This is a genomic window from Rhodococcus sp. HNM0563 (genome assembly GCF_012726195.1).
In the GTDB taxonomy this organism is placed as follows: domain Bacteria; phylum Actinomycetota; class Actinomycetes; order Mycobacteriales; family Mycobacteriaceae; genus Rhodococcus.
Map to the genome: position 1 here is coordinate 1 of NZ_JAASAF010000012.1, position 115343 is coordinate 115343.

110 protein-coding genes, 2 tRNA genes and 1 riboswitch (1 of these 113 running past the window's edge) are annotated in these 115343 nt (G+C 66.2%); of the genes, 53 read left to right on the forward strand and 59 right to left on the reverse strand.

What is annotated here, in order from left to right; translation table 11 throughout:
* Positions 1-495 precede the first annotated feature (495 nt).
* Positions 496-1734, reverse strand: a complete 1239-nt coding sequence (locus HCA61_RS22790) for a Glu/Leu/Phe/Val dehydrogenase dimerization domain-containing protein (RefSeq protein WP_346777631.1) — start codon at positions 1732-1734, stop codon at positions 496-498.
* Between the two features lie 149 nt (positions 1735-1883).
* On the opposite strand from HCA61_RS22790, the gene HCA61_RS22795 reads away from it, so the two are divergent.
* Both HCA61_RS22795 and HCA61_RS22800 read left to right on the forward strand, forming a co-directional pair.
* Positions 1884-2837 (forward strand): LysR family transcriptional regulator, encoded by a 954-nt coding sequence (locus HCA61_RS22795; RefSeq protein ID WP_169690478.1) that lies wholly within the window; start codon positions 1884-1886, stop codon positions 2835-2837.
* Between the two features lie 383 nt (positions 2838-3220).
* Entirely contained in the window at positions 3221-3886 is a 666-nt protein-coding gene (locus tag HCA61_RS22800) for a methyltransferase domain-containing protein (protein ID WP_240960031.1), read from the forward strand.
* Between the two features lie 47 nt (positions 3887-3933).
* Here the strand turns inward: HCA61_RS22800 and HCA61_RS22805 are convergent, their stop codons facing one another.
* On the reverse strand, positions 3934-5523 hold the full coding sequence (locus tag HCA61_RS22805) for an ABC transporter substrate-binding protein (RefSeq protein WP_240960032.1): 1590 nt from the start codon (positions 5521-5523) through the stop codon (positions 3934-3936).
* A 140-nt stretch (positions 5524-5663) separates the two neighbouring features.
* Here HCA61_RS22805 and HCA61_RS22810 point away from each other — a divergent pair, with 140 nt between their 5' ends.
* Positions 5664-7253, forward strand: coding sequence for an acyl-CoA synthetase (locus HCA61_RS22810; protein WP_169690480.1), 1590 nt, complete (start codon positions 5664-5666; stop codon positions 7251-7253).
* A gap of 969 nt (positions 7254-8222) precedes the next feature.
* On the forward strand, positions 8223-8720 hold the full coding sequence (locus tag HCA61_RS22815) for a DUF4274 domain-containing protein (protein ID WP_169690481.1): 498 nt from the start codon (positions 8223-8225) through the stop codon (positions 8718-8720).
* Positions 8721-8749: 29 nt separating this feature from the next.
* Here the strand turns inward: HCA61_RS22815 and HCA61_RS22820 are convergent, their stop codons facing one another.
* Together HCA61_RS22820 and HCA61_RS22825 are read right to left on the reverse strand one after the other, a co-directional pair.
* Positions 8750-10252, reverse strand: a complete 1503-nt coding sequence (locus HCA61_RS22820; RefSeq protein ID WP_169690482.1) for a protein adenylyltransferase SelO — start codon at positions 10250-10252, stop codon at positions 8750-8752.
* 59 nt (positions 10253-10311) lie between these two features.
* Complete coding sequence (locus HCA61_RS22825; RefSeq protein ID WP_169690483.1) at positions 10312-10833, reverse strand: nitroreductase/quinone reductase family protein; 522 nt, start codon at positions 10831-10833, stop codon at positions 10312-10314.
* A gap of 138 nt (positions 10834-10971) precedes the next feature.
* Between HCA61_RS22825 and HCA61_RS22830 the strand changes: the two genes are divergently transcribed.
* The 4 genes from HCA61_RS22830 to HCA61_RS22845 all read left to right on the forward strand — a co-directional run bounded on the left by HCA61_RS22830 (position 10972) and on the right by HCA61_RS22845 (position 16136).
* Positions 10972-11316, forward strand: a complete 345-nt coding sequence (locus HCA61_RS22830) for a hypothetical protein (RefSeq protein WP_206040464.1) — start codon at positions 10972-10974, stop codon at positions 11314-11316.
* Complete coding sequence (locus tag HCA61_RS22835) at positions 11313-13583, forward strand: hypothetical protein (RefSeq protein ID WP_169690485.1); 2271 nt, start codon at positions 11313-11315, stop codon at positions 13581-13583. The genes HCA61_RS22830 and HCA61_RS22835 overlap by 4 nt, the downstream gene beginning before the upstream one ends.
* 334 nt (positions 13584-13917) lie before the next feature.
* Entirely contained in the window at positions 13918-14364 is a 447-nt protein-coding gene (locus HCA61_RS22840; RefSeq protein ID WP_169690486.1) for a hypothetical protein, read from the forward strand.
* Positions 14365-14786: 422 nt separating this feature from the next.
* Entirely contained in the window at positions 14787-16136 is a 1350-nt protein-coding gene (locus tag HCA61_RS22845) for a hypothetical protein (protein ID WP_169690487.1), read from the forward strand.
* A gap of 225 nt (positions 16137-16361) precedes the next feature.
* Here the strand turns inward: HCA61_RS22845 and HCA61_RS22850 are convergent, their stop codons facing one another.
* Complete coding sequence (locus HCA61_RS22850; protein WP_169690488.1) at positions 16362-16667, reverse strand: hypothetical protein; 306 nt, start codon at positions 16665-16667, stop codon at positions 16362-16364.
* A gap of 200 nt (positions 16668-16867) precedes the next feature.
* On the opposite strand from HCA61_RS22850, the gene HCA61_RS22855 reads away from it, so the two are divergent.
* Positions 16868-17011 carry a hypothetical protein gene (locus HCA61_RS22855; protein ID WP_169690489.1) on the forward strand — a complete coding sequence of 48 codons (144 nt, stop codon included), beginning with the start codon at positions 16868-16870 and terminating at the stop codon, positions 17009-17011.
* Positions 17012-17282: 271 nt separating this feature from the next.
* On the opposite strand, the gene HCA61_RS22860 is transcribed toward HCA61_RS22855, so the two are convergent.
* The 6 genes from HCA61_RS22860 to HCA61_RS22880 form a co-directional block, all read right to left on the reverse strand.
* Positions 17283-17822, reverse strand: coding sequence for a VOC family protein (locus HCA61_RS22860; protein WP_169690490.1), 540 nt, complete (start codon positions 17820-17822; stop codon positions 17283-17285).
* 124 nt (positions 17823-17946) lie between these two features.
* Positions 17947-18216, reverse strand: coding sequence for a hypothetical protein (locus HCA61_RS22865; RefSeq protein ID WP_169690491.1), 270 nt, complete (start codon positions 18214-18216; stop codon positions 17947-17949).
* A gap of 140 nt (positions 18217-18356) precedes the next feature.
* Entirely contained in the window at positions 18357-18521 is a 165-nt protein-coding gene (locus HCA61_RS26055) for a hypothetical protein (protein WP_206040465.1), read from the reverse strand.
* A gap of 13 nt (positions 18522-18534) precedes the next feature.
* Positions 18535-18789: a hypothetical protein gene (locus HCA61_RS26060; protein ID WP_206040466.1), complete on the reverse strand. Its 255-nt coding sequence runs from the start codon at positions 18787-18789 to the stop codon at positions 18535-18537.
* 116 nt (positions 18790-18905) lie between these two features.
* Positions 18906-19235: a hypothetical protein gene (locus tag HCA61_RS22875; protein ID WP_169690492.1), complete on the reverse strand. Its 330-nt coding sequence runs from the start codon at positions 19233-19235 to the stop codon at positions 18906-18908.
* A 13-nt stretch (positions 19236-19248) separates the two neighbouring features.
* A complete protein-coding gene (locus HCA61_RS22880) occupies positions 19249-19857 on the reverse strand; it encodes a DUF3558 domain-containing protein (RefSeq protein ID WP_169690493.1) in 609 nt (202 codons plus the stop codon).
* A gap of 204 nt (positions 19858-20061) precedes the next feature.
* Between HCA61_RS22880 and HCA61_RS22885 the strand changes: the two genes are divergently transcribed.
* The 5 genes from HCA61_RS22885 to HCA61_RS22900 all read left to right on the forward strand — a co-directional run bounded on the left by HCA61_RS22885 (position 20062) and on the right by HCA61_RS22900 (position 23310).
* Complete coding sequence (locus HCA61_RS22885) at positions 20062-20367, forward strand: hypothetical protein (protein ID WP_169690494.1); 306 nt, start codon at positions 20062-20064, stop codon at positions 20365-20367.
* A 475-nt stretch (positions 20368-20842) separates the two neighbouring features.
* On the forward strand, positions 20843-21037 hold the full coding sequence (locus HCA61_RS26925) for an SAV_915 family protein (RefSeq protein ID WP_308198841.1): 195 nt from the start codon (positions 20843-20845) through the stop codon (positions 21035-21037).
* Positions 21034-21315: a hypothetical protein gene (locus tag HCA61_RS22890; RefSeq protein WP_169690495.1), complete on the forward strand. Its 282-nt coding sequence runs from the start codon at positions 21034-21036 to the stop codon at positions 21313-21315. Before HCA61_RS26925 ends, HCA61_RS22890 begins: the two co-directional genes overlap by 4 nt.
* Complete coding sequence (locus HCA61_RS22895; RefSeq protein WP_169690496.1) at positions 21312-22496, forward strand: hypothetical protein; 1185 nt, start codon at positions 21312-21314, stop codon at positions 22494-22496. Before HCA61_RS22890 ends, HCA61_RS22895 begins: the two co-directional genes overlap by 4 nt.
* A 70-nt stretch (positions 22497-22566) precedes the next feature.
* Positions 22567-23310, forward strand: a complete 744-nt coding sequence (locus HCA61_RS22900) for a hypothetical protein (protein WP_169690497.1) — start codon at positions 22567-22569, stop codon at positions 23308-23310.
* A gap of 412 nt (positions 23311-23722) precedes the next feature.
* On the opposite strand, the gene HCA61_RS26930 is transcribed toward HCA61_RS22900, so the two are convergent.
* The 7 genes from HCA61_RS26930 to purF all read right to left on the reverse strand — a co-directional run bounded on the left by HCA61_RS26930 (position 23723) and on the right by purF (position 30464).
* Positions 23723-23914, reverse strand: a complete 192-nt coding sequence (locus tag HCA61_RS26930; RefSeq protein ID WP_346777632.1) for a HepT-like ribonuclease domain-containing protein — start codon at positions 23912-23914, stop codon at positions 23723-23725.
* Positions 23877-24206 (reverse strand): nucleotidyltransferase domain-containing protein, encoded by a 330-nt coding sequence (locus HCA61_RS22910; RefSeq protein ID WP_169690499.1) that lies wholly within the window; start codon positions 24204-24206, stop codon positions 23877-23879. The genes HCA61_RS26930 and HCA61_RS22910 overlap by 38 nt, the downstream gene beginning before the upstream one ends.
* A 173-nt stretch (positions 24207-24379) precedes the next feature.
* The gene (locus tag HCA61_RS22915; protein ID WP_169690500.1) at positions 24380-24886 is read right to left on the reverse strand and encodes a hypothetical protein; all 507 of its coding nucleotides are present in this window, start codon (positions 24884-24886) and stop codon (positions 24380-24382) included.
* A gap of 97 nt (positions 24887-24983) precedes the next feature.
* Complete coding sequence (locus HCA61_RS22920; protein ID WP_169690501.1) at positions 24984-26213, reverse strand: VWA-like domain-containing protein; 1230 nt, start codon at positions 26211-26213, stop codon at positions 24984-24986.
* On the reverse strand, positions 26210-27451 hold the full coding sequence (locus HCA61_RS22925; RefSeq protein WP_169690618.1) for a MoxR family ATPase: 1242 nt from the start codon (positions 27449-27451) through the stop codon (positions 26210-26212). Before HCA61_RS22925 ends, HCA61_RS22920 begins: the two co-directional genes overlap by 4 nt.
* Positions 27452-27508: 57 nt before the next feature.
* Positions 27509-28873 (reverse strand): hypothetical protein, encoded by a 1365-nt coding sequence (locus tag HCA61_RS22930; protein WP_169690502.1) that lies wholly within the window; start codon positions 28871-28873, stop codon positions 27509-27511.
* A 136-nt stretch (positions 28874-29009) separates the two neighbouring features.
* Complete coding sequence (gene purF, locus HCA61_RS22935) at positions 29010-30464, reverse strand: amidophosphoribosyltransferase (RefSeq protein ID WP_169690503.1); 1455 nt, start codon at positions 30462-30464, stop codon at positions 29010-29012.
* Positions 30465-30642: 178 nt separating this feature from the next.
* Here purF and HCA61_RS22940 point away from each other — a divergent pair, with 178 nt between their 5' ends.
* The gene (locus HCA61_RS22940; RefSeq protein WP_169690504.1) at positions 30643-33858 is read left to right on the forward strand and encodes an SNF2-related protein; all 3216 of its coding nucleotides are present in this window, start codon (positions 30643-30645) and stop codon (positions 33856-33858) included.
* On the opposite strand, the gene HCA61_RS22945 is transcribed toward HCA61_RS22940, so the two are convergent.
* The 3 genes from HCA61_RS22945 to mshC form a co-directional block, all read right to left on the reverse strand.
* Positions 33763-37209: a hypothetical protein gene (locus tag HCA61_RS22945; RefSeq protein WP_206040467.1), complete on the reverse strand. Its 3447-nt coding sequence runs from the start codon at positions 37207-37209 to the stop codon at positions 33763-33765. The genes HCA61_RS22940 and HCA61_RS22945 overlap by 96 nt on opposite strands.
* Positions 37206-38552, reverse strand: a complete 1347-nt coding sequence (locus HCA61_RS26935) for an SWIM zinc finger family protein (RefSeq protein ID WP_169690505.1) — start codon at positions 38550-38552, stop codon at positions 37206-37208. The genes HCA61_RS22945 and HCA61_RS26935 overlap by 4 nt, the downstream gene beginning before the upstream one ends.
* A 92-nt stretch (positions 38553-38644) precedes the next feature.
* Complete coding sequence (mshC, locus tag HCA61_RS22955) at positions 38645-39886, reverse strand: cysteine--1-D-myo-inosityl 2-amino-2-deoxy-alpha-D-glucopyranoside ligase (protein WP_169690506.1); 1242 nt, start codon at positions 39884-39886, stop codon at positions 38645-38647.
* 142 nt (positions 39887-40028) lie between these two features.
* Here mshC and HCA61_RS22960 point away from each other — a divergent pair, with 142 nt between their 5' ends.
* Positions 40029-40982, forward strand: a complete 954-nt coding sequence (locus HCA61_RS22960; RefSeq protein ID WP_247274620.1) for a DUF808 domain-containing protein — start codon at positions 40029-40031, stop codon at positions 40980-40982.
* 6 nt (positions 40983-40988) lie between these two features.
* Here HCA61_RS22960 and HCA61_RS22965 read toward each other — a convergent pair whose 3' ends face one another.
* From HCA61_RS22965 to HCA61_RS22980, 4 genes are read right to left on the reverse strand one after another with little or no spacing between them, the layout of a single operon-like run.
* Positions 40989-41786 carry an SCO1664 family protein gene (locus tag HCA61_RS22965; protein WP_169690507.1) on the reverse strand — a complete coding sequence of 266 codons (798 nt, stop codon included), beginning with the start codon at positions 41784-41786 and terminating at the stop codon, positions 40989-40991.
* A 4-nt stretch (positions 41787-41790) separates the two neighbouring features.
* A complete protein-coding gene (locus HCA61_RS22970; RefSeq protein ID WP_169690508.1) occupies positions 41791-42378 on the reverse strand; it encodes a DUF3090 domain-containing protein in 588 nt (195 codons plus the stop codon).
* A gap of 42 nt (positions 42379-42420) precedes the next feature.
* On the reverse strand, positions 42421-43155 hold the full coding sequence (locus tag HCA61_RS22975; protein WP_169690509.1) for a histidine phosphatase family protein: 735 nt from the start codon (positions 43153-43155) through the stop codon (positions 42421-42423).
* A 46-nt stretch (positions 43156-43201) separates the two neighbouring features.
* Positions 43202-44047 carry an undecaprenyl-diphosphate phosphatase gene (locus tag HCA61_RS22980; RefSeq protein WP_169690510.1) on the reverse strand — a complete coding sequence of 282 codons (846 nt, stop codon included), beginning with the start codon at positions 44045-44047 and terminating at the stop codon, positions 43202-43204.
* A 205-nt stretch (positions 44048-44252) separates the two neighbouring features.
* Here HCA61_RS22980 and HCA61_RS22985 point away from each other — a divergent pair, with 205 nt between their 5' ends.
* From HCA61_RS22985 to HCA61_RS23020, 8 genes are all read left to right on the forward strand, one after another.
* Positions 44253-45191, forward strand: a complete 939-nt coding sequence (locus HCA61_RS22985) for an aldo/keto reductase (RefSeq protein WP_169690511.1) — start codon at positions 44253-44255, stop codon at positions 45189-45191.
* Positions 45192-45279: 88 nt separating this feature from the next.
* On the forward strand, positions 45280-45945 hold the full coding sequence (locus HCA61_RS22990) for a biliverdin-producing heme oxygenase (protein ID WP_169690512.1): 666 nt from the start codon (positions 45280-45282) through the stop codon (positions 45943-45945).
* A 5-nt stretch (positions 45946-45950) separates the two neighbouring features.
* On the forward strand, positions 45951-46970 hold the full coding sequence (locus tag HCA61_RS22995) for an ABC transporter substrate-binding protein (RefSeq protein WP_169690513.1): 1020 nt from the start codon (positions 45951-45953) through the stop codon (positions 46968-46970).
* Positions 46971-47025: 55 nt separating this feature from the next.
* Positions 47026-48087, forward strand: a complete 1062-nt coding sequence (locus HCA61_RS23000) for an iron ABC transporter permease (protein ID WP_240960051.1) — start codon at positions 47026-47028, stop codon at positions 48085-48087.
* A gap of 32 nt (positions 48088-48119) precedes the next feature.
* Positions 48120-48962, forward strand: coding sequence for a heme ABC transporter ATP-binding protein (locus HCA61_RS23005; protein WP_247274677.1), 843 nt, complete (start codon positions 48120-48122; stop codon positions 48960-48962).
* A 132-nt stretch (positions 48963-49094) separates the two neighbouring features.
* Positions 49095-50102: a hypothetical protein gene (locus HCA61_RS23010; RefSeq protein WP_169690515.1), complete on the forward strand. Its 1008-nt coding sequence runs from the start codon at positions 49095-49097 to the stop codon at positions 50100-50102.
* Positions 50103-50104: 2 nt separating this feature from the next.
* Positions 50105-50359: a DUF5703 family protein gene (locus HCA61_RS23015; protein ID WP_169690516.1), complete on the forward strand. Its 255-nt coding sequence runs from the start codon at positions 50105-50107 to the stop codon at positions 50357-50359.
* A gap of 40 nt (positions 50360-50399) precedes the next feature.
* Entirely contained in the window at positions 50400-51464 is a 1065-nt protein-coding gene (locus tag HCA61_RS23020; RefSeq protein WP_169690517.1) for a quinone-dependent dihydroorotate dehydrogenase, read from the forward strand.
* 95 nt (positions 51465-51559) lie between these two features.
* Here the strand turns inward: HCA61_RS23020 and HCA61_RS23025 are convergent, their stop codons facing one another.
* Positions 51560-52102: a YbhB/YbcL family Raf kinase inhibitor-like protein gene (locus HCA61_RS23025; protein WP_169690518.1), complete on the reverse strand. Its 543-nt coding sequence runs from the start codon at positions 52100-52102 to the stop codon at positions 51560-51562.
* Between the two features lie 41 nt (positions 52103-52143).
* Entirely contained in the window at positions 52144-53496 is a 1353-nt protein-coding gene (locus HCA61_RS23030) for a M20/M25/M40 family metallo-hydrolase (protein ID WP_169690519.1), read from the reverse strand.
* 118 nt (positions 53497-53614) lie between these two features.
* Here HCA61_RS23030 and HCA61_RS23035 point away from each other — a divergent pair.
* Together HCA61_RS23035 and HCA61_RS23040 are read left to right on the forward strand one after the other, a co-directional pair.
* Positions 53615-53700: transfer RNA gene (locus HCA61_RS23035), tRNA-Leu, on the forward strand.
* Positions 53701-53911: 211 nt separating this feature from the next.
* A tRNA-Leu gene (locus HCA61_RS23040) sits at positions 53912-53997 on the forward strand.
* A 65-nt stretch (positions 53998-54062) separates the two neighbouring features.
* Here the strand turns inward: HCA61_RS23040 and HCA61_RS23045 are convergent.
* Complete coding sequence (locus tag HCA61_RS23045; RefSeq protein WP_169690621.1) at positions 54063-54308, reverse strand: PLDc N-terminal domain-containing protein; 246 nt, start codon at positions 54306-54308, stop codon at positions 54063-54065.
* Positions 54309-54403: 95 nt separating this feature from the next.
* Between HCA61_RS23045 and HCA61_RS23050 the strand changes: the two genes are divergently transcribed.
* From HCA61_RS23050 to HCA61_RS23075, 6 genes are all read left to right on the forward strand, one after another.
* Positions 54404-55879, forward strand: coding sequence for an SDR family NAD(P)-dependent oxidoreductase (locus tag HCA61_RS23050; protein ID WP_169690520.1), 1476 nt, complete (start codon positions 54404-54406; stop codon positions 55877-55879).
* A gap of 138 nt (positions 55880-56017) precedes the next feature.
* On the forward strand, positions 56018-56386 hold the full coding sequence (locus HCA61_RS23055; RefSeq protein ID WP_169690521.1) for a universal stress protein: 369 nt from the start codon (positions 56018-56020) through the stop codon (positions 56384-56386).
* Between the two features lie 18 nt (positions 56387-56404).
* Positions 56405-56797, forward strand: coding sequence for a DUF2784 domain-containing protein (locus tag HCA61_RS23060; protein WP_169690522.1), 393 nt, complete (start codon positions 56405-56407; stop codon positions 56795-56797).
* 9 nt (positions 56798-56806) lie between these two features.
* A complete protein-coding gene (locus HCA61_RS23065; RefSeq protein ID WP_169690523.1) occupies positions 56807-58051 on the forward strand; it encodes a saccharopine dehydrogenase NADP-binding domain-containing protein in 1245 nt (414 codons plus the stop codon).
* Positions 58052-58321: 270 nt separating this feature from the next.
* Entirely contained in the window at positions 58322-59269 is a 948-nt protein-coding gene (locus HCA61_RS23070; protein ID WP_169690524.1) for a sulfite exporter TauE/SafE family protein, read from the forward strand.
* Positions 59270-59341: 72 nt separating this feature from the next.
* On the forward strand, positions 59342-59941 hold the full coding sequence (locus HCA61_RS23075) for a hypothetical protein (protein WP_206040468.1): 600 nt from the start codon (positions 59342-59344) through the stop codon (positions 59939-59941).
* Between the two features lie 103 nt (positions 59942-60044).
* On the opposite strand, the gene HCA61_RS23080 is transcribed toward HCA61_RS23075, so the two are convergent.
* The 4 genes from HCA61_RS23080 to mutA are packed head-to-tail and all read right to left on the reverse strand — an operon-like array spanning position 60045 to position 65948.
* Positions 60045-60743 (reverse strand): lysoplasmalogenase, encoded by a 699-nt coding sequence (locus tag HCA61_RS23080; RefSeq protein ID WP_346777633.1) that lies wholly within the window; start codon positions 60741-60743, stop codon positions 60045-60047.
* Positions 60740-61825, reverse strand: coding sequence for a methylmalonyl Co-A mutase-associated GTPase MeaB (gene meaB, locus HCA61_RS23085; RefSeq protein ID WP_169690525.1), 1086 nt, complete (start codon positions 61823-61825; stop codon positions 60740-60742). The genes HCA61_RS23080 and meaB overlap by 4 nt, the downstream gene beginning before the upstream one ends.
* A 7-nt stretch (positions 61826-61832) precedes the next feature.
* Positions 61833-64079 carry a methylmalonyl-CoA mutase gene (scpA, locus tag HCA61_RS23090; RefSeq protein ID WP_169690526.1) on the reverse strand — a complete coding sequence of 749 codons (2247 nt, stop codon included), beginning with the start codon at positions 64077-64079 and terminating at the stop codon, positions 61833-61835.
* Entirely contained in the window at positions 64080-65948 is a 1869-nt protein-coding gene (gene mutA, locus HCA61_RS23095; RefSeq protein ID WP_169690527.1) for a methylmalonyl-CoA mutase small subunit, read from the reverse strand.
* 250 nt (positions 65949-66198) lie between these two features.
* On the opposite strand from mutA, the gene HCA61_RS23100 reads away from it, so the two are divergent.
* The 4 genes from HCA61_RS23100 to HCA61_RS23115 all read left to right on the forward strand — a co-directional run bounded on the left by HCA61_RS23100 (position 66199) and on the right by HCA61_RS23115 (position 69326).
* The gene (locus tag HCA61_RS23100) at positions 66199-66900 is read left to right on the forward strand and encodes a TVP38/TMEM64 family protein (protein ID WP_169690528.1); all 702 of its coding nucleotides are present in this window, start codon (positions 66199-66201) and stop codon (positions 66898-66900) included.
* A gap of 31 nt (positions 66901-66931) precedes the next feature.
* A complete protein-coding gene (locus tag HCA61_RS23105; RefSeq protein WP_169690529.1) occupies positions 66932-67513 on the forward strand; it encodes a hypothetical protein in 582 nt (193 codons plus the stop codon).
* Positions 67510-68025 carry a hypothetical protein gene (locus tag HCA61_RS23110; RefSeq protein ID WP_169690530.1) on the forward strand — a complete coding sequence of 172 codons (516 nt, stop codon included), beginning with the start codon at positions 67510-67512 and terminating at the stop codon, positions 68023-68025. The genes HCA61_RS23105 and HCA61_RS23110 overlap by 4 nt, the downstream gene beginning before the upstream one ends.
* Positions 68026-68080: 55 nt before the next feature.
* Positions 68081-68168: riboswitch (glycine riboswitch) on the forward strand.
* A 141-nt stretch (positions 68169-68309) separates the two neighbouring features.
* A complete protein-coding gene (locus tag HCA61_RS23115; protein WP_346777634.1) occupies positions 68310-69326 on the forward strand; it encodes a DMT family transporter in 1017 nt (338 codons plus the stop codon).
* A gap of 59 nt (positions 69327-69385) precedes the next feature.
* Here HCA61_RS23115 and HCA61_RS23120 read toward each other — a convergent pair whose 3' ends face one another.
* The 3 genes from HCA61_RS23120 to HCA61_RS23130 all read right to left on the reverse strand — a co-directional run bounded on the left by HCA61_RS23120 (position 69386) and on the right by HCA61_RS23130 (position 72128).
* Positions 69386-70639, reverse strand: coding sequence for an SPFH domain-containing protein (locus HCA61_RS23120; protein ID WP_169690531.1), 1254 nt, complete (start codon positions 70637-70639; stop codon positions 69386-69388).
* 3 nt (positions 70640-70642) lie between these two features.
* Positions 70643-71083, reverse strand: coding sequence for an NfeD family protein (locus HCA61_RS23125; RefSeq protein ID WP_169690532.1), 441 nt, complete (start codon positions 71081-71083; stop codon positions 70643-70645).
* A gap of 226 nt (positions 71084-71309) precedes the next feature.
* A complete protein-coding gene (locus HCA61_RS23130; protein WP_169690625.1) occupies positions 71310-72128 on the reverse strand; it encodes a DUF3097 domain-containing protein in 819 nt (272 codons plus the stop codon).
* Positions 72129-72227: 99 nt separating this feature from the next.
* Between HCA61_RS23130 and HCA61_RS23135 the strand changes: the two genes are divergently transcribed.
* Entirely contained in the window at positions 72228-73052 is an 825-nt protein-coding gene (locus HCA61_RS23135; protein WP_169690533.1) for a hypothetical protein, read from the forward strand.
* Positions 73053-73189: 137 nt separating this feature from the next.
* Here HCA61_RS23135 and HCA61_RS23140 read toward each other — a convergent pair whose 3' ends face one another.
* From HCA61_RS23140 to HCA61_RS23175, 8 genes are all read right to left on the reverse strand, one after another.
* A complete protein-coding gene (locus tag HCA61_RS23140; protein WP_169690534.1) occupies positions 73190-74263 on the reverse strand; it encodes a ferrochelatase in 1074 nt (357 codons plus the stop codon).
* Between the two features lie 28 nt (positions 74264-74291).
* Positions 74292-75098, reverse strand: coding sequence for an NADH-dependent enoyl-ACP reductase InhA (gene inhA, locus HCA61_RS23145; RefSeq protein WP_169690535.1), 807 nt, complete (start codon positions 75096-75098; stop codon positions 74292-74294).
* A 51-nt stretch (positions 75099-75149) separates the two neighbouring features.
* Positions 75150-75896, reverse strand: coding sequence for a 3-oxoacyl-ACP reductase FabG1 (fabG1, locus tag HCA61_RS23150; protein ID WP_169690536.1), 747 nt, complete (start codon positions 75894-75896; stop codon positions 75150-75152).
* A gap of 64 nt (positions 75897-75960) precedes the next feature.
* Positions 75961-76941 (reverse strand): VWA domain-containing protein, encoded by a 981-nt coding sequence (locus HCA61_RS23155; RefSeq protein ID WP_169690537.1) that lies wholly within the window; start codon positions 76939-76941, stop codon positions 75961-75963.
* Positions 76938-77888: a DUF58 domain-containing protein gene (locus HCA61_RS23160; RefSeq protein WP_169690538.1), complete on the reverse strand. Its 951-nt coding sequence runs from the start codon at positions 77886-77888 to the stop codon at positions 76938-76940. Before HCA61_RS23160 ends, HCA61_RS23155 begins: the two co-directional genes overlap by 4 nt.
* Positions 77885-79159 carry a MoxR family ATPase gene (locus tag HCA61_RS23165; RefSeq protein ID WP_247274639.1) on the reverse strand — a complete coding sequence of 425 codons (1275 nt, stop codon included), beginning with the start codon at positions 79157-79159 and terminating at the stop codon, positions 77885-77887. Before HCA61_RS23165 ends, HCA61_RS23160 begins: the two co-directional genes overlap by 4 nt.
* Before the next feature lie 112 nt (positions 79160-79271).
* The gene (locus tag HCA61_RS23170) at positions 79272-80909 is read right to left on the reverse strand and encodes an NlpC/P60 family protein (RefSeq protein WP_247274640.1); all 1638 of its coding nucleotides are present in this window, start codon (positions 80907-80909) and stop codon (positions 79272-79274) included.
* A 462-nt stretch (positions 80910-81371) separates the two neighbouring features.
* Entirely contained in the window at positions 81372-81947 is a 576-nt protein-coding gene (locus HCA61_RS23175) for a DUF6676 family protein (RefSeq protein ID WP_240960034.1), read from the reverse strand.
* Positions 81948-82280: 333 nt separating this feature from the next.
* On the opposite strand from HCA61_RS23175, the gene acnA reads away from it, so the two are divergent.
* Positions 82281-85085, forward strand: coding sequence for an aconitate hydratase AcnA (gene acnA / locus HCA61_RS23180; protein ID WP_169690541.1), 2805 nt, complete (start codon positions 82281-82283; stop codon positions 85083-85085).
* 131 nt (positions 85086-85216) lie between these two features.
* Positions 85217-85783 carry a TetR/AcrR family transcriptional regulator gene (locus tag HCA61_RS23185; protein ID WP_169690542.1) on the forward strand — a complete coding sequence of 189 codons (567 nt, stop codon included), beginning with the start codon at positions 85217-85219 and terminating at the stop codon, positions 85781-85783.
* A 32-nt stretch (positions 85784-85815) separates the two neighbouring features.
* On the opposite strand, the gene HCA61_RS23190 is transcribed toward HCA61_RS23185, so the two are convergent.
* Complete coding sequence (locus HCA61_RS23190) at positions 85816-86070, reverse strand: helix-turn-helix domain-containing protein (protein WP_169690543.1); 255 nt, start codon at positions 86068-86070, stop codon at positions 85816-85818.
* A gap of 124 nt (positions 86071-86194) precedes the next feature.
* Positions 86195-87826: an ABC-F family ATP-binding cassette domain-containing protein gene (locus HCA61_RS23195; protein ID WP_169690544.1), complete on the reverse strand. Its 1632-nt coding sequence runs from the start codon at positions 87824-87826 to the stop codon at positions 86195-86197.
* A gap of 177 nt (positions 87827-88003) precedes the next feature.
* On the opposite strand from HCA61_RS23195, the gene HCA61_RS23200 reads away from it, so the two are divergent.
* Both HCA61_RS23200 and HCA61_RS23205 read left to right on the forward strand, forming a co-directional pair.
* Complete coding sequence (locus HCA61_RS23200; RefSeq protein ID WP_169690545.1) at positions 88004-89110, forward strand: lycopene cyclase family protein; 1107 nt, start codon at positions 88004-88006, stop codon at positions 89108-89110.
* A 40-nt stretch (positions 89111-89150) separates the two neighbouring features.
* Positions 89151-90098, forward strand: a complete 948-nt coding sequence (locus HCA61_RS23205; protein WP_169690546.1) for a Ku protein — start codon at positions 89151-89153, stop codon at positions 90096-90098.
* Positions 90099-90127: 29 nt separating this feature from the next.
* Here HCA61_RS23205 and HCA61_RS23210 read toward each other — a convergent pair whose 3' ends face one another.
* The 8 genes from HCA61_RS23210 to HCA61_RS23245 form a co-directional block, all read right to left on the reverse strand.
* Positions 90128-90535 carry a MarR family winged helix-turn-helix transcriptional regulator gene (locus HCA61_RS23210; RefSeq protein ID WP_206040489.1) on the reverse strand — a complete coding sequence of 136 codons (408 nt, stop codon included), beginning with the start codon at positions 90533-90535 and terminating at the stop codon, positions 90128-90130.
* 107 nt (positions 90536-90642) lie between these two features.
* Complete coding sequence (locus HCA61_RS23215; RefSeq protein WP_169690547.1) at positions 90643-91050, reverse strand: metal-sulfur cluster assembly factor; 408 nt, start codon at positions 91048-91050, stop codon at positions 90643-90645.
* Positions 91047-91526 (reverse strand): Fe-S cluster assembly sulfur transfer protein SufU, encoded by a 480-nt coding sequence (gene sufU, locus HCA61_RS23220; RefSeq protein ID WP_169690548.1) that lies wholly within the window; start codon positions 91524-91526, stop codon positions 91047-91049. Before sufU ends, HCA61_RS23215 begins: the two co-directional genes overlap by 4 nt.
* On the reverse strand, positions 91526-92782 hold the full coding sequence (locus tag HCA61_RS23225; protein ID WP_169690549.1) for a cysteine desulfurase: 1257 nt from the start codon (positions 92780-92782) through the stop codon (positions 91526-91528). The genes sufU and HCA61_RS23225 overlap by 1 nt, the downstream gene beginning before the upstream one ends.
* A 4-nt stretch (positions 92783-92786) precedes the next feature.
* Entirely contained in the window at positions 92787-93587 is an 801-nt protein-coding gene (sufC, locus tag HCA61_RS23230; protein ID WP_169690550.1) for a Fe-S cluster assembly ATPase SufC, read from the reverse strand.
* Between the two features lie 51 nt (positions 93588-93638).
* A complete protein-coding gene (sufD, locus tag HCA61_RS23235; RefSeq protein ID WP_169690551.1) occupies positions 93639-94877 on the reverse strand; it encodes a Fe-S cluster assembly protein SufD in 1239 nt (412 codons plus the stop codon).
* A complete protein-coding gene (gene sufB, locus HCA61_RS23240) occupies positions 94878-96326 on the reverse strand; it encodes a Fe-S cluster assembly protein SufB (RefSeq protein ID WP_169690552.1) in 1449 nt (482 codons plus the stop codon).
* A 100-nt stretch (positions 96327-96426) separates the two neighbouring features.
* Entirely contained in the window at positions 96427-97206 is a 780-nt protein-coding gene (locus HCA61_RS23245) for a helix-turn-helix domain-containing protein (RefSeq protein WP_169690553.1), read from the reverse strand.
* A 92-nt stretch (positions 97207-97298) separates the two neighbouring features.
* Here HCA61_RS23245 and mptB point away from each other — a divergent pair, with 92 nt between their 5' ends.
* The 4 genes from mptB to HCA61_RS23265 are packed head-to-tail and all read left to right on the forward strand — an operon-like array spanning position 97299 to position 101796.
* The gene (gene mptB / locus HCA61_RS23250; RefSeq protein ID WP_169690554.1) at positions 97299-99038 is read left to right on the forward strand and encodes a polyprenol phosphomannose-dependent alpha 1,6 mannosyltransferase MptB; all 1740 of its coding nucleotides are present in this window, start codon (positions 97299-97301) and stop codon (positions 99036-99038) included.
* The gene (locus HCA61_RS23255) at positions 99035-99976 is read left to right on the forward strand and encodes an ABC transporter ATP-binding protein (protein ID WP_169690555.1); all 942 of its coding nucleotides are present in this window, start codon (positions 99035-99037) and stop codon (positions 99974-99976) included. The genes mptB and HCA61_RS23255 overlap by 4 nt, the downstream gene beginning before the upstream one ends.
* Positions 99973-100773, forward strand: coding sequence for an ABC transporter permease (locus tag HCA61_RS23260; RefSeq protein WP_169690556.1), 801 nt, complete (start codon positions 99973-99975; stop codon positions 100771-100773). The genes HCA61_RS23255 and HCA61_RS23260 overlap by 4 nt, the downstream gene beginning before the upstream one ends.
* 57 nt (positions 100774-100830) lie before the next feature.
* Entirely contained in the window at positions 100831-101796 is a 966-nt protein-coding gene (locus HCA61_RS23265; RefSeq protein ID WP_169690627.1) for a COX15/CtaA family protein, read from the forward strand.
* 73 nt (positions 101797-101869) lie between these two features.
* On the opposite strand, the gene HCA61_RS23270 is transcribed toward HCA61_RS23265, so the two are convergent.
* Positions 101870-102211: a hypothetical protein gene (locus HCA61_RS23270; protein ID WP_169690557.1), complete on the reverse strand. Its 342-nt coding sequence runs from the start codon at positions 102209-102211 to the stop codon at positions 101870-101872.
* A gap of 22 nt (positions 102212-102233) precedes the next feature.
* Here HCA61_RS23270 and HCA61_RS23275 point away from each other — a divergent pair, with 22 nt between their 5' ends.
* On the forward strand, positions 102234-103199 hold the full coding sequence (locus HCA61_RS23275; protein WP_169690558.1) for a quinone oxidoreductase: 966 nt from the start codon (positions 102234-102236) through the stop codon (positions 103197-103199).
* A 66-nt stretch (positions 103200-103265) separates the two neighbouring features.
* Here the strand turns inward: HCA61_RS23275 and HCA61_RS23280 are convergent, their stop codons facing one another.
* Positions 103266-104243, reverse strand: a complete 978-nt coding sequence (locus HCA61_RS23280) for a heme o synthase (protein ID WP_169690559.1) — start codon at positions 104241-104243, stop codon at positions 103266-103268.
* A gap of 211 nt (positions 104244-104454) precedes the next feature.
* On the opposite strand from HCA61_RS23280, the gene tkt reads away from it, so the two are divergent.
* From tkt to pgl, 5 genes are read left to right on the forward strand one after another with little or no spacing between them, the layout of a single operon-like run.
* Entirely contained in the window at positions 104455-106557 is a 2103-nt protein-coding gene (tkt, locus tag HCA61_RS23285) for a transketolase (RefSeq protein ID WP_169690560.1), read from the forward strand.
* A 5-nt stretch (positions 106558-106562) separates the two neighbouring features.
* Complete coding sequence (gene tal / locus HCA61_RS23290; RefSeq protein ID WP_169690561.1) at positions 106563-107708, forward strand: transaldolase; 1146 nt, start codon at positions 106563-106565, stop codon at positions 107706-107708.
* A 2-nt stretch (positions 107709-107710) separates the two neighbouring features.
* On the forward strand, positions 107711-109252 hold the full coding sequence (gene zwf / locus HCA61_RS23295) for a glucose-6-phosphate dehydrogenase (protein WP_169690562.1): 1542 nt from the start codon (positions 107711-107713) through the stop codon (positions 109250-109252).
* The gene (gene opcA / locus HCA61_RS23300; RefSeq protein WP_169690563.1) at positions 109237-110157 is read left to right on the forward strand and encodes a glucose-6-phosphate dehydrogenase assembly protein OpcA; all 921 of its coding nucleotides are present in this window, start codon (positions 109237-109239) and stop codon (positions 110155-110157) included. Before zwf ends, opcA begins: the two co-directional genes overlap by 16 nt.
* A complete protein-coding gene (gene pgl / locus HCA61_RS23305; RefSeq protein ID WP_169690564.1) occupies positions 110150-110905 on the forward strand; it encodes a 6-phosphogluconolactonase in 756 nt (251 codons plus the stop codon). Before opcA ends, pgl begins: the two co-directional genes overlap by 8 nt.
* A 13-nt stretch (positions 110906-110918) precedes the next feature.
* Here the strand turns inward: pgl and HCA61_RS23310 are convergent, their stop codons facing one another.
* Positions 110919-111869: a helix-turn-helix domain-containing protein gene (locus HCA61_RS23310; protein WP_169690565.1), complete on the reverse strand. Its 951-nt coding sequence runs from the start codon at positions 111867-111869 to the stop codon at positions 110919-110921.
* A gap of 101 nt (positions 111870-111970) precedes the next feature.
* On the opposite strand from HCA61_RS23310, the gene HCA61_RS23315 reads away from it, so the two are divergent.
* Both HCA61_RS23315 and HCA61_RS23320 read left to right on the forward strand, forming a co-directional pair.
* Entirely contained in the window at positions 111971-112162 is a 192-nt protein-coding gene (locus HCA61_RS23315) for a hypothetical protein (protein ID WP_169690566.1), read from the forward strand.
* Between the two features lie 291 nt (positions 112163-112453).
* The gene (locus HCA61_RS23320) at positions 112454-112942 is read left to right on the forward strand and encodes an SRPBCC domain-containing protein (protein ID WP_169690567.1); all 489 of its coding nucleotides are present in this window, start codon (positions 112454-112456) and stop codon (positions 112940-112942) included.
* Positions 112943-112952: 10 nt separating this feature from the next.
* Here HCA61_RS23320 and HCA61_RS23325 read toward each other — a convergent pair whose 3' ends face one another.
* From HCA61_RS23325 to ppc, 3 genes are all read right to left on the reverse strand, one after another.
* On the reverse strand, positions 112953-114212 hold the full coding sequence (locus HCA61_RS23325) for a DUF6596 domain-containing protein (RefSeq protein WP_169690568.1): 1260 nt from the start codon (positions 114210-114212) through the stop codon (positions 112953-112955).
* A 3-nt stretch (positions 114213-114215) separates the two neighbouring features.
* Positions 114216-114560: a YciI family protein gene (locus HCA61_RS23330; RefSeq protein WP_169690569.1), complete on the reverse strand. Its 345-nt coding sequence runs from the start codon at positions 114558-114560 to the stop codon at positions 114216-114218.
* A 104-nt stretch (positions 114561-114664) separates the two neighbouring features.
* A protein-coding gene (gene ppc / locus HCA61_RS23335) for a phosphoenolpyruvate carboxylase (RefSeq protein WP_169690570.1) crosses the window boundary here: on the reverse strand, positions 114665-115343 show its 3' end. The gene runs 2078 nt beyond the window's last position; the window shows 679 of its 2757 coding nt (coding positions 2079-2757); its start codon lies off the right edge, out of view; the stop codon is at positions 114665-114667.

Below are 115343 nucleotides of genomic sequence, written 5' to 3' on the forward strand. Positions count from 1 at the left end.
TCACCATCGTGACATCACTCCTTCTGGGCCCTTCATGGCCCAGTGTTCAGGATGTCCACACTCCGGGGGGAATGCCCTTCCGCCGGCGAGTGTGGATCTGTTCCGCACGCCGATTCCGGGGAACCGGCCGGATCTGGTCGCGTAGTTCGGCAACAGAACACGAAGACAGCCACCGTCACCAGGGCGCCCGTGTGCCCTGGCAGCGGTACGTGCCAGGACACGGGGCCGACGAGATACCCTCGAGCGCGGATCCACGACCCACGCCCATGGACCAGCGGTGCCGCCCGAATGTCCTCTTGCTGCAGCGCCTTCGCCGTCACCATCTGGTTCGGTGCGGAACCCCGAGCATCTGCCAGGACTCGATGTCCACTCCACGATGATGCCCAGCTTCAGCTCGGCTGCTGCTCTACCCGAGCCGCGCGATACCGGCAACCGTCCTGATCGGTAACCTGCTCCCAACCGGCACAGCCTTCCAGCCGAAAGCACACGCACCGTTCACGGGATGGTGAGCACCTGCACCGCGAGGGGATCAGCAGGCACCGACGCACTGTGGTGCGCCGCAACCAGTTCCCACGCGGTCCGACGCGGCGCCGCTCCGTACAGGACCCACCGTTCGAGCAGTATCGCGACCTTGGCCAGCATTTCGGTCCGCAAGCGCAGGAACGAGTCATCGGGGTCCACACCGACGTGACCGAGCAGCACCCACCACGCCCACGCAACGGCACCGGAATTGGCGACGAAGTCCGGTACGACGGGAATACCCCGGCCGGTGAGGACCGCCTCTGCTTCCGGTGTGGTCGCGGCGTTGGCCGCTTCGATCACGACCTTCGCCACAACCTGGTCGACGTTGTCGGTGGTGATCGCGTAAGAGATCGCGGCAGGCACGAAAATATCTGCCGCAACACCGATCACGGCCCCGACCGGCCATTGCTGCACACTCGGCGGAACGCGGGACCTGTCGATTTCGCCGTATCCGTCTCGCAGAGCGAGCAACGCCGGAACGTCCACTCCATCAGCGCAGTACAACGTGCCGAGGGCATCAGCGACAGCTATCACGCGTACGCCGGCTTCATGCAGGTACCAGGCGGCGCCGCCGCCCATGGTGCCGACACCCTGGATCGCCACCGTGGTCTCGGACGGAACCCAGCCCTGGGCGTGCATCGTGCCGATGCAGGCCTGCGCGACACCGTAACCGCCGACCACATCGCCGAGCAGAAAACCACCGGGGACCGGGGCGTTCAACGCGTCGTGAACCCGGCGCAGCGTCCGCTCCGGGTCCGCCGACCGCCCGATCGCCGCGTGATAGGACTGTTGCAGGCCGAGCCTCCCGAAGACTTCGTCGAGGAGGTGCTGGGGCACCCCGAGATCCTCAGCGGTCACCCAGTGGGTATCGAGCCACGGCCGCATCGCCTGGCAGAACCGTTCGAGAACCCCGACAGCACGAGGATCCTTCGGGTCGAAATCGATGCCACCTTTCGCACCGCCGACCGGCAGGTCGAACACGGCGGTCTTCGCTGCCATACCTCTGGCCAGATCCTCGACCTCCGACATCGTGCAACCCGCCCGCATGCGGGTACCCCCGGTCGACATGCCGGAGACCGAAGTGTGCACGACGAGGTATCCGTGAGCTCCGGTGACAGGGTCGGTCCAGGTCATGCGCAACAGTGGCTCACGGTTGCCAGCTTCTCGGTCGTCCGGGCCTGCCCCGAATCCGCGTTCCATTGTTGTGGTCACCCGAGTCACCCCACTCATCCTCAGAAGGTTGTCGGCACCGCAGATGTTCGGCCGATAACGTCAGGGTGCCTTCGCTGATAATCCGGCGTCCAGTTACGAAACCTGAAGGATTACGTTCACGGTTACTACACAGCGCCTACCCTGACGACATGGAGCTGTCTCTGCGACGGTTGCGGATGCTTCGGGAATTGCATCGCCGAGGCACGGTGACAGCTGCGGCGCAGGCCTTGCATTACACCACATCCGCCGTGTCACAGCAGCTCACTCTGCTCGAACGCGAGGTCGGGGCAAAGCTTTTCGAGCGACGCGGCCGACGGGTGCAGCTCACCGAAGCGGGACTGATCCTTGCCGAGCATGCCGAGGAGATCATGCGGTCGGTGGAGCGCGCCACCACTGCCCTCGAGCGGACGCAGGACGGAGTCAATGCTCGATTGACGGGGGGTGTCTGGGCATCTGTCGCGTCGAGCCTGCTCCCGAATGCGCTCATGTTGCTGGCCGTCGACTACCCCGGTATCGAGGTGCGGACGAAAGAACTCGCACCGGAGGAGACCGCGGGCGCGGTGCGGGACGGCACGCTCGACTTCTCGTTCGTCATCGATTACTCGGACTATCCGATGCCGTGGGATCCGGAACTGACCAGGGTGGTCATCGCGGTGGAGCGACTGCACGCCGCGTTACCTCAGGGCACAGTCTCGGCCAGGACCATGACGCTGACAGATCTCGCAGAGCACCCCTGGATCCTTGCCGGACCCCGGTCGCATTTCGGGCGCGCAGTGCGTCTGGCCTGCCAACGTTTCGGATTCGAGCCTCGGATCAACCATGAGGTCGGCGAGCAGGCCACCGCGCTCGCGATGGTCGCGGCAGGCCTGGGCGTCACCCTCGTCTCCGATCTGGGTCTGACGCTGCGTCCTCCGGGTATCGAGGTCGTCGCACTCGCCGAACCGCTGATGCGGACGATTTCCATAGCGTACCGAGGCTCGGATCTGCATCGGCAACCGCTGCAATTGGTGATCGACGCGGTGCGCGACGCGGCGACCGCGCAAGGACTCGCCGTGCGGCCATCGTCTCCGGACCTGACGACCCAAGATCTCCCCCGCGACTGATACCTCAGAAATTCATGTGCCACCCCAGCGCCGAGTGCGCCATACTTCCCTGTCCACTGACACAGGAAAGAGAAAGGTAGGCGGATGGCGACAGTCGTCGAACAGGCCGACGGTACCCGCATTCACGGGCCGATGGGTCCGCTACTGTGTCGGGGTGTTGTCCGCTGCACGTAACTGGTGGCGGCCGCTACTGCGGCCGTGACGCTTACGCGTGTCCCGAGTCGCCTGCGCTGGCGGCTCGGCCCTGTTCACCACGCCGGATGTCCACGCAGGCAGGCTCCCAATCCTATGGAGTGCCTTCTATGCCTTGCGACCCTCGATCAACCACCTCCAGCACTGCCTCACCGAACGTCATCGGCGACATCTTGGTGACCTCCCGGTCGATGACGGAGTACAGCGCGATGTTCGCTCTCTCCCCGGCCGACCTGCGTCGTCGAATCCTCGATTGTCCCGGTGGCACCGCCAGTTTCACCGCCGAGGTGTGCGCTGCCGGTGGAGACGTCACCGCATGTGATCCTGTGTATGGGCAGTACACAGCGGATGAGCTCACTGCTCTCGGGCAGCGCGACACCGAACGTGGCAACCACTACTGCCGCACCCATTCGGACGAGTACATGTGGACTTTCTTCACCGATCCGGAGCATCACTCGTCCTCCCGTAGTGCCTCCGGAAATCGGTTCGCAGACCATCACCGCGCGCACCCTGAGCGTTACGTCGCCGGTGCGCTACCTCGACTGTCGTTCACCGACGAACGTTTCGATCTTGTGCTCAGCTCCCATTTTCTGTTCAGCTACGAAGACCGGCTCGACCTGTCGTTCCACCACCGCGCCGTGCGCGAGCTCATGCGCGTCGCCGCGACCGAGGTACGGATCTTCCCGCTCGTCGGCATGGGATCGAGCAGATACCCGAATCTCGAGGTCTTGAGAGGCCGGCTCGCCGACGATGGCATCACCACCGAGATCCGCAGCGTCGACTACGAATTCCAGATCGGCGGCAACGAGATGCTCGTGTGCTCACGGGACTCCGCGCCGTCGGTTGAGCAGCGATGACTGGCCAGGATCAAGCGCTCCGTAATCCGCCCCGGTGACACCGCGAACTATCCCGTTGTCCACAACAACTCCGGTCGGATCGAGCCCATCCCGTACATCTGCACACCGTGCACTCCCTCACCGACCACGGCGGCAGGCGCGGTGCGGATATACCAGACTGCGGGATTCAGATCGACGATCCGCTGCTGCGCGGTCGCGTAGGCCGCACCGCGGTCGGCGAGCTGGTCGGCTGTCCGGCCTTCGTCGATGGCAGCGTTGAGCTCGGGGTCATCGATACCCGTGAAGTTTCCGGGAGAGTCGCCGTGGAAGTTTGCCCATAGCGCGGTGTCGGGGTCGAGGATCGTCGCCGACGTGATCGCCACATCGAAATCGTAGGTGTTGAGCCGTGGCAGAGCGGAGGTGAAATCCAGGACCTCCACCCGGACGTCGACGCCGTCGAACGCGCTGAGCTGCGCTTGGACCGCCTCGGCGATGGCCTTGTTCTCGACCGAGGTGTAGGCCAGGAAGGTGAACGACACGGGCTTGCCCTCTGCGGCGAGTTCGTCGAACAACTTCTGTGCTGCGTCCGGATCGTGTGCAGGGATCGGAATGTCTGCATAGAACGGCGAAGTCTCGTCGAACAAGGTCCGCGGAAGATCGGCGCGGCCCGCGAAGACCACCTCGTTCAGCGAGTCGATATCGATGGCGAGCGCGAGTGCCCGTCGAGCGCGTTCGTCGTCGAACGGCGCACGACGCGTGTTCAGCGCCAGAAACTGCCCGCCACCCGTGGGTTCGACGAGGGTGCGAAGGCCTGCGTCCTCGGCGCGTCCGAGCGACGCCCAGCTCCCCTCGACAGCAAGACCGGCTTGGCCGGAGACCACGGCGTTGATGCGTTGGTTCGTGTCGCCGTTGTGGACCAGTTCGATGCCGTCCAGGTAGGGTGCAGGCTCGTATTCGACGTTGCGCTCCAGCATGATCCGGTCCTGTCGCCGCCACTCGGCCATGGTGAACGGGCCGGCCCCGACGGGGCGGTCGTCGAACGCCTGCCGTCCGGCCTCGAGCGCCGCCGGGGAGGCAATCCAGTTCAGACCGCTCCACACCACGGACTGGGCGTAGTGCGGGTTGGGTGACTGCAAGGTCACCCGCAGCGTCAGGGGGTCGGTCACCTCGAGGGCGGCGATCTGCGAGGCCTGGATCAAAGATGGTGACCCGGAAGCTTCGTCGCGCATCCGCTCCCAGTTGTAGCGGACGGCTTCGGCATCGTAGGCGGTTCCGTCGGTGAAGCGTAGGCCGTCGCGCAGTGCCAGTTCGAAGGTTGCGCCACCGTCGGCGGTGTCGAACGACTCGGCGAGCACCGGGGTGATTTCGAGTGTCTCGGGATCGTTGACCAGTAGCGTTCCGTAAAGGGTATTGCCGATGAGACTGTTCGATACCCACGCGTTGACGAGAGTGGCCGGATCGAGCGAACGGGGCTCACCGCCCTGCACGACACTGACCGTCCCACCCAGGATCGGGTCGCCGGCATCCGCATCGGTGTCGGCGTTGCCCGCTGCTCCCCCGCCTCCACAAGCTCCCACCACCAGGGCAATCACCGCGACGAGCACCGGCATCAGCATCGTGCGGCGGATCGCCGGTCTGCGACGGATGAGGTTCGACATCTGGACTCCTTCACTGGAGCGACTGCACGAGCGCCGGTTCGGCTCAGGGCTGAAACCGGGCTGGCCCGGACCGGTTCGAAACGATACTCTCACACATAAGAATCACATTCTCATGCGTATGTCGAACCTGGGAGGCACTGATGACAGCAGCCGCGGCCGAACCGACGGAGATCGCACTGACTCCTACCGCCCACGCCCTGCGCACCCCGGACGCGCCCGCCATCATCATGGGCAGAGGAGATGTGGTCACCTATCGCGAACTCGACGATCGGTCGGCGCGGTTCGCCACGTATCTACGCGCTCAGGGACTCACCACCGGCGACCACATCGCCATCCTCATGGAGAACTCGCACGCCTTCCTCGAAGTCGCTTGGGCTGCTCAGCGTTCCGGGTTGTATTACACGGCGATCAATCGACACCTGCGATCGGCCGAGGTCCAGTACATCCTCGACGATTCCGGCTCGGCCGCCCTGATCACGACCGTATCGATGTCCGACGTCATCGAAGGTATCGATCTGGCGAGCATCGGCGTCCGCGTGTGTACCGACGGCGCACTGCCCGGTTTCGACGATTACGCGTCGATCCTCGACAGCAACGATCCGCTGTCGCTCGACGACAGCATCGAAGGCCGCGAAATGCTGTACTCGTCGGGTACCACCGGGCGTCCCAAAGGTGTTCGCAAACCACTTCCGGCCACACCCTTCGGCGACCCTGCCTCACCGACCTCGCAGGTCGCCCAGGGCATCGCCGCGCGAGGAATCACCGCCGGCAGCGTGTACCTGTCGCCCGCCCCGCTGTACCACGGCTCTCCCCTGGTCTTCTGCATGTCTGCGCAACGACTCGGTGCCACGGTCGTCGTGATGGAACGGTTCGATCCGGTCCGGTGCCTCGAGCTCATCGAGCGCCACCGCGTCACCTACGCACAGTTCGTGCCGACGATGTTCGTGCGGATGCTCAAGCTGTCCGACGAGGACCGCACGGCATACGACCTGTCGTCACTTCAGGAAGTCACACACGGCGCTGCACCGTGCCCGGTGTCGGTGAAATACCGGATGATCGAGTGGATGGGGCCGATCATTCACGAATACTATTCCGGAACCGAAGATGTCGGAGCCACCCAGATCTCGTCGCAGGAGTGGCTCGCACACCCGGGATCGGTCGGCAGGCCGATGCAAACGTGCCATATCGTCGGTGAGGACGGCGAGGAACTTCCGGTCGGCGAGGTCGGTGTCGTGTACTTCGACGGCGGACGCCCCTTCGAATACCACAACGACCCCGACAAAACCGCGGGAGTGACCCACCCGAACGGATGGCGCACCCTCGGCGACATGGGATATGTCGACGACGAAGGCTATCTCTACCTCACCGACCGACAAGCTCTGATGATCATCTCAGGCGGGGTGAACATCTACCCGCAGGAGACCGAGAACATTCTGATCGGGCACCCCGCGGTGCTCGATGTGGCCGTCATCGGCATTCCCGACGACGAGATGGGCGAAGCGGTGAAGGCTGTTGTGCAATTGGTCGAGCCCGATGCCGCCAGCGACGCCCTTGCAGACGAGCTCCTGTCGTACTGTCACCGCGAGCTCGCCTCCTACAAATGCCCACGCAGCATCGACTTCGTGCACGAGTTGCCCCGCGATCCGAACGGCAAGCTCTACAAGCGTCACATTCGCGAGGAGTATTGGAGAAACAGCACGACCGCCCGCACTCGGCTCGTGCAGGACTGACACTCGCCCACCCAACCTCGGTTGCCTGCTGCTGCATACCGATACCGCCGTGCCGGCGCTCAGTTGGCGGTAACAGATTCGGTCAGTGCGCTAAGCCCAACACAGTTCCGTCAGGCACGAGAGTGCTGCACTCTGCGGGGCGAGTGGGTTGCAGATGATGTTGGTGGTATGAGTGTTTCGCCGTCCGCACCGAGGCAGCAATCCACCCTGCGCCCGACGATCACGACACGAACATGCATTCGAGTTGACGTCTCCCCCACCGCATGGGACGATGCCCGAACCAACCTGACAACAGGTCGACCCCGGAGGGTGCTACCAACACCGACCGGGGTCTGGGCACACGACAGAAGAGGTCCTGTCATGCACCGTAGGGTGGAGTCTATCCACACGCCCCCAGGGGGCGCTTCTCATGGTTCGGTCTTCGATACCGACCTTCTTCTTCTCACCCCGCCGGGGTCTTCGCTGACGTCCTGACTTCTTGAGCCTCTCGACCTACCCGTCGAGGGGCCCCGAGGTGTTTGTGCTGCGACGTGTGCGCGGGCCGGTCCGGTAGCCGCGGCACGTCGGGCATTCGTCGCTCGCCTCCCAGAGTCCGACGTCAGCGCTTCGACGCTGCGCGCAGGGGTGCCATTCCCCGTGCGTGAAACCGACTGGGCGCCAGTACCTTCGTCTCCACAGCTGGCGGTGGAGCACCCGCTCGTGAGGGTCGACACGAACGACCGGGTCCAGCGTAAGCCGCACGTCACCTCCGACGTGGGGCCAGAAGCGTTGGCCGAGATGGTCTATCGGGGTATGGCGACCGGGCAGCTGTGGGGAAGGGGCCGAAGGCAAGCTCAGCGACCCGTAGGGTCTCCGTACGGTTGAGCATTGTCGCCCGCAGGGCGTCCGCTTTCTCGGTTCGGTAGTCTCGCGAATCGACTCGACCACTCTCCGCCCGATGCGCTCCGGAGACCGCCCGAAGGACAGTGCATGCACCCCTCCGTCGAACTGGTTCTGAACCACGACTCCGACGACCACGGAAGCCTCGCCGATCGGGTCGCGTCGCTCACCGACGAGTTCCGACTGTGGGAGCTCATGAGCAACTACAACTGGGATGAGGGCTTCGAGATACCGCTCGCCGTCATCCGTCACCCGCGGTGCGATCGGGCACTGGCGCTGCGCCTGTTCTGGGACCTCGACGATGCCGCGAAGGAGTACCTCGGCGGCGTTACCACCGATTTCGGCGCCTCATACGCACCGTACGACGCCGAGGAAGCAGCGCGCGTCGAGGAGTACTGCCGAATCCTGACCGAGGGGCTGCGCCACGGCCGATTCCCACTCGGCCGCAATTCGTTCGACACAGGATTCTTCGGCACCGATGATCCCACCCTCACGGAGCGTCAACGCAAGCTTCGGGCCGCGAAGACGGCCCTCGCACGACGCGACTACGACGACGCGTTCCTCCATCCGGCTGTCGCCGTCGCCTGACTGCTGCTTCTGGCGGCACATCGGATCGATCAGGTGCCGCAGAACGTCCGGAAGTTCTCGGTGAACTCACTGGATGCCGGAGTTGTGTACACCGCCCACTCGTCGCGGCGTTCGAAGGGATGCGTCACCACATCCAACAGTGTCTCGAACGGAGCGAGATCGCCGGCGGTCGCCGCGCGCAGTGCAGCATCCACCTGGTGGTTGCGTGGAATGTAGAGCGGGTTGACGCGATCCATCGCGTCCGCCGCCTCGGCATAGTCGCGGGTTCCGAGTGCAACGTGCCACCGATCCAGCCATGAGCCGATATGCTCGCGTGACACAAGATCGTCCAGGGGCGCCGAGTTACCGCGGAGTTCATCTGCGAGAGCACGGAAGGTGCCGGTCCAGTCCATACCGTGCTCGGCCATCACCGTCAGCAGGTCGTCGATCAGCGTCCGGTCGGTGACATGCCCGGCCAGACCGAGCTTGGTGACCATCCCGTTCCCGAAGTGATGTTCGTAGCGTTCGTCGAATCTCCCGAGTACCGCAGTCGCTGCCGTGATCGCATCGTCCGGCGTTGAGGCGACAAGCGTCAGCAGGGTCTCGGCGAATCGCGCCAGATTCCACTTCAGGACGATGGGCTGGTTGCCGAACGCGTAGCGGCCACCCTGATCGATCGAGCTGAACACAGCAGATGGGTCGTAGGCATCGAGGAAGGCACACGGGCCGTAGTCGATCGTCTCCCCCGAAATCGTCGTGTTGTCGGTGTTCATCACGCCGTGCACGAAGCCGATGTGCATCCATCGTGCCACCAGCGATGCCTGAGCGTCGACGACTGCCTCGAGGAATGCCAGGTAGCGATTCCCCTCTCCTTCCGCGGGCAGTTCGATCAGGTTCGGGTAGTGCCGTGCGATCGCGTAGTCGGCAAGGGTCTGCAGAATCTCGCCCTGCCGAACCGCGAGTTCGAACATGCCCACCCGCAGATGACTGGCCGCGACCCGGGCGAGCACGGCACCGGGCTCGGCACCGTTTCGGTGGACGGGGCGGCCCGTCGCCACCACCGACAGGGCACGCGTGGTGGGGATACCCAAGGCATACATGGCCTCGCTGACCAGATATTCGCGCAGCATCGGGCCTACCACCGCGAACCCGTCGCCGCCGCGGGAGAAGGGCGTCGGTCCCGACCCTTTGAGATGCAGATCCACCCGCCGGCCGTCGCGGTCCACGAGTTCGCCGAGCAGCAGCGCCCTCCCGTCTCCGAGGAGCGGGGCGTATCCGCCGAACTGGTGACCCGCATACGCCATCGCGACCGGTGTCGCGTCGGGCGGGGTCGCGGCCCCGGACAGCACTGCGATCCCCTCGTCTTTGCGCAGTGCGCCTGCATCCAGCCGCAACTGCGTTGCGAGCTGGTCGTTGAGGACGAGGAGCGTCGGATCGGGTACCTCGGCGCCCTGCCACGACACACTGAGGTCACCCAATTCGTCGACGAAGGTGCTCTCGAAGCCGAATGCCGCCGTGTTCGCGTCTACTGGTGAATCCGGGATAGCAGCCATGCTTCGAGGGTAGTCACCTGGGCAATCACAACAACCGGAGGCAGCGCCGCCAGAGATTCTCAGGAGCCCTCGGACCTCACCTCGGGAGTCAGCACGACCAGAGGCATGAGCCGGTCGATCTTGGATTGAAAGTCCGCCAGCAACGGGTTGTTGGCCAGCACCCAGCTCGCGAACTCGTCGTAGTCCGCGCCTTCGAGGGCCCTGCCGGTCGCCTGGTAGGTGGTGTCCTTAAGTTCGATGGTGACCTCAGGATTCGCTTTGATGTTGTACCACCAGGCCGGGTACTTGTCCTCGATGAACGAGCTGACGAACATCGTGTCGCCCCGGTACAGAGGTCCCAAGGGAGTCGTGTGTCGCTTGCCGCTCTTGGCTCCCGTGGTGGTGAGCAGTATGAGATCCCCACCTGCGTAAGCACCGCCGACCTTGCCCGAGTTCTCGCGGAATTCCTTGATCACATCATCATTCCAGTTCGCGATGCTTCCGTCCTGGTCCCAAGCCTGATTCCATGGGGCATCGGGATCGTCGTAGTCGGTGATGTCGGGCTGATTCGGCTGTCCCGTGGTCGAATTGATTTCGCTCATTATGCGAGTGTGTCGCGGATATAGGACGATCAGCGTCCTAAACGTGGCCGCCGCGGACAGGCCGGCCTGCACCCTGCCGCAGGGCGATCCGTCGGTCCGACCGCTCTGCTACGCTCCATCGCTGTCAGGGGGGGACACATGCCGAATCATGTCTTGAGAGTTGATCTTGATCGACTCTCGCAGCTGTCGGGCCGGCTCGACCAGCTCGCACGAAGCGCCGAATCGTTGAAGGTCGTACCGCACGAGCCCTGGATCGACGCTCCGGCAACGAGCCTGTCGTCGCTTCGGACCGTCATCAGCATCTCCACCGACCTACTCGACACAGCACTGGTCGCTGCCGTCACCGAACGGTTCGAGGAAACCGCCGACGTCATGCGCCAGACCGTAGCCCAGTACCGGAACGCCGACGACAGCGCGGCCGAACAGCTTGCCGCAACCTATCTGTCGGCCACCAGCACCTGGATCACGAGCAGCGACACGTGACGCCGACGAGAACCCAGGTCGAAAACTGGACTCCCGGATCACTGCTCACCTGGCGAGACGGCTGGAGAAGCCTCGGAACCAGCATCGAAAGGCTCTTCGACGACTACGTCGCCCACGTCGAGAAGGTCGACGGCCAGTACTGGGAAGGCGTGGCCGCCGAAGCAGCCTTCGAACGCGCCCACAGCGACCGCACCACAGCACGCTCCATCGTCGACACACTCGAGCGCGTAGCCGGAAGCATCACCACCGGGTACCACGCGATCAAAGGCAACCTCGACGGTGCACGCGACGCTCTCGCCACCGCACAGGAGAACTGCTTCACCATCACCGAGAATCTCGAGGTGATCGACCCCCGCACCGAAGAGGACGCAGACCGCGAGGCGTTCCGTGTAGGGCTGCAGATCAATCTGCAGCGTTATGCCTCACTCGCCGAGCAGGCCGATCTCGACCTGACTCGCAGTCTTGAAGAGGCCCGCACCAGCTTGCGGATCGCCTTCACCTCCGCAGCCGCGCTCGGTGACACTCAGGCCGTGGCCGACGCCACAGCCCTCACGACCGGCAATGCCGACGCCGAAACCCTGCACCGTATAGCCGAATCGGGGACCCTCACAACCGAACAACTCGCCGACCTGCGCTCCGGCGAACCGACTTCGATATCCGCATCCCAGATGGAATATCTCAACACCATGGCCCGTTCGCTCGACGCACTCAGCCCACAAGAACTGGAGCAGTTGATGTCGACGCTGCCGGAGGATGCACGAGCGGGTCTGGCCAACTCGTTGCAGATCATCTCGACCGACGCCGTCACCGTCGCGACCAGCGGAGACCCTGACGTCCCCGCTCGAGGCAGCTTCGACCTTCTCCCCGAAGGCATCCGCGACTCACTGTCCCGGGACGACCGGGTGGTCCACAGCGTAGAAGCGGTCGGAGGCACCGCGCTCAGGCAGACCACCCTTCACGGCGTCCCGGACACTCACGCCATCGCGTCGATCGTCGCTGCAGGAGACGGCGACTACCGCCACGGCAGCGACCTCGACAAGAACCTCCTTGCCGCAGGTCGCGAGTACCTCGAAGCACAGGTCACACACGATCAAGGCCCCCAGCGCCATATGACCATCTTCGAAGTCGACGGCCACCTGCCGGGCGATCCGTACCTCGACCCGATATTCGCAGCGGTTTCCGACGATCGCGTTGTTGTCGAGCAGACAGTCACGGATGCGAATGGATCGGATTTCATACGAGACATCCTGACCCACTCGTGGTCCGATGAATCCGCCGCAGCGCCGATGTTCCACTTCGACGAACTCGAAGGTGCCGTCCAGGATCCGAACGATCCCGTCGATGTCGCGGAAGCCACCCGGAGCGGCCGGATCATGTCGGCGGTCGCGTCGGCGATGAGCACAGATGCTGCGTGGCAGCAGTTGTCGAGCATCCCCGGCACAGGTCACCAATCGATCGGCGAGGTGAATCCCGAACTGGTGCGCACCATTTCCCACAGCATGACGCCGTACATTCCTAGACTCGTCAACATCGGGCTGGACGACCGCCCAGGGTTCGATAATGAAGGCTGGCTGGATCCGATCGGGAACGAAACCTACCTTGGTTCTGCAAACGTGTTTGCAGCCCTGAACACCGACGAACTGGCCGGGAAGTGTCTGAATAGCCGTGCACTGGAGGAGGCCACTGCCGCCGAATTCCGGTACGGTCAGAACCCCTACGAAAGTGGGGCAACAAACCACCTCACAACTGCCGGTCGTCTGCTCGGGTTGACAGATCGAGGTATCGAACTGGCCATCCAGGACCAACACAACGATACAGCTGCTCGAGAAAAAGAGCTGTACGACAGGAAAGCCGACGCATACAATGCCGTGACATGGGTCGGCGGACACGTGATACCCGGCTCCGATCTTTTCTTCGATCTAGTGTCCGCAGGGGGAAACCCTCTCAAGGACATCATTATTGGCACGCAACCCGCCGACGCAAACATTGCCGACATCAACGATCCGGCCTTGACGAGGCATTACTATCTGTCACTGACCGGTGCGCACGCACTTCCCCCTGAAATTGCGTTGAGGTACCCATACATCGTCGATGAGAACGGCTCGATAAAGCCTTACGCGGAAATACTCGGGCCACGAGTTCCAGACGATCATGCGAATCGACGCGAGGGGGAATTGAGGGAAGTATTCAATCTGTACGGCCCTCAGCAAGAGCAGGGATCCGCCATAAACAATGCCTACGGTCTGGTGAGACGAAATCATGTTTGAGAAAAGAGTTCTGGGCCTGCTCTCAATCCTCGTATTGCTGACACCCGGCTGCACGAACTCACCGAACCCAGGAGCACCCGAGCCCTCCGAGCCTCCCGCAGATCCGCCTCTCCCCTTCACCAACTCTTGGTCCGCAGAGCCTGATATCGACCTATTCAGCCGCGGAGCGGAACTTGTCCGCGCATCAATCGAAGCCGGAATTCATGCCTCGTTCTTCTCCGTCAGCGAGTCGTTCCCCGGGTACAGCGATGCAATCGGCTATCCACACGTGAACTACAACGAGATTGCCGACACCGTCGCACGTGGGCGCCCGCGAGGAGGATGGATCTCGGACTTGACCTACCTCTATCACATAGCCGAGATCACTGAAACGCCCACCTCAATCATCGCAGAGGTCTGCGACGAACCAGTCACAGTCGACCCATACATTTCCGATCACCGTGTCAAGCATGGATTCTCATGGATCGTGGCGCTGACAAACACCGGCGGCGCGGCCGGCCTCCCAGGAGTTGTCGACACCGACCCCGACGGCTCCGACCCCCGCGCCCGCCGGGTACCCGACTGGAATGTGTTCGGTGCCTGGAACATCACCCAGTTACGTACAGGAGGACGCGATGCCTCCACAGCAATCGCCCACCCCGCATGCACCGAATGGTGGCTCGAACGGCATCCCGGGTCCGAAGTGCTAGGCAACTACACTTTCTCACCCGCTGGAGAGATTCCCGGAGAACCCCGCTTGCCGCAATATCCGGAATGGATCGGACCATCGGAAACTCAATGACCAGACTCGGACACCTCACAATCACCGTCACACTCAGCACACTCCTCAGCAGCTGCACCGCTGCCCCCGCGGCCGGACCCACTGTCGACGAGACCCTGCACCGCATCGCCGAATCAGGAACCCTCACATCTGAACAACTCGCCGACCTGCGCGCCGACGAACCCACATCGATACCGGCCTCACAGATGGAATATCTCAACACCGTCGCCCGCTCCCTCGACGAGCTCAGCCCGCACGAGTTGCAGCAGCTGATCTCGACCCTGCCGGACGAGACACGAGCGGGTCTGGCCAACTCACTGCATATCCTCTCGACCGACACCATCAGCATCGCAACCAGCGGCGACCCGGACGTCCCTGCACGGGGCAGCTTCGATCTCCTCCCCGAAGGCATCCGCGACTCACTGTCGCGACAGGACCGGGTTGTGCTCGGCGTGGAGGCGCTCGGCGGCACTGCACTCAGACAGACCACCGTCCTCGGCGTCGAAGACACGCACGCCATCGCGTCGATCGTCTCTGCAGGAGACGGTGAGTACCGCAACGGCAGTGCACTCGACAGGCAACTCCTCGCTGCAGGCCGGGAGTATCTGGATGCGCAAGTCACACACGATCAAGACCCTCGAGGACAAATGACCATCTTCGAGGTCGACGGCTTCACCCCGGGAGATCCATACCTCGACCACATATTCGCAGCCGTCTCGGACGATCGGGTCGCAGTCGAGCAGGCGGTCACGGACGCGAAAGGCTCAGATTTCGTTCGAGACATTCTGACTCACCCGTGGTCCGATGAAGCCGCAGTGAAACCGATGTTCGACTTCGGCGAACTCGAAGGCGCCGTCCAGGATCCGAACGATCCCGTCGATGTGACAGAGGCGACACGGAGCGGACAGATCATGTCGGCGGTTGCATCGGCAATGAGCACAGATGCGGCGTGGCAGCAGATGTCGAGCATTCCCGGTACCGACCACCACTCGATCGGTGAGGTCAATCCCGAACTGGTGCGCACCATTTCCCACAGCATGACGCCGTACATCCCGAGCCTCGTGAACGTCGAAGTACCCGATCGGCCCGGCTTCGACGTCGAGGAGTGGACAGACCCAGGGGGTTCCCGAAGCTACCGCGGATCTGCCAACGTGTTCGCCGCGTTGTCGACTGACACGGAATCCGGAACGGATTTCCAATCACATGCTCTGGAAGAGGCAATCTCAGCCCAGATCCGATTTGGGACAGATCCGGACGCTTCACATTCGAGTCAGCACCTCGCCAACGCCGGCCAACTACTCGCGTTAACCGATAAAGGCATCGCCATAGCGGTTCAGGACAGCTATGACGACCAAAATTCCCGCGAGCAAGCTGCATATGCACAGAAAGCCAAAGCATACAACGCGATGACCTGGCTCGGAGCGCGGGGCATCCCAGGTTCCGACCTGTTCTTCGACACAATCTCCGCCGGAGGGGAACCCTTGAAAGAAGCGCTGATCGGGACGACGCCGGATCCGGCGAGCTACACCACCGGCGATCGACCGAATTTCCGACGGCTCAGTTACCTTGGACTAGCAGCGATTCCAGATATTCCACCCGAGACCAAAGCAAATTATTCAACCATGTTCGACGACGACGGAAAGCTTCGCGCATACGACGAGCTCTTCTCGTCAGACACAGGCGAGGCAGCATTGAAAAGTACCGAATACATCCTAGCCAAGCTACTCAGCGAGTTCGGTGACCATCACGTACTCCAGTTCGCATACGATGCCGTGAGTCCACCGCGCAACTGAACTGGGCGCATCGCAGTGTGCCATAGTTGTTGACATCCAGGGATCTGAACTGCAGTTTCATGCGCTCACACCAACTCGACCGCATGATCAGGATTCACGGCCAAGCGTCGGCAAGCCCGAGCAATGTTCGACCACCCGACCCGATGATGAAGACCACATACGCCTTCCTCGAGGAGGCCATCACCCGAGGTCCTCAACCCTCCAGTCGCCGGCGCCGATCGGACGTCAGCGCCGGATGATCTGAATTGCCCGCCCGCCGAGCATAAGGAAATCACAGACCACGAGTCCCCTGAGAATCTTGTAACCGCGCTGATCCTCGCGGCCGTGATCGCGCTCGACCGGATCGGACCACACCACCGGCACCTGCTCCCACGGCTGGCCTCGGACCAGGTCGAGCAGACCCAACTGGTTCGCCTTCACGACCATGACGTACTCGGCGCGGCACAGTTCGGGCAGCCCCCCGGGCGGTCGCCTCTGCATGCGCATCGCATCGATGGCTACCACCGCACCGGCGATGTCGAGTCCGCGCAACAGTGTCCGGACTGCGGGGATCTCGTTGCTCTTGTCGGCGGCGCGGACCTGTCCGAGCGCGAATATGTCCGTGGGTGACTGCCGAGATCAGATGCGGGGTGACCCCACGAGCGGGCGGGCACAGCGAATAGTTCTGCCGTCCACCTCCACGGCCACCGGACCGGTGTCGATCACGCGGATCGGGCACCGCGTCGAGCGCGGTGAATAGATCCGGCATCGGTGTCGTCGGTGACGACCTTGCTCTGCCGGGTCAGCTGGTCACGGCAGGGGTCGATCGGGACACTGTCCCGGCGGGCATGGGTAACTTCTCGCGGATGATCTGGATGCGTAAGACACACCCATGATCGATCCTAGTCTTCATGCCCGCCCGACCGGCCCAGCAGCACCCAAGTACAGATTCGAGAACTTCGACCCCGGTCGTCGGCGCCGCGACCGCTGAGAGCACTCGGGCACTCGCATTGTTGTGGGCGCTGGCCGAGATCGGCGCCGCGACCGTCCTGCCCAGACACGGCGATCCTTGGCACACGGGGTCGAGACCGCTGTAGAAGCAGCATTGCGTATTGGTCCGGCCTGATCACCGCCCTCGTCGCTCTACACCGCCGCGCGGCGCGGCGATCACGGCGTGGCCGACGACCTCGCCACGAGTCGCTTCCAGACCTCGATGTCGGTGCGAGGGCCTCCCGGCGTGTCGGCTCCGTAGCGAGCAATCTCGCCGGGGATATCCAACGGTGCGACCATTGCAGCACCCGGATACAACGCTTCTTCGATCCGCTCGTCGGGTACAAGCCAGCAGATCTCGAATTCGATCCCGTCGGGATCGCGGCCGTACAGCGCCTTGGTGGCGGCATGGTCCGCCGCCCCCGTCAATGCTCCCGCGTCGACCAGACGCTGACGCATGTCGTCGAGGTCGGTAAGTGTTTCCACCTCCCACGCAACGTGATACAGCCCGACCCTGCCCGGCACTACCGGACCGCCGCCCTGCGCCTGGAACAGTCCCAGATCATGATCGTTCGCCGATCCCGCGTGTCGGAGAAACGCACCACCGGGGAACTCCCCCGCCAATCGCTCGAACCCGAGCACGTGCTCGTAGAAGTGCAGACTGCGTTGCAGGTCCGCCACATACAGGACGACATGATTGATGCCGCGCATCCCCATCGACAATCCCTCCTCGAAGGCCGCGCCGGGTCCGGTGCGTGAACTGTGAACCTGTCATTCTCCATCGAGCGTTCACCGCCGCGATCGCGCGTTCCCGAAGAGCGGAACCCGCACAATGCGCTCTCTACTCGCCCCTCCGGCGAATAGTGCGCGGAACCTCCAGTGCCGCGCGTGCACCCTTGTCATCACCGAGTCGCTCGGACAAGGTCCGCTCTGCGAGGCCCAGCGGCAACGCGGCGGAAAACTTCAGTCCCGATACCGCACTGGCCGCGACTGTCGGCGCGCGCCACGCAATCTGTGCGAGAGCGGCGGCCACATCGCGTGCGGTGACATCGGGCAGCAGGCGCAACGATTTCTCATCGATGCGTTGCCGAGGGTCGATCAGAGAGGGCAACGATGCCTGCGTCCGGCGAGTTCGGTGAGGAACGGGCAGTCCGTCATCCGCTCGCGCAGGTGTTCAGCGTCAGCGAGGAGGGCGCCGGAAACGTGAAGCGCGGGTAGGAGCGCTTCCGGGTGGCGGCGGATCTGGTCGACTTAGCCGCGGAAGATTGCTTCTTCCATCGATTCGGTGCCGAGGAAGTGATAGGTGAGGCTGAGGATCTTCTTGCCGGCGATGTCGGCGTCGTAGCGGTCGGTGAGGCTACGGAAATGTTCGGTGCGCAGCGCCGGATGGTTGCCGAGCAGGGCGTAGAGCACCACCATTAAGTGCTATTTACCCGAGCCGAACGAGGTAGGCGCCGCGCGACGTGTTCTTCCGGATCGCATCGGAGATGAGGGAGATGGCCGACGCGAAGTCGTCCTTCAGCGAGTCGGTGAGCACGTGGGCGCCGACGGTCGCGCGGATGTGTGCGTCGTTGTCAGTGCTGTCGGTCAAGCGCAGCACGTACTCGTCGACGCCGATACGTTCGGGGATGTCGATGACATCCCCGTGATGTGACGATCGTGTTGACGGCCACCGAATGTTCATTCGGCCAAAGAGCGGTGACATTATCTGCGTCAACCCACACACGCGACGGGTCCGGTACCGGCATAGCGACCGGCCCGCAGGTCACACTGCTCCCGCGGCGATAGGAGGTAGAGAGGTCAGGTGTCGACGTCGATGTTTCGAAGTTGGCGCGCCCAATCGAACTGTGCATCGAGAAAGGCTTCGCCACCGGACTCAAACGCATCACGTAGCTGAGTGAAGGCCGTGATGAACTGCTCGACCCTCTCGTAGGCTGATTCCGGTGTACCCGCGGCCTTTCTCGCGTAACCGGCGGCGAGTTGTTTCGCGGAGTCGAACTCGCCGAAGCCCTCAGTGTGAGTGAGTCGTTCCGCAACTCTTCTCGCTTCTTTCAGTGATTGGATAGTCGTGTCGCAGATCGCGACGATCTCCTCGATGACGTGCGGTTCGAGTCGAACGAACTCGCCCATACGGGGTTCCCTTTCATCGGATCGGGTCGAGTGCGGCGGAATGCGGTAATCGGTCGATGAACGGCTCGAACAACGCGACGGTGTCGTGAAGACCCGTGCACCACTCATCGGTGGGAAGCACACGAGCATCCGGGGCGTAATGGGTGCGGCTGAAGATCACGATGCCGAAATCGGTACGGACCGCAATAGAGCAGTTGTTGTGCATGTTCGGGTCGAGTTGAAGCAACGCGTCGCGCCCGTTGACCCTGGTGCGGGTGGAGATGTCGCCATCCTTGTCCCATTCCTCCTCCAGCGTGACGTTGCCGGCGAGGATGCTGAGTCGATAGTCCTCCAAGAGGTCTGGGATACTCAGGGTGCCCCGGAAACCGCACCCGAGGAAACTGTAGGACCCCATCGGATTCTCCGACGGCCGCTTGTACTTCGGGTCGTACTGGGCATCGACGAGGACATCGTCAGGAAGGTCAAGGCACGGATCGAACGTGATCGCGGGCCTACCGGAATCGTCGACGACGCGAGGTGTGCGTGTGGTCGACGGGACTGTATCGGCGGTGTTCGGTGAGGCTTCGGGCGGTGCGTCGGTCCCGCATGCCGTTGTTGCGGCGAGGAGAGCGATGCTCCCCACGGCACACTTCCACCTGTTCACGCGCCCCCCGATCCGCTGAATACCCGGGTGACGCTAGCAGAACGTGTTCAGCCTACGCGGACCGCCGAACGCGTATTCGTCACTCAATCGCGGAAGGGCAACGCGGGCTTGTGGAGTTCGTCGACAGTGTGGAACTGCCGCCTGAACAGTCGACCCCAGGGATGTCTCTGACATGATGCGGCGATGACGATGGACCAACTCTTCGTGGAAGAGCCGGAGCGCTGGGGACTGCGCGGCGACCCGTACGTGTGGGCGGCACTCCGGGAGCACCTGGCTGGCCTTCCCCTTCCCGACGGCGAAGTGGCGTTGGAGGAATCACTTCTCACAGCCTTCACTGCGGTCGTCGGTGTGGACTTACGAACCGAGTCGGTGGACCAGGTGTATCGGGAAGAGTTCGCGCACGGCGGCATGTCCAGCGGTCATGTTTGTCTTCCGGTCTGGCGGGATGACCTGATCCCATTGCTGGTGAGTCGAGGTCGACGGGCCTGAGCGGCGGGCGGGGCGGGGACACGGTGTCCACAGCGAGACCACCGACGTCGATGTTGCTACAGATCTCACCATCAGCGGCACCCACCGCTTACGCAACTGCGTCGGCGCCACGCCTCACATGCGCTCACCGATACCGAAAACGATCTGGCCGAGACCCCTTGTCGCCCGGCTCCGAGACGATCCCACCCGGATCGTGCGCACCTCCGGTTCGACGCACCCGCAGGAACTGCACCGAATCTTGGTCCAGGACGTCTTCGAACGGGCTGCTTCAACCTGGCTCAGCCCCCGGCGTGTTGGGGACGCATCAGTGAGTTAGGCTCCACGCTGTATCTGATAGGGGGCCGAGGGGAATCTCGGAAATCGGATCCGGCTGGGGGAGGCTATGGGAGAAAACGCGCGGGAGTTTCCGCCGATCGTCTACTTACCTTGCGAAGAATCGGTGAGCACACCGGCAGACGCGGTTGTAGAAGTGCATATGACACAAGATGGCCGGACTGCGCTCCTCGCATACTCGGCTCTCGATCGCCTCAGGAAGTGCTGCGGCAGCCGGAAGCCTTGGGTTGCCGTACCTTCTACGACTCTGGAGGCGCTCCACACCGCATCTCCGTTCGATCTCGTTCTTCTCGACATTGTGATGCCCGACGCATTGCGGATGGAGGAAGTTCTGTGACGCTGCATGTAGATCACGCTGCTCTCCAGTCGATTACGTCGATCTGCAGCGCGGCGGGCAACAACGTCGACGAGGCAGGAGCGAGTGTCCCAGTAGCGGTCGATGCAGGCGACGCTACGGCTGCGGTTCTCGGAATCCTCTCGCTACTCACGGAGAATGCTGCCGACTTCGTGATGGCTTTGGCGGCGACGAGTGAGGCTGTGGCGCAGTCCAACACGGCGTATCGAACTGGCGACGACGAACTGGCGTTCGAGTTGATCAGCGTCAGGACCGAGTGACGATGCCACTTGACACCCGCATCGCTGGGGATCCTGAAGCAATACGCACCGCAGGCCGATGGCTCGAAGATAGCCTCGGTCGTGGGGTCGACGAAGCGATCGACAGAATGTACGCCGCGCGGGGAGTCTCGAGTAGTGGGTGGGAAGGGACGGCAGGCGAGGAGTTCCGTCGTTTCATCACGTCCGACGCGCGAAGCGCGGAACAATTCCTCGAAGCGATTGTCGGGCACGCACGTCGAATCGACGACCTTGCCGCACAGTCGCAGAGCGTCCAGACAGACCTTGCCTTCGTCCGGCAGGCAGCGCGGGAAGCGGGACTAAATGTTGACGAGTGGCTGATTCATGAGCCGGGGCCCTCTCCTCCGGAGCCCGGTGCCCTCTCACCGGGAGCATCGGAAACCACTGTCCTGGAACATTACAACGACATCTCGGCCCGAGAACGGCACAGATCGCTCATCGAGGCTTATGAAGCTGCCCGGACAGCGGTCGGAGCGGCGAAGGCAGCATGGAGGCTTGCGGTCGAATCCACTCGCAATGTGTGGCTGGAGGTCACCGGAAAGTGGTTCTTCTTCCTGGGGAACTCCGTGAACGGAGTTTCGGGTGCTCTCGCGGTCATGCAGGCCGATACGTTGCGGAAGCAGGCATCATTCCTCGCGGGCGAAGCGCAACGGTACCTCGACCTCGCAAGATCCGGTCCACCCGGCACCCCGGCATCGGTCATCTATCGGGATCTGGACCTCGGGAAGGCATTCGCACACAGCGCTGACGATGCGCTCGCTGCAGCTACACGAGCGGACGGTCTTGCTCGACTGAGCGGAGTGAAGTTGGGCGGTGCACTGGCCGTCGCGGGAGTTGCATACGACATCATCGCGACCGACAAGCCAGTTGATCAGGCTATTGTCTCGGGTGCAGCAGGGTTCGGCACTTCGCTGGCAGCAGGGGCCGCAACCGGTGCGATCGTCGGATCCGTTGTACCGGTATTCGGCACAGCAATTGGTGCGGTTGCCGGCGCAGGCGTCGGTCTGGCTTCTGGGTTGTTCGTTTCCGGAGCAGTCGACGCTGCGTATACGAATCGGCTCGGCGATGTGGGCGATGCTATCTCGGCTGGCTTCGATGCGGTCTCGGACACGGGTGCCGCCGTCTCCGAGGTCGTGGAAGGCGTGTGGGATGAGCTTTTCTGATCACACGACTCGACCCTCCGAGTGGTCGGCGCGGCGAATGACGGGTCGCCTCGCCGCCTCGTTGATTTTCATGACGCTTCTCGTGCTTCCCGCGATATTGATCGCGGCGGGAGGCGTCATCGAGGGCAATCCCGACATGACGAAGTACGGAACCTTGATCAGCTGCGCACTCCTGACCTTGATCGTCAGCGGTGTCATCGCCCATACCTCCAGGCATCGGCCGAGTGCGATTCGGACACGCGTGTGGAATGGCGCACCAGCGACAGTCATCGAACATTCGACAGTGGTGTTCTGCCTTGTCGGTCTCCTCATGGCGACCGGATCGGCACTGTTTCTCACGGCCGCCGGCGATGTGTTTCTGCGCGGTGGCGGGGGCGCAACGGTGGTGGTTGGAGTGGTGTTCACGGGTATCGGTCTGCTCGGCGCATCCTTCATCCCGTTCATCGCCATCGGAAGGCTACAGCGCGGGCGTCTTGTTCTGACGTCCGAACTTGTCCATCAGCGTGGCTGGAGTCTCGAATCGACTCTCGACTGGGATTCCATCGTGGCTGCTCGGCCCGCGGTCTTGACCAACTGGGTGGTCATGCTGCTCGGGCATCCAGCCGCTCGATGGGAACGAACGACCACGGTCCCTCGCGGGTTCGGGTGGGATGCGCTGCCTGCCACGCCGGTGATCGAGGTGTACTGCCACAAGCATGCGGTCGATCCCGTGCTGCTGTATCGCTTGCTGCAGTTCTACGTCGAACATCCTGAGTATCGAGGCGAACTGGGCACTGACGTGGCGTTGGAACGAGCGCGATCGAATCGGTATTAGCCTGCGGCTATTGTCCTGAGTCGTTGATCGTCCAGCCGCGCCCGTCGGGCGTCCACTGCGCCTTCGCTGGACCTACGCAGCACCGATGACGGCACCCCAATTCAACTTGACGTCCACTCCCCCACGCGTAACCGGACCGAAGTGATCGACGGTCGAGAAGCCTGCCAGAACGCATTGCGACACTGACAATTGGGACGGACACCGTCCGGCATGATCCCGCAACAACATGCGAAGCGCCAGTTCCCCGGAACCCGGGTTTACGTCGGATCCCTCCTGCAAGAGCGATCGGCTCAACGTTCGGATGCATTGGGGCCCGAAATGATGGTTGGTGCCCGATATTTCGGTACACCAACCATCATTTGCGACGCCTACCCCACTGGAACTACTCAAGGACCGCGTGTATGCGCAGCGCTCAAGCGAGCGGCGGGAGGTAGGTCTCGACAACGTCGCGGACGACGTCGACATCGGCTCCGAAATACTGGTGGACGAAGATGTTCCGGCAGCCGGGATCTGCGGCCAGGCGATCTCGGGGTGTGCGTCGCTGATGCGCTGATCTGCATCGCGGCTCACAGTGCGACCGCGCCCTCGAGCACAGACGCTGCAATCGGTCGCTTGAACAACTGCACCGGGAACACGTCGATGTCGTCCCGGCCGAAAAGTGCGCGGGTCTCTTCCATAAGCCCGGACGCCCGCATAAGCAGGTACCCGTCTGCGGGATCCATCTCGACAAGGATGTCGATGTCGCTGCCGGCGTGCGCTGCACCACGGGCGACAGAGCCAAACAGCTTCGGGCTCGTCGCGGCGTACTTGACCAGTAGCTTCTTGAACTCGTCGCGCCGCGCGTCGATGAGCTCGCGCAAGGCGAGCGTCTCGGGCGTAACGGCGGGCTTCGTCATGCCCCCAGGATATCGGGGGCGTGCCGCGATGGTGATGGTCAACTGACTCTTCCGACTTGCTGGAGGTCTGGTGTGACCGATCGGGATCGGGTCGGTGCTTGATCGAGGGCTCCTGCCACGAAGCTCGTCCGAGGACGGCGGGCCGACAAGGTGCAGGCTCGCACGTGGCGGGGTCACGCAGCGAGCCGTGCCGCGGCCTGACGCGCAAGTATCACGACCGCGTCGATGTCGCCCTCGACAAGAGCCTTGCGTGGGGTGCGGTCGTCAAGTTCCGGTTGCTCGGTCGAGAACCACGACGCCACCGTCCACGGATCGACGGTGGCACCAGCCCATGCGGTGAGGGCTTCCTTGAGTCCGGGCAGCGGACGGTGGGGTACGGTCTCGGTCAGTCCGGCCGACCAGTAGCCGACGGTTCCGTCCTCGGCGCGCAGTCGAAGAACCCGATGGGCGTGCACGGCCTGGCTCAATGCCTGCTTCGACCACTCGGTGATGTCGAGCATCTGCCTGTGGGTCAGGATGGGCCCGAGGTGGTTCTCCCACGCCCGCCGAGCTTTCAAGCTCGACAGCACCCGCTCGACACCGGCCCGGACGTACTGGACGTCAGCGTCGTCGAGCCGCTCGGCTGCCATTCCACTCGCTTCGAGTTGGTCGTCGACGACCTTCTTCAGTGGGGTGCTCATGCCTCCATTGTCTTCCGGTCACGCAGGCGAGTCAACTGGTCAACTATGGAGATCGGCGAGTCAATATCGAATGTCGGAGTGCATACGCTCAGGTGGGCTATGCGCCGATCTCCACCACATGCGCCCATTCCGGTGGCCGGGTGGGAATGTAGTCGGGGTTCGATTCGTTTCGGGGAACGCTGCGAGGGAATAGGCCGACCACCGTTCTGCACCCCGGACGACTACTGGGCCAAGGGGTTTGCCCATCGGTGAGCGCAACCACCACGTCGGGACGGAGCCGACTGCGCAGCGCCCTCTCGAACCCGGCGCGCAGATCCGTGCCACCACCGCCGACCAGTGGAATGTCCTCGGCCTGGCACAGCGGGTGGACCACCCGGGCTGCCGCGTCGCAGGACAGCACCGTGACCAGGTCGCGGCGCCCACCCACGGCGCGCGCGATGGCAGCCACCTCGAGGAGTGCACTGCCCAGGTCGGCGTCGCTGACCGAGCCCGACGTGTCCACGATGACGCTGACCCGAGGTGGGGTGCGCCGCAGGCTCGGTAGTACCGCGCCGGGCACAGCCGCAGATCTCCGCGCCGGCCGACGATAGGTGTAATTGTCGCCGGTCCCTGACGAGAACGTGGCCGAGCGGATCGCCGCGCCCAGCAGCGCCCGCCACGGCTGCGGCGGGTGTACGGCCTCCTCCGCCCACCGCCGCCACCCGCGGGGTGCACTGCCCGGCTGTCCGATGATGCTGTGCGCCACCCGGAAGCGGACCGCGTCTCGCTGCTCGTCGCTGAGCGCGTTTGCACCCTCGGGGCCCAGTTCCCACTCGCGGCGCAGCCCGTCGGCGCCGCTGCCGCAGTCGAGCCAGGCCAGCCTGTCGGTGCACGGACCGAGGCCGCACTGCTGCAGATAGTCTTCCATGAGCTGCCCGGCGGGCAACTGTAGAGTCGACGGCAGAACGGCATCGTCGGGTAATGACAATCCGTCACCGAACGCATCGTCGTTGATCTCCGCGTCGGCGGCGATGTTCATCCGTAGCCGATCGGCGCGGGAGGTCAGTCCGTGCGCGTGGGCGTAGCGGTCGCTGCGGCCGTGGTGGTCACGCAGCAGATGCGAGACTTCGTGGACCAGGATCGACGCCAATTCCTCTACCGGCCGCTGAGCGACGAAGGCGGGTGAGACGTAGCAGCGCCAATGCCGGTCGACACCCATGGTCGGGACTCGGGGTGAGTCGACGATGTGCAGCGCATAGAGGGCTGTCGCGAGGTAGGGCCGGGCACGAGCGGCGTACAACCGCGCGCCATAGATCTTGTCCGCATCGAACGTGGGTGCCGTCGTCATCGCGTTGCCTGCTCGGCGGCACGCTCACCGGCGTGGTCGGCTGCCTGGGATACCGATACGACTCCGGCGAGCTGGTCGATAGCTGCCGGCAACTCCCAGTCGTCGTGCCGCAGGGTGGCCAGTGTGGTTGCCGGGACGACCACGAGGTCGGGTGGCCCGGTCTCCACCGCGGCGACCAGGATTGCCCATGCCGCATCCCAGCGGGACTTCTCCGGCTGTCGGCGGACAGCAGCAACCACCGCGTCGAGCACGGCCTGGCGTAGATCGCCGCGATCGGGTAGCTCGGCAGAGGTCGGATCGGCGAGCAGCGTCTCCGGGTCCGGGAGGTCCATGCGCTCGATGGCGGCGAGCAGCTCGAATCCGGGCCCGTCGCCGACACTCCCCCGAACCAGTAGGGACAGCACGTCCTTCGACGACGAGGTGGCGGTCGCGAACGCGATCAGCCGCACGGTCATGTCCCAGCTCCGCGGCGACGGCCACGCGCTGCCCCGGCGGGTCTGGCTGGTGGGCATCTGGTGCACGAGGGCGGGGCGGGCGGCGAGAAGCTCGCAGACCGCGCGGCGGCCGAACGTCACTGCGTCGGAGAACTTCTCCGGGTCGAGGCGGGGCAGAGTCGCACGTGGCCACGTCCCGCCGAGACCCAGGACAACCACTTCGTGGTCGTAGGTCCAGTTCAGGTGCACGAATCGGTTGGCCAACGGCGGGCTCAGTTCCCAGCCGTCCGCTGCCGACGATGGTGGGTTGGCGGCTGCCACTATGCGCACTCCGGGTGGCAGTTGCAGTGCCCCGATTCGCCTTTCGAGGACGAGACGGAGCAGAGCGGCCTGCACGGCGGGCGGTGCCGTCGACAGTTCGTCCAGGAAGAGCAGCCCTCGGCCGGCCTCTACGAGCCGCACAGCCCAGTCCGGCGGGGCCATCGGGACACCCTGTGTGGCGGGGTCGTCCCCGAGCACGGGCAGACCCGAGAAGTCGGACGGTTCGTGCACACTCGCGATGACGGTGGTCAACGGGAGATCCAAGGCCTCGGCGAGCTGGGTCAGGGCGGCGGTCTTGCCGATTCCCGGTTCACCCCACAGCAGTACCGGGAGATCCGCGGCCACCGCCAGGGTGAGGGCCTCGAGTTGGTCGTCGGGACGGGGTTCGGAGGTTACCGTGCCGAGCATCGTCAACAGTGCTGCAGCACTGTCGAGTTCATCGTTGCGCGGGCGGTCGGAAAGGAGCATGGAAGACATGTGCATCACCTGGGTATCGAGCCGAGCAGCAGCTCAGCGGGTTTCGGGGAGTGCGGAGATGGGTCAGTGCGAGCGGGGCCGGCGCGACCGGGCGGTGCGTCGAGGTTGCCTTACCGGGGGCGGTTCCACCGGTGCGGAACGGAACCGCTCGTACGTGCTGCGGCGGTCCGCGGCTGCGCGGAGTTCGTCCAGCAGAGGACCGTCGCGGAGGACCGCATCGGGACCGAGCAGTCCTTCGACGAGCGCCAAGGCGCCGACGGCGTCGCCGTGGTCCAGACGTTCGCGAACGCCCGGCAGACAGTCCGGATGGCGAAGCGCCTGGTCGATGACCTGAAGACACGGCAAAGGAGTGCCACCCAATTGGACCAGCAGTTCCTCGCGCCGAATCTCGGCGGGATCGTGGTCGAGTGCGGTCAGTGCACCGTCGACCAGCCCGATCCGGTGCTGCTCACCACGGCAGTCGACGAGGTGAATTCGGTTGTCCTGGTTGGTCGTCCGGGACGATTCCGGCAGCGGCCAACTCGGATCCAGAGCGACGGCGACCAGGGGATGTAGCCGGTCGACGGTGATCGCTCCCGCCTGGATCAACTCCAGGTCGGGCAGTACCCAGGTCGCGGCGTCGGGCAGCACCGGTAGCGCGGCGAGCCGGCCCCGCGGGTAGTCGTCCACGAGACGCACCACGGAGGGATCAGTGCCGTCGACCGACTCCACCACCAGGTCGTGCCGGCCCCCGCATCGCACCCGCACGGGGCCGTCGCGTTGCCCGTCCGCGCGGAGCAGGATGTCGGATTCGGCCGCCCAGCGGTCGGCGGCACAGCCCTCCGGGATCACCGCGGCCAGGTCAGGGTCGACAGCAGTGGGACCCGGAAGTTGTCCTGTCCCACTGCGTATTTGCAGTTCACCGGATCTGCGCGTATCCCACAGGTGCCGATGGAGGTCGAGCCGGAAACGCCGGTTGGGTCGAGGATGCGGATGGTTCGCAGGATGGGAGCCGTCCCACAGCGTCAGGACGATTCTCTGCCCTGCATCCGCCCAGGCCGGAGCGGTGCGGGCAACGAGGTATACCGAACCGCCTCCACTGCAACGCTTTCGACACTCATCGAAACTGTATCGGGCAAGCGCGACAGTCAGCCCGGGCCGAAGTAGTCCGTCGGGGGCCACCCGCGGTAGGTGCCAGCGCAGCAAATCGGGGGCCAGATGACGCAGGTCGTCCAAGACCTGCGATGCGACATCGACGCCATGCGTGTAACGCAAGGTGCCCAAGTCGATGTCGACATCGAATCCCGCTGCAGCACAGGCGCTGCGCCAGTCACCGTTGAGACGTCGGTCGGTTGCGGCCTTGATCATGGACGGCGGCACGGCGAACTCGCGCACGCGCAGCCAAAAGGACAGTCGGGGGTCGAACCCATTCACGGTAGGAGGGTGCATCAGCACTCACCGTGTGTGAACTGGGCCCCCAATCTTGGATCAGAGAAGGTAATCATCGGCGCAATCCTACAGTGCCGAAATGATTGTGGCCAGTGCGCGCGTCGTAGAGATCCTCCGAACCGTCGTCCCGAGGACGTCAAGAGGTCTGGTGCTCCTCGAGGTAAGCGAGGTACTCGGGTGTCACGGTGCCGGTCACGTACTCGCCGGTGAACGGAGACAGATCGAGCTGTGTGAGCTCGGTATCGGCGGTGATCGCATCGAAGAGGTCATCGACATCCTGATAGATCAATGCGTCCGCGCCGATCACCGAGCAGACCTCCTCGACCGACCGCGACGACGCGACGAGTTCGGCGCGGGTCGGCATGTTGATGCCGTACACGTTGGGGTAGCGCACAGCCGGCGCCGCGGACGCGAGGTACACCTTGCTGGCGCCTGCCGCGCGCGCCATCTCGATGATCTCCTTCGACGTCGTGCCACGAACGATCGAGTCGTCGACGAGCAGCACTTTCTTGCCCTCGAACTCCTGCGAGAGCGCGTTGAGCTTCTGGCGCACCGACCGCTTTCGTAGTTCTTGGCCGGGCATGATGAAGGTGCGGCCCACATAGCGGTTCTTGTAGAAGCCCTCGCGATAGGGCAACCCGAGGGTCTGCGCCAACTGCATGGCCGAGGGGCGGGCCGAGTCCGGGATCGGCATGACGACATCGATCTCGGCGAGATCCATCTCGCGCTCTACCTTGCGGCCGAGTTTCTCGCCCATACGCAGACGGGTGTCGTACACCGAGACGCCGTTCATGATCGAGTCGGGCCGCGCGAGGTACACGTACTCGAAAGCGCAGGGCGCGGTGACCGGATTCTCGGCGCACTGGCGCGAGTACATCCGTCCCGAGTCGCTGATGAAGATGGCCTCGCCGGGCTCTACTTCACGGACCACCTCGTAGCCGCCCGAGGCGAGCACGAGCGACTCCGAGGAGACGACCCACTCGTCTCGGCCACCCGCATCCATTCGCCGCCCCAGCACGAGGGGACGAATACCGAAGGGATCACGAAACGCGAGCATTCCGTGGTCCGCGACCAGGGCTATCGCAGCGTAGGACCCCTCGACGCGGCGGTGCAGGGCAGCGACGGCGTCGAAGATGTCGTCCGGCGTCAGGTTCTGGCCGTCGATCGAGCGTTGCAGCTCATTCGCCAGCACGTTGAGCAGCAGCTCGGTGTCGCTCGAGGAGTTGAGGTGCCGACGGTCGACGCGGAAGAGTTCGTCCGAGAGGTGGCGAGTATTCGTGAGGTTGCCGTTGTGGACGAGCAGGAGGCCGTACGGCGCGTTCACGTAGAACGGCTGCACCTCGTCCTCGCTGCCGGAACCGGAGGTCGCGTAGCGAACATGACCGATGCCCATGTTTCCGAGCAGCGTGCGCATATCCCGCGTGCGATACGCCTCACGCACTTGCCCCCGTTCCTTCACGGTGTGGAAGGTGCTGCCCTCCGCCGTGGCGATACCGGTCGAGTCCTGACCTCGGTGTTGCAGCAGCAACAAGGAGTCGTATATCTGCTGATTGACGAGACTGCTCGAGACATGACCGACGATGCCACACACAGTGGATGGTGCTCCCTTGGCTGAGTGATCTGGAACGACGCACCATTCTGTCACCTCGCCAGGTAGTTCGCCTCGACCTGGTCATGCCGCCGCTACGCCTGCCCCCACGGACTGGCATTCGTGTCTCCGTTGCCCGGGGTGTGCCTCATCGTGTCGTCGGTGCATAGACTGCTGGCCTATGTCCGCGCACCCCGAGTACGAGCGACTCATCCACTCGATGATGTCGGCGGTGGGCACGCCTACCTTTTCGCGTGGCAAGCGCTATGCGGAGTCCGGTGCGGTCCTGGACTGCGCCTTCGACGAAGACGAATTGATCGGCATCGGGACCATCGCCGGCACCGAGATGTACCGCGCTCTCATCCAGCTGCGCCCCGGCCCGCGCGGCCTCGAGTTCGAGTACGGCGAATGCTCGTGCCCCGTCGGGTACGACTGCAAGCACACGGTCGCGCTGCTGCTCACCCTCACGACACCGGCAAACGACCCGGAACCCGTGGCACCCGACTGGGACGGCATGTTCGAGGCATACTTCGGCGGTGAGGAGGCCGACAGGGGTGTGCCTCTGGGCCTACAGTTGGCGTTGTCGCAGCCGTCGCAACTCCCCACGCCGAAACTCACCGCACGTGTGGTGCGTCCCGGCCGCACCGGATGGGTATCGGGGAACATCTCCTGGTCGAACCTGAGCTACACGTACGACGTGAACCCGCAGCACAAACAGCTGCTACTCGAACTCGCCGCGTTGGCGCAGGCGGCGACACGAAGCTACTACGTCACCTCGCAGAACACCCTCGACCTGTCGGCCGTGTCGCCGCGACTGTGGTCCTTGCTCGACGACGCGGCGGCTCACGGCATCGAGTTGCGTTACGCGAAGAAGAAGCACGGTGCGGTGCCGCCGCCGGGTGTCGCGGAGGTGTGCGTCGACGTCGCCGACACCGGCGACGGCCTGACCGTCACGCCCACCCTGCGCGTCGGCGACCAGGCTGGGTCTGTGCTCGGGTTCATCGGCGCCCCGGCACACGGCGTGATCCTTCGGCCGCCAGGTGATCCCACCGACACCGCGCCCGCGGATCTCCCGTTCCGCATCGCTCGACTGCACGGCACCACACCGGACGGGATGCAGCAGCTGCTGCTCGGCGGTACCGCGCTCGCGGTGCCCGCCGAGCAGGTGCCGCGCTTCGTCACCGCCTACTATCCGCGCCTGCAGCGAACCACCACGGTCGGCTCAGCCGACGGATCGTTCACCGCTCCGACGGTGAGCGGTCCTTCCCTGCTACTGCACGTCGCCTTCCGGCCGGCGCACCGCACCGATCTGCACTGGCAGTTCGTCTACACCGTCGGTGAGACCGAGCATCCGGTCGAGTTGTACGAACGACTCTCCGATTCCGTCCGCGACCGTGACGCCGAAGATGTGCTGTTATCCGAGATCCGCGACGTCGTCGTACCGTACGGCCTGGACAACAGCGTCGATCGGCGACTGTTCGCACGTGTCACCCTCGCAGGTCTCGACACTGCACGTCTGGCGTCCGAACTGCTGCCGTTGCTGGCCGACCGCGAGGATGTGGAGGTGCGAGTCGAGGGCACTCCCGCCGACTATCGCGATGTGGGCGACAGCGTGCGGATCGGCTTGTCCACCAAGGCGACCGGCGACTCGGACTGGTTCGACCTGAACATCACCATCAGGATCGATGGGGAGACTGTCCCGTTCCGCGAAGTGTTCACGGCCCTCAGCGAGGGCGCGTCGTACCTGATGCTTCCCGACGGGGCGTACCTGTCGCTGGACAAACCCGAACTGCAGCAGCTGCGCCGGCTCGTCGACGAGGCCCGCGCGCTGCACGAGGACGACGACCCGGATCGGCTGCGACTGAGCCGTTTCCAAGCAGGTATGTGGGAGGAGCTGGCGGCGCTCGGTGTCATCGACCGGCAGGCTGCAGCCTGGAAGAAGCAGGTGCAGGGACTTCTCGATGTGAAGGCAACAGCGACAACACGGGTCCCGAAAACCCTGCGGGCCACGCTGCGTCCATATCAGCTCGACGGATTCCGGTGGCTGACGTTCCTGTGGACGCACAGGCTCGGCGGGATCCTCGCCGACGACATGGGACTCGGCAAGACCCTGCAGTCGCTCGCGTTGATCTGCCACGCCCGCGCGAAACGTCCCACCGATGCCCCGGTGCTCATCGTTGCGCCGACGTCGGTGGTTCCCAACTGGGCCGCCGAGGCGAAGCGGTTCGTTCCGGATCTGAACCTCGTCGCGATCACCGACACCTCCGGCAAGCGCGGGGTGGGCCTGGGTGAGCTGCTCGACGGAATCGACGTCGTCATCACGTCCTACACCCTGCTGCGCATCGATATCGACGACTATCTCGAACACCCCTGGTCGATGCTCCTGCTCGACGAAGCCCAGTTCGTGAAGAACCATCGGGCGAAGGCATACCAGTGTGTGCGGCAGATCGACGCGCCGATGAAGGTCGCGATCACCGGCACCCCGATGGAGAACAACCTGATGGAGTTGTGGTCGCTGCTGTCGATCACCGCGCCCGGGCTGTTCCCCAACCCGACGAAGTTCCAGGATTACTACCGCAAGCCCATCGAGAGCGGCAGCAACCCTGAACTGCTCGCGCAGCTTCGGCAGCGTTTCAAACCGTTGATGTTGCGACGTACGAAGGAACAGGTCGCGACCGACCTGCCCGACAAGCAGGAACAGGTGCTCGAGGTGGATCTCGCACCGAAGCACCGCACTCTCTACGACCGGCAGCTGCAGCGGGAGCGCCAGAAGATCCTCGGGCTCATCGGCGACTTGGACCGCAACCGCTTCACAATCCTGCAGTCGTTGACGCTGCTGAGGCAATTGAGTCTCGATCCGGCACTCGTCGACGAGGCGCACAGCAAGATCGGCTCCGCGAAGATCGACGCGCTGCTCGAACAACTCGACGACGTGATCGCCGGTGGCCACCGTGCGTTGGTGTTCAGTCAGTTCACCGGTTTCCTCGGCCGCATCCGCGACCGCCTCGACGCGACCGGTATCGAATACCTGTATCTCGACGGCAAAACCAAGCAGCGCGGAAAGCTGCTCGACGACTTCAAGGCCGGGGCCGCGCCGGTGTTCCTGATCAGTCTCAAGGCAGGCGGATTCGGGTTGAATCTGGTGGAAGCCGACTACTGTTTCCTGCTCGACCCGTGGTGGAATCCTGCCGCGGAGGCGCAGGCGATCGACCGCACCCACCGGATCGGGCAGACCCGCAACGTGATGGTGTACCGGCTGATCGCCCGCGACACCATCGAAGCGAAGGTGCGGGCGCTGCAGCTACGCAAGTCCGAGTTGTTCTCGTCCGTCGTCGACGACGGAGAGATGTTCTCCTCGGCCTTGACCGCCGAGGACATCCGGGCGCTCCTGCACTGAGTGCGGCTCCGCCGGTGAGAGGGCTGCGACGAGTGCCTTCGCTTTCGTCGACGCAGCCGACCGGCCCAGCCGCGAGGCAAGAGTGTCGAGCCCGGGCCACTGCGCCTCTTCCGCCGGAATCAGCCCGCGGCGACCGGCTTCCCGTAGCAGCGGTGCGTGAAGCAGCGCGACGTCGAGGACCCGGTTGAGCCAGCGCGGAGCAGCTCCGTCCAGATCGGATGTGTACCGGATCGATTCGACAAGTATGGGCCACAGCACCGGCAGCAACGACGCATCGCGTTCGAGGAGTCGCACGAGACGAGCGGGGCTCACGTCCGGTTGGGTCAGTAGTGCACGCATGGCGACGGCAACCGAACCCGATCCGATCAGACCGTCGCGGAGGATGGATCGGATCGAGTACATGTCCGGCCTGCCGTGGCACGCGCCGACCAGGACGACCGCGGTCATCGACGTGGTGAGCGGCGCTGCACTGCCACCCGCGACCGGGCCGTCGGTGCCGTCGACCCAGTTGCGGTGCTCGCCGACGATCATGGTTTTCGACGCCTCGTCCCACCGCAACCACACCTGGTCCCGTCCGTGATCCGGCCGGTCGCCGCCCGGTCGGTCGCCGTCTGTGTATCGGACGGCGGCGCATTGCCCTTCGTGTTCGAGGTCGTAGAACCAGCCCTTCCTGATGCGGAACATCTCGCCGGGGCGGTCCGGAAATTCGAGGTCGACGCACAGGAATTTCGACGCTGCCGAGGCGTCCTCCCAGGTCGCGGTGATCACGGCGCCGTCGTCGACGGCCGGGGCGGCACTGAGTTCGGGGCGCCACCATTCGTCGAAGTCGAGGTCCTCCTCGTGCACCGGTTCCTCGACGGGCACGCGCGTGGGCTCCGGCAGTCTTGCCACGAGCGCGCGTGCGGCGGCGACGGCGCGCGACGATCCGCTGCGCGCCGCGAGGGCCCGCACCCCGGGTAGGTCGAGGACGTCGACGTCGGCGACGCCGGCATCGACACCGCCCTGCGTTTCGGGGAGCCAACGGTCGAGGGCTTCCACCAGGTCGGCGGCGCCCGGCGGCATCCGGGTCTCGTGGACGGCAGCGGCGATCAGGTCGTCGAACAGCGGCCACAGCACCGACAGCATGCCCTCGTCGGCGAGTTCACTGCCGGCGCGTGCGAGTGCCGCGAGACCGGACGGGGTCGTCTGCCAGTCCAGAAAGCGGGCATCGGCGACTCCCGGACGTAGCAGGCCACGTTGCCACGCTTCGACGACGGCGGTCGCGCCGTCCGCGGCGGCACCTCGATGGAATCCGCGTTGGGCGCCGATCATGTTGACCGCCAGACCCGGAGTCAACGGCGTCGTGCGGCGCGCGATCTGGCGCAGGAGTACCCCCGCGGACGCGTCGTCGCCGTGCCCGACCGACAGTCCTGCCGCATCGCCCCACGTGGGCAGTGTCGCCGGGTCGGCGGAACGGTACTCGTCGAAGGCCAGCCGTTTCGGAAAAACACTGAGAGAGTTCGGGATCCGAATGTCGCCCGCGACCCAACGATCCCATTCCCGGTGGTGCACCAGACGCGGCTCGACGACGGGGTCATCCAGATAGGAGGCGAGCACGCGGCCCGCGGTCACCGAGAGCAGCGTCCCGGCCGATGTCTGCACGGGCACCGCCAGCGACCGGGCGCGCGTCCGGTGCGCGGCGGTGGCCAGCGTGGTGTCGAGCCGGGTCAGCGCCGCGAACAGGTCGGCTTCGGTAGCGACCACATCGGCTGCCGCATAGGTGTCGAGCCGGGCGAGCAGGTCGTCGGGGTGGATACGAAGGTCGACCCACGTGGGTGTCGACAGCAGCACGGGCACGTATCCGAGTTGCGCGACGACAGCACCCTCGCGGGCATGCAGCACCTCCCACACCCGGTCGCGGTACCACGGGTCGTCCTCTGTGCCGCCGTTGATCCGGTCGGCCAGGTAGTTCGGTTCACCGTGCAACCACGTCCGGACCACGGCGAGCCCGGGAATCCAGTTCTTTCGCACCCCGCCGAGCGCGACGCGGGCGCCGTCGGGGTCGTCGTGGGCGAGACGGTTGGCGAGAGCCAAGAAGCGTTCGACCTCGACGTCGACCACACCGGTGTAGCGGCGTAGCAACAGAGCTGCAGCATCGGTGACGGTCTCCACCGTGGCCTCGCCCGGATCGAAACGCGGCACCTGCCACACCTCAGGGGTGGGTTGCCACAATCCCTGTACGGGCGAGGGCGTGGTGTCCGGTGCGGATGCCGTGATCGCCCACGCCGACCTCAGGACTGCTGCAGCACGCGCGAGGGCCTGATCCCCGTCGGCAGCATCGTCGGCGATCAGCTCGGCGACCGCCGCGACGGTGTCGTCGCCAGGCTGGTGACGCGCAGCCGCGGCGGTGAGGACGACGCGCCGGGCCTTTTTCGTCGGTGCGTTGAGAGCGACGGTGAGAACATCGACGAGCAGATCGTCGTCGACGGCGGCGGCGGCGATCAGGATCGGTGCGACGGCTTCGATGACGAAGCCGTCTCCGAACGACATCAGCGACACCATTGCGTCGGCACGCTCCACGAATTCCGTTTCGTCAACGGCGAGTTCGTCGGTGAGCAACCGGAGCCAGGCTTTCCTGTCGCCCGGTCGCTGCGCGGAATCCAATGCCGCGAAACATAGTTCGACCACCTCGGCGCGGTCGATCCAGCCGCGGTCTATCGCAGGCATCAAGGTCGCGGGGAACGGGCCGGTCGCGGGAAGTCCGGCGGCGACGGCGGCGCGGGCGTGGTCGGCGAACAGCTCGGCGATCACGGCGTCGTCGACCCAGCCGCGTTCGGCGGGGAACAGCTCGCCCTCGCCGGTGAGCGCGCCGAGCGCGTACACGGCCCAGTCCTTCAAATACTCGATGTGCTGCGGGATGGGCAGTCGGTGATGAGCAATGAGTCTCACCGCCGCACCGGCATGCACCGACGTGGCGTGTTCCCATGCGCGCCGCGACGACACGCATACCCTCTCGACGAACCGCTGAGCGAATTCCGGACCGCGGGTCGCGAGGATCTCGGCTGCAAGGTCATCGCCCAGCCGGTGTGTGGACGGCATGATATGCGCGGCGCGACGCGCGTCGACACCGAGCCGGATCGCGAACAGGGCGAGGGCCGCGTCGTCGACGTCGACGAAGCTGATCCAGCCGTAGGTACGCTCGGCGATCTGCCCGAACTCGCCCCACTCCCCCGTGCGCAGCCCAGCGAGCGCGACACGTCGCTGCTCGTCGGTGCCGAGCGGGAGTGTCGGAGCCTCTGTGAGATCGGCTTTGCTCCAACCGAGTTCGGTGAAAATGTCGATCGCTGCGGCGAGTTCGTCGCTGACTGTCACGCGATGTCCTTCCGGTGGAGTCGTACGGCCAGGATGTGTCGGCACGGGCCGCGCCGGTCGACGTGGCGCAGGTACCAGGTGCAGGTGCATCGGCCCGTCTCGGCGGCCTCGTGGCCGACGGTGACGCGATGTTCCGTGGTGCCGCCGCTGCCGCGACTGCGGACCGACCATGTGTCCGGACCTGTCGCGGTGATTGCACCGGCTTCGACAAGCCCGCGCGCGCCGACGAGCCGCGGATTGTCGGTGTCGACGCGATCAGGATCGTCGGGAAGCTCACGGTGAAAGTAGGTGCTCTCGTGAAGGTCCCAGCCGATCCGTCCCGAGGACGCCAACACCGCGAGCGCACCGTGCACGGCAGTGCGGTCCAGGGTCGTCTCGCGGGCGAGCCGGTCGATATCGACGGAGGGTTCGAACGCGAGCAGCGCGGAGATCGTCTCGGCGTCGTCGCGCACCGTCGGCGAGGTGAGTGCCTGCAGCAACGCACCTTCGCCGGAGTGGCCGCGCCAGGTCTGTTCGGTCAGTCCGAGTACGAGACGTGCCGACGGGAGTGCGAATTCGACTGCGAGTGGACCGGGTTCGGAGCCATCGGACCCGTACACGGTCATGCCCTGCACATGCGGCAGGAGACGTTTCGCCGCGGTGAGCCGGTGCAGTCCGTCGATGTGGACGGCGCCGCGGGTGGGCCGGGCGGCGAGTCGCACACCCGAGGTGGACGGTGTGAGCCATCCGCTGCGTTCCGCTCCAGTGGCCGGTGGGACCGTGGCCAGAAAACGGCGGGTGCCGGCTGCGTCGACGGTGAATGCGCAGTGCAGTTCGCGGTGCATCTCCGCGACGTTGCCGAGTGCACGCACCCAGCGGTCGGGCATCGCCACTGGGCGTTCGGTGTCCGTCCGGTGGGGATCGGACACCGTCATGCCATCGATCCCCACTGCGAGGTGCAGCAACGCATGCCGGTGCACCGATCCGAGTGCGCTGCGCATCGCCGGTCCGATGTCGACGTTCGTGGTCCCGTGCGCGAGGGCACCGCCGTCGAAGCCGTCGGCAAGCAGGTCGAGGCGCGCGTGGACTCCGTTGCACGCCGAGAAACATTCGGCACGCAGTCGATCTCCGTGCGCGGTGAGCACCGGATCGCGCAACGACGTGGGCGTGTGCCGGAAGTACCGGGTAGCGGTGATGTCGGCCAGCACGAGCAGACCGCGCGCCAGGACCTGCGGGTGGGTCGCGAATCCACGGAAGAACGTAGGCGCCGCCACGATGCCGCGGGGTGTGAGGGCGGGGCCGAGAGCGAGGGTGAGCGCATCGTCGTCGAGCGTCGAGGCTCCCGTGAACGTTCCTGTGGACACGGCGGCAGTGTAGGGACGGGGTACGACAGTGCGGCTCCGCCGCCGTGCGCACTTCTGGTAGTTCGCGCTACCAGAAGTGCGCACGGGTGGGGTCAGCGCAGTGGCACACCCAGCAGCGCGTCGACGGCGGCGGCGAACAGTCCCGGTGCGGAGGTGTCGTCGCCGCCGCGATCGACCGCGAATTGCGCCCACGCGTCGAGGGCGGCGAGGGCCTTGGGGGTGTCCAGGTCGTCGGCGAGGTGCTGACGCAACCGCGCGACCGTGTCTTCGGCGGACGCCGCGGACGACAACGCCGCTGCCCGGCGCCACAGATCGAGGCGGGACTGCGCGGACGCGAGCACGTCGGCTGTCCACGGCCGGTCGAGCCGGTAATGGCCGGAGAGCAGTCCGAGCCGGATCGCGGCCGGGTCGACGCCTTCGCCGCGCAGCTTCGAGACGAACACGAGGTTGCCGCGCGACTTGGACATCTTCTCGCCGTCGAGGCCGATCATGCCGGTGTGCACGTAGTGCCGCGCGAAGCGGCGGTCGCCGGTGACGGCTTCGGCGTGCGCGGCGGAGAATTCGTGGTGCGGGAAGATCAGGTCGCTGCCGCCGCCTTGGACGTCGAAGCCGGAGCCGATGCGGTTGAGGGCGATCGCGGCGCATTCGATGTGCCAGCCGGGGCGTCCGTCGCCGAACGGGGACGGCCACGACGGTTCGCCGGGACGCCGGGCCCGCCACAGCAGGGCGTCGAGCGGGTTGCGTTTGCCGGGGCGGTCGGGGTCGCCGCCGCGCTCGCCGAAGAACTGCATCATCGTGGCGTGGTCGTAGCCGGATTCGTATCCGAACTGTTCGGTCGCGTCGACACGGAAGTACACGTCGGGGTACTCGGCGTCGTCGACGGTGTAGGCGGCTCCGGATGCCACGAGCTTCTCGACGAGTTCAACGACCTCGCCCACCGACTCCACGGCACCGATGTAGTCGCGTGGCGGCAGGACCCGCAGGGCTTCCATGTCTTCACGGAACAGAGCGGTTTCGCGCATGCCGAGCACAACCCAGTCCTCGCCGTCGCGGTCGGCGCGTTCGAACAACGGGTCGTCGACGTCCGTGACGTTCTGCACGTAGTGGACGTCGTGCCCATTGTCGCGCCAGATGCGGTTGACCAGGTCGAAGGTCAGGTAGGTGGCGGCGTGCCCGAGATGAGTGGCGTCGTACGGGGTGATGCCACACACGTACATGGTGGCCGTCGCGCCGGGGGTGACGGGGCGCACCGCTCGGTCTGCGGTGTCGAACAACCTCAGTGGGGGGCCTTCACCGGGCACGGACGGAATCGCGACATCGGACCAAGACAGCATGAACCCGAGCCTAATGGAGTGGGCGGATCACGCGGCCTTGCCCCTGCTCCGCGGTCGTGCGTCACCGTGGATTCGGTACGGTTCGGTGTCGGCCACGACCACGTGTTCGGCTCTACCGATCTCGAGATTGTGGGAGGTTCCCGTGGCTGGTGGTCTCGTCGCTCTGCTGGACGACGTAGCGGTACTGGCAAAGGCGGCTGCGGCGTCCATCGACGATATCGGTGCAGCGGCCGGTAAGGCGAGCATCAAGGCTGCGGGAGTGGTGGTCGACGACACCGCCGTCACCCCCCGCTATGTGCACGGCTTCTCCCCCGACCGCGAACTGCCGATCATCCGCAAGATCGCAATCGGGTCGATCCGCAACAAGCTGCTGATAATCCTGCCGGTGGCGATGTTGCTGAGTCAGTTCCTTCCGCAGGCACTGCCGTATCTGCTGATCGCCGGTGGTCTGTTCCTGTGCTTCGAGGGCGCTGAGAAGGTCTACGAGGCACTCTTCGGCGGTCACCACGCGAAGGAGGAGGTCCCCGCGGCAGTCCGCGGACCCGAGTTCGAGAAGTCGATGGTGAGCGGCGCGATCCGCACCGACCTGATCCTGTCGGCGGAGATCATGGTGATCTCGCTGTCGTCGGTCGAGAACGAACCGTTCGTGACCCGGCTGCTGGTGCTGATCGTCGTCGCGATCATGATCACCATCCTCGTTTACGGTGTGGTCGCGTTGATAGTGAAGATGGACGACGTGGGCCTGTCGCTCGCTCAACGCACATCGACGTTCAGTCAGCGGGTGGGGCGCGCTCTGGTGGCCGCAATGCCGAAGGTGATGTCGGTGCTCACGGTGGTCGGTATCGCCGCGATGCTGTGGGTCGGTGGGCACATTCTGCTCGTCAACGTCGGTGAGGCCGGGTTCCATTGGCCTGCCGATCGCCTCCATGATCTCGAGCATTGGTTCGGTGAGCTCGTGCACGGTGGGCTCGGCGGTGTCCTGTCGTGGACCGCGGGCACCGTGACGTCCGCGATTGTCGGGCTGATCGTGGGCGCGATCGTCGTGCTGATCGTGCATCTCATTCCGAAGCGGAAGAAGAGCTCCGAGGTCCACTGACCTCGATCAGAAGGCAGGCCAGGGAATGCGTCGCTCCCCGACGGGGCGGGGCATCACGGGCCGCTCGAGCAGTGCGGTGATGCGGTGGTGCAGCGCTGCGGCTTCGTCGTCGGTGATGTGCTCGCACAACATGTCGGCGAAGTCTTCGTCGAACCGGCGGGCCAGCTTGTCGAGGTCGGTGAGCAGCGCCTGCTCGAGGGTGGAGTTCGCCCATCCCCACAGCACGGTCCGGAGTTTGTTCTGAGAATGCAGGCAGATGCCGTGGTCGATGCCGTAGACGGTGCCGTCGACCCCTTCGAGGATGTGTCCACCTTTGCGGTCGGCGTTGTTGAGGACGACGTCGAGCACGGCCATCCGCTGCAGGCGGGGGTCGTCGGCGTGGACGAGCGCCACGTCGCTGCCGTCCATGTCGCGGGCGTGCAGCACGGGCAGCCACCCGTCGGGGACGGCATCGATCGGGCAGATGTCGACGAGGTCGAGCCGCTCTGCGGAGTCGTCGCGGGTGTCGATCCAGCGTTGCACCATGCCGGTCCCGAACGGGCCGTCGCGCAGCACCGTCATGGGGATGACGTCCCAGCCGAGTGCTTCGGAGACGAGGTAGGAGGCGACCTCACGACCGGCGAGGGTGCCGTCCGGGAAATCCCAGAGCGGGCGTTCCCCGCGGACGGGCTTGTAGACGCACCGCACGGTCTGCGAGTCGAGTGTGGCGTCGCAGACGAGCGTGGCGTTGCTGGCGTGCACGATCTGGCCGACGACGGTCAGGTCGCCGTCGGTCAGCACGCCGCGCACGTCGGGAACCGTCACTGCGTCAGCTCTCCTCGTCGAACCACGAGGTCGGATCGAAACCCGGGCTGCGGAGATACCCGTTGGTGCGGACGCAGATGTGGCCCTCGCCGCCGATGGGCTCGCCGCACAGCGGGCATGGGGCGCGTCCAGCGGAGATCACCATCTCGGAACGCGTCGCGAAGCCGCGCGCCTGGATCGGGGTCAGGAACACCCGGACCGCGTCGGGGCCTTCCTCGGTGTCGTCGAGTACGACGGATTCGTCGAGTTCGGTCTCGGTGACGGCGAGCAGTTCGACGACGACGGCTCCGGAGTCTGCGTCCCAGCCCAATCCCATGGTGCCGACCCGGAATTCCGCGTCGATGGGAGTCTCCAGGGGGCTGGTGTCGACGTCGGCGTCGTCGGGCAGCGTGGTGCCGAACCGTCGGTGGACCTCTTCGAGCAGCAGTCCCATCCGGTCGGCGAGGATCTGGACCTGCTGCTTCTCCAGTATCACGCTCACCACCCGGGAGTCGTGTACGGCCTGCAGGTAGAACACCCGGTCGCCGGGTTCACCGACGGTGCCGGCAACGAACCGATCCGGGGTCCGGAAGACGTGTATTGCGCGGGCCATTGCACCTCCTCGAGTTCGTCCACTGTGCCATGTCGGTCACTGTCATTCTCCGCTCCGGGTGCCGTGTCCCTCCCGGGCGTCGTCGGCCTGGGCTTCTTCGCTGCCGCTGCCGGGCACTTCACCTCCGGGAACGGACTTCGGGGCGTCGGCAACCGCAAGACCGGAGAGGTCGCTGCCGGTGTCGTTGACGCGCAACACGAAGGGCCGGGTATCGGTGTAGCGCACGACGCTGATCGATGCGGGCTCGGCGACGATGCGCTGGAAACCGTCGAGATGGGTGGCCAGCGCATCGGCCAGAATTGCCTTGATGACGTCGCCGTGGCTGCATGCGACCCACACAACGTCCTTGCCATGCTGGTGGGCGAGGCGGCGGTCGTGCTCTCGGATCGCTTCGACCGCGCGGGCCTGTACCTGCGCGAGTCCTTCGCCACCGGGAAATATCGCGGCGGACGCGTGCTGTTGCACGACCTTCCACAGCGGCTCGCGGACGAGGTCGCCGAGTTTACGGCCGGTCCACTGCCCGTAGTCGACTTCGGCGAGCCGGTCGTCGATCGTCGGCGTCAGTCCCCGGTCGCTGGCCAGCGGCTGCACGGTCTGTCGGCAGCGCAGCAACGGCGACCGGACGATCTCGGTGATCTCGAGGCCCGTCAATCGGGTGAGGAGGTTCTTGGCCTGCACGTGGCCGACCTCGTCGAGTTCCACCCCGGGGGTGCGACCGGCCAGCATGTGGGAGGTGTTGGCCGTCGACCGTCCGTGGCGCAGCAGGATGACCGTCATGTGATCCAGCCTAGATGTCTCGTGACAACCGAGCGTCCGACGTCCGCTACGTCGCGGCGATCACGCCGGTGCCGAGCAGACCGAACAGCAGCAGGCCGATGATGATGCGGTATCCGACGAACCAGTACATCGAGTGGTTCACCACGAACCTGAGCAGCCAGGCGATCGCCGCGTAGCCGACACCGAACGCGATGAGCGTCGCGACGGCGAGCTGAGCACCGGAGGCCTCGAGCCCCTCGCCGACGGGCTCGAACGCGTCGGGGAGGCTGAACAACCCCGACGCGAGGACGGCCGGGATGGCCAACAGGAACGAGTATCGCGCTGCCGCCTCGCGGGTCAGCCCGAGGAACAGGCCGGCGGAGATCGTGCCACCGGAACGGGACACGCCGGGAATCAGAGCGAGTGCCTGCGCCGAACCCATGATCAGACCGTCCTTGAGGGTGAGCTGCTCGACGGTGCGACGTTGGCGTCCGTAGTACTCGGCGGCGGCGATGACGAACGAGAAGACGATGAGCATGGTCGCGACGAGCCACAGGTTGCGCGCGACCGTGCGGATCTCGTCCTTGAACACCAGACCGAGGATGCCGATGGGAATGGTGCCGAGAATCACATACCAGCCCATCTTGTAATCGTGGTTGTCGCGGTGCTCCTTGTGGAATACACCGCGGAACCATGCGCACAGGATGCGCCAGATGTCGCCGGCGAAGTACAAGAGGACGGCGGCTTCGGTGCCGAGCTGTGTCACGGCGGTGAAGGACGCGCCTGCGTCTGCTCCGAAGAACAATTCGGAGACGATCCGCATGTGACCGGACGAAGAAATCGGCAGGAATTCGGTCAGGCCCTGCACGAGTCCGAGAATGATGGTCTGCAGCCAGGTCATCGATTCGGTCATGCCGCGACTCCGGCGCCGCCGCGGAATGAGGAAGGACGAAGGGTCGAGGTGCCCGCATTCGAAGAGCGCAGATTCCGGTTCACCCGCGAAACAGTACGCGGCGCGGCGGACCATCACTCGTCGTGCATCCGACATTAAGGTGCCAGTCAGGGAACGGCGGTGCATCGATCGGCACGTTCCCTCCGGTCGGGAGGATCACAGGCGGATGGAACACAGAACAGTGGGCTCGAGTGGGCTGCGCGTGTCGCGGCTCGGGCTCGGAACGTTGACGTGGGGGCGCGGTACCGACGGCGACGAAGCGGCGGCCCAGTTGTCGGCGTTCGTCGACGCGGGCGGCACTCTCGTCGATACGTCTCCCGCGTACGGCGACGGGGTCGCGCAGCGCATCCTCGCCGAACTGCTCGACGATGTGGTGCCCCGCGATGAACTGGTGCTCTCGGGCAGTTCCGGGATCGACACCACCAAGCTGGGCGCCGGCCGGGTCGACTGTTCCCGCGGTGGGCTGCTCACGCAGCTCGACCACACGCTCCGCGAGCTGGGCACCGATCATCTCGATATCTGGCAGGTCGCGACCTGGGACCCGCACACACCTATCGACGAGGTCGCTTCGGCTCTCGAGTTCGCGGTGTCCAGTGGCCGTGTCCGGTACGTCGGGGTGCGTGGCTTCCTCGGGTGGCAGCTCGCGACCGCGGCGGCGTGTACCGGACGGCCCGCCCCGCTGGTGAGTACACAGGTCGAGTACTCGCTGCTCGCTCGGGGCGTCGAGGAGGAACTGATTCCCGCAGCTGCGCATCATGGCGTCGGTGTGTTCGCGGCGGTCCCGCTCGCCGGTGGGGTGCTCACGGGCAAGTATCGCTCGGGGACGCCCGCCGACTCGCGGGGCGCCGACGACGTGCACACCGACGAGGTGCAGCGGTACCTGACGAAGTCCGCGGTCCGGGTGGTCGACGCGGTCGCTACCGCCGCGGACGGGCTCGGGACCTCTCCGTTGGCCGTGGCGCTGGCGTGGGTGCGTGATCGCCCGCACGTCGCCTCGGCCCTGGTCGGCGCGCGTGATCTGGCACAGTTGACGGGAGTGCTGGTCGCGGAGGAGCTGGCGTTGCCGCCGGCGATTTCGGCTGCACTCGACGACGTCAGTGCGTGAGCTGGAACCGGCCCTCGCCGGTCCACCTCGCAAAGGTTAGGCTGTCCTGCCAAGAGGTTGATGACGGGCAGCACAGGGAGGTGGGTCGATGACCACGACCGAGGTCGCAGGGTTTTCCGAGCGGATCCGGATCGCGACACAGCAGGCGCATTCGGACACCGAGAACTCGGTCTTCGTCACCGAACTGCTCGACGGGAAGCTCGACGCCTCGGCACATGCCGCGCTGATCGCCCAAACCTGGTTCGTGTACGACGCACTCGAACGGATCGCCCACACCTACACCGACGACCCGATCGTCGGGCCGTTCCTCACCGCCGAACTCCTTCGCACTCCGGCGCTCGAGGCGGACCTGGGATTTCTGCTCGGTGCGCAGTGGCGTGACGGACTCACGCCACTGCCCGCCACCGTCGCATACGTCCAACGGCTCGATCAGGTCGCTGCGTCCTCCCCGGAAGCGTTCCTGGCGCACCACTACCTGCGCTACATGGGCGACCTGTCCGGTGGGCAGATCATCCGCCGCATGCTCGAACGCGCCTACGGCTACGATCGCGACGGGCTGCGCTTCTACATCTTCGACGACATCCCGAAGCCGAAGCCGTTCAAGGACTCCTATCGCGCCAAGCTCGATACCGCTCCCCTCGACGAGGCCCAGCAGCAGAAAGTGATCGACGAGGCCAACCTCGCCTTCGGGCTCAACGGAGCGTTGTTCGCCGACCTGGCCGCCGATCTCGACCGATACCGCGCGCGGGTCTGAACGCTATGTTCCGTTCGACCGCGAAGGTCCTGTCGGCGCTGCTCGTGGCGATCGTCACGCTCGCGCTCGGCAGTTGCAGCACCGAATCCGGTGGAAGTGGGACATCTGTGGCCGGCGCCCGCACCGCGACGGTCGCCGACCCCGATCCCCGACCGATCACCACCGAGCCGTCTCCGACGCTCCCCACGACGGTCCGCAGCTTCGACGGTGTCGATGTCACCGTCACGGACGTGTCGCGGATCGTGGTCGCGGACCGCTCCGGGACCCTCGCCCAGACCGTGTTCTCCCTCGGTCTCGGCGCCAATGTCGTCGGCCGCTCCACCGCGATCTTTCCCGCCGGTGAGCATCTGCCGAACGTCACACCCGGCGGGCACGGCCTCAACACCGAAGCGATTCTGGCGTTGAACCCGACGGTGGTGCTCACCGACACCTCGATCGGTCCGCTGGCAGTGCAGCAGCAGTTGCGCGACACGGGTGTGCCGGTGGTGTTCGTCGATCCGGAACGCAGCCTCGACACCGTGGCGGACGGTATCGAGTCGGTCGCCGCAGCACTCGGCGTCCCCGAGGCGGGCGAGGCATTGGTGCACCGCACCAACGAGGAGATCGCCGCGGCGCAGTCCGCTGTTCCGGCGGAGCACCCCGAATTCACCGTTGCGTTCCTGTATCTGCGTGGCTCGGCGATCAAGATGCTCGGTGGTCCAGGTTCCGGTGCCGATGCATTGATCGAAGCACTCGGCGGACGCGACGCAGGAACCGTGGCCGGTCTCGAATCGCAGTTCATGCCGATCACGAGCGAGGCCATGATTGCGTCGGCACCCGACACGATCCTGATCATGACGCACAGCCTCGAATCCGTCGGTGGGCCGCAAGGCCTGGCCGAGCTTCCCGGGGTCGCGCAAACCCCGGCCGGGAAGAACGGCAGCATTGTCGACATGGATGACGCGGTGCTGCTCAGCTTCGGCCCCGAGACCGGTGAGGTGCTCGCAGCGCTCGTCGAGGCGTTCTATCCCACGGACGCGGCGTGATCGCGCTGCAGGCGGACGGGTACTTGCAGTGAGTGAGGTCGGCGAAACCACCGGACTGCCCGCCGAAGCGCTCCGCAAGGCCGGACCCACCCGCACCACCGCGGTGTTCGCCGGACTCGTCGTCGCGCTGGTAGCGCTCGCGATCGTGTCGGCGTGTCTCGGTCAGGTGCCCACCAGCCCGGCCGAGGTGGTGGGCAGCGTGCTGCACCGACTCGGTCTCGATCTCGGGCCGATGCCCGCACATCCGGCCGGTGACGTCACGCTGTGGGAGGTGCGGTTTCCGCGGGTGGTGCTGGCCATACTCGTCGGCGCCGCACTGGGCTGCTCCGGCGCGCTGCTACAGGGCATCTTCGCGAACCCCCTCGCTGAACCCGGCGTGATCGGGGTGTCGTCGGGTGCCGCCGTGGGGGCCTCCGCCGTGATCGTGCTCGGCGGCGCCTTCTCGTCGGGGTGGTCATTGGCGTGGGCCGCGTTGCTGTCCGGTCTGGTCACCACGTACCTGGTGTACGCGATGTCGAGATCGGGAGGACGAACCGAAGTCGTCACCGTGATCCTCACCGGTGTCGCCGTCAACGCCATGGCCGGCGGCCTGATTGCGTTCTTCACCTTCGTCGCGAATCCCGCGGCCCGCGATCAGATCGTGTTCTGGCAGTTGGGCAGTCTCGGGGGCGCCACGTGGGACATCGTGTCGGTGGTCGCTCCGCTCACCGCGGCCGGGGTCGCGGTGGCGATCGTGCTCGCGCCCAAACTCGATGTGCTCGCGCTCGGTGAGAGCGTGGCTCGCCATCTCGGGGTGGACGTCGAGCGGGTCCGGCAGGTGGCGATCGTCGCGGTCGCGGTGTTGGTCAGTGCGGCGGTGGCATTCACCGGCATCATCATGTTCGTCGGCCTCGTCGTACCTCATCTGATGCGCCTGGCACTCGGCCCCGCCCACCGGGTCCTCATGTTCGCCAGCGTCCTGGGCGGCGCGGTGGTGCTCTTGGCAGCCGATCTCGGTGCCCGCACTCTGGTACCCAATGCCGACCTTCCGCTCGGCATGCTCACCGCACTGATCGGCGGGCCGGTGTTCTTCCTGATGCTGCGCCGCACCCGGGCCAAGCAGGGTGGGTGGGCGTGAGCCGGATCGCGTTCTCCTCTCCTGGCGCCTCGATACTCGGCCGGTTGCGTGGCCGCCGCGATCTACCCGAGCGATCCGCGCCCGGTTCCGTGACGCTGCGCGGCAGCGGGGTCCGGGTGCAGCGTGGTGAGCGTGCGATCCTGCACGGCATCGACTTCGAGGTCCGCGTCGGCGAGGTGGTCGCGCTGGTCGGCCCCAATGGCGCGGGTAAGTCGACGCTGCTCGCCGCGCTGACCGGCGACCATCCGCTCAGCGGCGGGCACGTCGAGGTCGACGGACGGGATCTCGACGGGTGGACTCCCCTCGCGTTGGCGTGGCGACGCGCCGTGCTGCCGCAGCAACACACCGTCGGTTTTCCGTTCACGGCACGGCAGGTGGTGCAGATGGGCCGAGCCGCGTGGGCTCGTACGGACCGCCGGGATGCCGACGCCGAACTCGTCGATGCCGCGTTCGCGACCTGCGACGTGGCGCATCTCGCCGATCGCCCGTTTCCCGCTTTGTCCGGTGGTGAACGGGCCCGGGTCGCGTTGGCGCGGGTGCTCGCCCAGGACACCCAGACGCTACTGCTGGACGAGCCGACCGCGGCACTCGACATCGGGCATCAGGAAACGATCATGCAGGTGGTGCGGTCCCGCGCCGATCACGGCCACGCGGTAGTGGTGGTGCTGCACGACCTCGGCCTCGCCGCGGCGTACGCCGACCGCATCTGTGTGCTGGAGAAGGGCCTTCTCGTTGCTGACGGCAGCCCCGGCGCGGTGCTCACCGAGGAACTGCTCAGCCGCGTCTACGACTATCCGGTGCGGGTCAGCGCTCACCCGGAGACCGGGACTCCGCTCGTGTTGCCGCATCGGGACCGGTCTGCACCCACGCTGTGAGCGCCGCGTCACACCTGGGGTGACCGGCAGGAGGCGCCTGCACTCATGGGATGGCGATCGGGAACACTGGATGGCGGCGCTGCCGTCCAGGGCACTGCCACAGTCACAGCACGACAGCGAGGAGCGACGACGATGGGTGGACCGGTGATGCGCAGCGCCGCGGTGGTGATCGGGCTCGCGGTGACTCTCGTCGCCGGATGTTCCTCGTCCGACGAGGCAGCCGAATCGGTACCGACCCGTGAACCGGCCACCGCCGCAGCGGCACCGGAAGTGAGCAGCACCCCCGCCGGGACCGTCACTCCCCTCGCGGAGTCGGTCGAGGCGATGGTCATCGCCCCCGGCACCAGCGTCGTCGCCGCTCTTGTCGACGACGGTCGGAAGATACTGCTGATCGACGACGCGGGCGCAGCCCCCCGTGAGGTCACGCTGCCCGCGGCCGCGGCGACGGTCTCCCAGGGCCCCGAGAGCAGCGTGCTGGCTCCCGCCGCAGGCGCGGTCTCACAGATCGACGCCGGCACCGGAACGGTCACCGAAGTGCCGGTCGACGGGGAAGCGCGCTCGGCTGCCGTCCTTCCCGACGGTCGCTGGGCGGTCGGAACCGCGGATGGCACTGTGCTCGTCGTCGACCCCGAGACCGGTGAGGTGGACTCGACGATCGGCGGGCTCGTCTCCGTCGACGCACTCACGGTCGCCGGTGGCACGGTTGCCGCGCTGGACCGTCACCAGACGTCCATCACCGAACTCGACCTCGAGGATTCGGATCTGCGCGTCGCATTGCGCGCAGGCGAGGGCGCGACCGAGATGACCAGCGACCCGTTCGGCCGCGTCATGGTCACCGACACCGACGGCGACGAACTGTTGGTCTATACCCTCGATTCGCTGGTCCTGCGGCAGCGGTATCCGGCAGGACCGGCGCCGTACGCGCTGGCCTACGACGAGAAGCGCGACCTGGTGTGGGTCACCCTGACCGGTAGCAACGAGGTCGTGGGCTACGATCTGTCGACCGGTATCCCGAGGGAACGCCACCGCTTCTCGACGGTGCAGCAACCCAACTCGCTCGCCGTCGATCCGGCAGATGCAGCACTGGTGGTGGCATCGGCGACCGGCGACGGACTGCAGAGGATCCCGGTCGAAGGGTAGTGATGGCAAGCGAGAATGCGAGCCGGTTCACCCGCCTCCCTGTGGGGTGGGACACCAGCAACGACGAGTACGACTACGTGCCGCTGAAGCTTCCGAAGGAAGTCTCGCGGATCAGTGCGTCGCTGCGGCTCGCGATCTCGGCCGAATTCCACGGCTGGGAGCTGACCCGGCTGCGGTTGTATCCCGACGGCAGCCGCCGGGTGTTGCTGCGGCGACGCAAGACCGGCCATCACGTCCCCGAACCCACCGTCCGCTGATCGTCTCCGGGCCTCCGCGCCCCTGTGCAGGGAGTTGTTCGTGTACCGCTTGCTTCTTCGCGTGATGTTCCTGGTGCCGCCGGAACGAATCCACCATGTGGTGTTCTTCGTGCTGCGTCTGATCACCGGCTTCGGGCCGACCCGCGCGCTCGCGTCGAAGATCCTCTCCGTCGACGATCCGGTGTTGGACAACACCGTGTTCGGTGTGCGGTTCCCGAATCCCGTGGGTATGGCAGCAGGGTTCGACAAGGATGCCAAGGGCGTCGACGCGTGGGGCCCGCTCGGATTCGGCTTCGCAGAAATCGGGACGGTCACGGCGCAGGCACAACCCGGTAATCCGGCACCGCGCCTGTTCCGGCTGCCGGAGGACCGCGCGCTGGTCAACCGGATGGGGTTCAACAACCACGGTGCCGGTGAAGCCGCGAATCATCTGCGGCAGCGCCGACGGACGGTGCCGATCGGCGCGAACATCGGCAAGACGAAGATCGTGCCCGCCGAGCAGGCCGCCGAGGACTACACCGCAAGCGCGCAACTGCTCGGCCCCCTCGCCGACTTCATAGTGGTCAACGTGTCGTCCCCGAACACCCCGGGTCTGCGGGATCTGCAGGCCGTCGAGTCCCTGCGGCCGCTGCTGCAGGCGGTTCTCGACACTGTGACAGTGCCCGTGCTCGTGAAGATCGCCCCGGACCTGTCCGACGAGGACATCGACGCGGTGGCCGATCTCGCCGTCGAGTTGAAGCTCGCCGGGATCGTCGCCACCAACACCACCATCCGCCGCGACGGATTGCATACGGACACCGCCCGAATCGAGGAGATCGGAGCCGGTGGCCTGTCGGGCGCTCCCGTGGCAGCACGATCGCTCGAGGTGCTGCGACGGTTGTACCAGCGTGTGGGAGATCGTCTGACCCTGGTGTCGGTCGGGGGAATCGAGACACCGGAGCAGGCCTGGGAACGCATCCTGGCCGGCGCGTCGCTGGTGCAGGGCTACACCGGGTTCATCTACGGCGGCGCGTTCTGGACGCGCCGACTCAACAAGGGACTTGCTCGCAAGCTGCGGGCCTCCGGCTACACCTCGATCGCGGATGCGGTCGGCGCTGGTCGCTGAGACCGCCGCTCCGCCCCACCGGCCGCCAGACCGGCCGAAGGTGACGTTCGGGCACGTGAAGTGCACGAATGTCACCTTCGGTCAGAGCGATCTTGCTACTTCACCTCGTAGGTACCGGTCAGCAGGCCGCGCGCGATGGCGTGCCCGAATACGTTGAAGCCGAGGAACGCCGGGCTGGCCTCCGGGCCGACTCCTTCGAGTGTGTCGACATCGAGGGCGTGCACGGCGACGATGTACCGATGGTGGCCGTGACCGGCCGGCGGGCCGGCTCCGATGAATCCGAATGCGCCGCCGTCGTGGCGCAACTGCACGGCCCCGGTCGGCAGAGCAGCAGAATCCGCACTACCTGCACCGGAGGGCAGCTCGGTGACGTCGGCCGGGATGTTTGCCACAGCCCAGTGCCAGAACCCGGACGCGGTAGGCGCGTCGGGGTCGAACACGGTCACGACGAAGCTCTTCGTCTCGGCGGGGAATCCCGACCACGACAGCTGTGGCGAGACGTCGCCGCCGCCGGGGATTCCGAACGCGCCGCTGGCCTGCGGAAGCTTCCACTGTCCGCCTTCGGCGAAGTCCTCGCTGGTCACCTGGAAGGTGGGCAGCTCGGGCAGGAACTTGTACGGGTCGTAGTCGAAGGCCATACCGGTCCTTTCGGGTTGTGTTCGGTGATCGGTTTCGGTGATCAGGAATGCATGAGGAAGTGTTCCATGACCCGCGTGCCGAAGCGCAGTGCGTCGACGGGTACACGCTCGTCGACACCGTGGAACAGGGCAGCGAAGTCGAGTTCCGGGGGCAGTTGCAGCGGCGCGAAGCCGAAGCACCGGATCCCCAGTTTGGCGAATGCCTTGGCGTCGGTGCCGCCCGACAGCATGTACGGCACCGTGCGTCCCAACGGGTCGTGTGCCTCGATAGCGGCGTTCATCGCATCGACGAGGTCGCCGTCGAACGTGGTCTCGTAGGAGTCGAGACTGGTGATCCATTCTCGGGTGACGTCGGGACCGATCAGTTCGTCGACGGTGCGCTCGAACTCGGCGCGGCGACCGGGCAGGATGCGGCAGTCGACGACGGCTTCGGCGGTCTGCGGGATGACGTTCGCCTTGTACCCGGCATCGAGCATCGTGGGATTGGCGGTGTCGCGCAACGTGGCACCGACGATCCGGGCGATCGACCCGAGTTTGGCCAGAGTGCCTTCGAGGTCGGGCGAGGTGGGATCGAAGTCCAGGCCGGTTTCCTCCGCCGCCGCAGCGAGGAATTCGGCGACCGAATCGGGGACCACGAGCGGGAACGTGTGGGTGCCCAGCCGCGCGACGGCCTGCGCGAGAATCGTGACGGCGTTCTCCTCGTGCAGGAACGATCCGTGTCCGGCGCGTCCCTTCGCGGTCAGACGCATCCATCCGAGGCCCTTCTCGGCGGTCTCGACCATATAGAGACGGCGTTGCGTCCCGTCGGGACGGGGAACGGTCAGCGAGAAACCGCCGACCTCACCGACGGCTTCGGTGATCCCCTCGAAGAGGTCGGGTCGATGCTGGACCAGCCACTGGGATCCGTAGGTGCCACCGGCTTCCTCGTCTGCGAGGAACGCGAAGACGAGGTCGCGCGGTGGGACGATGCCCTCGGCTTTGAAGCGTCGGGCGACGGCGATCATCATGCCGACCATGTCTTTCATGTCGACCGCTCCACGCCCCCAGACGTAGCCGTCTTCGACGGCTCCGGAGAACGGGTGCACGCTCCAGTCGGCCGGTTCGGCGGGAACCACGTCGAGGTGGCCGTGCAGCATCAACGCCCCGCGGTCGCGGTCGGCGCCGGGGAGCCTGGCGAACAGGTTGCCGCGACCGGGTGCACCGGATTCGACGTAGGTGGTCTCGTATCCGACCTCCTGCAGCTGGGACGCGACCCATTCGGCGCATTCCTTCTCGCCGCGGGTGGTGGCGAGGTCGCCGGTGTTGGACGTATCGAAGCGGATGAGCCGGGAGACGAGGTCGACGACCTCGGCTTCGGCACGGGACGGTGGATGCGCGCTCGACGTGGTGACCATGCCTGCATGTCTACCATCGAAGACGCTGTCGATCACTGCAGGTAGGGGTAGCGATTTGGGAGCTGGAGCGTGGTGCGTTAATCTTTCACAGCACCCGCCGGAGCGGGTGCAGGCATCAGTCCGAGTGGCGGAATGGCAGACGCGCTAGCTTGAGGTGCTAGTGTCCTATTAACGGACGTGGGGGTTCAAGTCCCCCCTCGGACACTCTGAGTCGAGACAGACGACGAAGGCCCCGAACCGATCAGGTTCGGGGCCTTCGTCGTTGCTGGGATGGGTGGCCGCCTCACCGACGGGCGGGATCGATACGACCCGAGATGGGCCTGGGCAGGCGAATTGGGGAACGGCACACTCATGCGCTACTGTTTTCGACAGCGCCCGCGAGAGCGGGAGTGCATCGCATGCCTGCATGGCATGGGTCCGAGTGGCGGAATGGCAGACGCGCTAGCTTGAGGTGCTAGTGTCCTATTAACGGACGTGGGGGTTCAAGTCCCCCCTCGGACACTCCGAACATGATGGCCCCGAACCTGATTCAGGTTCGGGGCCATCGTCGTCGGAGGCGAGGTTTCTCAGGAACGGCGTCCTGCACGGAAGTAACTGATCGGCCCGACGAAGTTCACGGCGATGATCAGGGCCCACTTCAGTTTGCTGCCCTCGACCTTCTCGGCAGGCCGCGTCGCGAGATCCACCCAGGCGCTCACGGCGAGTGCGAGCTGGATACTCGCGAGCGCGAGCACGCCAGCTCGCCGCCTCGGCGACATGTCGCTGAACCTCGCCTTGGTACCCGCGTTCCGCGCTGGTGCGGTCGAACTCATCATCCCTCCGAGGTGATCCTCCGGACACGAGCGGCGGACCTTCCGCGCCCACCCGATACCATTATCGGGCTTCACCACACACCGGAAAAGGGCACATGGACCCCCACAACGACATTGCAACGACACTCACCGACGCACTCGGACCCGAGCGGATCGATCCCGCCGACCTCGACACCTGCCTCCGTGTTCTCGATATGGCGGGCGGCTTCGCGGCCGATCACCCGGATGCGGTCACGGTTCAGCGCGCCGTCGGGCACATGTTCAAGAAGTTCAAGCGGCTCCGCCGCAACGAGCGACGCGACCGTAAGGCCGCGGCCGATCGCGAGGTGCTCGAATCCACCGCGACGGGGTCCCCTACCCGCATCGACGACGAGACCGCCGGTGTTCCGCTGACATCGTCGGTACGGGGCGCGAGCGCGGGAACGCTGCTGCGGCCGCGCGGCTGCTATGTCTGCAAGAACAAGTACACACAGGTGGACGCGTTCTACCACCAGCTGTGCCCGGAATGTGCAGCCGCGAATCACGCCAAGCGTGACGCCCGCACCGATCTGACCGGCAGGCGCGCGCTGCTCACCGGTGGTCGCGCCAAGATCGGGATGTACATCGCGCTGCGACTGCTGCGCGACGGCGCGCACACGACGATCACCACCCGCTTCCCGAACGACGCGATCCGCCGGTTCAGCGCAATGGAGGACAGCGCCGACTGGCTCCACCGCCTGCGGGTGGTCGGAATCGATCTGCGCGACCCGGCGCAGGTCGTCGCACTCGCCGACGAGGTCGCAGCGCAGGGCCCGCTGGACATTCTCATCAACAATGCGGCACAGACGGTGCGTCGCTCCCCCGGCGCTTATTCGGCCCTCGCCGAGGCCGAGTCCGCGGCACTTCCCGCGGGGCCTCGTCCTGAGGTCCTCACGTTCGGTAAACCGTCGGACGCTCATCCCGCCGCGCTCGCCGGGAGCCTGTCGGGCAGTGCGTTGTCACCGGAGGCGGTGTCGTCGCTGGCGATGGTCGCCGGATCGGCGACACCCGAGCGGATCGCCGCGGGCGTCGCGATCGACGCGGGCGGTCTACTTCCCGATCTTGTGCACACCAACAGTTGGGTGCAGACCGTGGGCGAGGTCGAGCCACTCGAGCTGCTCGAAGTGCAACTGTGCAACTCGGTGGCGCCGTTCATTCTCGTCGATCGGCTGCGCCCCTCGATGGCGTCGTCACCGGCACGCCGCAAGTACGTCGTCAATGTGTCGGCGATGGAAGGACAGTTCGCGGGCCGCAGATACAAGGGCGCGGGACACCCCCACACCAACATGGCGAAAGCCGCCCTCAACATGCTCACCCGGACGAGCGCCGAGGAAATGCTGAGCGACGGCATCCTCATGACCGCCGTCGACACGGGGTGGATCACCGACGAACGACCCCACCATACGAAGATCAGGTTGGCGGAGGAAGGCTTCCACGCACCGCTCGATCTGGTCGACGGGGCAGCGCGGGTGTACGACCCGGTCGTCCAGGGTGAGGCCGGCGTCGATCTGTACGGGTGTTTCCTCAAGGACTACGCGCCTGCGCCCTGGTGAGGGCGGTCCGGTGAGATCCGGCCGACACGACACCGCCGGCGGAGATCACTTCCACACAGAACGGATTCCGAATTCGCCGGTATCGGCCGCGATACTGGTACACAGTGGTCCATCTGTCCCACCGCGCATAGGAGCATCATGTCTGTCGCCGTCGTCCATGCCGATACCCCCGAGGGACGCGCCGCCCTGCGCGCCGGTGCCCGGGAAGCCTCCGACCGCGGGCAGACACTGCTGGTGCTGGCGCCCCTCGACGATCCCACCGACAGTGACGCGGTGGCCGCCGACGTCCGGGAGGTCCTCGGCGAGGGCACCTGGGAACTGATCACCGAGGTGCACAACGGTGATTCGGTCGGAACGGTCGTCGAGTTGCTCGCGCGTAGCGGCGCCGAGAGGGCTGTGGTCGGTAGCCGCGGCCGGACCGCGACCGGCAAGTTCCTCCTCGAGCGCGGGCTACAGCGCATGATCATCGAAGCGGCGGTTCCGGTACTCGTCGTGAAAGACGAGTGATCGCCTTACGCTGGTTGCATGGCATACCGGCTCCTCGCCGACGCCACTGCGTTCGTCCATCTGCTGTTCGTGCTCTACGTCGCGTTCGGCGGGTTCCTCACGTGGCGGTGGCCGCGCACGATCGTCACCCATGCGCTCGCGGTGATGTGGGGCGCCGGGTCGGTGATCATCGGGTTCGACTGTCCGTTGACGTCGGCAGAGAACTGGGCCAGGGGCAAGGCCGGTGAGTCGGGATTGCCCCCAGGTGGATTCATCGAGCACTACCTGACCGGCGTGATCTATCCGGAATCGGCATTGGGTTCGGTCCGTGCCGGTGTCGTTGTGTGCATCGTGGTGTCCTGGGCGGTGCTATGGCTACGCCACGGTCGTACGCGGGCGGGAAAGGCCGCACCGGGACTTACCCGACAGTAGGGTGGCGGCATGACTGTCTCACGCCATCTCGACGTCGTCGTCTACGGCGCCACCGGCTTCGTCGGCCGGCTCACCGCCGAGTACCTCGCCCGCCACCTGCCGTCCGGTTTGACAGTCGGCCTCGCCGGTCGGTCCCGCGACAAACTCGGTGCCGTCCGCTCGATGCTTCCGTCGGCTGCCGCCGACTGGCCCTTGATCATCGCGGATGCGGAAGACCCCGGCTCCCTCGCCTCGATGGCCGCCGAGACCCGCGTGGTGATCACGACGGTCGGCCCGTACGCCAGGTACGGCATCCCGCTGGTCCAGGCGTGCGCCGAAGCGGGCACCGATTATGTGGACCTCACCGGGGAGGTGCTGTTCCAGCGTGAAAGCATCGACCGGTTCGACGATGTCGCGCGCCGCACGGGCGCCCGTATCGTGCACGCGTGCGGATTCGATTCGGTTCCGTCCGATCTCGGTGTCCACGCTCTGCGTCGTGCCGCAGACGCGGACGGCGCCGGCGCACTGACCGACACCACGTTCGTCCTGACCTCGATGCGAGGCGGCGTCAGCGGCGGCACGATCGACTCGCTGCGCAACCAGATCGACGTGGTGCGCGGGGATCGCACCGCACGAAAGATCGCGGCGAGTCCCTACTCGTTGTCGCCCGACCGGACCCTGGAACCCGATCACGGCAGGCAGAGCGATGTCGCGCTGGTCGACGGCAAATCGATCGCTCCGGAGCTGGCCGGATGGAAAGCGCCGTTCGCGATGGCGTCGGTCAACACCCGGGTGGTGCGGCGCAGCAGCGCGCTCACCGACGGCACGTACGGACCACGGTTCCGGTATCGGGAAGTGATGAACGTCGGCTCGTCGATTGCGTCCCCGGTGATCGCCGGAGCCGTCGCAGCGGGGCTGGGTGCACTCGTGGCGGGCCTGTCGTTCCGCCCGACCCGATTCCTCCTCGACAAGGTGTTGCCCGCGCCCGGGGAGGGCCCGTCGGAACGAACCCGCGAACGCGGGTACTTCACCGTCGATCTGTTCACCACCACCGAAACCGGCGCCCGCTACACGGCGCGGATAGCTGCCGACGGCGATCCCGGCTACAAGGCGACCGCGGTGATGCTGGGTGAATCCGCGTTGTCGTTGGCAGTGGGAGGTTCGGCGCTGCATGCCGGCGGTGGTGTGCTCACCCCGGCGGTGGCGTTCGGCGATGTGCTGACCGAGCGGCTACGAGCGGCGGGCTTCGAGATCTCGACACGCCGCCTACCCTGAATCTTCGTACCGGCGTGGCTTCGGGGTAGCGGGGAGGTTATGCTCGATCGGTCGCCTGTCCGGCGACCGAAGTAGCCGATGAAGGATGGGCACCATGTACGCGATGAGCATCGAGACGGCTCCGGCCGCTCGGCTTGCGCTCATGGCGTTCTGGCCTACCCGTCGTGGCGCGTGCTTCGACTGCGAGTGTTGTTCCTGGATGTCCTTCTGAGCGGTGTCGCACCGCTCGTCGTGTTCGTCTAGGTTCCTTCCAGTCGCACGGAGCGATGCATGCTCAATCTCCTCGTTTTCACGTTGGTCGGTGTCGGCGCCCAGTTGGTCGACGGCGCCCTCGGCATGGCGTTCGGTGTCACCGCCACCACGTTGCTGATCTTCAGCGGTGTCGGTGCGGCGCACGCGAGTGCCGCAGTTCACCTGGCCGAGGTCGGTACCACCCTGGTGTCCGGTGTTGCACATTGGCGCTTCCGCAACATCGACTGGAAAGTCGTGCTGCGACTCGGCGTACCCGGTGCGATCGGTGCGTTCCTCGGTGCCACTGTCCTTTCGGGACTGTCCACGGAAGCGGCCGTGCCGGTCACCGCGACGATCCTGCTGATCATCGGCGTTTACGTGGCGTTGCGTTTCTCGGTGCGCCCGCCGGCCGTAGCCGATGCCCGTACCTCGCCGCACAGCGCGAAGTTCCTCTCGCCCCTCGGATTCTTCGGCGGTTTCATCGACGCGAGCGGAGGCGGTGGTTGGGGTCCGATCACCACCAGCACACTGCTTTCCCGTGGAAAGACCGCACCGCGCACCGTGATCGGCTCGGTCAGCGCCTCGGAGTTCCTTGTCGCGGTCGCTGCAAGTGTCGGCTTCCTGATCGGTCTGGGGCGCGAATCGCTCGACAACCTGCTCATCGTCGCGGGGTTGGCGATCGGCGGTGCGCTGGCGGCGCCGGTTGCGGCATGGCTGGTTTCCCGTGTTCCGGCGACCCTGTTGGGCACCGCGGTCGGCGGCGTCATCGTCGTGACCAATCTGTACAAGCTGTTCGACACATTCGAGGTGTCCAGCACCGTCGCCACGCTGCTCTACATCCTGCTCATCGCCGGGTGGATCACCCTACTGGTGGTGTCGTGGAAGCGTTCGAAGCTCACCGCCGCCGAGTCGTCGGGCGGTCTCGAGAAGCTCGAGGCCCCGACGCCGGCAGCGTTGCAGGAAGACCCGCAGGGCCAAAAAATCTAGCACGCACACTGACCGGACAAATCACCCACACCAAGATCAGCTCGGCGCAGCGCACCCGATAGCATTCGCCGCGTGAATCGACTCCGCCTCGCCGCCCTTCCCGCCGCCCTCGCTTGCGCGCTCGCCCTCGGCGCCTGCTCGTCCGACGACACGTCTACCTCCGAGAGCGGCAACGCCTCTGAGACGACCGATACCTCCTTCTCTGCGGAAGACGTCGGCATCGAGACGCTCGACGCCGACCTCCTCACGAAATTTTCCAGCTGCGACGACGTGTCCCCCGCCGTGGATCAGTACATCACCGGACTGGACGCCGACCCGGACAACGGTTCGAGCGACTACGGCGTGTACTGCACCTGGACGACGCCCGAGGCCGCCACGAGCTTCGACGACATCCGCACGGTCGAGGTCATGATCGAGACCGGGAACGGCGCCGTGTCGGACCCCTCGGTGCTCGGTACCGCAGGACTCGAAGTGCTCTCCGACAGCACCGTCGAATCGAATGGCGGCGTCGCCTACACAATGAATATGGGAACCGGCGTAGCCGGAATCACGGTTACCACCGTCGAATTCCCGGACGTGCGGGTCTCGATCACAGGCGGGCAGTGGGCCGACTTCCCCAGCTTGGACGGGCCTGCGGCCGTCGCCGCCGCCACGGAACTCCTCGGCCTCTGAACACGACCGGGTACCTGAACAAAACCGGGCCGCTGAAGAACCGGTCTCGAACGAGCGCGGGCGCGATCACCGATGAGGTGACCGCGCCCGTTCTCGTGTCCGCTCAGTCGAACTGACCGACCGCACTCCTATCCGGGTTCTCATCCCGGGTTCTGGACATCACGCCGCACGTGATGAGCACCTGCGCCGCGATATAGGTGAGCATCACCCAGAAACCCGACAACGGCAGGGGGAAGTCGTCGACGAACGCGCGCAACGCGATCAGCGAATCGGACACTACGAAAGCCACAGCGCCGATCGCGACCGTACGTCCCACGCCGGAAGCGAGGACCGCCATCGTGGCCAGCAGCAGCGCGTAGAGCACGACCGGTGCCACCAGTACGCCCGCGCCCGGGGCGCACACGGCAACCAACGCGACGACGGCGACTGCGAAGACCGCGAGCACCCAGCGCCTGGTGTGCAGCACACTCGCCGACCGGTACGGTGCGAACGCCGCTATGTACGTCACCTGCGCACACAGAAAGAATCCGACGAGCACGAGAAATGCGGTGTCACCGTCGAACAGGTCGGGTGCGGTGTCACCGAGCCAGGAGAAAGTCAACGCCAGCAATGTCAGTTCGACGAGCCGGGACCGGGGCGCGGCGGTGCCCAGTACGAGTACTGCCGCCAGCACGGGCATGAGCAGCCATTGGGTGGCGTCGACGAACATCGCGTCGGGGTCGATGAGCTGAGCGATCAGGTGCGCCGCGGCGAGCACACCGAAGACGGCGGCCGCGCTCCGCGCAGCGATGCCCTGGGTCACCGAGTGGGACCCTCGTTCTCGATGCCCTCGTTCTCGATGCCCCCGTCGTCGACACCGTCGAAAGCATCGAGGATCCGCTGCGCACCGATGGCCGCGGTGATCGAGCCGTCACGCACTCCGGCCTCGATCCCACCGCGAATCGCCTTGACGCGGGGATTGCTCTCGAGCCGCCGGAGCAACTGGTCGTGCACCATCGTCCACGTCCAGTCGACCTGTTGACGGCTGCGATTCTCCTCGAACCGACCCGCTTCGGTGAGTACCTTCCGGTGTTCGAGGACGGTATCCCAGAAGGTGTCCAGACCAACACCTTCGAGACCACTCATGGTGATCACGGGCGGTTTCCACACGGCGTCATGCGGATGTACCATCCGCATCGCCCCGGACAGTTCACGTGCGGCGACTCGCGCGTCGCGCTCGTGGTTGCCATCCGCCTTGTTCACCGCGACGAGGTCGGCGAGCTCGAGCACGCCCTTCTTGATGCCCTGCAGCTGGTCGCCGGTGCGCGCCAGAGTCAGGAAGCAGAAGCAGTCCACCATGTTCGCGACGGTGACCTCCGACTGTCCGACACCGACCGTTTCGACGAGGATCACGTCGAACCCGGCTGCCTCGAGCAGCACCATCGTTTCGCGCGTCGCCTTCGCAACACCGCCGAGAGTGCCTGCGGTCGGGGACGGACGGATGAAGGCGTCCGGTTCCCCGGACAACCGCGCCATCCGAGTCTTGTCGCCCAGGATCGAGCCGCCGGTCCGGGTCGACGACGGGTCGACGGCGAGCACCGCGACCCGATGTCCCTGACCGAGCAGGTACATACCGAGCGAGTCGATGAACGTCGACTTCCCGACCCCGGGAACGCCGGTGATACCGACCCGGATCGCCCCGCCCGCCTGCGGGAGCAGGCGCAGCAGCAACTGCTGCGCCTGCTCCCGATGGTCGTCGCGAGTCGATTCGATCAGGGTGATCGCCTTCGCGAGTCCGGCCCGCTCATTTGCCAGCACGGACGTCGCGAGGGCGTCGAGGTCGACCGGACGCTTGCGCGTCGCAGTGGTCCCGGTCGCAGTGGTCCCGATCGAGGTATCACTCATCGTCGCGTCAGCTCCCGAGCGAATGTCCGAGCTGGGCAGCGAGCTTGGCGAGCAGGCCTGCTGCGGCATCGGCGATGACGGTGCCGGGCGGGAAGATCGCTGCGGCCCCCGCCTCGTACAACTCGTCGAAGTCGCCGGGGGGGATGACACCGCCGACCACGATCATGATGTCCTCACGACCGACCTCTGCGAGCGCCTGCTTGAGCGCGGGCACCAAGGTGAGGTGTCCCGCAGCCAACGACGACACGCCGATGACGTGCACGTCGTTGTCGGCCGCCTGCCGGGCGACCTCCTCGGGGGTCTGGAACAGCGGTCCGACGTCGACGTCGAAGCCGAGGTCGGCGAAGGCCGTGGAGATCACCTTCTGTCCGCGGTCGTGGCCGTCCTGACCCATCTTCGCGACGAGGATACGAGGACGACGACCTTCGTCTTCTGCGAACTTCTCGACGAGTTCGATGGTGGTGGAAATGTTGCTCGCCTCCCCAGCTTCGTCGCGGTAGACGCCGCTGATCGTGCGGATCTCGGCCTGGTGCCGACCGTAGACCTTCTCGAGCGCGTCGGAGATCTCTCCGACGGTGGCCTTGGCGCGGGCCGCGTCGATCGCGAGTGCCAGCAGGTTGTTCTCCATGCCACCATCCGTGGACGCCGCGGCGCGGGTCAGCTCCTCGAGAGCTGCCCGGGTTGCGGCCTCGTCGCGGTCGCCACGGAGCCGCTCGAGCTTGGCGAGCTGCTCGGCGCGCACCTTCGAGTTCTCGACCTTGAGAACCTCGATGCTGTCGGGCTCGGCGGGCACATACTTGTTGACACCGATCAGCGGCTGTCGGCCGGAGTCGATACGTGCCTGGGTGCGGGCAGCGGCTTCCTCGATGCGCAGCTTCGGGATGCCTTCGGAGATGGCCTGCGCCATACCGCCTGCCTCCTCGACCTCTGCGATATGCGCGCGGGCCCGGTTGGCGAGTTCGTGCGTGAGCCACTCGACGTAGTGCGAGCCGCCCCACGGGTCGATGGGCCGGGTGGTGCCGGACTCCTGCTGCAACAACAGCTGGGTGTTGCGCGCGATGCGAGCCGAGAAGTCGGTCGGCAGCGCGATCGCCTCGTCGAGTGCGTTGGTGTGCAGCGACTGGGTGTGTCCCTGGGTCGCAGCCATCGCCTCGACGCAGGTCCGTCCCACGTTGTTGAACACATCCTGTGCCGTCAGCGACCAGCCGGAGGTCTGCGAGTGGGTGCGCAGGGAGAGCGACTTCGCGTTCTTGGGATCGAACTTCTCTACGAGTTCGGCCCACAGGAGCCGCCCGGCGCGGAGCTTGGCAACCTCCATGAAGAAGTTCATGCCGATGGCCCAGAAGAACGACAGGCGGGGCGCGAACTTGTCGATCTCCATGCCTGCGTCGAGGCCGGCGCGGATGTACTCGACGCCGTCGGCGAGCGTGTAGGCCAGCTCCAGGTCGGCGGTGGCTCCGGCTTCCTGGATGTGGTAGCCGGAGATCGAGATGGAGTTGAACTTCGGCATCTTCGTGCTGGTGTACGCGAAGATGTCGGAGATGATCCGCATCGAGGGCTTCGGCGGGTAGATGTAGGTGTTGCGGACCATGAACTCTTTCAGAATGTCGTTCTGAATGGTTCCGGCCAGCTGCTCGGGCGTCACGCCCTGTTCTTCCGCAGCCACCACATACAGCGCGAGGATCGGCACCACCGCGCCGTTCATCGTCATCGACACCGACACCTTCGACAGGTCGATGCCGTCGAACAGTTGACGCATGTCGAGGATCGAGTCGATGGCGACACCGGCCATACCGACGTCGCCTTGCACACGCGGGTGGTCGGAGTCGTAGCCGCGGTGGGTCGCGAGGTCGAAGGCCACCGAGAGGCCCTTCTGGCCGGCCGCGAGGTTACGACGGTAGAAGGCGTTGGATTCGGCTGCCGTCGAGAAACCCGCGTACTGGCGAATGGTCCACGGCTGGTTGACGTACATCGTCGGATACGGGCCGCGCACGAACGGCGCGATGCCCGGGTAGCTGCCGAGTGGGTAGCCCTCAGCGGCGATAGCGTCACGGTCGGCCTTGGTGTAGACCGGCTTGACGTCGATGCCCTCGGGGGTGTTCCACACCACGTCATCGACGGTGTAGTTGTTCGCGGACGCTACGGAATCGACGAGCGCGGCGGTCTGCTCCGCGGTGGGAGCCGCAGGTTCCGGGGAATCCGGATCTGTCAGTGGGACATCGGCGAAGCTGCCGATCTCGGATTGGATGCTCACTTACGCTCCCAGGGTGTTCAGAAGATCGGTCAGTGCAGCGACCGCGTCGATGCGCGCGGTCAGGTAACCGTCCGGGCGGTTGTCGCCCTGCACGTCGCCCACGGCCTTCTCCGGGCCCGCAAGCAGCACAGTGGTGATCCCTGCGGCACGCAGCGCCGCGGTGGCGGTACCTGCGTGGTCGCCGTAGCGGGCGTCGGTGCCGCACAGTACGGCGACCTTGGCGCCGGAGTCGCGGACCGCGGCGGCGAGCGTGTCGTCGCTCGGATCCACCGGCCCGGGGTTGACCGCGTCGATGCCGCCGGCCGCGAGCAGGTTGCTGGCGAAGGTGGTGCGCACGTTGTGTTCGGCGACCGGGCCGAGGGGGGCGAGCAGCACGGTGGGCCGGGTGCCGTGCACGGCGAGGTAGACGTCGGAGCGGTCACGCAGCGCCTCGAACGGTGCGGCGTAGCGCGCCGCGAATGCACCCGAGTCGGCGACACCAGCGGGCAGGGGGGCCTCGGCGAGGTTCGGGAATTCGTTGATGCCGGTGACGGAGAATTTGCGGTGCGCGATGTCGGCCTCGCGACGACCGCGGGTCGCGGCGATGCGCTCGGAGACCAGTCCGGCGTCGAGCGCCGCGCGGTAGCCGCCGGCCGCCTCGATCTGCTGGAAGAACTCCCACGACTTGTCCGCGACCTGCGCTGTCAGGTCCTCGATGTACCAGGATCCTGCGCCCGGATCGAGGACACGGCCGAGGTTGGACTCCTCGAGCAGGAGCAGGTTGGTGTTGCGAGCGATGCGCGCGGAGAACGCTTCGGACACCCCGACAGCACCGGCGGGAAGCGCGGCGTCGAACGGCAGGACGGTGACTGCGTCGGCGCCGCCGACTCCGGCGCCGAACGCAGCGAGGGTGGTGCGGAGCATGTTCACCCACGGGTCGCGCTGGGCCATCATGGCAGCGGAGGTCACCGCGTGCTGCGGGGCGTTTCCGGCTTCGATCGCTCCGGCAACCTGCGCGACGCGCGCCCAGAGTTGACGGGCTGCGCGGAACTTGGCGATGGTCTGGAACTGGTCGTCGGTGGCCGCGAACCGGAACTCGATCTGACCGAGAGCCTGCTGCACGGACAGCCCGGCTGCGATGAGAGCGCGGACGTATTCGATGCCTGCAGCGATCGCCGCACCGAGTTCTTCCGCGTCGGATGCGCCCGAGTTGTGGAAGGCGGTGCCGTCGACGGTGATGGCGCGGACGACCTCGATACGTTCTGCGGCCGCGGCGGCGAGCGTGATGACGTCGTCGACGGTGATGTCGTCGCGGCCGGAGAAGGCACTGGTCAGCGGCGCGCCGCCGAGCGCGATGCGCACGGCGGCGCGGTCGGCGACGTCGGTGCGTGCGTCGAGCAGCGTGTACAGGGAGTCCGCGGCAGCAGCGAGTTCGGGGCCTGCGTCGAGACTGATGGGCGCGAGGTCGAACAGCACCTTGTCGAGTGCTGTGGACAGTCCGTCGACGGGCAGTGCACCCTCGCCGACTCGCAGCCACAGTGCGCTGACGCCGTTCTCGAGGGCGTCGAGGATCTGCTCGTTGAGGTTCTTGGCGTCGGTTCCGTCGAAGCGGGCGCTGACGAGCCAGCCGGCGTTGACGTCGCGGGTGGACGAGCCGCCGCGGATGTACGGGAACTGCCCGGGCAGGGGTGATTCGGGGCGTTCGTCGCGGCCGCTGTAGAGCGGGGCAACCGTCACGTCGTCGTACGTGGTGGTCTCGAGCAGACGCTGCGGCTCCGGGCCGAGTTCTGCGGGATCGACGCGGCGCGACTTGGCGAGTACGCCCGCGACCGCTTGCTGCCACTGCGCGTATGCGCGCGCGGCGTCCTCGGCCTCTGCTGCTAATGACACGTGCGATTTCCTCCTACTGCGGGTGGCAGGCTGTCGGGTGGCCGGGGTAGGCCGACGGGGCGTGGCGCCTCGCAAAACATTAAGCCGATGTCGTTGTGATGCTAGCTGCACACTCCGGTGGTGAATCGTGGGGATCACCACAATTTCTCTAGCGATCGTTCATCACGTGGACGGGTCGGTGTGATCCTGCAGTCTGTATCTCTCCGTGCCAGGTGTGCGTGCACGACGGGAGGTAAGGTGGCGCCCTGTGATGAGGATCTTCAGGGACCGCAGGGTCATCGGCATCCTCGTCCTCCTCGCAACACTCGCCGCGGCGGCGCTTCTGCTCCCCCATCCGTCGATCGCACAGATCCGTCAGTGGTCGGAATCTGTCGACGGGCCACTGTTGGTCCTGATCTTCTTCGCTGTTCATTCGCTCGTGACGATCGCTCCGGTACCGCGCACGGTGTTCACTCTCAGTGCCGGGGTCCTGTTCGGTCCCGCCGTGGGTATCACGGTCACCACGGCAGCCACCACGGTGAGTGCGGTCCTCGCGTTCCTGCTGGTACGGGCGCTGGGCCGGGGTGTCGTGACGTCGTATCTGACCCATCCTGCAGCGAAGGCCGTCGATCTGCGTCTGGCCCGGCGCGGTTGGCTCGCCGTCGGGTCGCTGCGGTTGATCGCCGCAGCACCGTTCTTCGTCGTGAACTGCTGCTGCGCGGTGTCGTCCGTGCGCCTGGCGCCGTACACCGTCGCCACGGTGATCGGGATCCTGCCCGGCACCGTTGCGGTGGTGCTGCTGGGCGACGTGCTCACCGGGCAGTCGAGCCCGGCATTGGTGGCAGTGACCGCGCTCTGCATTGTGCTCGGTGTCGGCGGCCTCGTACTCGAGGCACGCCTTCCTCAGCCTGCGGGGTCGGCGCTTGATGCCATCACGAACACCCAAGAGGATGAGACAAGCCTGAGGGCTTGATTTCTCGATTTCAAGTCTCCATCCTTGTTCTATGTACGTGTTGACGGTCGACCAACGCGGCAGTCGCCGCGACATCGATCGCGTCGCAGATCTGCTCGTCGAACTCCGCGACGCTCCACTGCTCCGCAAGTTCGAACGCACCGCCGGCGACGAAGTCCAGGCCGTGGCCGACGACTCCGGCACGGTGATCGATCTCGTATTGGATCTGCTCGAGCGGGACAACTGGAGTGTCGGCATCGGGATCGGCCCCGTCGAAACACCGCTTCCCGCCCAGACCCGAGCCGGTCGCGGTCCCGCATTCGAGCACGCCCGCACCGCCGTCGAACGCGCCAAGAATGCGCCGGGCCGAATCGCTGCCGACGGCACCGATGCAGATTCGGCAGCCGACGTCGATGCAGCCCTGACTCTCCTCGCGACGATCGTGGTGCGCCGCACCGATCAGGGTGTCGAAGCCGTCTCGCTTGCGCGCGCCGGACTGTCCCAATCCGAGATCGCCACCGAACTCGGCATCAGTAAACAGGCCGTGTCCCAGCGCCTGCTCACTGCCGGGTGGCAGGCCGAACTCGCCGGCCGTCTGTTGCTGCGCCGACTCCTCGAAAGGGCCGACCGTTGACTGTCGCCTCCCTGGTGCTCCTCACTGTCGCAGCCGTCGCGCCGGCACTGTCGTTGATCCCGCGTCTTCCGGTGTGGGTCGGGGCGGCGGTCACCGCACTCTCGCTCGGCGCCGCGGCGCTCACCGCTGCCGCCACCGATCCCGCTCAGGGTTTCGCGCTCGGGGCGACGCTCACCCTCACCACCATCGTTGCCATCACCGGCGGCGGACCGGCCGTGCTCGTCGCATTCCGGATCGCCCGGCGGCAACCCGACGCGGGACCGACCCCGACACCGCCACCGGGACCTCTGCGCGGCGGCCGGGTGATCGGCGTGCTCGAACGCGGCGCAGTCGCCGCATCGATCCTGGCCGGCTGGCCGGAAGGCATCGCGATCATCATGGCGGTCAAGGGCCTGGCCCGGTATCCGGAACTGCGCGAACCGCAGGCATCCGAGCAGTTCATCATCGGTACGTCGACGAGTGTGTTGTGGGCGGCCGCGGCATGTGGGGTCGGCCACGCCTTGATCACTTGAGTTCTCACCGACACAGCCGGACTGGCATACTTGCAGGCGCAACTGAATATGCCATTGAACTGCGGCGGGAGAGTCCCGCATCTGCGGGCGCCGAAGGAGCAACCTCCCGGGAATCTCTCAGGCCCACAGACCGCCGCACGCGAGGCAACTCTGGAAAGCAGTCCTTCGGGGCTCACCGACGGTGTAGGCGGATCCGACAGGATCCGTGAAAGCTCTCAGGTCCGATGACAGAGCGGGGAACCACCGTCCCCGGTGCGTGAAGCACCCTGTCCGGAGGAAGTTCCGTGGCTCTGACCGTCGGCGCGCCCCTGCGCGTCCAGCCTGTTCCGTCCCTCGTCACACCGTCGTCCACTCCCCCGCCGTCGCGGCCGAGCCCGAATCGACGACTCGGCATCGCGGCGATCGTGATCTCCGCGACCGCGATGGGCGCCGCAGGATTGTTCGGTCGCATGGCCACCCCACCCGGCGCCGCGCTCGGCGAGGCCCTGACACTCGGCCGTATGCTCGTCGGCGCCCTGGGCATGATGCTGCTGATCGTCTTCTCGCGCCGACTCGGCGCAATCCGCCGCACGCGGCTGTCCCCGTCGATCGTGCTCGGCGGCGTGTTCCTCGGCCTCTCGCTGGCCACGTATCTGTCTTCCACACTGCTCACCGATCTGTCGCGGGCCGTTGTTCTGCACTATCTCGGTCCGCTCATCGCAACGGTGCTGGCCAGGGTCCTCCTCAAGGAATCGATCACGCGTCTGGACGCGCTGTCGCTGGTCACCGCGTTCGCCGGGATGCTGCTGGCCGCCGGACTGATCGGCGGTGCCCCGCCGGCAGGGTCCGACCACGAGACCCTGGGCACGGTGCTCGGTGTCGCGTCGGGCCTCTTCTACGGTCTGGCGCTGCTGTGCTACCGGTATCGCTCCGACATGCCCGCCGACGTTCGCAGTTTCTGGAACTTCACGTTCGGCGCCGTCGCCACCGCCGCGATGGTCGTGGTCACCCGCCCGGATATGACGGGGATGACCGCCACGAACTGGGCGTGGGCCGCCGGCTTCTTCGTCGTGTGCGGTCTGCTCGCGCTGGGTCTGCTGGTCATCGCGGGCAAGCATCTGCGGGCCGCGGAACTGTCGGGGTTGTCGTATCTCGAAGTCGTGGTCGCGTTGATTCTCGGGGCCCTGGCGTTCGGCGAATCGATCTCACTCCTCGCCACCCTCGGCGCCGGGATGATCATCGCGGCGATGACGCTCCCGCTCGCGACCGGTCGCCGGCGCCGCAGGAAGATTCCCGCAGCGCAAGTCGGATCGGCGGCATGACAACGTCGCGGCCCGCACATCGGATGTGCGGGCCGCGACGGGTACCGGTGGAAGCGCTACTACTGTTGGGGCGGGTACTGCTGGGGATCCGCTACCCGCTCCGACTCGCCGGTGGGCATCCACCCGCCTTGCGCAGGCTGTGACTGCGGCAATGCCTGCGGCGGCGTACCTGCGGTTTCGCCTGCCTGGTGCCGCGGAGCCGATCCGGGCACATCGGGATCGACCGGCTTGCGCGCGACCGCCTCTGCTTCGGCGACGGCCTTCGCCACGGCCGGGTCGCTCTTGGTGGTGAACCAGTCCTCGACCTCCGCCGAGTCGTCCTCGGGACGCTGCAGATCCTCCTCGACCGGGCTCGGCTCGAACCGGAACACGCCGTCGCTGCCGGGCGCACCGAGGTTCTTCGCGAACCCCTTGAGGGCATCGCCGAAATCGCTGGGCAGCAGCCACACCTTGTTCGCGTCGCCCTGCGCCATCTCCGGCAGGGTCTGCAGGTACTGGTAGGCAAGCAGTTCGGGTGTCGGTTTACCTGCCTTGATCGCCGCGAACACCTTCTCGATCGCCTTCGCCTGGCCCTGCGCCTCCAGATAGCTGGCCGCGCGGTCGCCCTGGGCACGCAGGATCCGCGACTGCCGATCGGCTTCTGCCTCGAGGATCGCCCCTTGCTTGGCGCCTTCCGCCGACAGAATGCGGGACTGCTTGTCACCCTCGGCGGTCTTGATCGCGGCTTCGCGGTGACCCTCGGCGGTAAGGATCATCGCGCGCTTCTCGCGGTCCGCTTTCATCTGCTTCTCCATCGATTCCTGGATCGACGGCGGCGGATCGATGCTCTTGAGTTCGACGCGGGCGACCCGCAGCCCCCACCGGCCGGTGGCCTCGTCCAGCACCCCGCGAAGCTGTCCGTTGATCGAATCGCGCGAGGTCAAGGTCTCTTCGAGGGTCATCCCGCCGACCACGTTGCGCAGGGTGGTCACGGTCAGCTGTTCGACAGCGGCGATGTAGTTGCTGATCTCGTAGACCGCGGCCTGCGGATTGGTGACCTGGAAGTACACAACCGTGTCGATGCTCAACGTCAGGTTGTCCTGGGTGATCACCGGCTGCGGCGGGAAGGACACGACCCGCTCACGGAGATCCACCTTCGCCCGGATCCGGTCGACGAAGGGCACGAGGAAGGTCAGCTGACCCGACGCCGTTCGGTAGTACCGGCCGAGTCGTTCGATCACCGCCGCCTCGGCCTGCGGCACCAGCGACACCGATTTTGCTACGACCAACACGACCAGTGCCACCACCACGGCGAGCACGATCAACGCTTCCATCCTCTACACACCCCTCCATACGACGGCAGTAGCACCGTCGATCTGCATCACTGTCACGGTCGTGCCGGGTTCGTACACTTCGGTCGCGTCGAGCGCCCGCGCGGTCCAGATATCGCCGTCGATCTTCACGCGGCCCGACCTCTCGTCGACCTGCTCCAGAACCACAGCGGGTTTTCCCGGAAGCGCCTCTATTCCGGTCGGCAAGGCGGGCGGCGTGGCATACCGGCGGCGGAGCGCAGGCCGTACCCCCAGCAACAGCAGTAGTGACGCTGCTCCGAACACGATCGCGTCGGCCCACACCGGGAAGTCGGTCGCTGCCGAGACGCCGGCGGTTACGAGTGCGGCTCCCCCGAGCATGAGCAACGCGAAGTCCCCGGTCAGCGCTTCACCCGCGGCCAGAGCCACTCCTACGATCAGCCATATCAACGCCGCCACAGCCCCCATCGAACCACAAAACGGACATGCCAGCAGCGGCGCTGGTAGGAGCGGTTCGGATCCCGGCGGGCCCGGTCCATTTCGGCGGCACCGCACCGGCGAGCCGGTCGAGCAGTGGATCGTCACCGGTACCCGCACGCAACCCGGAAAGGTTGTGCGCGAACGAAATCGACGCTCAGGACAGCACCTCACGGCATCCGTGCGAGTTGGTGCTGCCGTGGAGCGGGCCGGGCTTTCAGCCCTCCCCGGGTTCGGTGACGAAATCGACGAGCCGTTCGACCGCACCGATGAGGTTCGACTCGAGGTCCCGGAACGAGTTCACCGCCGAGTAGACACGCCGCCAGCCGTCCTGCGGGGTACCCCAGTCGAGTTCGCGGCACACGCCCGTCTTCCAGTCCTCACCACGTGGGATGGTGGGCCAGGCACGGATTCCGAGGGCTTTCGGCTTCACGGCCTGCCACACGTCGATGTACGGGTGACCGGTGACCATCACGTGCGGGCCGAGATTCGTGGTGAGTCGTTCTTCCTTGGAGCCGGTGACGAGGTGATCGGCGAGGACACCCACGCGCCGACCCGGCCCCGGGTCGAACTCCGCAAGCCGGGCACCGAGATTGTCGAGTCCCTCGAGTTGCTCGACGACGACCCCTTCGACGCGCAGGTCGTGCCCCCACACCCGCTCGACGAGCGCAGCGTCGTGCACGCCCTCCACCCAGATGCGACTTCCCCGAGCCACGCGCGCCCGCAATCCCTCCACGCGCGTCGATCCGGACGCCGACACCGCGGGTCGGGCAGCAGGACGAGCCTTGGGCCGCACTAGGGTGACGGGCGCACCGTCGGCAAGGAACGCGGCCGGGCGCATTGCGAAAAGACGCGTCCGTCCTTGCCCGTCCTCGAGTCTGACGAAGTCTCCGTCGTAGGTCTTCTCGAACCCTACGATCGCTCCGCACCATCCCGTCGCTGCGTCCTCGACGACCACACCGCGGTCGGCGGGCAGTTCCGGGACAGGCTTCTTCTTCGTGCGGGCGTGGCCGGCGAAGATGTCGCCGCCGTACATGTCGCGTGGGCTCACGCCGTTCCACGTTAGGACATCGCCGACGGGGGGTGCTGCCGCCACGCCGAGCGTCTCCGCCCGCCGTCGCCGTATGCTGCTTCGGTGAGTTCTCCGAGTCTGACCCTGACACTGTGGGGCGGGTCGTGGCTCTCCGGCCACACGTCCATCGACGACATGATCGACGCACTTCAGGTGTGGGCACCGCTGCAGTTGGTGGCAGCGCACGACGAACCCGCATCCGTGGCCTCGGGGGTGACCCTCGAACCTGTCGTCGGCGCCGCTACGTTGTCGGCTGTCATCCGCCGGGCCGCCCCGACGGATGGTTCGGGGATCCGATTGGTCCTTCCGGCGCCCGGTGATGTGCAGGGTCTGCCGACCGGAACCACCTTCGCGAGGGCGGCGCTCGCGGGTGGACAGGGTGTGCTGGTGGGCGTCCCAGGCGCCCCCGGACTCGGACTGGTGCCGGTCGTCGAGGGACCGGATGTGCTCCGCTGGAACGTTTTCGCTGTACCCGAGCTTCCAGAGCCGTCTGCCTGTCCGGGCCTCGGTGAGGCCGAGTTCACGCTGCGGGAAGCTGTCCGCGGTGCGGCGGAGACCCTCACCGGCATCCGAACCGTCGGCCTCGACGGCCGGCGCACCGACCCGCGTGCCGAGATCGCCGACGCCGTGGCCGAGCAGGCCCGCCACCGGTATCCGGACCACCTGCCGGCGCGGGCCGTCCGAATTCTCGATTCGGCCGATCAGGTCGCAGCGATCCTCACCGTGGCGTCCGGAGGCCGGGACCTCCAGGCCGGTTCGGCGTCTGCAGTGTCCATGCGCGAGGAGGCGTTGCGTCCGTTGTGGACGACGGTGCGCACCGCGCGTCTGACAGCAGTGACCGCAACGTTGGAAAGCTGGCACAGGAGTGACCGGGCGACGGGCAGATGAGAAACGGACATCGCCGCGCCGGGCCGGTACACGGTGTCCGTGTGTGTCACCGCCGGCCTTCGCGAGTTGACGGAGATCTGACGCGGTGAACTCGGCTGGTCGGAGGCCAGTCGATAGTGCTGCGCCGAAGGACAGATTCAGTGGGCGGCCGGTCGGGACGGCCGGCGGGGCGGTGCACAACAGTCGACCGCGCACAAGCGCCCGTCGCAACCCACACCCAGCAATGGTTCGGAGCCACGGCGTCTCGGCGAAGCCGAGTCCATCTGTTCCTGCACCAGTTCCCGGACCAGTTCCGCAAATCGTGGATCCGTTCCCGCAGTGCCGGCCCGAACGAACGCCATCCCGAGTTCCTCGGCTCTTTCGCGGGCCTCGGTGTCGAGGTCCCACACCACCTCGAGGTGGTCGGAGACGAATCCGATGGGCGAGACGATCACGGCGGTCACTCCCGACCCGTGCAGGCTGTCGAGGTGGTCGACGATGTCGGGTTCGAGCCACGGTACCTGCGGCGGCCCGGAACGGGACTGCCACACCAGGTCGTATTCGGCGACTCCGACGGCCTCCGCGACGAGACGCGCGGCCTCGGACACCTGCCTGCTGTAGAGGTATCCGCCCTCTTCTGCGGGACCGCCTGCCGCGTCGGTGGCGGTGGGGATGGAGTGAGCGGTGTACACCAGCCGTGCGGTGTCGCGCACGTCGTCGGGCAGTTCGGTACGGGCGGCCCGCACCGAGTCGGCTACCGCTTCGATGAACAACGGGTGGTCGTGGAAATGACGCAACTTGGTCAGCCGTGGAGCGTTCTCCACTGCTTCCCGGGCCCGGGCGATGTCCTCGTGGTACTGACGGCAGCCCGAGTACCCTCCCCACGCGGACGTGGCGAACACCAGGGCGTTCTTCACACCGTCGTCACGCATCTGCGCCACGGTGTCCTCGATCATCGGGTGCCAGTTCCGGTTGCCGAAGTAGATCGGCAGGTCGATGCTGTGCGCGTCGAGTTCGGCGCGCACAGCATCGATGATCGCGCGGTTGAGCGCGTTGATCGGCGAGACACCACCGAAGTGGAGGTAGTGCTGGGCGACGTCGTCGAGGCGTTCCGGTGGGATGCCCCGTCCTCGGGTGACGTTCTCGAGGAACGGACGCACATCGTCGGGCCCCTCGGGACCACCGAACGACAGCACCATCAAGGCGTCGTACGGCTCGGAGGTGTTTCCCATCGACTCGGCCCTTCTGCTCGTCCGGTTGTCAGGCGCCGAAACCGACCTGGGAATGGAAGCCGCCGTCGACGTAGACGATGGATCCGGTGGTGCCGGGCAGCCAGTCGGACAGCACGGTGCACACGGTCTTCGCGACCGGAGTCGGATCGTCGACGTCCCAGCCGATCGGCGACGCGGCCGCCCAACCGTCGTTGAGCTTGTTCATCTCGGCTCCGGGCCCGGTGGCATCTCCGGCGATCGCCTTTGCAGCGAGGGTCTTGATCGGGCCGGCAGACACCAGATTCGAGCGGATGCCGCGCGAGCCGACTTCCTTCGCCACGTATCGGTTGACGGATTCGAGGGTGGCCTTGGAGACACCCATCCAGTTGTAGAACGGGACGGCGCGGGCGGGGTCGAAGTCCATTCCGACGATGGAGCCACCGTCGTTCATCACGGGCAGGACGGCCTTGGCGAGCGCGGCGTACGAGTACGCGGACACCTCCACGGCCACCGCGACGTCCGACCAGGGAGCGTCGAGGAACGGGCTTCCCAGGCACGAGCGCGGCGCGAAGCCGATCGAGTGCACGACACCGTCGAGACCTTCGGGAGCGAGTTCACGGATCTTGTCGGCCAGGCCCTCGAGGTGCTCGGGGTTCTGCACGTCGAGTTCGACGGCGGGCGGCACCGGCTGCGGCAGCCGCTGCGCGATGCGGTCGATCAGCCGGAGCCGGTCGAATCCGGTGATGATCACTTTCGCGCCCTGTTCCTGCGCGACCTTCGCCGTGTGGAACGCGATCGAGGCATCGGTGATGATGCCGGTGACGAGAATGGTCTTGCCTTCGAGCAGTCCGCCCATGAGTGTGTCGATCCTCCAGTGAGTTTCGGTTGTGGTCCGGTTGGCGGGCTGCTAGTGGCCCATGCCCATACCGCCGTCGACGGGGATCACCGCGCCGGAGACGTAGGCGGAGTCGTCCGAGGCGAGGAAGCTGACCACCGCGGCGATGTCCTCGGGTTTGCCGAGTCGCTGCAGCGGGATGAACTTCTTCGCCATGTCGCGCATGTCGTCGGACAGATCGGCGGTCATATCGGTCTCGACGAAGCCGGGGGCGACGACGTTGGCGGTGATCGACCGCGAGCCGAGCTCACGGGTCACCGAGCGTGCCAGGCCGATGACGCCGGCCTTCGAGGATGCATAGTTGATCTGGCCTGCCTGACCGGCCATGCCGACAACGGAACCGAGGAAGATCATCCGTCCCCAGCGCGCCCGCAGCATCGCGCGGTTGGCTCGTTTGGCGCACCGGAACGCGCCGGTGAGGTTCGCATCGAGGACGTTCGTGAACTGGTCTTCGGTCATGCGCATCAGCAGGGTGTCGTCGGTGATTCCTGCATTGGCGACCAGTACCTCGACCGGCCCCTGGTGTTCTTCGACCTCGGTGTATGCGCGGTCGACGGAGTCGCTGTCCGTGACATCGCAGACGACGCCGAACAGGTCTTCGGGCACGCCGGATCCGCGGTGGGTGACGGCGACCTTGTGTCCGTCCGCCTGGAGGCGGCGGGCAACGGCAAGGCCGATGCCCCGGTTTCCTCCGGTGACGAGGACCGAACGGGGGGTGGTCACGTGCCGCGACGGCGTGGCGCTGGTTGCGTCAGTCATGCCGACAAACCTATCTGGTAGGGACTCGAGTTTCGAAAAGACACCGCTGGTGCCACAACGGGCGTCAAGGCAGCCGCTGACGGAGCACCATGGCGGCGATCAGCCCCCCGGCGACAGCGAAGACACCGAGCATCAGCCACGGACGGCTGGCGTCGCCGCGGGTGGTCTCGAATCCGATCTGCTCTTCGAGGGTGTCGTAGGCCCCCTCGAGTTCTTCGAGGCTCGATGCTGCAAAGAAGCTGCCGCCGGACAACTCGGCTATCTCCTCGAGCGACGGGTCGTCGACGGGGACCGGGATCTGTTCGTCTTCGATCGTCACGCTGCCGTACTGGGTCCCGAACGAAATGGTGGACACCGGGATGCCCTTCTCGGCTGCCTGGCGGGCCGCGGTGAAGCCGCCGCGGGGATCGTCCGGGCTTTCGGGCACCGTCTGCTTTCCATCGGACAACAGGACGATGCGGGCGGGCGGTGCCTGGTCGCCGCCGCCGAGGACCGCAGCGAGGGTCTCGATGGATTGCATCGAGGTGAAGATCGCTTCGCCGGTCGCAGTGCGTTCGCTCAGTTGAAGGTGGTCGATCGCGGTCTTCGTCGCCTCCCTGTTGGTGGTAGGTGAGACGAGGACCGACGCCGTACCGGAGAAGGCGACGAGCCCGAGGTTGATGCCCGGGGTGAGATCGTCGGCGAACGACTTGGCCGCTTCCTGTGCCGCCGCCAATCGGGATGGAGCGACGTCGGTGGCTTCCATCGACAGCGACACGTCGATCGCGAGGACCACCGTCGCGCGGTTGCGGGGAACACGCTGCTCCGAAGTGGGCCCGGCCAGCGCGACGGTCAGCAACGTCAGTCCGACGAGCAACAGTGCAACCGGGATGTGCCGCGCGCGTCCCGGCCTGTCGGGTGCGACCTTTTCGAGCAGTTCGAAATTGGTGAACCGGAGGGTGTGGGCGAGCCGGCGGCGTTGCACGAGGACGTATCCGACGGCGAGTGCCGCGACAACGACCAAGAACAGCAGCCACCACGGGGAGGCGAAACCGGAAAAGCTCATCGTCGCCCCTGTCCTGCGCCGATGCTGTGCCTGCGGGACGCGACGAAGCGGACCACATCGCCGATCCAGTCACGGTCCGTGCGCAGGCTCAATCGGGGTGCGCCACACCGGCGCAGCGCCTGTTCCACTGCGGCGCGGTGGTCGGATGCCGCCTGCGCGAAGTCGGCCCGCAGTTGCGCGGTGGTGGTGAATTCGCGAGTCCGGCCGGTCTCCGGATCGTGCAGTACCACGTCGCCGAGATCGGGGAGTTCGAGATCTCGCGGGTCGAGGACCTCCACGGCGAGTACGTCGTGCCGACCGGACAGGGCCCGAAGCGGTCGCTCCCAATCGATGGGTCCGAGGAAATCGCTGATGACCACGATGAGTCCGCGGCGGCGCTGGGGCCGTCGAAGTGAATCGATGACTCCGCGCAGATCGCCGCGGGTGCCGTCCGGAGGGTGCGGGGTGGTGGCGATCGTTCGCAGCATCGACTGTGCGTGCAGACGCCCACCGCGGGCAGGCATGCGTACGAAGTCGCGGCCGTTGGACACCACAGCACCGATGCGGTTTCCGCCGCCCCCGGTGAGATAGGCGATCGCAGCGACCGAAGCGATGGCGAGGTCGCGTTTCTCGCAGCTTCCGGTACCGAAATCGAGGCTGGCCGACAGGTCGAGCGCCAGCCAGGTCTCGAGTTCACGATCGGCGACGGTCTGGCGGACGTGCGGGTGGGTGGTGCGGGCGGTGACCGACCAGTCCATCTGCCGGACGTCGTCGCCGGGCTGATATTCGCGGGCGTCGCCGGGCTCGGATCCGGGGCCGGGAATCAGACCGAGGTGATCCCCGTGCAGAACGCCGTCGAGGCGGCGCCGGACCGTCAATTCCAGCGTGCGCAGCGCGGCGGTCAGCTCGGGTTCACGCAATTGACCGGCACGGAACGTCGGCGGCGACCCGGGGGCGCGTTCACTCACCGGGGCGCCGCACCCGCCTCGGGTGCGGTGGAGGGCGCGCCGGCACGTGCCGGCTGCGGAGCCGACGCGAGAGGCGCGACCTGCGGCAGCCCGACGGTCTGCAGAATCCGGCCGATGATGTGATCCGGCGAGACGTCGTCGGCGAGCGCATCGTAGGACAGCACCAACCGGTGGCGGAGCACGTCGGGGATGACATCGACGATGTCCTGAGGAATGACGTAGTCACGTCCGCGTACCAGTGCGAGGGCACGGGCAGCGGAGATGATGCCGAGCGTCGCGCGGGGTGATGCGCCGTAGGCGATCCAGCCCTGCACATCATCGAGGCCGACTTCGGCGGGCGCACGGGTCGCGAAGATCACTCGCACCACGTAGTCGACGAGCGCATGGTGCACGAACACGCGGCTTGCGACCTTCTGCAGGCGGATCAGTTCGTCGCTGCCGAGGATCTGCTTGGGCTCAGGCGCGGCGACACCCATGCGGTAGACGATTTCCCGCTCTTCCTCGACGGTCGGGTAGTCGACGAGAACCTTGAACAGGAACCGGTCGCGCTGCGCTTCCGGGAGGGGGTAGACGCCCTCGTTCTCGATCGGGTTCTGGGTTGCCATGACGAGGAAGGGGTCGGGCATCGGGAAGGTCTTCCCACCGATGGTCACGTGCCGCTCGGCCATCACCTCGAGCAGCGCGGACTGCACCTTCGCGGGGGCGCGGTTGATTTCGTCGGCCAGGACGAAATTCGCGACGACCGGGCCGAGTTCGGTGTCGAACTCTTCACGACCCTGCCGGTAGATCCGGGTGCCGACCAGGTCGGTCGGGACGAGGTCGGGGGTGAACTGCACGCGGGAGAACGAACCGCCGACGACCTTGGCGAAGGTTTCCACCGCAAGGGTCTTGGCCACCCCGGGTACGCCTTCGAGCAATACGTGGCCGCGCGCGAGGACGCCGACGAGCATTCGCTCGACGAGCAGATCCTGTCCGACGATGACCCGCTTGACCTCGTAGATGGCCCGTTCGAGGAGCCGGACTTCCTGTGCAGGGTCGACAGCTGTCGCCGCGCCCTGCCCGTCTCGGTTCCGTCCGTCGGGTTTCGGGCCGTCGTTGCGCAGCGGGGCCGGCTGCTGTGCCTTCGTCGTGTTCACTGCACTGTTCGCCGCAGGCGCGTTCCCCGCCGGGGCATTCGCCGCGTTGTTACGCTCGCCGCTCTTCTGGACGGTCGAATCGCTCTTGTCGTTCGACCCTGCAGTCCCCGACGTCCCACCCTCGCGTGAGGTCACCAACAATCCACCGCTTTCGCCTGTCGCTCCGCTGGAAACACCTGCCGGCACCACTATTGCAGGTACCGGTATTCCGTGTCGTCACCCCTGCGCGACGTGCGTCGCGTTGCCGTCACGACACCATGCGCACCACATACGGTGTCATGCCGTCCCAGCGTACCGGCGAGATCTTCACGTGCGCACCCGACTGCGGCGCCTCGAGCATGGTGTCGTCGCCGAGATACAGACCTACGTGCTGGCTTGCGTTCGGTCCGTAGAAAATCATGTCTCCGCGTTTCATCTCCGAGGCGGGGACCTGTGTACCAGCGGTGTATTGGTACCCGGTGTAGTGCGGGAGGGAGACGCCGATTCCTGCGAACGCATAGATCATCAGTCCGGAACAGTCGAAGCCGACTTTGTTGTAGTCGCCGTAGCTGTCGGCGACACCACCGTCCCGGATTCCTCGGGTGGGGCCGGTCTCGTCACCGCCACCCCACGCGTAGGGCACACCGATCTGCGAGAGCCCTCGGTCGATCACCGTTTCGACGGCAGCAGCCCCGGTCAGTGTCGGACGCTGGGTTGTGCGTGGGGACGAGCGAGGGCTGGACTGGCGAGGTGTCGACGGACCCGTTTCGTCGGCGGGGTCGGGGTTCGTCCACTCGCCGACGTCGTCGGACTCGTCGATGCCGGTGTCGGCGTCTGTTCCAGTGCCGGCGTCCGTGTCGTCGGACTCGGTTCCGGTGCCGTCGGATTCGGTCGGTTCGGTCTCGGCGACTTCCGTCTCGCTGGGCGCAGTCACTGTCGGCGCCGGGATGTCGAGCTGAGTGTGGGGCCGCTGTCCGTTCGAGAGTTCTGCGGCACGCGCTCGCGCGGCGGCGTCCGCAGCCACCCGCACCGCTGCTTCGGATGCGGCCTGAGCAGCGACCTGCGCGGCCGCCGATGCGGCAGCTTCCTCCGCGCGACGACGATCGTCCCACGCCACATACTCCGCGCGCTGCCCTTCGAGCCCTGTGACATTCGTCCGTGCCTGGTCGAGTGCGGTCTGGGCCTGTGCGCGTTCCTGCTCGATGCGTTGTTTCTCGCTCGTCTGCGCCTCGAGCGCCGCCCGAGCGGTCGAAATGGCGGCTTCCGCCTCGGATCGGCGTTGTTCGGCAGCGGTCGCGGCGGCGTCGGCGTCGAGCTTCGCCGCGCGGGCCCGGGAGTTGCTGTTGGCCTCGGTGGCGCGGGCACGCTCCAAGGCCTCCAGCACCGCGGTTCTGCCTGAGGACAACAGCCGCATCACCTGTGCTCGGTCCAGAAGATCGTCAGGTCCGTCCGTCGAGAGAAAAGATGCGAGCGATGCGCCGTTGACCCCCTGCGTGTAGCTGCTGCGTGCGAAGTCGTCGAAATCGTCCTGCGCGTGCCGGATCCGGGCTCCGGCATCCTGCAGTGCCAGTTCCGAGGTGGCGACCTCTTGCGCGGCCGCATCCGCGGCGTCGCGAGCCGATTGGAGATCCACGAGTGCACGGTTGACGTCTTCGCGCTTGATCGCCACCTGCGCGTCGAGTTCGGTCAATTGCTGGTCGGCGTCTGCAATCTGCACGATCAGTGACCCGATTCGGTCGACGCCCGAACTCACCGCGGCGCCTGCAGCGTCGAGTTCCGACTCGCTCGGATTCGGTGGCGGGGGTGGCACCGCGCCTGCAGTGGACCCGAGCCCGACGACCACTGTCGTGATCAGCCCCAGCCCCGCCAGTAGCCGCGGAATGCGCCGCGCTGTTGGAGAGGACACACCCCGATCCCGGCCGGGCGGCACATCTCTGTGGGTAGCCCCGCTGCCGGATGACCAGGACTGTGGCGGAATCCCCCCGTGGATGCCGAACCGTCGCACTGTGCTCTCCCTCGATCGTGCCGACCGATCGCACCGGCCGACCCCGACGCCCGGAGAAGAGCACACAGAGAAGAGCGCACAGCACCGATCGTCCGCCGTCGTGCGGCCGATCGCTGATGATCTCGTGCGGGTAACGGGTCAGCGTCCCGCTACTCGGGTTGTGACACTTCTTCCCCAAGAGCGCCACGTGAACCGTACGACACTGTGGGCACCTCCCGCACGACAGTCACAGATATTCGTCGGAAACGCCCTGGTCATTCATTACGGGACAGCGCCGCCCCCGCCCCGTCGGCGTCGCACTGGGCGGTCACTCCGGCAGGGGAATCGGCCGCGATCGGGTGAAGGCGCGGCATCCGGGAGATTTCAGCGCGAAGAACTGTCCCTTTCGGGAGAAACCTGTCCCGTTGCGGAACCCGCCTCCGGTTCGGCGTGCGCACGCCTGATCTTCGCGAGATACGTCAGGCCCCCGGCGGCCGCGACCAGGAGAATCAGCACGAGGGTCATCGCAGTCCACGGCGGGGAGGGTTCGAGTAGCGAGTCGACGAAGTTGGTTGTCGACTTCACCGCATCTCCCGTGTAGGTCCGGTCCTGCGCCGCTTCGAGCGTCACACGATCGAGCGCGTCGCTGAAGGTTCCCACCCAATTGGGGCTGAGCACGAGCACGGTGCCACCGTCCTCGGATCCGACGGCTGTGGCGAGGTCGCGCAGTTGCGAATCCATGTAGGGGTTGCTGTCGACCACGACGACACTGAGGTCGATGCCGTGGTCCTGGGCACGTTGTACCTGCTCGACAAGTTGAGAGGGATCGAGTTCCGAATCCGCGCTGTCGGGGACCGAGACCTGATCGTCGGCCAGGTCCGCGAGGATCGTCTCTAGAGCGACTCCCGGAGGGAGGTCCGTGGCCGCGGGCCCGGGTATACGAAGAAGTGGCGCAGACATCTCTCTCCGGTGGTCCTGGTCAGAAGCGGACGAACCGCACTCGCCGCAACAACCGGGTGCGGCGAGGACGCCGTCGGTGTCGCAGGTATGCCGCACTCGTACGGCACCCCCGCACATTACGCGATCGACCGGACCGGATCGGAAACCGCGCCTCGGGCCGAGAGCCCGCGTCGCGACCCTTTCGCACCCACCCCCGGTATGTAGGACAAGCGTACTGTTAGACTTGTGGCGAGATGCCGCGGCACCGGTCAACCCCGGGCATAGTCGTGAGCCTCGCTTGAGCCGTCGACACAGCCCCGTCGACGGCGAGCCGTGACGACGAGTGGAGCTGATGTGAGCACCAGTATTGATTCGTTCGGCGCCAAGGGGACGTTGCAGGTCGGAGAGAACTCGTACGAGATCTTCCGTCTGTCGTCGGTCCCCGGCACCGAGAAACTCCCCTATTCCCTCAAGGTCCTCGCCGAGAACCTGCTGCGCACCGAAGACGGCGCAAACATCACCGCCGACCATATCCGCGCGATCGCGGGCTGGGATCCGTCGGCCGATCCGAGCATCGAGATCCAGTTCACGCCCGCCCGCGTGATCATGCAGGACTTCACCGGCGTGCCCTGCATCGTCGACCTCGCGACGATGCGTGAGGCAGTCACCGCCCTCGGCGGCGACCCGAACAAGGTCAACCCGCTCTCCCCCGCCGATATGGTCATCGACCACTCGGTCATCCTCGATGTCTTCGGCCGCGCCGACGCTCTCGAGCGCAACGTCGACCTCGAGTACCAGCGCAACGGTGAGCGTTACCAGTTCCTGCGTTGGGGCCAGGGCGCGTTCGACGACTTCAAGGTCGTCCCCCCGGGCATGGGCATCGTCCACCAGGTCAACATCGAGTACCTGGCGCCCACCGTCATGACCCGTAACGGTCAGGCCTACCCCGACACCTGCGTCGGCACCGACTCGCACACCACCATGGTCAACGGCCTCGGCGTGCTCGGCTGGGGCGTCGGTGGCATCGAAGCCGAGGCCGCGATGCTCGGCCAGCCCGTCTCCATGTTGATCCCGCGCGTCGTCGGCTTCAAACTGACCGGCGAGATCAAGCCCGGTGTGACCGCCACCGACGTGGTGCTCACCGTCACCGACATGCTGCGCAAGCACGGCGTCGTCGGCAAGTTCGTCGAGTTCTACGGCAAGGGCGTCGCCGAGGTGCCCCTGGCGAACCGCGCGACGCTGGGCAACATGAGCCCCGAGTTCGGTTCCACCGCCGCGATCTTCCCGATCGACGGCGAGACCATCAACTACCTGCGCCTGACCGGCCGCAGCGACGAGCAGCTCGCGCTCGTCGAGGCGTACGCCAAGGAACAGGGCATGTGGCACGACGCCGACGCCGAGCCCAACTACTCCGAGTACCTCGAGCTGGATCTCGGCACCGTGGTGCCGTCGATCGCCGGCCCGAAGCGCCCGCAGGACCGAATCCTGCTGTCGGATTCGAAGAACGCGTTCCGCCGCGACATCCACACCTACGTGGAGGATCAGGCCCCGGCCGATCACAGCCAGCTGGATGAGGCCGTCGAGGAGTCCTTCCCCGCGTCCGATCCCGCCGCACTCACCTTCGCCGACGACCATGCAGGTGCTGTGGCGTCCGCCGCGAACGGCGCCGAGGGCCGCCCCTCCAAGCCGATTCGCGTGACCACCCCCGAGCAGGGCGAGTTCGTGCTCGACCACGGCGCTGTCGTAGTCGCGGGTATCACCTCGTGCACCAACACCTCGAACCCGTCCGTCATGCTGGGCGCTGCCCTGCTGGCCCGCAACGCGGTCGAGAAGGGCCTGTCCACCAAGCCGTGGGTCAAGACCAACATGGCGCCGGGCTCGCAGGTCGTTTCCGACTACTACGAGAAGGCCGGCCTCTGGCCGTACCTCGAGAAGCTCGGCTACTACCTCGGTGGGTACGGCTGCACCACGTGCATCGGCAACACCGGCCCCCTGCCGGAGAACATCTCTAAGGCGATCAACGACAACGACCTCTCGGTGACCGCGGTGCTCTCAGGCAACCGCAACTTCGAAGGTCGCATCTCGCCGGATGTCAAGATGAACTACCTGGCGTCCCCGCCGTTGGTCATCGCCTACGGTCTTGCAGGCACGATGGACTTCGACTTCGAGACCGACGCCCTCGGCCAGGACACCGACGGCAACGACGTGTTCCTCAAGGACATCTGGCCGTCCGCTCAGGAGATCGACGACACCATCAAGTCGGCGATCAACCAGGACATGTTCCGCAGCTCCTACGCCGATGTCTTCAAGGGCGACGAGCGCTGGCAGAACCTCGCCACTCCCGAAGGCGACACCTTCGCGTGGGACGAGAAGTCCACGTACGTCCGCAAGGCACCGTATTTCGACGGTATGACGATGGATCCGGCTCCGGTCACCGACATCAAGGGTGCCCGCGTACTCGCGTTGCTCGGCGACTCGGTCACCACCGACCACATCAGCCCGGCAGGCCCGATCAAGCCCGGCACCCCGGCCGCGCAGTACCTGGATGCCAACGGCGTCGAGCGCAAGGACTACAATTCGCTCGGCTCGCGTCGCGGCAACCACGAGGTGATGATCCGCGGCACGTTCGCGAACATCCGCCTGCAGAACCAGCTGCTCGACGGAGTGTCCGGCGGTTACACCCGGGACTTCACCCAGGACGGTGCGCCGCAGGCGTTCATCTACGATGCGTCGCAGAACTACCAGAAGGCGGGCATCCCGCTCGTCGTGCTCGGCGGCAAGGAATACGGATCCGGCTCGTCGCGTGACTGGGCAGCCAAGGGCACCAGCCTCCTCGGCGTCAAGGCCGTCATCACCGAGTCCTTCGAGCGCATCCACCGCTCGAACCTGATCGGCATGGGCGTCATCCCCCTGCAGTTCCCGGCCGGCGAGTCGTCGTCGTCGCTCGGACTCGACGGCACCGAGTCGTTCGACATCGAGGGCATCGAGGCGCTCAACGAGGGCACCACGCCGAGCACCGTGCATGTCACCGCCACCAAGGCCGACGGCAGCAAGGTCGAGTTCGACGCGGTCGTGCGTATCGACACCCCCGGTGAGGCGGACTACTACCGCAACGGCGGCATCCTGCAGTACGTGCTGCGGAACATGATCCGCAGCTGATCCGGCCCCGTGGCCACGCGGCCACTCCGGTACGGCAGCGGCGGGCCCGGGACGCAACTCGTCTCGGGCCCGCCGTGCCACCACCGACCACCTCGTTTCCGCCACGGCCCTGTTCCGGAAGGATGTAGGTAGTGCCCAAGGTCAGTGAGGATCACCTCGCCGCGCGGCGCAGCCAGATTCTCGACGGCGCACGACGCTGCTTCGCCGAATTCGGCTATGACGGAGCGACCGTCCGACGTCTCGAGATCGCCACCGGCCTCTCTCGCGGCGCGATCTTCCACCATTTCAAGGACAAGGACGGGCTGTTCCTCGCGCTTGCGCAGGAAGATGCCAAACGCATGGCGGATGTCGCCAGCAATGAGGGTCTCGTCCAGGTCATGCGTGACATGCTCTCGACGCCCGCGCAGTTCAACTGGCTCGGAACCCGGCTCGAAATCACGCGCAGACTCCGCACCGATCCCGACTTCGCGAAGGCGTGGACCCAACATTCGGCCGAGCTGACCGAGGCCACGGTCGGCCGCCTCGAGCGTCAGCGTGACGCCGGGAAACTCCGCGACGATGTGCCGACCGAAGTGCTCGTCGCGTATCTCGATCTGGTCCTCGACGGGCTGATCTCGCGGCTCGCGTCAGGTCATGCCGAGGATGAACTCGGTCAGGTGCTCGACCTCGTCGAAGAGTCGGTCCGCCGCCGCGACTGACCGTCGTCACCGCAGGTCGGTGACGGACGGTCTCAATTACCGCTGTTGCTCGCGGATGCGGCACGCCGACGATTCGGGCCACCGCGACCGCGCAACCGCACCCGCGATTCCACCAGCACGTTGTGCACGAAGCCGTATGATCGCCCGGTCTCCTGCGCCAGTGTCCGAATACTCGCGCCGGCCTCGTAGCGTCGCTTGAGCTCGGCCTGTAACCGGTCTCTGGACTCCCCGGTCACTCTGGCTCCCTTCGCGTACGAAGGCTGCCCAGTATCAGGATTTCGCGCCATCGAATCCTCCCGTCGCCTCGCCGAAGGTCCCAGCACCAGGCTAGTTCACGTAGGCAGCGCCCGGAGCGGATCGCGCAACGCCGACCGGATCGATGGTCGGGAACACCTGCCCCGACCCCGGTCGTCACGCCAGCTGAATCAGTTCCAGGTAATCCTGCGACCAGTGGTCCTCGGTGCCGTCCGGCAGCATGATCACGCGTTCGGGATTGAGCGCCTCGGCAGCTCCGGGGTCGTGCGTGACCAGCACCACGGCGCCCTCGTAACTCCGCAACGCGTCGAGCACCTGCTCGCGCGAGATCGGATCGAGGTTGTTGGTCGGCTCGTCGAGCAGCAGCACATTCGCTGCAGACGACACCAGACCGGCGAGTGCCAGACGGGTCTTCTCACCACCGGACAGTGTGCCTGCCGGCTGATCGAGCTGCGGACCGGTGAACATGAACGCGCCGAGGAGACCGCGCAGGTCCTGTTCACCGGCGTCGGGTGCCGCGTGTCGGATGTTCTCCCACACCGTCGCCGCGTCGTCGATCGTGTCGTGCTCCTGCGCGAAGTAACCCACCTTGAGCCCGTGACCTGGCTCGAGTTCTCCGAGATCGGGCGTCTCGACGCCCGCCAACAGACGCAGCAGCGTGGTCTTGCCGGCGCCGTTGAGTCCGAGGATCACGACGCGGCTGCCACGGTCGATGGCCAGATCGACGCCGGTGAAGATCTCGAGGGATCCGTAGACCTTCGTCAATTCCTTGGCCATGAGCGGTGTCTTGCCGCAGGCTGCGGGCGTAGGGAACCGGATCTTGGCGACCCGGTCTGCCACGCGCACGTCGTCGAGATCGTTCAGCAGTTTCTCGGCGCGCTTGGCCATGTTCTGAGCCGCGGTGGCCTTCGTCGCCTTGGCACCGAGCTTCGCTGCCTGTTTCTGCAGCGCCGACGCCTTCTTCTCCGCGTTGGCGCGTTCGCGGCGGCGGCGCGCCTCGTCGGTCGCGCGGGCGTCGAGGTACTTCTTCCACCCCATGTTGTAGATGTCGGCCTCACCACGCACAGCGTCGAGGAACCACACCTTGTTGACCACGTCGGCGAGGAGATCCACGTCGTGGCTGATGACCACGAGGCCGCCCTCGTGGTTCTGCAGAAAACCGCGCAGCCAGGTGATCGAGTCTGCGTCGAGGTGGTTGGTGGGCTCGTCGAGTAGCAGGGTGGTGTCCGACTTGCCGCCGGAGCCGTCGGACGCGGCAAACAGGATCCGAGCCAGTTCGACGCGGCGGCGCTGACCACCGGACAGAGTGTGCAACGCCTGACCGAGAACTCGGTCGGGTAGACCGAGGCTGTGACAGATCCGGGAGGCCTCGGACTCGGCGACGTACCCGCCGAGTGTCGAGAACCGCTCCTCGAGCGAACCGTACTTACGCACGGCACGGTCGCGGACCTTGTCGTCCGCAGCTTCGGCCATCAGCGCCTGCTGCTTCTCCATGCTGCGGAGAATCTCGTCGAGTCCGCGCGCGGAGAGCACTCTGTCCTTGGCGAGGACGTCGAGATTTCCTTCTTTCGGATCCTGGGGAAGATAGCCGAGATCACCCGAGCGGATCACGGTGCCCGCGTACGGTTCGCCCTCCCCCGCGAGGATGCGCAGCGTGGTGGTTTTCCCAGCGCCGTTACGTCCTACCAGCCCGATCCGGTCACCCGCCTGGATACGCAGCGCTGATCCTGGTGAGGAGAGCAGCGTCCGCGCGCCGGCGCGGACTTCCAGGTCGGTGGCGGTGATCACGCGTAGAGCTCCTCGATGGCTGAGACTGTGTGTAGAACACGATGCCGGACATACGGCACACGAACCAGTCATTTTACTGCGCCACGCACCGTTTCACGAGGTGAGATGCACTACGTCGGCGCGGATGCGGAATAGTGTGGCGATCATGATCAGGGTGAGAACCGTACGGCCTCGACAGTGACGGCGGATGTGCTGGTCGCAGGCCTGGGGCCGTCCGGGCGTGCGTTGGCCGCACGTTGCGCGGAGGCCGGTCTGTCGGTGCGGGCCGTCGATCCGTCACCACACCGGCCGTGGACCGCGACCTACGGCGCCTGGGCGGACGAGTTGCCGTCGTGGCTACCCGATGATGTTCTCGCGACGCGGATCGAGTCCCCGGGAGTGTGGACCACGCACCCTCGCGTCCTCGACCGACCGTATGTCGTGCTCGACACCGCTGCGCTGCAGCAGTCGCTGTCGCTCGAGTCGGTGGCGGTGACGCAGGCCAGCGTCCGCTCGGTCGGTCCCGGTGAGGTGGTCCTCGACGATGGGAAGCGACTGCGCGCCGCACATGTCTTCGATGCACGCGGGCTACCGGCACCGCCTGCGTGCGCTCAGCAGACAGCCTTCGGCGTGGTGACCGACGCGCGTGTTGCGGCGCCGGCTCTCGAGGGCCACTCGGCGTGGTTCATGGACTGGCGGCAGGACAACGGCACCAGCGATGCGGACACTCCGTCGTTTCTGTACGCAGTGCCGTTGGGCGACGAACAGGTTCTGCTCGAGGAGACCTGTCTGGTGGGAAGACCCGCGCTCCCCCTCGCCGAGTTACAGCGCAGACTCACGACACGACTGGCCGCACGAGACGTCGAGGTTGCTGCCACCGCCGCAGTGGAGCGGGTTCGGTTCTCGGTCGAAGGCGGAGCGCGACGGCACGCCGGCACGCTCGGTTTCGGTGCCTGTGGCGGACTGATGCACCCGGCGACGGGTTACGCGGTGGCCGCCGCGCTCACTGCCGCGGATCCAGTGGCGTCGGCGATCCGGTCGGGCGCGGATCCTTACCGGTCCCTGTGGCCGAGATCAGCGCGTACTGTCGCTGCTCTGCGGACGCTCGGGTTGCGGGTGCTGCTCGGTCTGCACCCGGCTGAGGTCCCCGAGTTCTTCGCCGCGTTCTTCGACCTGCCGCCCGATCGGCAACGCGCCTATCTCTCGGGGCGAACCGACGTTCTGGGAACCCTCGACGGCATGCGCCGACTGTTCGCAGCGGTCCCGTGGGGTGTTCGGGGATCGATCATGCGTGCAATCCTCTGAAGCGCAGCGCCACGAGGTCGAGGTCGATCATGATGGAGCCATGCGTTCGATCTGGAAGGGTGCAATCGCGTTCGGGCTCGTGAACGTGCCCGTGAAGGTGTACTCGGCCACCGAAAGTCACGACATCCGGTTTCATCAGGTCCATGCGGCCGACGGCGGCCGGATCAGGTACCAGCGTGTGTGCAGCGAATGCGGTGAGATCGTCCCCTTCCAGGACATCGACAAGGCCTACGAATCCGATGACGGTGTGCGCGTCGTGCTCACCGATGACGACTTCGAGAAGTTGCCTGCCGCCGAGAAGCACGAAATTCCGGTCCTGCAGTTCGTCCCCATCGAGCAGATCGATCCGATCCTGTTCGAGAAGACGTATTATCTCGAACCCGATTCGGCGTCCCCCAAGGCCTATGCGCTGCTCGCGGCGACACTCGAACGCAGCGATCGCACCGCACTCGTGCATTTCACGCTGCGGCAACGCACCCGACTCGCGGCGCTGCGCACCACCGACGGGGTACTTGTCCTGCAGGCGCTGTTGTGGCCGGACGAGGTACGTGCCGCCGAGTTCGGTGCGCTCGACGATGTCGCGGCGCCGACCGACAAGGAACTCGCGATGGCCGAGACACTCGTCGAGTCGATGTCCGAGGACTTCGATCCCGCCGAGTTCACCGACGAATACCAGCTGGAATTGCGTGCGCTGCTCGACGACGCGATCGAGCGCGGAGGCGAGAAGGTCTTCCAGGTCGCCGAAGCGTCGACCGAGGGTGAGGATGCCGAGGTCCTCGACCTGGTGGCCGCGCTGCAACGCAGCGTCAAGGCTGCGGGTGGGAAGCAGGACTCCGACGATCAGGACAGCGGTACGAATAAGGCTGCGACGAAGAAGGCTGCGACGAAGTCGACCGGACGGAACGCATCGGCGAAGAAGACTGCCGCGAAGAAGACTGCCCCCAAGAAAGCAGCACCGAAGAAGAGCGCTGCGCGCAAGCGCGCCTAGAACGGGAAACGATCCGTGGTCGGTGCCGGTCAGCCTTCGTGAGCTTCGATCGAGTCGCCGAGGCGGCCGAGAAGCTCACCGAGTAGACGGATGTCCGTGCTGTCCCAGTCCGACAATCGGGTGCGCCACTGCTCGGTCTGAACCGACTCGAGCTCGCTGAGGCGTTCGCGGCACAGCGGGGTCAGTGCCAGGAGACGAGCACGCGCATCGTGCGGGTCGGGTGTCCGCTCGACCAGACCCAAGCGGACCGTGCTGTCGATCCTGCGAGTGAGAGTGGATTTCTCGATGCCCAGGTCCGCATGAAGATCGGCCATCGCCACAGCCTCGGCGCGGCGCAACATCATCAGCATCGGATAACAGACCGGATCGAGTTTGGGATGCACCGCCGCCGCACGCTCGCGAATCAGACCGCGGACGCGACGCCACAGGGTCACCAGGCCCTGCTCGAGCTCGACCACCGGATCGGTGCCGGGGCCCGAATCAGCGACGGCCGTCGGCACCGAGGCCGACGGCGCATCCGCCGATTCGGAGGTGTCGGTAGTCGTCACACCGTGAAACCGAGCGCGCGCAGCTGCTCACGCCCATCATCGGTGATCTTGTCGGGTCCCCACGGCGGCATCCAGACCCAGTTGATGCGCAATTCGTTGCACAGTCCACTACGCACCAGGGCACCGCGAGCCTGATCTTCGATCACATCGGTGAGCGGGCAGGCGGCGGATGTCAGTGTCATGTCGACAGTGACGGCCTCGTCGGATTCGGAAATTCCGTAGACGAGCCCGAGGTCGACGACGTTGATGCCGAGTTCGGGGTCGACCACGTCGCGCATCGCTTCTTCCAGCTCATCGAGGCGCACGGGGTCCAGCGGCGGTGCGGTGTCGGCCACCAGTGCCGCAGCGTCGTCGGTGATCTGTTCGGTGTCTCCGACAGTGGTGTCGGGGGCGGGTTCGGTCATCGGTTCGGTCCTCCGCTCGATACGGTTTCGTCGTCGCTCGTACTGGCGGCGATCTGCACGACAGCATCCTTGAACGCCATCCACCCCAGCAGCGCGCACTTGACCCGCGCGGGGTATTTCGACACTCCGGCGAAGGCGATACCGTCGCCCAGCACGTCCTCGTCGCCGTCGATGGTGCCGCGGCTGCCGACCATCTCGGCGAAGCTCGCGACGGTGGCCATCGCATCCTCCACCGGCATGCCGATCACCTGGTCGGTGAGCACCGACGTCGAGGCCTGACTGATCGAACAGCCCTGCCCGTCGTAGGACACGTCGGCGACGACACCCTCCTCGACGTGCACGCGCAGGGTCACCTCGTCACCGCAGGTGGGATTGACGTGGTGCACTTCGGCGCCGTACGGCTCGCGCAACCCCCGGTGATGGGGGTGCTTGTAGTGGTCCAGGATCACTTCCTGGTACATCTGTTCCATTCGCATCAGCCACGCACCCCGAAGAAGTCCTGTGCACGGCGGATCGCGGCGCCGAGCGCCGCGACCTCGTCGAGCGTGTTGTACACCGCGAACGATGCGCGCGCGGTTGCTGCGACGCCGAATCGACGGTGCAGCGGCCACGCACAGTGGTGTCCCACACGAATTTCCACGCCCTCGTCGTCGAGGATCTGGCCCAGATCGTGCGCGTGGATACCGTCGACGACGAACGACACTGCGCCGCCGCGTTGTTCCGATGTGCTCGGGCCGATGATACGTACCCCGTCGATATCACCGAGTTCGGTGAGGGCAGCAGTGGTCAGTTCGTGTTCGTGCGCTGCGACCGCGTCCATACCGATGTCCTGTAGATACCGCACGGCGGCACCGAGACCGACGGCCTGCGACGACATCGGCGAGCCGGCTTCGAATCGTTGCGGCGGAGCAGCAAACGACGTCGCGTCCATGGTCACGGTTTCGATCATCGATCCGCCCGTGATGAACGGCGGCACCTCCGCGAGGAGAGCACGGCGTCCGTAGAGGACGCCGACGCCGGACGGTCCCAACATCTTGTGACCGGAGAATGCGGCGAAATCGACTCCGAGTGCCCGGAAATCGACCGCCATGTGCGGAACGGACTGGCATGCATCGAGCACCACCAGCGCGCCGACGGCTTTCGCGCGACGGACGATTTCTTCGACCGGGGCGATCGCCCCGGTGACATTGGACTGATGGGTGAACGCCACGACCTTGACCGCGTCGGTGAGCTCGAGCGAATCGAGGTCGATGCGGCCGTCATCGGTGATGCCGTACCAGCGGAGGGTTGCGCCCGTGCGCTGGGCCAACTCTTGCCACGGCACCAGGTTGGCGTGGTGCTCGAGTTCGGTGATGACGATCTCGTCGCCGGGGCCGAGCCGGTGCGCGAAGCGGGCATCGGCGAATGCGTAGGCGACGAGGTTGAGCGACTCGGTGGCGTTCTTGGTGAACACCACCTCGTCGGGATCGACCCCGACGAACGAAGCGATGACGGCGCGTGCACCTTCGTATGCGTCGGTCGCTTCCTCGGACAACGCGTGCGCACCGCGATGGACCGCGGCATTACACGTGGAGAGGAAGTCGCGTTCGGCATCGAGCACCTGCACGGGACGCTGCGAGGTCGCCCCCGAATCAAGGTAGACGAGCGGCTTGTCGTCGCGCACCGTGCGCGCGAGGATCGGGAAGTCCTCCCGTATCCGGGTGACGTCGAATGTCCGCACCGGCACCGTCATACGGTCACGCTCCCTGAGTGTCTGCCGTCGCAGCAGCGGCGGTGAAGCGCTCGTAGCCGTTCGCTTCGAGCTCATCGGCGAGCTCGGGGCCGCCGGACTCGACGATGCGGCCACCGACGAACACGTGCACGTGTTCGGGCTTGATGTAACGCAGGATGCGTGTGTAGTGGGTGATCAGCAGAACGCCGCCGTGCTCACGCTCGCGGTACTGGTTGACCCCCTCGGACACGACGCGCAGCGCATCGACGTCGAGGCCCGAATCGGTCTCGTCGAGAATCGCGATCTGCGGCTTGAGCAGCCCGAGCTGGAGGATCTCGTGGCGCTTCTTCTCGCCGCCGGAGAATCCTTCGTTGACGCTGCGCTCACCGAAGGCCGGGTCGATGTCCAGCTCGTTCATCGCCTCTTTGACTTCCTTGACCCAGTGGCGGAGCTTAGGAGCTTCACCGCGGGTGGCGGTGGCGGCAGTGCGCAGGAAGTTCGACATCGAGACGCCCGGCACCTCGACGGGGTACTGCATCGCGAGGAACAGCCCGGCACGTGCCCGCTCGTCCACACTCATCTCGAGGACATCCTCACCGTTGAGGGTGATCGAACCCGAGGTGACCTCGTACTTGGGGTGTCCGGCGATTGCGTACGACAGTGTGGACTTGCCGGAGCCGTTCGGGCCCATGATCGCGTGGGTCTCACCGGAGCGAACCGTGAGGTTCACACCTTTGAGGATGTCGATCGGCTCGGCATTCGCGTCGGTCTGCGCGACGCGGGCGTGCAGGTCTTTGATCTCGAGGACGTTCTGGGGGCTGGACATCGGTTTACTGATTCCTTCGAAAGTCAATGGGAGTAACAGCAGAGGGGCGTGTCAGACGCCGACCGCAGCGAGTTCGGCCTCGACCGCGGCTTCGAGTCGCTCACGAACCTCGGGGACGGTGATCTTCTCGAGGAGTTCGTGGAAGAAGCCGCGCACGACGAGCCGCCGGGCCTGATCCTCCGGAATGCCGCGGGCACGCAGGTAGAAAAGCTGCTCGTCGTCGAAACGGCCGGTGGCGGAGGCGTGGCCGGCCCCGACGATCTCACCGGTCTCGATCTCGAGGTTCGGTACCGAGTCCGCGCGCGCACCGTCGGTGAGCACGAGGTTGCGGTTGAGCTCGAAGGTATCGGTGCCCTCGGCCTCTGCGCGGATCAACACGTCGCCGATCCACACGGTGTGGGCGTCGGGTTTACCCGAATCGGGGTCGCCCTGGAGCGCACCCTTGTAGACCACATTCGACTTGCAGTGCGGCTGCGAGTGATCGACGAGAAGACGCTGTTCGAGGTGCTGTCCCGCGTCGGCGAAATACAGACCGAGAAGCTCGGCGTCGCCGCCGGGGCCGTCGTACTTGGCGGTGGCGGACAGACGCACCAGGTCGCCGCCGAGCCCGACGGTGAAGTGCCGTAGCACGGCGTCGCGCCCGAGTCGGGCGTGGTGTGCCGCGACGTGCACGGCGTCGTCCGCCCAGTCCTGGATCGCAACGACCCGCAGCTGTGCGCTGTCCCCGAGGACGAACTCGACGTTCTCCGCGTAGGTGCCGCTGCCCTTCTGGTCGAGCACAACGGTGACCTGCGCGAACGCGTCGAGCCGGATCTGGAGGTGCCCGAAGGCCACGTGTCCTTCGCCGGGGCCGGTCACCGTGATCGTGACGGGTTCGGCCACCTCGACCTCGCGACCGATAGTGACGACGGTCGCCGTCTCGAACGACGAGTACGCTTGCGCGGCGACCCGGTCGAACGGCACCCCACCCTGGCCGAGTCGACTGTCATCGCGACCCACCGTTTCGACCTGCACATTTTCGACGTCGCTGATCTCGATGGTCGCGGTGCTGTCGGCGACAGCGGTGCTGTCGTGCAGCCCGCGCAGTCGGCGCAGCGGGGTGAACCGCCACGCCTCGTCACGGCCGCCGGGGATCTCGAACGCGTTCACGTCGAACGACGTGAACACCTCTCCCTTATTGGTGGCAGGCACCGCCTGCGTGCCGACCGCCGATGCGTGGTTCTCGCCACGGACGGCGTCCTGGACGCCTTGTCCCCCGCCGGTCGTAATGTTCTTCGCTTCCGCAGTCATTTAGCCGACTGCCCCTTCCATCTGCAGTTCGATGAGCCGGTTGAGCTCGAGTGCATATTCCATCGGCAGTTCCTTGGCGATGGGCTCGACGAAGCCACGCACGATCATCGCCATCGCCTCGTCCTCGTTCAGTCCGCGGCTCATCAGGTAGAACAGCTGATCGTCGCTGACCTTGGAGACGGTGGCTTCATGCCCCATCGTCACGTCGTCCTCGCGAATGTCGACGTAAGGGTAGGTGTCGGAACGGCTGATCTGGTCGACGAGCAGCGCGTCGCACTTGACGGTCGACTTCGAGCCGTAGGCGCCCTTGTTGACCTGGACGAGGCCGCGGTACGACGCACGGCCACCGGCACGCGCGACAGACTTCGACACGATCGTCGAGGAGGTGTGCGGCGCCAGGTGGAGCATCTTCGCGCCGGTGTCCTGGTGCTGGCCCTCGCCGGCGAACGCGACCGAGAGCACCTCGCCGCGGGCGTGCTCGCCCATCATCCACACGGCGGGGTACTTCATCGTCACCTTGGAACCGATGTTGCCGTCGATCCACTCCATCGAGCCACCCGCCTCGACCTTGGTGCGCTTGGTCACCAGGTTGTAGACGTTGTTCGACCAGTTCTGGATCGTCGTGTAGCGGCAGTGGCCACCCTTCTTGACGATGATCTCGACGACCGCGGAGTGCAGCGAGTCGGACTTGTAGATCGGTGCCGTGCACCCCTCGACGTAGTGCACGGACGCATTCTCGTCGACGATGATCAGCGTGCGCTCGAACTGGCCCATGTTCTCGGTGTTGATCCGGAAGTAGGCCTGCAGCGGGATGTCGACGTGGACACCCGGCGGGACATAGATGAACGAGCCACCCGACCACACCGCGGTGTTGAGTGCGGAGAACTTGTTGTCGCCGGCCGGGATCACCGTGCCGAAGTACTCGCGGAACAGCTCGGGGTGCTCGCGCAGACCCGAGTCGGTGTCGAGGAAGATCACGCCCTGCGACTCGAGGTCCTCACGGATCTGGTGGTAGACCACCTCGGACTCGTACTGAGCGGCGACACCCGAGACGAGACGCTGCTTCTCCGCTTCCGGGATACCCAGCTTGTCGTAGGTGTTCTTGATGTCGTCGGGCAGGTCGTCCCAGCTCGCGGCCTGCTTCTCCGTGGAACGCACGAAGTACTTGATGTTGTCGAAGTCGATCCCGTCGAGTTTCGAACCCCACACCGGCATCGGCTTCTTGTCGAAGGTCCGCAGCGCCTTGAGACGGATGTCGAGCATCCACTCGGGCTCGCTCTTCTTCGAGGAGATGTCGCGCACGACGTCCTCGGACAGGCCGCGCTGCGCCACCGCGCCGGCAGCGTCGGAGTCCGACCAGCCGTATTCGTAGTGGCCGAGAGACTCGATGGTCTCTTCCTGCGTCAGCGGTGTACCGGCGCCGGATGTCTGGTCCGATGTGACGGTCATGCGGGCTCCTTCCGGAGTGGGGTGGTTGTCGGCGCGGGCTGTACCGACGGACGAACTTCGGGATGTCTGGTGTTTCTGATCTCTTGCGGTTTGCTGCGGGTCACGGACTCGGCGACTCCTTGGTGGGGAGCACCGGCACGTGGGTGGTGCAGAATGCGTCGCCGTTGGCGATTGTCGCGAGACGCTGCACGTGACTGCCGAGCAACTCCACGAATGCGTCCTGTTCCGCCTCGCAGAGTTCGGGGAACTCCTCGGCGACATGGGAGACCGGGCAATGGTGCTGGCAGATCTGCACGCCGGCCCCGACGCGGCGTGTCGATGCCGCGAATCCCGCAGCACTGAAGGCCGCGGCGATCTCGTCGGCCACCGTGTCGATCTCGTCGTCCGATTCGACCGGTTCGATACCGCCCACGATGGATTGGACCCGGCGGCGCGCGAAGTCTTCGATCGCGGCAGAGCCGCCGAGCTCACGCAGGTGGCGCATCGCCGCGCCGGCGAGATCGTCGTACGAATGCCCGAGACGGGCACGACCGAGGGAAGTGAGCTGGAATCGCCTGGCGGGGCGCCCTCTACCCCGCGCCTTCGCGCGCGGCGGCACCACCGACTGGGCTTCACCGGACTCGATGAGTGCATCGAGGTGGCGGCGCACACCTGCTGTGCTCAGACCGAGTCGCTCTCCGATGTCGGTTGCGGTGACCGGTCCGTTCTCGACCAGTAGTTTCACGACCGCAGCACGGGTCTGTCCTTCGTGGTGCTCGCGTCCGGCCGATGGACGCACAGAACCCGCGGCAGGTGCTCGACCTGCGCGTTCTGTCTGTTCCACGAACTCTGACGGGCTTTTCACAACACCAGTGTGACGGAATTCAAGGCCCGGGTCCACCAAGGGTGCCCTTCCTCACCGCGGGAATAGTGGGAACAGAGGGCGCGGCGGACGCTTCGGGGCACCTCCCCGGCGCCCGTTACGCTTCCTTGGTGCCGCCGACTTCACCCGAAACCGATTCCCCCTCGGATCCGCGCTCCGACGGAACCGGTATCGGCACCCGCGCGCTCACGCTCATCCGACGCGTCTTCGGCGTCGACGGCCGGGGCGCAGGCCACGACGTGGCCACGGTCCTGCACGGCGACGAAACCGACGGCCGCGGACTCGACACCACCGAGACCGTCCAACTGCACCGCATCCGGCTGTTCGGTGCGACCGGCGCCGTCCTGATGGCCATCGGCGCGCTCGGTGCCGGTGCCCAGCCCGTCCTGCAGAATCCCGTGCAGGGCGTCCGCGCACTCGGGCTCGCCGCGCGGATGCCCAGTGCCGCGCTGACCCTGACCATGACGGGGACCGTCCTCGTCGTCCTCGCGTGGCTCCTGCTCGGGCGTTTCGCGATCGGACGCCGCGACCCCGACGGGCAACCGCGTCGCCTGACCCGGTCGCAACTCGACCGCACGCTGCTGCTGTGGATCCTCCCGCTGGTCGTGGCACCCCCCATGTTCAGCAAGGACGTGTACTCCTACCTCGCGCAGAGTGAGATCGCCGCACGCGGCATGGACCCGTACGGCATCGGGCCTGCCGGGGCGCTCGGTGTCGATCACGTCCTGACCCGAACGGTGCCGAACATCTGGCGTGACACTTCCGCACCGTACGGACCCGCCTTCATCTGGCTCGGTGAGAAGATCGCTTTCCTCACCGGTGAGAACATCGTCGCGGGCATCTTCGTGCACCGGCTGTTCGCACTGCTCGGCGTCGCCCTGATCGTGTGGGCGCTGCCGCGTCTGGCGCGACGGTGCGGGGTGGCCCCGGTGAGCGCTCTGTGGCTCGGCGCCGCGAATCCGCTGTTGCTGTTCCATCTGGTGGCGGGCATCCACAACGAAGCATTGATGCTCGGGCTCATGCTCGCGGGTGTCGAACTGGCACTGCGCGGGGTCTACAGCGACACCGCCCGCACCTCACGGTGGCAGGCCGCTGCATGGCTCGTGACCGGCACGTCCGTGATCTCGTTGTCGTCGATGATCAAGGTGCCCACGCTGCTCGCGCTCGGCTTCGTCGGCATGGCCCTGGCGCGGAAGTGGGGCGGGTCGGTGCGAGCGGTACTCGCGGCAGCCGCGGTGCTCGGTGTCGTCGCGCTCACGGTGATCGCGTTGATCAGTTGGGGCAGCGGCCTCGGGTTGGGCTGGACACACACGTTGGGAACTGCCACCGAGGTCCGCAGCTGGATGTCGATCCCCACGCTGCTCGGTGTCGGCACCGGCCTGGCCGGAGTCCTGCTCGGTCTGGGCGACCACACGACGGCGGTGTTGTCCATCACACGACCGCTCGCCGCACTCGTCGCGGCGTTCGTCACTGTGCGGATGCTGCTGGCAGTGCTGACGGGGCGACTGCATCCTGTCGGCGCTCTGGGTGTCTCGCTCGGTGCGATCGTGCTGCTGTTCCCGGTGGTTCAACCCTGGTACCTGCTGTGGGCGGTAATTCCGTTGGCTGCGTGGGCGACCCGACCCGTCTTCCGCATCCCGACGATCGTGTTCTCCTCGGTGGTCAGCGTGATCCTGATGCCCAACGGTGGCGAGTACCAACCGTTCATCATCGTGCAGGCTGCCATCGCCACGATCGTGGTCGCAGGTCTCCTGATCGTCGCGACCCGAACCCTGCTGCCGTGGCGCGGTGAAGATCACGCACCGGCGCGCCCCACCGAGACCGCCGACGCCTACGCTGGAAACCCGTGACCTCGAAATCTGCCGCAGGTGCGGCTCCCGCTGTGCGCCTGGACGGCGTCGTCAAGAAATTCGGGGGTGTGACCGCGGTCGACGGACTCGACCTGACCGTCGAACCCGCTCAGGTCCTCGCTCTACTCGGCCCCAACGGCGCCGGTAAGACCACCACGGTGGAAATGTGCGAGGGATTTGTCACCCCCGAAGAGGGCACTGTCCGTGTTCTCGGACTCGACCCGATCACCCAGTCCGACCTCCTACGGCCACGGATCGGGGTCATGCTGCAGGGCGGCGGCGCCTATCCGGGTTCCAAGGCCGGGGAGATGCTCGATCTGGTGGCCGCCTACTCCGCCGATCCACTCGACCCGGATTGGCTCCTGCAGCGCCTCGGCCTCGAGGATTCCCGCCGCACCCCGTACCGACGGCTCTCCGGTGGGCAGCAGCAGCGCCTCGCGTTGGCCTGCGCGCTCGTCGGCCGCCCGGAACTGGTGTTCCTCGACGAACCCACGGCCGGATTGGACGCTCAGGCCAGGCTGCTGGTGTGGGAACTGATCGACGCGCTACGCCACGATGGCGTCAGCGTGTTGCTCACCACTCACTTGATGAACGAAGCGGAAGAACTCGCCGACGAGATCGTCATCATCGATCACGGCAAGGTCGTCGCTTCGGGAACTCCCGAAGAGGTCACCCGGATCGGGGCGGAAGGCCAACTGTGGCTGTCGGCGCCACCCGATCTCGACGTCACCCCGTTGCGGACCGCACTGGCGGAGCACCGGGTGCGCGAAGCACTGCCCGGACGTTATCTCGTCGAAGGCGATATCGATCCGTCCGTGGTCGCCGCGGCAGCCACGTGGTGCGCCGAGCAAGGCGCGCTGGCCACGGAGATCCGCGTCGACCAGCGCAGCCTCGAGGACGTGTTCCTCGAACTCACAGGACGGGAACTGAGAGGTTGAGTGTGACATCCCGCGACCGCCCGGCCAACAATCGCTTCGCCCCCGGCACCTTCACACCGGGTCCACGACCGAATGCGCCCGCCAAGATGCTCGTGGCACAGTCCCGGATGGAACTGACCCTGCTGCTGCGCAACGGCGAGCAACTCCTGCTGACGATGTTCATCCCGATCACGTTGCTGATCGGACTCACCCTCCTGCCGATCGGAGATCTCGGCGACGCCCGAGTCGACCGGGTCCTGCCCGCGGTGATGATGGTGGCGGTGATGTCCACCGCGTTCACCGGCCAGGCAATCGCCGTCGGATTCGACCGCAGGTACGGTGCACTGAAAAGGATCGGTGCGACCGCGCTCCCGAAATGGGGCATCATCGCAGGTAAGAGCACTGCGGTCGGCATCGTAGTGGTGATGCAATCAATTCTTCTCGGCGCCATCGGACTCGCGCTGGGCTGGCGCCCGAGTCCGACAGGGTTGGTTATCGGAGCGGTGGTCATCGCGCTGGGAACGGTGATGTTCGCGACGCTCGGACTGCTCCTCGGCGGCACGCTGCGCGCGGAGATCGTGCTGGCGCTCGCGAACATCGTGTGGTTCGTGCTGCTCGGCATCGGCAGCGTCGTACTACTCGACGACGTGATCCCCGAAGCCCTCGTGCACGTCGTGCGTCTGGTTCCGTCGGGTGCATTGACCCTCTCGCTCGACTCCGCGATCGCAGGGGCCGTGGACTGGCTGTCGATCGTCGTGATGGCCGTGTGGGCCCTGATCGGCGGCGTGGCCGCGAGCCGATGGTTCCGCTTCACCTGACCTTGCCCGAACCACCCAACTACAAGCCGTAGTGGACGGAGTCGTACCATCGTGTCCGTGTTGTATCGCGGCTATCTGAGCCTTGTCGACCGTCTCCCTCTACCGTCCCTGCGGACCCAGCGGGCAATCGCCTTCCTGTCGATCGTGGTGCAGGGCGGTATCGCGGTGACCGGTTCGGTGGTGCGCGTGACCGCATCGGGTCTCGGATGCCCCACATGGCCGCAATGTTTCCCCGGGTCCCTGGTTCCGGTCGGCGTATCCAGCAGCGTGAACACGCTCCACCAGATCGTCGAGTTCGGAAACCGCCTGCTCACCTTCGTCGTGGTGCTCGTCGCGGCCGCGATTGTGCTTGCGGTGACACGCGCGCGCCGTCGCCGCGAGGTCATCGCCTGGGCATGGCTGATGCCCGCAGGCACCGTGCTGCAGGCCATCATCGGTGGCATCACCGTCCTGACGGGCCTGCTGTGGTGGACCGTCGCGATCCACCTGCTGGTGTCGATGGGGATGGTCTGGCTCGCCACCGTGCTCTTCGCGAAGGTCGGCGAACCCGACGACGGTGTGGTGGTGCAGGTTCTCCCGCAGCCACTGCGGTGGTTGACCGCGCTGTCCGGTATTGCGCTCGCCGGGGTCCTGATCGCCGGGACGATGGTCACCGGCGCTGGCCCGCACGCCGGAGACAAGAGCATCGACCGGCCCGTGCCGCGACTGGATATCGACATCACCACACTCGTGCACCTGCACGCCGAACTGCTCGTCGCGTATCTGGCGTTGCTCGTCGGCCTCACCTTCGCCGTGTATGCGGTGGAGACCACGAACGCTGTCAAACTTCGCCTCAAGGTCGTGCTGGCCCTGGTCGTCGCGCAATCCTGCATCGGCCTCGTGCAGTTCTGGACAGATGTCCCGGCGGTGCTCGTGGTGTTCCACGTCGCAGGTGCCGGACTGTGCACCGCCGCTACCGCCGCGGTCTGGGCCGCAGGTCGGATCCGCACCCAGTCGCCGCACCGCGAGCCGGTCACGGTCTGAACCTCCCTGCAGATACCGTTTCGGCCGCCCGAGCTGAGCTCGGGCGGCCGAAATGGCGTTCTGAGGGTTCCGTTCAGCGTTCGTTACGTGCCTTCGGAAAACGCGTCTGATTCGCGACCCATCCTGCCATCTTCTTCCAGTGCCCCCGGGCCGGATCTGCGATGCTCGTGACCTCACGCTCCCATCCGGAGACGGTGACGTTGGGCAGTGCCGCGACGACCGCGTGGGCGGTCGGCAGGTCGGCGACCATACGATCACCGAGCACACCGTCCTCGGCGACGACGGTGATCCGCACGCCCGCGTACCCGACGGGCTGAATGACCGCCTTGGCGGTTTCGCCGTGCTCAGCGACGAAGCTGCGGAGAGACGAGACGATATCGGCCGGTGCCTGCGTGGTCTGGGTTTCGACGCTCATGTCTGCAGAATACTGTGGCCGTATGCGCGCAATCCAAGTGGCACAGCACGGCGGTCCGGAAGTACTCGTCCCGGCCGAACTCCCCGACCCCGAACCCGGCCCCGGCGATCTACTCGTCCGGACCGAGGCGATCGGCGTCAATTTCATCGACACCTATTTTCGGACCGGGATGTACGGCACGGATCTACCGCACATCCCGGGTTCGGAAGGTACCGGCACGGTGGTGGCCGTCGGCGCCGATGTCGACGACGTCAGCGTCGGACAGCGTGTGGCGTGGTGCGCGGCACCGGGTTCGTACGCCGAACTGGTCCGCGTCCCGGCTGCCGTGGCTGTGCCCGTCCCGGACACGGTTCCCGCCGAGCAGGCCGCCTCGGTGCTGCTGCAGGGAATGACCGCGCACTACCTGATCGAATCGACCTATCCGGCGCAGCCCGGCGACACCGTCCTCGTGCATGCGGGAGCCGGCGGCGTCGGACTGCTCCTGACACAGCTCGCGGTCGCCAAGGGCGTCCGCGTGATCACCACGGTCTCGACCGACGAGAAAGAGACACTGTCGCGGCAGGCGGGTGCCGCCGAAGTCCTGCGGTACGGCGAGGACCTCGCCGAGCAGGTCCGGGCACGCACCGGAGGCGACGGAGTCGCCGCCGTATACGACGGGGTCGGTGCCGCGACCTTCGAGGCGTCGCTGGCGTCGCTGCGCATCCGTGGCACGCTGGCACTGTTCGGAGCCGCCAGCGGCGCAGTGCCCCCGTTCGATCTCCAGCGACTCAACCCGGCCGGATCATTGTTCGTCACCCGTCCGACGCTGGCACACCATACGCTGACCCGCGAGGAACTGCTGTGGCGTTCCGGCGACGTGTTTGCGGCGATCGCAGCGGGGACGCTCGCCATCCGGGTCGGCGCGACGTATCCCCTCGCCGACGCCGCCCGGGCCCACACCGACCTCGAGTCACGGCGCACCACCGGTTCGATCGTGCTGATCCCCTGACACGACGACACACGCGATCACCCTGGTTTCCCGAAGTGGAAACCAGGGTGATCGCGGAAATACGGGTCAGAAGTACGACGCGATGGTGGGCAGGTCCAGGACCGAGTCCACCGCGAGACCGAGGCACACGACAGCCAGGTAGTTGTTGGACTGCAGGAACAGTTTGAGCGGCTTGACCGATGCGCCACCCCGAACGCTGTTGTACAGCTGGTGCGCGACATACAGGAACCACGCCCCCGCCAGCACCGTCACCACTGCGTAGATGAGGCCGGCCGCGGGCACGATGACCAGTGTCGCGAGGACCGTCGCCCACGTGTAGAACAGGATCTGCTTGGTCACGTGCTGCTCGGTGGCGATCACCGGAAGCATCGGCACCCCGGCGGCCTTGTAATCCTCTTTGTAGCGCATCGCGAGCGCCCAGGTGTGCGGTGGAGTCCAGAAGAAGATCACCAGGAACAGTACGATCGGTTCCCAGCTCAGGGACCCGGTGACCGCGGCCCAGCCGACCATGACCGGCATGCATCCAGCGGCCCCGCCCCACACGACGTTCTGCCACGTGCGGCGCTTGAGCACCATCGTGTAAACGAGCACGTAGAACGCGATGGTCGCCACGACCAACAGGCCGGCGAGAAGGTTCGCGCGCCACCACAACCACAGGAACGACGCGAGCCCCAGCACGACACCGAACACGAAGGCATTGCGGGTCGGAACGGCCTGGCGCGCAAGAGGCCGCAGCGCCGTGCGCTTCATCACCTTGTCGATGTCGGCATCCACCACGCAGTTGAGCGCGTTCGCGCTCGCGGCACCCATCCACCCGCCGAAGAGGGTGCTCAGGATCAGGACGATGTCGACGCTGCCACGGTCTGCGAACAGCATCGCGGGGATCGTCGCGACAAGCAGCAACTCGATCACACGCGGCTTGGTCAACGCGATATAGGCGAGCACCGTTCCCGAGAAACGACCCCACGCGGTATCCGGTCGTGGCGTGGCGGGAACCTCCGGGGCGCCCAAGCCGTGACCTCCTGGTCGCCGCCCTGCTCGCACACTGTCTCCTTGCACCACGCGAATACGCACCTTCGCTCGCCCGCTCACGGTCGCCCGGTCGTTCGGACGCGCCACTACTACGGACGATGGTAGACCGCAGCCATCTGCGCACCGAATCGACCCGCTCACCACCGGGCATTAGTCTGGAGGAGCGCGTGGGGCTTTGACACCCGCCGGCACCCCGTACACCCATGTCAGGAGACTTCTGCTCGTGTCGATCACAGACGAGATCCGCACCCTCACCCAGGCGGCCCACCCCGCCGACTGGACCGACCTGGACACCAAGGCCGTCGACACCGCGCGGATTCTCGCCGCAGACGCCGTCCAGAAGGTCGGAAATGGGCACCCGGGCACCGCAATGAGCCTCGCTCCGCTGGCCTACACGCTCTACCAGCGGGTTCTGCGACACGACCCGACCGATCCGAAGTGGGTCGGTCGTGATCGCTTCGTGCTCTCGTGCGGACATTCGAGCCTGACGCTGTACGTGCAGCTGTACCTGTCCGGTTACGGACTCGAACTCGCCGACCTCGAGTCACTGCGCACGTGGGGTTCACTCACGCCCGGACACCCCGAGCACGGCCACACCGCGGGTGTCGAGATGACCACCGGGCCGCTGGGTCAGGGCCTGGCCTCCGCCGTAGGCATGGCGATGGCCGCCCGCCGCGAGCGTGGTCTGTTCGACCCCGAGGCCGCGCCGGGCACGAGCCCGTTCGACCACTACATCTACGTCGTCGCCTCCGACGGCGACATCGAAGAGGGCGTCACCTCCGAGGCATCCTCGCTCGCCGGCGTGCAGGAACTCGGCAACCTGATCGTCTTCTACGACGACAACAAGATCTCCATCGAGCACGACACCGCGATCGCCCTCGGCGAGGACGTCTCCAAGCGCTACGAGGCATACGGCTGGCACGTACAGACCGTCGAGGGCGGCGAGAACGTCTCCGCGCTGCTCGAGGCCGTCGAGAACGCCAAGGCCGTCACCGACCGGCCGTCGTTCATCTCGGTGCGCACCATCATCGGTTACCCCGCCCCGACGAAGATGAACAGCGGCGACGCGCACGGGGCCGCGCTCGGCGCCGACGAGGTCGCCGCGGTCAAGACCGCCCTCGGATTCGACCCCGAGAAGAACTTCGATGTCGCCGCCGAGGTGATCGAACACACCCGCCGTGTAGTCGATCGCGGCACCAAGGCCCGCGAGGCCTGGCAGGCCGACTTCGATGCGTGGGCCGAGCGTGAACCGCAGCGCAAGGAACTGTTCGACCGCCTGCACGAGGGCAGCTTCCCGCACGGGTGGGTCGACGCACTCCCCACCTACGAGCCGACCGAGAAGGGACCGGCCACGCGAGCCGCCTCCGGTAAGGCACTCGCAGCCCTCGGGCCGATCCTGCCCGAGCTGTGGGGTGGGTCCGCCGATCTCGCGGGCAGCAACAACACCACGATCGCCGGGTCCGAGTCCTTCGGTCCCACATCCATCTCGACGAAGGACTGGACTGCGCAGCCGTACGGCCGCACCCTGCACTTCGGCATCCGTGAGCACGCGATGGGGGCGATCCTCAACGGCATCGCGCTGCACGGTCCCACCCGTCCGTACGGCGGTACGTTCCTCGTGTTCTCCGACTACATGCGCCCCGCGGTGCGTCTCGCTGCGCTGATGCAGACCCCGGCGATCTACGTGTGGACACACGACTCGATCGGTCTCGGTGAGGACGGCCCGACTCACCAGCCGATCGAGCACCTCACCGCGCTGCGCGCCATCCCGAATCTGGCGGTGATCCGGCCCGCGGATGCGAACGAGACCTCGTTTGCGTGGAAGTCGGCGCTGGAGAACCGCACCGGCCCCACTGCACTCGCCCTGACCCGTCAGAACGTTCCCGTGCTCGAGGGGACACGCGAGAAGGCGGCAGAGGGCGTCGCCCGCGGTGCCTACGTGCTCGCCGAGGCGTCGAACGGCACCCCCGAGGTCGTGCTGCTCGCGACCGGCTCCGAGGTCGAACTCGCGGTCGCAGCCCGCGACACGCTCGAAGCCGACGGCGTCCCGACGCGCGTCGTGTCGGTGCCGGTACTCGAGTGGTTCCTCGAGCAGGATCAGGCGTACCGCGATGAAGTACTCCCCCCGTCGGTCAAGGCCCGTGTTTCGGTGGAAGCCGGCCTGGCGATGTCCTGGTACCGACTGCTGGGGGATGCGGGGGAAGCTGTCTCACTCGAGCACTACGGCGCCTCGGCCGACTACAAGACTCTGTACCGCGAGTTCGGCATCACCGCCGAGGCCGTCGTCGACGCTGCCCGCCGCTCGCTCACCCGTGTGAAGGGATGACCCCGATGACCCAGCAGGTTTCCACTCAGAACGAGAAGTTGGCGCAGTTGTCCGCCGAAGGCGTGTCGGTATGGCTCGACGACCTGTCGCGTGAGCGCATCGAATCCGGCAACCTCGCCGAACTCGTCGCCACCCGCAGTGTCGTGGGCGTCACCACGAATCCGTCGATCTTCCAGGCGGCGTTGTCGAAGGGCCACGCGTACGACTCGCAGATTCGCGACCTCGCCGCGGCCGGCGCCGATGTCGACGCCACGATCCTCGCCGCCACCACCGACGACGTGCGGGCGGCATGCGACGTGCTCGCCCCGGTCTTCGACGCCTCCGGAGGGCTCGACGGACGCGTGTCCATCGAGGTCGATCCCCGCCTGGCGCACAAGACCGAGGAGACAGTCGAGCAGGCACTCGAGCTGTGGAAGATCGTCGACCGCCCCAACCTGTTCATCAAGATCCCGGCAACGGTCGCGGGACTGCCCGCCATCGCCCGGGTGATCGGTGAAGGCATCAGCGTGAACGTGACACTGATCTTCTCGGTCGACCGGTACGAACGAGTGATCGACGCGTATCTCGACGGTCTCACCGCCGCCAAGGCCGCCGGCCACGACCTGTCGCAGATCCGGTCGGTGGCATCGTTCTTCGTCTCCCGCGTCGATACCGAGATCGATCCGCGGCTCGACGAGATCGGCACCGACGCCGCACTCGCGCTGCGAGGCAAGGCGGGGGTCGCCAACGCCCGCCTCGCCTACGCTGCGTACCGGGCGGCGTTCGAAACCGGCGCGCGGTTCCCGTCACTCGAAGCCGCTGGTGCCCACCCGCAGCGGGCCCTGTGGGCCTCGACGGGCGTGAAGAACCCCGACTACCCCGACACCCTGTATGTCACCGATCTGGTGGCGCCGAACACGGTCAACACCATGCCGGAGAAGACCCTCGAGGCCGTGGCCGACCACGGGGAGATCACCGGCGACACCGTCACCGGCAACATCGCGGCCGCCCAGCAGGTCTTCGATGCGCTCACCAAGATCGGTGTCGACCTGCCGGATGTCTTCCGGAAACTCGAGGACGAAGGCGTCGAGAAGTTCGAGGTCTCGTGGAACGAGTTGCTGGCGGCCACCTCCGAGCAGTTGGCTGCCCACGCTCCGGGCACGGAGGGCTGAGCGTGCGCGAATCCGGCGCGGCGGCGTGGGTCAACCCGCTGCGGGATGGCAGAGACCGTCGTCTTCCTCGTATCGCGGGGCCCTGCGCCCTCGTGATCTTCGGGGTCACCGGCGACCTCGCCCGACGGAAACTGATGCCCGCGGTCTACGACCTGGCCAATCGGGGTCTGTTGCCGCCCGGATTCGCATTGGTCGGTTTCGCCCGGCGGGACTGGGCCGACGAGGACTTCGGTGAGATCGTGCACGCCGCGGTCCGTGACCATTCGCGGACCCCGTTCCGCGAAGAGGTGTGGCAACGGCTCTCCGAAGGAATCCGCTTCGTGCAGGGCTCCTTCGACGACGACAGCGCCTTCGCGGAATTGACTGCCACACTCGAGAAACTCGACCGTGAACGCGGTACCGGCGGGAACCATGCGTTCTATCTGTCGGTCCCGCCGGCCGCGTTCCCCGTGGTGTGCGGGCAGTTGTCCCGTTCCGGGCTCGCCGAACCCGAGAACGGCGCGTGGAGCCGCGTGGTGATCGAGAAGCCGTTCGGACACGACCAGGAAAGCGCCCGCGAGCTCAATTCCGTCGTCGGTGAGGTGTTCTCCGAGGATTCGGTATTCCGAATCGACCATTATCTGGGCAAGGAAACGGTCCAGAACATCTTGGCGCTCCGTTTCGCGAACCAGCTGTTCGATCCGATCTGGAACGCGCACTATGTCGACCACGTGCAGATCACCATGGCCGAGGACATCGGCCTCGGTGGTCGCGCGGGGTATTACGACGGTATCGGCGCGGCCCGCGACGTCATCCAGAACCATCTGCTTCAGCTGCTCGCTTTCACCGCCATGGAGGAACCGGTCAGCTTCGCGCCGTCCGAGCTGCGCGCCGAGCGAATAAAGGTGCTGTCGGCGACCCGTCTCGCCGAGCCGCTCGACGAGACCACCGCCCGCGGCCAGTACACCGCGGGCTGGCAGGGCGGCGAACCCGTGGTGGGGCTGCTCGAAGAGGACGGGTTCGCGTCCGACTCGACGACGGAGACCTACGCCGCGATCACTCTCGAAGTCGATACTCGCCGGTGGGCGGGAGTGCCGTTCTACCTCCGCACGGGTAAACGGCTCGGTCGCCGTGTCACCGAGATTGCGGTGGTGTTCAAGCGCGCACCGCATCTGCCGTTCGACACCACGATGACCGAGGAACTCGGCCAGAACGCCCTCGTCATCCGGGTGCAGCCCGATGAAGGCGTCACGATGCGTTTCGGCTCGAAGGTCCCCGGCTCCGAGATGGAGGTCCGGGATGTGAACATGGACTTCAGCTACGGCCAGGCGTTCACGGTGTCGTCCCCCGAGGCGTACGAGCGGTTGCTGCTCGACGTACTGCTCGGTGAGCCGTCATTGTTCCCGGTGAACCAGGAGGTCGAATTGTCCTGGCAGATCCTCGATCCGGTGCTCGAGCACTGGGCGAAGTCGGGTCGCCCCGAAGGCTACGAGTCGGGTACGTGGGGCCCCGCTGCCGCCGACGAGATGCTGCGCCGCTCCGGCCGCGAATGGAGGCGACCGTGAGAGTTCAGTTGCGCGACACGTCCGCGGTGGATGTCAGCAAGAAGATCGTGGAACTGCGGCGCACGGGCGGTGTCGTCACGCAGGGTCGCGTCCTGACGTTGATCGTGTGTGCGGGCGACGCGCGACGCCTCGAAGCGTCGATCTCGGCGGCGACCGACGCATCCCGAGAACATCCGTGCCGCGTCATCGTGATCGGCCGGGGACGCATGGACGGCCCCCCGCGACTCGATGCGGAGATCCGGGTCGCCGGGGAGGCCGGGGCATCCGAGGTGCTGATCCTCGCGTTGCACGGCGAACTCGGCGATCATCAGGAATCGGTGGTCGTCCCGTTCCTGCTTCCGGACACACCGGTGGTCGCCTGGTGGCCGAATCAGGCCCCCGCCGTTCCGGCCCTGGATCCGGTCGGGAAACTCGCGGTGCGGCGCATCACCGATGCCACCAATGCGATCGATCCGCGGGCCGACATCGTGGGGCGCCTCACGGGCTACCGACCCGGCGACACCGACCTCGCATGGGCCCGGATCACGTATTGGCGTGCGCTGCTCGTTTCCGCGTTGGATCAACCGCCCTACGAGAAGGTGCTCTCGGCGAGAGTGTCGGGCCTGCACGGGGAGGTCGCGATCGACCTGCTGGCCGGGTGGCTCGCGAGCCGGCTCGATTGTCCGGTGCAGCGCGCGGTGGGTGAACTGCGTGTCGAACTACACACCGAAACCCAGACGATCGTGCTCGATCGCCCGCAGGACGGGCGTGTGGCGACATTGCAGCGCACCGACAAGCCCGACGCACTGATCACCCTGGCCCGCCGCGACTCTGCCGAATGTCTCGCAGAGGAACTGCGACGTCTCGATCCCGACGAAATCTACGAGGCCGCGCTGGCCGAACTGTCGAAGGTGGAATATGTCTGAGTTCGGACCCGTGGAGGTCGCGAAGTTCGCCGATGCCGATGCGGTCGCAAAGGCTGCTGCATCGCAGTTCGTCGAGGCGATCGTCGCTGCACAACGCGAGCGCGTGCAGGCATCTGTTGTCCTGACCGGCGGCGGTACCGGCATCGCGGTTCTCGAGCACGTGCGCCGCGATCAAGGCGGTATCGATTGGTCGGCGGTGAACGTGTTCTTCGGCGACGAGCGATTCCTGCCGCCCGGCCACCCCGACCGCAACGAGGTGCAGGCCCGCGCCGCGTTGCTCGATCTGGTTCCGATCGACGCGTCCCGCGTCCACACGATGCCGGCGCTCGGCGAGAACGGCTGCACCACACCCCAGGAGTCTGCTGCTCGCTACGCGGAGGTACTCGCCCAGCACTCCCCCGACAACACCGTCCCCACCTTCGATGTGCATTTGCTCGGCATGGGCGGGGAGGGACACATCAATTCGTTGTTCCCCCACACCGATGCGGTGCGTGAGGAGACACGGTTCGTCGTCGGTCTCGACGATTCCCCGAAACCTCCGCCGGCGCGGGTGACATTGACGTTGCCCGCGATTCAGCGGGCCCGACAGGTGTGGTTGCTCGTCACCGGTGAGGCCAAGGCCGACGCGGTTGCCGCAGCCGTCGGTGGCGCCGATCCGCACGAGATTCCGGCGGCGGGCGCACGGGGCCGCGACCGGACGGTGTGGTTCGTCGATCCCGCGGCGGGAGCGGATCTTCCGACGTCCTGATCGGCGTGCAACTCTATGCGCCGCGGAAGCTCGTACGGTAGTCCCGAGGGCTGGTCCCGCAAACCCGCCTGAAGTGGTATCGGAAGGTTTCCGCGGCGTCGAATCCGGTGGCCCGTCCGATCGCCTCGATCGGACGGTCGGTGCGTTCCAGCAGCGACATTGCCGCTCGAATACGTTGGCGGACAATCCAATCCAGGGGCGAAAACCCCGTGTACGCCCGAAATCGCCGGTGCAATGTGCGCGGCGACAGGTTCGCTTCGTGCGCGAGGTCCCGAATCGTCCATCGGCGGCCGACGTCGTCGCCGACCGCTGCGAGCATGCGCGTGAAGGTCGGGTCGTCGCGCACCGAAATCCGGTCGACGTCGACGAACTGCGACTGATCTGCGTGACGATGCGGTGTCACCACGAGTCGTCTGGCGATGTCGTTGGCCCGCTCGGGCCCGTGATCGTCCCGGATGAGCGCGATGCTGAGATCGAGGCCTGCCGATGCGCCCGCGCTGGTGAGGAAATTACCGTCGCGCACGACGATGGCCGCGATGTCCAGCTCGACGGCCGGGAATTCGGACCTCATGAGGTGTTCGTGCCGCCAGTGGGTGGTGGCCCGGCGACCGTCGAGCAGTCCCGCCTCGGCGAGGGCGAACGCACCGGTGCAGACCGACACCATCCGGGCGCCACGCGCAGCAGCGGTGCGAAGCAGGTCGCCCCACTCGGCACAACGGTCGCGGTCGACATCACTGACACCGGTCACGATGACGGTGTCGGCGTCGGCGATCGCCTCGATCGGGAACTGAGGGACGAGCGCCGCACCGCTGAGCGTGGTCACGCCGGTCTTCGGCCCGCAGGTATGCAGTTCGTAATCGAGTTCGGGTAGCTCGGACCACCGGAATCCCAGAGCCTCGATCACCGCCCCGTATTCGAGCAAGGTCATACCGTCGTACACCGGAAGCGCCACCACGTGCGACATGACCAGATCTTACCGATACATGGCATCACTGCCACTGTTTCCGCGACAGCGACGGTGGTGTGCTCGAACTGCCCGAGTAGTGAATCCGAGGAGGTTCGTCCGTGAGGACCCACACGTTGATCTCGACGCTGCATCACTTCTTCGCCGGACTGGATGCTGCGACCCTGATCCACCACGGTATTCCCATTCCATCGACACACCTGGCCCGCACAGCACCGGACGCCGATCCGCAGCTCACTCCTCCTGGTCGTTCCGATCCTGGTCGTCCTGACTCGCCCGCTGCTGCGGCGTAGCGCCTCCCACATGAACGCAACGCATCTGCGTCAGGGAACGCGGGCCGCGGGCCACACGCAGGGCCCTCAGTGGTGACCTGGTCGGTACGCATCGCGTCGTGCGTGGATCCATGCGGCGGGCTCCTCACGTGGTTGCCGCGGCGTGTGGCCGCGTGATTTCCCTCTCGTCAAGTTCGACGCGGCGAAGACCCGAACGGTTCCCTCCCCCACCGAATACGTCACCGCAACGTGGGCGCACTGCGCGACAATGAGTGGAGCACGACGCCCAGAACGTGGGAGAGGAGGGCCACTATGAGCACCCCGACGACCATCCCCGGAGCTGTTCGCCCCGAGCAGGATTGCCCGGACGGCTCGAACCTGGTCACGCTGGGGTATCAGCGCGTGGTCGTGTGTTCACTCGGCGAGATGTGGACCGCCATGACCGATCCCGAGTCCCTTTCCCGCTGGTACGGCTCCTACACCGGTGACCCCACAACAGGATGGATTCGACTGACCATGTCGGATCAGCACGACACGAGCACCACCGATGTCCGGGTGGTGACATGTACTCCTCCGACGGGGTTCGTCGTCGACATCGACGGATGGTTGCTCGAAGTGGGGCTGCACTCGATCGGCCGGGTCACCACCGTCGAATTCTCCCATCGACACGTGCCCCGCTCGCAGGTCGGAGAGATCGGTCCCGGCTGGCAGTACTACCTCGACCGGCTCGAGGCTGCGGTACTCGGGACCCGGCTACCACGGTGGGACGAATATCCCGATCTCGCCGACGAGTATCGGTAGTCTTCATAGCTCACTGCAGCGTGATCTCGGTGAGCTTCATCGACAGGTACCGGCGTTCAGGCGCGGTACCCGCGAGGTCCAGCGCGCGCCGATACAGGTCGGCGGCTTCATCGTGACGTCCGAGGCGGTGCAGCAACTCGGCTCGGGCTGCGACGTACGGGTGGTGGTTCCGAAGGGCCGGTTCGTCGGCCAGGTCCTCGAGCAGAGTCAGTCCCGCAGCGGGACCGTCGCGCATCGCAACAGCCACCGCGCGGTTCACCGCGACGATCGGTGATGGCGTCAGGGCGCCCAGCACGTCGTAGAGCGCCACGATCTGCGGCCAGTCGGTGTCGTCGGCGCGCTCCGATTCGTCGTGCACCGCCGCGATCGCCGCCTGCACGGCATAGGGGCCGGGACGTCCGCCGGTCAATGCCTCACCGACCAGACACCGACCTTCGTCGATCATCGGGAGGTCCCAGCGAGCGCGGTCCTGATCGGCGAGCAACACCAGCGCGCCCGACGAATCGGTGCGCGCTTCGCGGCGGGCGTGCACGAGCAGGACCAGGGCAAGAAGCCCGGTCACTTCACGATCCGACGGGATCAGTTTGCGCAGGATCCGGGCCAGACGGATCGCTTCTTCCGCCAGGTCGAGGCGCTGCAGTGACTCCCCGGTGCTCGCCGCATACCCCTCGGTGAAGATCGAATACACAACGCCGAGCACCACCGGCAACCGCTCCGGCAGCTCATCGGGTCGCGGCACCCGGAACGGGATGCGTGCACCACGAATCTTGTTCTTGGCACGTACGATCCGCTGAGCCATGGTGGTGCGCGGGACGAGGAACGCCCGCGCAACCTCGCCGGTATCGAGTCCGGCGAGGCAGCGCAGGATCAGCGCGATGCGGTCGTCCGGCGACAACGCCGGATGCGCGCATGCGAAGAAGAGTTCGAGCCGATCGTCGGGCAGGTCGTCGCCCTCAGGAACCGAGCGGGGCGCGGATCTCTCGGATTCCACTGCGAGGACCGCCAGCCGCTCTGCGTAGGCGCGGTCACGGCGGAGACGATCGAGAGCTCTCCTGCGTGCAGTGGTGAGCAACCACGCTCCGGGGCGATCCGGGACGCCGTCCATCGGCCAGTGAATCAAGGCGGCCTCGACGGCTTCGGACGCCACTTCCTCGGCGAGGTCGAGGTCACCGAACCGGTGGACGAGCGCCGCAAGCAGCCGGCCGTGCTCCTCCCGGAACACCGCCTCGATCCGCAGCGCGGAATCTGCGGAGGTGTCCGGGTCGGTCACGACCTACGCCCCGAATTCCGCGATGGGTCGCACCACGACACGGCCGCCGTCGCGGGACCCGGGGCAACGTGCCGCCCAGTCGAGCGCAACGTCGAGGTCGGGTACGTCGATGACGTCGTACCCTCCGAGAACCTCACGACTCTCCGCGAACGGGCCATCGGTGACGCTGCGACGGCCTTCGGCGTCCACCTGAACGGAGGTGGCGGTGACGAGGTCTTCGAGGGCATGCCCGGAAACAAGGATCCCGGCCTCCTTCAACTCCTTGTCGTATTGCTGCCAATCCTCGAAGTCGCAGGTGGGCTCGATGTCGGATGCGGTGTCCGCGTAGATCATCAGCATGTACTTCACGACAGATCTCCTATGTGGGATGTGCGGCCGGGTTGCCGTACATGATGACGACGAACGGACCCGCTCCGAATCGACATACCGCGCGAAAAAATCTTTCGGGGATCTCAACCGCTGTTGCGCAAGGCGGTGGCGAGGCCGTTCATGGTCAGCTGTATTCCGCGCTTGACCTCGTCGCTGTCTTCGCCGCCACGATATCGCCGTAGCAGCTCGACCTGCAGGTGGTTCAGCGGTTCGAGATAGGGGAACCGGTTGTGCAGCGACCGTTCCAGGGCGGGATTGTCGGCGACCAGCGAGTCGTATCCGGTGATCTGCAAGTACGCCTGCACAGTGCTCTCGTGTTCGGCGACGATCCGGTCGAACACCCGCGCGCGTAGCCCTTCGTCCTCCACGAGTTCCGAGTAGCGGGCCGCCAACCCCAGATCCGATTTGGCCATGACCTGGGCCATGTTCGACAGTACGGAACGGAAGAACGGCCACCGTCGGTAAAGGTCCTGCAGGGTCGCGAGCCGGTCGGGATCGTCACCGATCCATTCCGTGATGGCACTGCCCGTGCCGTACCAGCCGGGAAGCATCACACGCGACTGCGTCCAGGCCAGCACCCACGGGATAGCACGCAGGTCGGCTATCGCCCGGGTCGGTTTACGAGATGCCGGACGGCTCCCGATGTTCAGATCGCCGATCTCCGCGACGGGCGTCGAAGTGGTGAAGTACTCGACGAAACCAGGCGTGTCGTGCACCAGATCCCGGTAGGCCCGGTAAGCGAGATCTGCCAGTTCGTCGAAG

Bases quoted from the DNA above. Each gene is read 5' to 3' on its own strand.
- HCA61_RS23175 (WP_240960034.1), bottom strand. From the start codon at position 81,947: ATGTCTGCGCCACTTCTTCGTATACCCGGGCCCGCGGCCACGGACCTC.
- HCA61_RS23205 (WP_169690546.1), top strand. From the start codon at position 89,151: ATGCGTTCGATCTGGAAGGGTGCAATCGCGTTCGGGCTCGTGAACGTG.
- HCA61_RS22830 (WP_206040464.1), top strand. From the start codon at position 10,972: ATGCCGAATCATGTCTTGAGAGTTGATCTTGATCGACTCTCGCAGCTG.
- inhA (WP_169690535.1), bottom strand. From the start codon at position 75,098: ATGGGCGGACTGCTCGAAGGCAAGACCATTCTCGTCACCGGCATCATC.
- HCA61_RS22875 (WP_169690492.1), bottom strand. From the start codon at position 19,235: ATGGGCGAGTTCGTTCGACTCGAACCGCACGTCATCGAGGAGATCGTC.
- HCA61_RS22910 (WP_169690499.1), bottom strand. From the start codon at position 24,206: ATGACGAAGCCCGCCGTTACGCCCGAGACGCTCGCCTTGCGCGAGCTC.
- HCA61_RS23320 (WP_169690567.1), top strand. From the start codon at position 112,454: ATGAGCACCCCGACGACCATCCCCGGAGCTGTTCGCCCCGAGCAGGAT.
- meaB (WP_169690525.1), bottom strand. From the start codon at position 61,825: ATGAGTGATACCTCGATCGGGACCACTGCGACCGGGACCACTGCGACG.
- HCA61_RS23225 (WP_169690549.1), bottom strand. From the start codon at position 92,782: ATGACGGTGCCGGTGCGGACATTCGACGTCACCCGGATACGGGAGGAC.
- HCA61_RS22805 (WP_240960032.1), bottom strand. From the start codon at position 5,523: ATGTCGAACCTCATCCGTCGCAGACCGGCGATCCGCCGCACGATGCTG.
- sufD (WP_169690551.1), bottom strand. From the start codon at position 94,877: ATGACTGCGGAAGCGAAGAACATTACGACCGGCGGGGGACAAGGCGTC.
- HCA61_RS23120 (WP_169690531.1), bottom strand. From the start codon at position 70,639: ATGGAAGCGTTGATCGTGCTCGCCGTGGTGGTGGCACTGGTCGTGTTG.
- HCA61_RS23030 (WP_169690519.1), bottom strand. From the start codon at position 53,496: ATGGTCACCACGTCGAGCGCGCATCCACCGTCCCGTGCCGAAGCCGAG.
- HCA61_RS23055 (WP_169690521.1), top strand. From the start codon at position 56,018: ATGTCTGTCGCCGTCGTCCATGCCGATACCCCCGAGGGACGCGCCGCC.
- HCA61_RS22885 (WP_169690494.1), top strand. From the start codon at position 20,062: ATGACGATGGACCAACTCTTCGTGGAAGAGCCGGAGCGCTGGGGACTG.
- HCA61_RS22860 (WP_169690490.1), bottom strand. From the start codon at position 17,822: ATGGGGATGCGCGGCATCAATCATGTCGTCCTGTATGTGGCGGACCTG.
- HCA61_RS23070 (WP_169690524.1), top strand. From the start codon at position 58,322: ATGCTCAATCTCCTCGTTTTCACGTTGGTCGGTGTCGGCGCCCAGTTG.
- HCA61_RS23015 (WP_169690516.1), top strand. From the start codon at position 50,105: ATGGCAAGCGAGAATGCGAGCCGGTTCACCCGCCTCCCTGTGGGGTGG.
- HCA61_RS22980 (WP_169690510.1), bottom strand. From the start codon at position 44,047: ATGACCGAATCGATGACCTGGCTGCAGACCATCATTCTCGGACTCGTG.
- sufC (WP_169690550.1), bottom strand. From the start codon at position 93,587: ATGTCCAGCCCCCAGAACGTCCTCGAGATCAAAGACCTGCACGCCCGC.
- HCA61_RS23270 (WP_169690557.1), bottom strand. From the start codon at position 102,211: ATGAGCGTCGAAACCCAGACCACGCAGGCACCGGCCGATATCGTCTCG.
- HCA61_RS23155 (WP_169690537.1), bottom strand. From the start codon at position 76,941: ATGAGCTTTTCCGGTTTCGCCTCCCCGTGGTGGCTGCTGTTCTTGGTC.
- fabG1 (WP_169690536.1), bottom strand. From the start codon at position 75,896: ATGACTGACGCAACCAGCGCCACGCCGTCGCGGCACGTGACCACCCCC.
- sufB (WP_169690552.1), bottom strand. From the start codon at position 96,326: ATGACCGTCACATCGGACCAGACATCCGGCGCCGGTACACCGCTGACG.
- opcA (WP_169690563.1), top strand. From the start codon at position 109,237: ATGGAGGCGACCGTGAGAGTTCAGTTGCGCGACACGTCCGCGGTGGAT.
- HCA61_RS22975 (WP_169690509.1), bottom strand. From the start codon at position 43,155: ATGACGGTCATCCTGCTGCGCCACGGACGGTCGACGGCCAACACCTCC.
- HCA61_RS26060 (WP_206040466.1), bottom strand. From the start codon at position 18,789: ATGAACATTCGGTGGCCGTCAACACGATCGTCACATCACGGGGATGTC.
- HCA61_RS23105 (WP_169690529.1), top strand. From the start codon at position 66,932: ATGTACGTGTTGACGGTCGACCAACGCGGCAGTCGCCGCGACATCGAT.
- tal (WP_169690561.1), top strand. From the start codon at position 106,563: ATGACCCAGCAGGTTTCCACTCAGAACGAGAAGTTGGCGCAGTTGTCC.
- HCA61_RS22915 (WP_169690500.1), bottom strand. From the start codon at position 24,886: ATGAGCACCCCACTGAAGAAGGTCGTCGACGACCAACTCGAAGCGAGT.
- HCA61_RS23140 (WP_169690534.1), bottom strand. From the start codon at position 74,263: ATGGGAAACACCTCCGAGCCGTACGACGCCTTGATGGTGCTGTCGTTC.
- HCA61_RS22795 (WP_169690478.1), top strand. From the start codon at position 1,884: ATGGAGCTGTCTCTGCGACGGTTGCGGATGCTTCGGGAATTGCATCGC.
- HCA61_RS22900 (WP_169690497.1), top strand. From the start codon at position 22,567: ATGACGCTTCTCGTGCTTCCCGCGATATTGATCGCGGCGGGAGGCGTC.
- HCA61_RS23050 (WP_169690520.1), top strand. From the start codon at position 54,404: ATGGACCCCCACAACGACATTGCAACGACACTCACCGACGCACTCGGA.
- HCA61_RS22815 (WP_169690481.1), top strand. From the start codon at position 8,223: ATGCACCCCTCCGTCGAACTGGTTCTGAACCACGACTCCGACGACCAC.
- mshC (WP_169690506.1), bottom strand. From the start codon at position 39,886: ATGCTGTCTTGGTCCGATGTCGCGATTCCGTCCGTGCCCGGTGAAGGC.
- HCA61_RS22970 (WP_169690508.1), bottom strand. From the start codon at position 42,378: ATGGCCCGCGCAATACACGTCTTCCGGACCCCGGATCGGTTCGTTGCC.
- HCA61_RS23060 (WP_169690522.1), top strand. From the start codon at position 56,405: ATGGCATACCGGCTCCTCGCCGACGCCACTGCGTTCGTCCATCTGCTG.
- HCA61_RS22820 (WP_169690482.1), bottom strand. From the start codon at position 10,252: ATGGCTGCTATCCCGGATTCACCAGTAGACGCGAACACGGCGGCATTC.
- HCA61_RS23025 (WP_169690518.1), bottom strand. From the start codon at position 52,102: ATGGCCTTCGACTACGACCCGTACAAGTTCCTGCCCGAGCTGCCCACC.
- sufU (WP_169690548.1), bottom strand. From the start codon at position 91,526: ATGCGAATGGAACAGATGTACCAGGAAGTGATCCTGGACCACTACAAG.
- HCA61_RS23065 (WP_169690523.1), top strand. From the start codon at position 56,807: ATGACTGTCTCACGCCATCTCGACGTCGTCGTCTACGGCGCCACCGGC.
- HCA61_RS22925 (WP_169690618.1), bottom strand. From the start codon at position 27,451: ATGCACATGTCTTCCATGCTCCTTTCCGACCGCCCGCGCAACGATGAA.
- HCA61_RS23010 (WP_169690515.1), top strand. From the start codon at position 49,095: ATGGGTGGACCGGTGATGCGCAGCGCCGCGGTGGTGATCGGGCTCGCG.
- HCA61_RS22930 (WP_169690502.1), bottom strand. From the start codon at position 28,873: ATGCACCCTCCTACCGTGAATGGGTTCGACCCCCGACTGTCCTTTTGG.
- HCA61_RS22920 (WP_169690501.1), bottom strand. From the start codon at position 26,213: ATGACGACGGCACCCACGTTCGATGCGGACAAGATCTATGGCGCGCGG.
- HCA61_RS26925 (WP_308198841.1), top strand. From the start codon at position 20,843: ATGACACAAGATGGCCGGACTGCGCTCCTCGCATACTCGGCTCTCGAT.
- HCA61_RS23125 (WP_169690532.1), bottom strand. From the start codon at position 71,083: ATGGGGGCTGTGGCGGCGTTGATATGGCTGATCGTAGGAGTGGCTCTG.
- HCA61_RS23190 (WP_169690543.1), bottom strand. From the start codon at position 86,070: ATGGCGCGAAATCCTGATACTGGGCAGCCTTCGTACGCGAAGGGAGCC.
- HCA61_RS23100 (WP_169690528.1), top strand. From the start codon at position 66,199: ATGAGGATCTTCAGGGACCGCAGGGTCATCGGCATCCTCGTCCTCCTC.
- HCA61_RS23215 (WP_169690547.1), bottom strand. From the start codon at position 91,050: ATGACCGAACCCGCCCCCGACACCACTGTCGGAGACACCGAACAGATC.
- HCA61_RS22810 (WP_169690480.1), top strand. From the start codon at position 5,664: ATGACAGCAGCCGCGGCCGAACCGACGGAGATCGCACTGACTCCTACC.
- HCA61_RS22995 (WP_169690513.1), top strand. From the start codon at position 45,951: ATGTTCCGTTCGACCGCGAAGGTCCTGTCGGCGCTGCTCGTGGCGATC.
- HCA61_RS23275 (WP_169690558.1), top strand. From the start codon at position 102,234: ATGCGCGCAATCCAAGTGGCACAGCACGGCGGTCCGGAAGTACTCGTC.
- HCA61_RS23045 (WP_169690621.1), bottom strand. From the start codon at position 54,308: ATGAGTTCGACCGCACCAGCGCGGAACGCGGGTACCAAGGCGAGGTTC.
- HCA61_RS23130 (WP_169690625.1), bottom strand. From the start codon at position 72,128: ATGTACGGCGGCGACATCTTCGCCGGCCACGCCCGCACGAAGAAGAAG.
- HCA61_RS23310 (WP_169690565.1), bottom strand. From the start codon at position 111,869: ATGTCGCACGTGGTGGCGCTTCCGGTGTACGACGGTATGACCTTGCTC.
- HCA61_RS22825 (WP_169690483.1), bottom strand. From the start codon at position 10,833: ATGAGCGAAATCAATTCGACCACGGGACAGCCGAATCAGCCCGACATC.
- HCA61_RS22800 (WP_240960031.1), top strand. From the start codon at position 3,221: ATGACGGAGTACAGCGCGATGTTCGCTCTCTCCCCGGCCGACCTGCGT.
- HCA61_RS22940 (WP_169690504.1), top strand. From the start codon at position 30,643: ATGTCCGCGCACCCCGAGTACGAGCGACTCATCCACTCGATGATGTCG.
- HCA61_RS22985 (WP_169690511.1), top strand. From the start codon at position 44,253: ATGGAACACAGAACAGTGGGCTCGAGTGGGCTGCGCGTGTCGCGGCTC.
- pgl (WP_169690564.1), top strand. From the start codon at position 110,150: ATGTCTGAGTTCGGACCCGTGGAGGTCGCGAAGTTCGCCGATGCCGAT.
- HCA61_RS22990 (WP_169690512.1), top strand. From the start codon at position 45,280: ATGACCACGACCGAGGTCGCAGGGTTTTCCGAGCGGATCCGGATCGCG.